The following is a 115,343-nucleotide window of genomic DNA, read 5'->3' on the forward strand; positions in this document are numbered from 1 at the left end:
ACGCCGGGCAGGTGGTTCAGGTAGGCGCGGGTGTCCCAGTCCTCCTCGACCGGCTTCGCGCCGCGGCGTGCCGGTTCGTGGTCGTACCGGACCGACGCGTCGCCGACGTCGGCGCCCTGCGCCGCGATGCCGTAGATCGCCTTCAGCGTCGGGACACCGGTCTGCACGCGGATCGCCTTGTACCCCTGCTCCTGGTGCGCGCGGATCGAGTCGAACAGCTCGGGCAGTTCCTTGCCCGACGCGTGCCCGTACGCCATGAGCCCGTTGCGCGATGCCCCGCCGAGGAGCTGGTAGACGGGCATCCCGGCCGCCTTGCCCTTGATGTCCCACAGGGCCATGTCGACCGCGGCGATCGAGGCCATCGTGACCGGCCCCCGGCGCCAATAGGCGCTCCGGTAGAGGAACTGCCAGGTGTCCTCGATCCGGCTCGCGTCGCTGCCGATGAGCAGGGGGACGACGTGGTCCTGAAGGTAGGAGACGACCGCGAGTTCACGGCCGTTCAGCGTCGCGTCGCCGAGGCCGGTCAGGCCGTCGTCGGTCGTGAGCTTGAGGGTGACGAAGTTCCGGTCGGGGCTGGTGACGATGACCTCAGCCTTGTCGATGATCATGATGTCCTCTCAGTCCTCGGCTCCGGGTTTGCTGTTCCCGATGCCTCGCCAGCGTTCACGCAGTGCGAATGCCGCGGCCTTGGGCCTGCGGTCGCGGGTGAATACGCCCTTCTTGTTGCCGCCGACGCGGTGGATGCCGAGCGACGTCTCGAAGTCGGCGAAGTTCCAGACCTGTTCGCCCACGAAGGAAGGGATCCGATCGAAGATGCGATGGTGCATCGCCAGGTAGTCCCGCTGGTACTCCTCGGTCCATGGGACGTCCCACACGGAGTGCTGCCCCGGCATCGTGTCGGCACCGTATTCGGTCATCAGGATCGGCTTGCCGTGTGTGTCCGCCCAGGCTCGAAGGTCCATCTCGAGGTACTGCGCGGCGGTCTCGAGGTCTCCGGTGGCGACGTACCAGCCGTAGTACCTGTTCAGGCAGATCACGTCGAGGAGGTCTGCGACCTTGTCGTTCTCCGATGTCGCGAACATCACCTCGGCGATCGTCACGGGCCGGGTCGGATCGAGCTCTCGTGTCAGTTCGATGAGCGGTTCGAAGTACTCGCGGGCGCCATCCTCGTTGCTCGCAGGCTCATTCGCGATGCACCACATGACGACGCTCGGATGATTCTTGTCGCGGGCGATGAGCTCGCGCAGGTGCTGCGCGTGCGCATCCCGCGTCTGGTCGTTGCAGCCTTCGGGCGAGAAGGTCGGCGTCGCCGGTGCTCCGGTGAGACCGCCCATGACCCCGAGGTTCAGGCCGACAGCCGCGGTCTCGTCGATCACGACGAGGCCGTGACGGTCGGCGTACTCGAGCACCTCCTCCGCGTACGGGTAGTGCGACGTGCGGAACGAGTTCGCGCCGATCCAGTTCATCAGCTCGAAGTCGTGCACGAGGTACGCGTTGTCGTGACCCTTGCCGCGCACGGCGGTGTCCTCGTGCTTGCCGAACCCGGTGAAGTAGAACGGCTCGCCGTTGATGAGGAACTCGGTGGCGGTGACCTCGACGGTGCGGATGCCGACAGGCAGCGTGTACGTGTCGGCGACCGCGCCGTCCTCGACGATCTGCACCTCGAGCTCGTACAGATACGCGGCCCCGGGCTGCCAGAGGGTGGCGTCCGGAACCACGAGCCGGCCGTTCGCGCCGTCGCCGGCGGTGACCTGTCCACCGTCTGCATCGCGGAGGATCACGCGCACGGTTCCGGATGCCTCCACCCGGTAGTCGACCGTGCCGTTCGCCCCCTCGCGACCCGTCGTCACGGTGACGTCCTCGATGAAGCGAGACGGGGTGCTGTAGAGCCACACCGACCGCGCAAGACCGGCGTAGTTGTAGAAGTCGTGGAGGTAGCTCTGCTTCTGCCGACCGTCGGGACCCGTGGTCACCGTTCCGGGCGGGATCGTGATGTTCGTAAGGCGGTTGTCGACGCCCACCGTGAGGCGGAACTCCCCGCCTGCCGTGACGACGTCTGTGACGTCCGCTTCGAAGGGGGTGTATCCGCCGACGTGCTCGGCGACGAGGGTGTCGTCGACGTAGACCGCGCCGGCGTGGGTGGCGGCGTCGAGCCGCAGAACGATCCGCTCGTCCTTCCAGCCGCGCGGGACCCGCACGTTCCGCTGGTACCAGACGAGGCCGACGTGGCCCCGGATGGCAGGATCGACGAACTGGTCGTTGAAGCTCGCAGGCACCGCGACCTCGAGCGATCCCGGCAGCGTCGCCGCCCACGGGGCATCGCCCACCATGGGGTCGGTGGCGAAGCGCCACACACCGTCGAGGTTCACGAGCTCGCGGGTCGGGGTCGTCTGGGGCTTGAGCATGGAGTCTCCTGTTCGAACGCGTCGGCGCGATGCGGCTACGCGGTTTCGCTCTCCGTGAGGAGGGCCTTTGTCGTGAGGTCGGCAACGGCGGCATCGACGCGCGCGCAGAAGGCCGCGTCGCCCCCGAGAACGGGGTCGAGGTCGGCGACCTGTCGCGCGGTGCGGCTCTCCGCTGCGGCGCCGGGGGTCTCGACGGCATCGTGGCCGGCGAGTATCCACGCCGCCACGGCCGCCGCACAGCCGGCCGCGGAGCGTCCCGCCGCTCGTTCGAGGCGCGCCACCGGGACGATGCGCACGCGCATCTTCGTGGTCGCATCGAGGGCGATCTGGGCCAGGCGATGCTCGATCCGTGGGTTGCGGAACCGTGCGAGGAGATCGGCCGCGTAGTCGTCGACCTCGACGCCTGTGAGGTGCCGCGCGTCCTCCTCCCAAAGGGCGGTGACCAGATCGCGGCAGACGGGATCGTCGATGGCCTCGCTGACAAGCGCATGCCCCCGCAGCGGGCCGGAGGCGGCGAGCAGAGTGTGAGCGCCGTTCAGCATCCACAGCTTCCGCGCCTCCCACGGCGCGATGTCGTCGACGAAGCGGGCGCCGGCGGTCTCCCATGCGGGCCGGCCGGAGGGGAAGTCTCCGGCAAGCACCCAGTCCGAGAACGGTTCGGTCACCACCGGTGCACGGTCCGCGACACCCGTCGCGTCGAGGACGAGTTGCGCGTCCTCCGGCGTCCCGCGCGGCGTGATGCGATCGACCGACGTCGACACCACCGAGATGCCGGAGTCGAGCCACGCAGCCAGCGTGCTGCTGGTGGCGGTGGCCAGCGCGCCGAGCGCCTCGCGGACGACGTACCCGTTGTCGGGGATGTTGTCGCACGGCACGATCGCGAGCGCCGGGGTGCGTGTGCGACGGCGCTGTTCGAGCGCAAGCAGCACCCGCCCGAGGGCGGTGCGCGGATACTCGACGCCGGGCAGAGCTGCCTGTGCATCGAAGAGGCGGCGAAGCAGCGCGACGTCGGCTGCGACATCCGGATCCGTGAGGTCGAGTCGACCATCGGCACCGAGTCGGTAGCCGGCCTCGGTGATCGTGAGGGTCAGGATGGCGACTGGCTCGGATGCCGCCAGCTCGACGAACGCGGCGACGTCGGTGCCGGGGATCGCGCGGACGACGCTGTCGACGACCTCGAACGAGTCGCCTTCGGGTCCTCGGACCACGAGGGTGTACTGCCCGTCCTGGTCGGTGAGCTGCGCGGCGATCTCCGTGCTCCGGCCGGTGAAGGCGGCGATGCCCCACTCCGCGGCATCCGTGGCGTGCGCGGTATACCAGGCCTGGTGCGAGCGGTGGAACGCGCCGAGGCCGAGGTGGACGATGCGGACGGGCGGCACCGCGGCTCCGGGCTCACGGTGCAGAGGTACGGGAGAGTGGAGGTTCGTCACAGCTTGAACACCTCCCGCGGGATCGCGTCGACGAGGTCGTCGGCGATGCGTTCGGCAGTCGCCAGCGCGATGCGTCCTTCGGTGACCAGACGCGCGAGATAGGCGGCATCCGCACGCCGGGCCGCATCATGGCGCGCGGGAATCGAGAGAAACGCGCGCGTATCGTCGATGAAGCCGGACGTGCGGTAAAAGCCCGCCGTCTCGGTGACGGCCGAGCGGAAGCGCCCGATCGCGTCGGGGGCGTCGAGGAACCACCAGGGCGCGCCGACGTAGACACTCGGGTAGAACCCCGCGAGCGGTGCGAGCTCACGGGAGAACGCCGTCTCGTCGACGGTGAACAGCACGAGGTGGAAGTCCTTCGCGAGACCGAACCGCTCCAGCAGCGGCCTCATCCCCCGCGTGAAGGTGGTCGGCAGCGGAATGTCGTGCCCGGTATCGGCCCCGAAGCGCTCGTATGTGGCGCTGCTGTGGTTGCGGTGGACACCGGCGTGCACGGTCATCACGAGACCGTCGTCGACGCTCATGCGCGCCATCTGCAGCAGCATGTGGCCGCGGAAGGCGCGCCGCTGCCCGGCATCCGCCGTCCCAGCGAGGACCTTCTGGAACAGAGCCTCCGCCTCGTGGGGCGTGAGCTCGATCGTGAACGGCTCCTCCACTCCGTGGTCGGCAGACACGGCGCCGTGGCGGATGAAGTGCTCGCGCCTCGCCTCGAGGCCCGAGAGATAGCCGGCGAACGTCGCGGGCTCGCTGGTGGCGGCGAGGAGCGCGGACACGGAGTCGCCGAATCCGACCGCGTCGGGGTCGAGGTATGCGTCGGGGCGGAACGTGGGCAGCACGCGGCCGCCGAGGTCCAGACGAGCCAGCGCATCGTGATCCCCGAGGTCGTCGAGCGGATCGTCCGTCGTCGCCAGGACACGAATATCGAAACGGCGGAACAGAGCCTGCGGCAGGAACGCCGGATCGGCGAGGCGCTCGCCCACGAGGTCGTAGATCTCATGCGCCGTCCCGGCGTTGATGGGCAACCGGATGCCGAGCACCTCGGCGAGTTCGGTCTCGAGCCAGTAGCCCGACGCGGTTCCGGCGAACCGATGCCAGTTCGCCGCGAGCAGACCCCACGTGCGGCGGGGGTCGGCGCCCGAGAGCTCCGCGAGGTCGACGCCCGCGGCATGCAGCATCCGGGTGACGTAGTGGTTCTTCGTCACGAACAGCTCGGCCGCGTTCTCGAAGGACGCATCGTCGAGCAGCATCCGTGCGGGAACATGACCGTGGGGCGAGATGATCGGGGCATCCGCGACGCGCGCGTACAACTCCTTCGCCACGTCCCGCGTCGCCGCGTCCGCAGGCAGCAGTCGTTCGGAATCGCGTCCTTGCGTCGCTTGCATACTCCTCATCCAACCTTCTCGGGCAACACTTGTCAATCGGTTGCCAGATTCACCCACGGAACCTCACCATGGTGGCCGTGACGATGCCTCCGAGTACCGCGAGGGCACCGGAAGCGAGGTACAGGACGGTGTACCGGGCCTCTGCGACCGGAGCCAGGCTCATCACGAGCGGGGCGGCCAGGGGAGCTACGGCGCTCGGGATCCTCTGCGAGAACCCGATGATCGCCGAGAAGCGTCCCGCCTGCGTCTCTCGATGCGGCATCACATCGAGGACCAGCGCCTGGCCGACGGACCCGAACGCGGCGATGCCGACGTTGGAGATCATTGCGCCGGCGATCAGCCCGGGGAGCGTCCACGAGAGGGCCGAGACGATGCACCCGACCGCGAACAGGGCTGCGGCGGTCGCGGTCCACATGCGGCGCGACCCCCATCGGTCGGAGATCCATCCCGCCCCCAGCGCGCCGACGGACGCTGCGGCGATGCCCACCGCCGAGATCGCGGCCATGACGGTGGCGACGTCCTCGACCGGGACGCCGAGCCGCTGGGAGTAGAAGTACGTGCCGTAGGCGATCGTGAGCGACAGTCCGAAGAAGAACAGGAACCTCCCCACCCAAGCCCATGCGAAGGCGGGGTGCCGGCGGGGGTCGAAGGCGAGGCTCCGCACGAACCTCGCGACGGTCAGCGCATCCGCGAAGCGCAGGTGCCGCGAGTCGCCCTCGTGGGCGAACAGCGCGAAGGCGAGCACCATGAGCGCACCGAGCAGTGCGGGGACGAGGAACAGCAGCAGTGAGCTTCCGGCCACGAGACCCGCGAGCAGGATGCCGAGCACCGGTGCCACCTGGCCCGCCAGATTCACCAGGCCCGAGACCTGGCCCCGCTGGCGCTCGGGGAGTGTGTCGGCGAGCAGGTTGCCGATCGATCCGCCCGCGGTGCCCCACCCGATGGAGGTGAGCAGCCAGCCTGCCGTGAGGACGGGGATGTTCGGGGCGAACGCGAGCACCGGCACGGCGGCCAGCCCGATTGCGACCCCGAGCACGGTGAACGGTCGCCGCCGTCCCCATCGGGATCGGGTGCGATCGCTGATGATACCGGTCAGAGGAGCGGCGATCAGTGAGCAGACCGCGCCGATGCCGAGGATGTAGCCGAGAACGCTCTCCTGTCCGGGCGCCAGGTCCGCCAGTCGCAGCGCCATCGAGTACGCCATCGGAACCACGAGCGCGAGACCGGCGCCGAACGCGCCGACGAAGATCAGCGCGACGGTGCGTCGCGGCACCCGTCGCTCGGCGGGGTCCGTCTGCGGAGACCCGGGGGCTGACGGCGACAGTGCGTCCACGGCGACGGTCTCGGCGAGGATCACGTCGGTCCGCTCGGGCGATGCTCCCCCCATCCCCCGCACGGCGTCACGATCCTGCGTCATGACGTGCGAGGTGTGAGAGTGAGCTCCCAGCTCCAGGCGTAGTGATCGCCCGCGAGACGATGCACCCGCTGGGTGTCGGGCCCGAGCAGCGCCGTCCCCACACCGCGATGGGCGATGTCGAGATGGACGATCGTGCGCGAGCTGTCAGGGAGCTGCCACCAGTGGGTCGCGTCCTCAAGTTCGTCGAGGGTGTGTCGCGAAGCGCTGACGTGCAGCGGCTGCGCCGACGTCACCGTGACGACGCCCGCCGGTCCCGAGATCTCGAGATGGTCGACGCCGCCGCGCGTGCCGTTCTCCTGAGGGATCAGGTAGGGCGTCGCGAGGTCGTCGATGGAGCTCGCCCATCGCCCCAGCAGGGCGGAGCTGTGGCGGTCGGGGTAGTTCTCCCACGGGCCGAGTCCGACCCACTCGGCGTCGTCGAAGCGTCCCTCGAGTTCGAAGCGGACTCCAACCCGGAGCCCGTCGCGCGTGCCCTCGGGAAGGGAGACCTCTTCATCGATGCGGTAGCCGCCGGCGACCTCCGAGATGCGGCGCCGGTGCACGACCTCGTCGTCCCATGCGGTGGCGTACCGGATGGTGACGAGTGTGGCGTCGTCGGTCTTCTCGACCTCGACGGACGACGGGGTCAGGGAGAAGAAGCCGGATCGGACGAAGCGCTTGTCGAGTGCGAACGAGTTGTCGTTGTCGACCATGGCGCGCCACAGGCACAGTTCGGGCGGTGCCGCGAGCAACGGATGGGCGATCGCGCCGTCGTCGGTGACGTCGGCAGGCTGGCCTGCCTCGCGCAGCGGTCGCGCAGTCCGGGGCAGCACGACCTGTTCCACGCTCAGCTCGGTCCCCGCGGGCGCCCAGATCGCGTCTCGCGCGGTCCGCACGCTCAGCGAGAGCGCGAGCGCGTGGTCCCCTGCGAGGCTCGAGGCGACCTCTGCGGGGAGGGTCAGCGCGGTTTCCTCACCGGGTTCCAGGTTCAGCGAGATCGGCGTGCTGCTGACCGCGCCGTCTCGCGTTTCGACACGGAGCTCGAACGCGAGATCGCTGAGATCGGCGAAGTGACGCCGGCTGCAGACGCGGATCGTCCCGGCGAGCGCGTCGGCGGCATCCGACGTGATCCGCACGGGGCTGAAGATGCCGCGCATCTCGAACATGGCGGGCTTGGGGGTGGCATCCGAGAACGCGATGCCGTTGAGCATCGTGGCGCCGTCGTGGGCGGTGTCGTCGAAGTCGCCGCCGTAGCGGAAGGTCCCGTCGCCCTCGATGTCGAGGGCGTGGTCGGTGAACTCCCAGATGAAACCGCCCTGCAGAGCGGGGAGGGTTTCGAAGAGGCGCCAGTACTCGGCGAGTCCGCCGGTGGAGTTCCCCTGCGAGTAGGCGTACTCGCACAGGATCAGCGGGCGATCCGTTCGCTCGTCGTTCGCGTAGCCCTCGAGCGCGGCGAACGACGGGTACATCGGCGCCACGATGTCGGTCGCGCTGCGTCCGCCGTGCCAGTCGGTGGCGATGGCGCCTTCGTAGTGGACGGGACGGGACGGGTCGGTGCTGCGCACCCAGGCCGCTGCGGCGTCCTGGGCGGCGCCGTGTCCGGACTCGTTGCCGAGCGACCAGGCGATCACGCACGGGTGGTTGCGGTCGCGCAGCACCATGCGCTGGACGCGCTCGACGATGGGGAGGAGGTAGTCGGGATCGTCCGGGATCCGGGAGGCGAAGGCGTGCGCTTCGACGTCAGCCTCGTCCACGACGAGGAAGCCGACCTCGTCGCACAGGTCGAGGAACACCGGGTCGTTGGGATAGTGCGCGGTGCGGATCGCGTTCACGTTGAAGCGCTTGAGGAGGCTCAGCTCCTTCAGCATCCGGTCGCGGCTGATCACCCGTCCGGTGCGCTCGTCGATGTCGTGCCGGTTCACCCCCTGGACGAGGACGCGTGCGCCGTTCACGAGAAGGTCGCTGCCGACGATGCGGACGGTGCGGAATCCGACCCGCAGCGAGACGGCGTCGATGTCGGCGCCGTCGGGGTCGACCAGCGTGACGCGCACGTCGTACAGGGCGGGGCGCTCGGGAGACCACGGCTGCACATCGATGTCGAGCAGTTCGGCCTTCGCGGTCCCGGCGATGCCGAAGGTCGGCATCGCCATGGATCCGAGATTGGGGATAGCACGGAACTCGGTCGGGATCGGCGCGCTGGCCGCCTTGATGCTGAGAAGGTCCATCACGTCGTCGGGGAGCATCGGCGCGGGGCGGCTGTCGCGCTCCTTGGCCGGCTTGGGGAGTGTCGGCGCGGCGACGCGTGCGGCGATGTCGGCCTCGGCGGTGTGCTCGGCTGCCTCGACTCGGACCTTGTAGCCGCCGTCCCGGCGCTGCGCGAGGCCCGCGGTCTCCACGTCGAGCCGGAGCGATCCGATCGCGCGTTCGTGATCCCAATCAGCGTGTACGACGACATCCGCGATCCGGATCTCGGGAACGATCGAGATCCACACCGACCGCGAGATGCCGGACTGCCACCACTGGTCCTGGTCTTCGAGATAGCTCTCCTCGGACCACTTGGCGACGGCGAGCTCGATGGTGTTGTCGCCGTCCACGGCGACGTCGGTGATGTCGAACTCCGCCTCGAGATGGGAGTCCGTACTCGGCGCGTAGGCGTGGCCGTTGACGGTGACGGTCAGCTGCCCCTCGGCCGCGCCGACATGGAGGATGATCCGCGTCCCCGGCTCGGGGCGGAGAGCGACGAGGCGTCGGTAGACACCGGTGGGGTTCTCGGCCGGGACGGTCGGAGGCATCTCGTCGAACGGCATCGGCACGTTCGTGTAGAACGGCCGGTCCTGCGGCGAGGACATCGTCCACAGCGACGGGACCTCGGCGGTCTCCCATGCGTCCGAGTGCTGGGCGTCGGGTGTCGGGAGCAGCTGGAAGTCCCAGGTTCCGTCGAGGGGGATGTCTGCCGGGCGCCGAACGGCGCGCATGGTCTCGCGCTTCATCGGGCGCCTCCGTTCAGGCTCGCGCCGCCGGTGCCGGCGACGTCGCCGAGCCACGTGAAGCTCGGCTTGGGGGTGCGGGCGAAGGTCTCTCGGTCCACGGCGATGAGCCCGAAGGTCGGGCCCCAGTGCCCCCACTCGTAGTTGTCGAGCAGGCTCCAGTGCAGGTAGCCGCGGATGTCGACGCCGTCGGCGACCGCGCTCGAGACGGCCTCGAGCGCGCCGCGCGTGTAGGAGATGCGCTGTTCGTCGTCCTTGGTGGCGATGCCGTTCTCGGTGATGAGGATCGGCACGCCGCCGGTGACCTCCCACGCGTGGCGGGCGGCGATCCCGACCGCGTCGGGCCGGTAGGGCGTGCCGACGAGGGTGTCGTCCGGCTGTGGCGTGTGCGGGACCGGACCGTCCGGGCCGACGGGGATCGTCGAGTACGACTGCACGCCGATGAAGTCGTCACCGCGAGCGGCTTCCAGGTAGAGGTCCTCCCACACCCAGCTCAGTTCGCGGGCCGCCTGCTCACCGCCGGGGAGCACCTCGTAGGCGCGGTTGGCGACCGTCCATCCGACCTTGGCGTCGGTGCGCTCGTGCAGGATCTCGCGCGCGGCGTGGTGGGCCCGGATGAAGCGCCGGCCGATCTCGGGATCGGGCGGCGGCAGCTGCGGGCGCGGGCGCTCGGTGTCGCCCTCGATCGTGGGGCTCGTCCATTCCTTGGCCGCCTCGGGGTCGGCGGCGAGGCGTGCCATTCCGGTCATCATGGCGAGCATGTTGGGCTCGTTGATCGTGGCGATCCAGTCGACGCCCTCGAGGATGCCGGTCACGGCCCCGACGTACGAGCGGTATCGGTCGACGGCGGAATCGGCGAGCCATCCGCCCTCCTGCGCGAGCCACTGCGGATTCGTGAAGTGATGGAGCGTCACGACCGGGGTGAGACCGGCCTGCTGCACGGTCTCGATCATCCGGCGGTAGTGGGCGAGCTGTGCCTTCGAGATCATTCCCGGTCGCGGTTCGACCCGCGCCCACTCGATCCCGAAGCGGTACGCGGTGTATCCCGCTTCCGCGAGGAGGCGGACATCCTCGCCATACCGGTGGTAGCTGTCGCAGGCGTCCCCGCTGAATTCCATCCCCGGCATGCGACCTTCGTTCGCCCAGAAGTCGCTGGCCGTGTTGTTACCCTCGGTCTGGTGCGGGGCGGTGGACGCTCCCCAGAGGAAGCCGTCGGGGAATGTGGTCATCATCGATCCGTCCTTGTGGTGAACGAGCACGAGCGTAACATCAATTTCGCAATCAGTTGCAGTTTTCGAAGGAGCACTCCATGAAGCGAGGTGCCGAACGCGGTCCCTACGCCAAGACCGCGGACGTCCGGCGGAAGATCGTCGAGGCGTGCATGGAGGCCTTCGCCGCGACCGGCTTCCAGGCCACGACCATGGCCGAGGTCGCCCGCCGGGCAGGCATCAGCCACAACGGACTCCTCCACCACTTCCCCACCAAGGAGGACCTGCTCCTTGCCGTGATCGAACGTCGCGACTCACAGATCGCCGCCACACTCGCCGGCGCCGGCGCCCCGGACGCCGAAGCCGATCCCCGCGAGATCCTGGCGAGCTCGATCCGCGCCACCGCGCCGGAGAAGTGGTCGGTGGCGGACCTCGAACTCGACGCCGTGCTGTCCGGCGAGGCCGCAGTCGCTGAACATCCCGCACACGCAGCGATCGCGGAGCGCTACGAAGGCATCCGCCACTTCTACGCGCGCCTTCTCGGTCAGCTGAGCGATCAGGGCCGGCTTCGGACTGACGGCGGCGACCCGGACGCTCTGGCGACGATGTTCCTCGCACTCGCCGAGGGACTCCGGCAGCAATGGCTGTTCGACAAGGACGGCGTCGATGTGGCCGCGTCGATGGACCTGTTCTTCGATCTCATCGTCGCTGACGAGCAATCCTGAGCGTCACCTGAATTTTGCAACGTGTTGCGAAATTCGCTTGAGGGTGCTTCACTGGTGCCTGGAGCCGCGCGGCTTCGAACCGCGCGCAGTGCTTGAACCACAATGGCGCGGATGGAGACCCGACGATGACGCACCCTGATCCCCTTCTGCCGACGGCGGCGCGATTCATCGGCGCTCCCGAGGCACTCGGCGACGCCGCTCCGTATCTGCGATTCGCATTCACTCTCGAGGAGCAGCCGGTCGCCGCCACGCTGCGCACCACGGCGCTGGGCATCGTCGAGCCGTGGCTCAATGGCGCCCGCGTCGGCGACGAGCTGCTCGCACCGGGGTGGACCTCGTACCGTCACCGCGTGATCGTGTCCGACCACGACGTCACCGAGGCCATCCACGCGGGAGAGAACGTCGTCGGCGCGATCGTCGGCCGCGGCTGGGCTGCGGGCCGGCTCGGCTGGGACGGTGCAGCCCAGTACTACACCGATCGACCCGCCGCCTGGATCGAACTCCGACTCGAGTTCGCCGACGGCTCGCGGCGCACCATCGACAGCTCGGACCGGTTCCGCGTCGCCACAGGCGCCGTGCTCGCGGACGATCTGTACGACGGTGAGACGTACGACGCGCGACTCGAGCCCACGGGCTGGTGCGCACCGGGCTTCGATGACTCGGCCTGGGTTCCGGCCGAGGAGCGCGAGTGGGATCTTGCCACTCTCGAGCCGCGCACCGCGGAGCCGATTCGCGCGACCGAGGTGCTGCATCCGGTCGAGATCACAACCAGCGCGAGCGGTGCCCGAATCATCGACTTCGGGCAGAACATCTCAGGGTGGGTGCGGCTGCGCGTCGCCGGCCCCTCCGGCACCGAGCTCACACTCCGACACGGTGAGCTGCTGACCCCCGACGGCGAGCTCGAGACCGTGAACCTGCGCAGCGCCCAGGCCGTCGACCGGTACGTCCTCGCCGGATCCGTCGTCGAACAGTGGGAGCCGCGCTTCACGTTCCACGGCTTCCGCTACGCGGAGATCACCGGCTGGCCGGGGGCGCTCGCGCCCGAGGACGTCGACGCCGTCGTCATCCACACCGACATGACCCGCACGGGCTGGCTCGAGACCTCCGACGAGCTGCTGAACAAGCTGCACGCCAACACGGTCTGGGGCATGCGCGGCAACTTCGTGGGCCTTCCCACAGACTGCCCGCAGCGCGATGAGCGACTGGGCTGGACGGGCGACGTCAACGCCTTCGGCCCGACCGCCGCGTTCCTGTACGACGTCCGCGGGGTTCTCTCCTCGTGGCTCGCGGACGTCGCCGCCGAGCAGACCGAGCTCGGGTACGTCCCGTGGTACGTTCCGCAGATCACCGGTCGCACGCAGGCGCCGACGGCCCTGTGGGGCGACGTGGTCGTCAGCCTGCCCTGGGCGATGTACCAGGAGTACGGCGACCTCGAACTGCTCGCGCGGAGCTACCCGTCGGCCGTCGCCTTCGTCGAGCAGGTCGAGGACCGCCTCGACGACAAGGGGCTGTGGTCCAATGGCTACCAGTTCGGCGACTGGCTCGACCCTGACGCTCCCGGCGACCGCCCCGATCTGGCGAAGGCCGACCGATTCCTCGTCGCCACCGCCTACTTCGCGCGGGTCGCCGGCGAGCTCGCCGACACCGCCGAAGCCCTGGGCCACCTCGACGACGCCGATCGGTTCCGCGCGCTGTACGAGCGCGTACGTGCGGCATTCCTTCACGAATACGTGGCGCCCTCCGGCCGGATCGTCGATGAGTCTCCGACGGCCTACGCGCTGGCCATTCGCTTCGCGCTGCTCGACCCCGAGCGCGAAGCGCGCGCCGGCGAGCGCCTGGCCGCCAAGGTCGCCGAAAGCGGCTTCCACATCTCGACCGGATTCGCCGGCACTCCCCACGTGCTCGACGCTCTCGTCGAGACCGGCCACATCGACGTCGCGTACCGGCTCCTCATGCAGCAGGAGAGCCCCTCGTTCCTCTACCCCGTGACGATGGGTGCGACGACCGTCTGGGAGCGCTGGGATGCTGTGCGGCCGGACGGGACGCTGCACCCGTCGGCGATGACCTCGCTCAACCACTACGCGCTGGGCGCCGTCGCCGACTGGATGCGGCGCCGAATCGGCGGCCTCACGGCTCTGGAGCCCGGCTACCGGCGCATTGAGATCGCTCCCCTGCCGGGTGGGGGCCTCACCTCCGCGTCCGTCTCGCACGACACGAGCTTCGGGCGCATCGAGGTGGCGTGGAGCATCGAGGAAACGTCGGCCTCCCTGAGCGTGACGATTCCCGACGGCGTCACCGCCATGGTCTCACCCCCGCTGCACCCCGACGCACTCACGCAGACAGTCGCGACCGGCACACACACGTGGAGCTACGAGCTCACGGTTCCCGAGATGCCGGAGTTCGATCTGGACACCCCGATCAGCGAGATCGTCGCGTTCCCCGCCGCGTGGGATGCCGCCTTCGGGGCGATCCTGCAGCACCACCCGTTCCTCAAGGACTACATGCCCGAGCCCCCGCCGGCCGGAACTCCCGAAGGCCAGATGTCGCTGAGATTCATGCTCAGCCAGATCCCGGGTTCGGGACCGGCGGTGGAGGCCGACGTGTACCGGGCACTGCAGGACGCCCGCGCCGGCTCGCTGCCCGGCGCCCTGGTCTGACGGAACGACTCGAATGCCCGAATCCGAAGCCGGGGTCCGCTCGGCGCACGGCCGAAACCCGCTCCTCCCCCTCGACATCCATATGCCGGATGCCGAGGCACGCGTCATGCCGGACGGCCGCCTGTACCTGTACGGCAGCCTCGACGAGCGCGACGACCGCTACTGCAGCGGGCGTTATCGCGTGGCGTCGACCGCGGATCTCGTGGAGTGGACGGTTCACCCCGTGTCCTTCACCACCGACGACGTGCCGTGGGCGGGTGTCGTCCCCACCTCGGGACGCTCGTTCCTCGACGGGGTCACGTCGTACGACGAGCTCCCCGAGTATGCGCGCGCCATGCTCCCGCCGGGCGCCACCGACGTCCCCTTCGAGGAGTTCGCCGCCGGCGTGCGCGCGGCGACGGCGCAGCGCCAGCCGACAGAGCCCCTGCTCTACGCACCCGATGCGATCGAGCGCGACGGGCGGTTCTTCCTGTACTTCTGCCTCTCGGACGACAGTGAGGGCGTCGCCGTCGCCGACAGCCCGACGGGGCCGTTCACGGACGCCCGGCGGCTGCCGATCTCACAGATCGACCCGGCGGTGTTCGTGGACGACGACGGCCAGGCCTATCTCTACTGGGGGCAGTTCTCGGCGAACGTCGCACGGCTGAACGACGACATGATGTCGATCGACGAGTCCTCGATCGTCACCGGACTGATCACCGAGTCAGAGCACCACTTCCACGAGGGCTGCTCGATGCGCAAGCGCGACGGCGTCTACTACCTCGTGTTCGCCGACACCTCCCGCGGCAAGCCCACCTGCCTCGGCTACGCCACCAGCACGAGCCCGCTCGGCCCCTTCGAGTACCGCGGCGTCATCATCGACAACGCCGACTGCGACCCGGAGAGCTGGAACAACCACGGTTCGATCGAATGCGTCAACGGCCAGTGGTATGTCTTCTACCACCGATCCTCCCGCGGCTCCTCGAGCATGCGAAGAGTCTGCGCGGAGCCGATCCGGTTCCTCGCTGACGGCAGCATCCCGGAAGTCCCCATGACGTCGCAGGGCGCGGGCGCCTCCTTCGGCCCGGGCGACACGATCGCGGGTGGTTCCGCCTGCGCACTGGCCGGCAACGCGCGGGTCACGCCAGTCCCCGACGGCGAAGCTGTGGTCGGCTTCGCCGACGGTGATGCCGCACGATTCCGCTATTTTGAGAGCGAAACTGCGGTCCGCACCGTTCACGTGGGCACCCGCGGCTCCGCACGACTACTGATCCTCGCCGACGGCGTGCCGCTCGCGGAGGTCGACGCAGGGTCCGGCCCGACAGAGGTCGATCTCGCACCGGGGCGGTACGAGATCACCGTGGAAGCACGTGATCCCCGAGATCTCGAGTTGCTGGGTCTTCGGTTCGAACGGTGATGGCGGCCGCCGAGCGTTCGGCGGCCGCAAGACCACTCAGGACAGGAGCTCCTTCATCTGACCGGCCAGGATCAGCGTGGCGCGGCGCGGCGAGAGTCGGGACAGCCTGTCGAGCATGGTGACGTCCTTGCCGATCGTCACCCGATAGCTCCCCTTCTCGATCGCGGCGACGATCTGGCGCGCCGCCTCCTCGGGTCGGGTCGGTTCCGGCGCCTTGCGACCGGTACTGCCCATGTTCGGCATTGTGACACCGGAATTGGCCGTGATGTCGGTCGCGATCGCGCCGGGGAACACGACCGTTGCGGCGACGCTCGTGCCCTGCAGCTCGGCGAACAGCGCCTCGGTGAACAGCTTCACCGCAGCCTTGGACGCGCCATACGCGGCCTGCCCGGGAACAGGCGTGAGAGCGCCCATGCTCGAGATGTTCACGATCGCGCCGGCCGGGCGCCGCCGGATCACCGGGAGGAACGTCTTCGTGGTGTTGACCACACCCCAGAAGTTCACGTTCATCACCCGCTCGATCACATCGAACCCGAGCTCCTCGATCTTCACGAACGGCTGGATGATGCCGGCGACGTTGACGAGGCCGTCGATGTGCGGGTGGAGGTCCGCGATGACCGCGGGGAGGGCCTTCACCGCTGCCCGGTCCGTGATGTTCACGGCGTGCAGCGAGAGCCTCTCCCCTGCTGCCGCCAGCCGCGCAGTCTCCTCCAGGCCGGGTTCGCTGAGGTCGAGCGCCGCGACGCGACCGCCGCGTGCGAGGATCTCGAGCACGACAGCCCTCCCGATCCCGTTGCCTCCGCCGGTGACGACGAACGTGTTGTCTGTGATCTGCATGCGTGTGCTCCTATGCGTTGATGAGGGCGCCACCGTCGGCGTGGATGTTCTGGCCTGTGATCCAGTGGCTGTCGTCCGAGGCGAGGAAGACGACGACGGGGGCGACATCGTCATACGGGTTGCCGGCGCGCCGGAATGGGTTCGCCACGAACGCCTTCTGCACGTGCGCACGCGCCTCGGGGCTGAGCGAGGTGAGTCCGCCCGACGCGTTCTCGGTCAGGCCGTTGGGGCAGACTGTGTTGACGCGGATGTTGTACTGCCCCCACTCACGGGCGACCACCCGCGAGAGTCCACGCACGGCTTCCTTCGACGCGGCATAGGGGGCATAGAACTCGTCGCCGGCAATGGCCGCCTCGGAAGCGAAGTTGATGATCGAGGCGCCCGCGCCCTCCTTGTCCCGCAGGTGCGGGAAGCACAGCTTCATCAGGTGCCAGTACGCGTAGACGGAGCTGCGCATCTCGAGGTCGAGGTCGTCGATCGTCTTCTCGAGGAACGGCGCTGGGATGGTGATCGTGTGGGCGTTGTTCACCAGTACGTCGATCGTTCCGAACCGGTCGACCGTCGCATCGACGAAGGCGACCAGGCTGTCGTACTCCATGATGTCCACGGTCATCCCGAGCACCTCCGCGCCCTGCTCCTCGCACAGTCGCGTGGTCTCTGCGAGCTTCTCCGCGTTGCGCGCGCAGATGGCCAGCGAGGCACCCTCTTCGGCCATGCGGATCGCCTGCTGCTTGCCGAGGCCGCTGGAGCAGCCGGTGATGAGGACGACTTTGCCGTCGAGCTTTCCCATGATCGATTCCTGTCTGTGTTGTCTTGTCGGTGCGCGGCGATCAGCGGACCGGAAGGATGCCCTCGTCGTTGGAGAGGCCGGCCATGAGTTCGCCCGGCACGCGCTCCCGCAGGACGTCGATGGCCCAGGCGTCGGCATCGGTCGTGATCTTGCGCACGACCTCGGGCTGCGACCACAGGCCGATCTCACCGTCCGCGGCGAGCTTGAACAGGTTGCCCGAGATGGCGGCGGCGTCGTCGGACGCGAGATAGGCCAGGAACGGGACCATGCCCTCCGCCGTGCGCTTCATCGCTTCCGGAGCACCCGCCTCGATCATCTCCGCGGGAACACCCTGCATCCTGTACGTCGCAGCGGCGTTGTACCAGGCACGCGTCTTCGCGAGCGGCGTGTATGCGTTCACGGTGATGCCGGTGCCGCGGAGGTCGCCGGCGGCGGCCTTCGTCAGGGCCACAATGCCGGCGTTCGCGGCACCGTAGGCCGCGTACCCCTGGAGGCCGAGGAACGCGTCGGATGACGAGTTCAGGATGCGCCCGTAGCCCTGCGCCTTCATGTGTGGCAAGGCGTGGTGAATCAGGTTGAACGCGCCCTTCAGCTTCGACACGACGCTGATGTCCCAGAGGTCCTCATCCATGTCGGCGATGTTCCCGACCCAGTTCGAGGAGGCGTTGTTGACGATGATGTCGATGCGGCCGAAGCTGTCGATCGCGGTCTGCACCATCCCGCCGGCGGTCGCGAAGTCGCCGACATCACCGAAGAACGGCACGGCCTGTCCGCCCCCGGCCACGATCCGGTCCGCCGTCGTCTTCGCGTCGCCCTTCACGCTCTCGAGCGCGGCGCGCTCTTCATCGGTGAACGGGATCTCGGTCTTCTCGAACGCGTCGAGGGAGGAGCCGGGCTTGCGGTTGTTCGTGATGACCTTCGCGCCGTGCTCGGCGAGGCACAGAGCGACGTCGCGCCCGATCCCCTGACCCGATCCGGTGACGATCGCAACCTTGCCCTGCAGCAGCTCAGACATGCCGTTCAACTCCTCTTCCGTCGGCAGCACGGTGCGCACCGCCGTTCCTCAAGACTTCCGCGGCGACGCGTGCTTGTCATCGTCCGGTGAGATCGACCGATGTACTCCATTTGAAGTAGGGCCGCGAAGTCTGCTTGATTCGTCCGCATCGCCGGTTGATCGACGTGCCCCCGGACCCGCATCGGAGTGGCCCGGACCGCGACAATGGGAGTCATGTCGATCCCGGAGCCCGAGCGCGTCGAGCTTCCCCCGTGGTACCTGAGCAGCCGAATGCTCGATCGAGTATCCGTCGCTGGGGGAACAATCGCATGCGTTGTGCAGGTTGTCGTCCTGATCTGGACCGGCGCCGGACCGGCGGGGTATGGCGCACTGGCATTGCTGATCGCTGGATTCGCGCTGAGCCGCTGGTTCGGAGTATGGGGACTCATCCCGGCCGTTCTGGGCGCTGTTCTCGGGATCACGTTGTCCGACGGCTACACAGCTGGGTGGATCGTCGTTCTGTCGATCATCTTCTCCGCAGGGCTGCGCGGGCCGGCCGTGTTCATCGGCGGCACCCTGGCCGGGCTCGCGCTCTATTTCGCGACCGTGGGCGTCGAAGCATCCGGGTTCGACGACCCTCTGGCGTACGTGGCGCTGAGCACCACAGTCGCCGCCGCCGCGACCGGGTACGCGATCCGGGCGCACGAGATCTACCTGCTGACGCTCCATCAGCGTGCCCAGGATGTGATCTCTTCCAGGGATCTGGAGGTGACTCGTCGAGTGGCCGAGGAGCGCCTACGCATCGCACAGGACTTGCACGACGTGGTCGGCCACGAGATCGCCGTCATCGGCACGAACCTCGGAGTCATCGACGTGCATCTCCCGCCGGGCGCCTCAACCGAGCGCGCAGCGCTGGCGAATGCGCAGAGCGGGGTACGGCGGGTTCTGCAGGAGACGCAGCGCATCCTCGGTGTTCTTCGGCGCGGCGACAGGACGAGCGGCAGCACGCTCATGCTGCCGACGATCGAACGCATTCCTGAGCTCGTCGAGAACCTCGAAGCATCCGGCGGCGAGGTCCGGCTCACCATGCCCGATGGCGAGATGTCGATTGATCCGTCCGTGAGCGTCGCCGCGTTCCGAATCACGCAAGAGGCTCTGACCAATGCGCATCGGCACGGATCAGGTCCCGTTGACGTGGGCATCCACCTCTCCGGCAAGAAGCTGATCATTGAAGTGGAGAACGGAGTCGCCGCAGATTCCCGCCGCGCAGTCGGTGGTCGTGGCTTCGGTCTGATCGGCATGCGTGAACGGGTGGAGGCCGCGGGCGGGCTCCTCGACATCCACTCCGACGAAGAGGTCTTCCGCGTCACGGCGACGCTGAGGACCGATGGCGGGTCCGTCCGATGATCCGGATCCTCATCGTCGACGACCAGGAGATGATCCGGGTCGGCCTGCGAACGATCTTGGAGTCTCAGTCCGACATGGAGGTCGTCGCGGACGTCTCCGACGGGATCCGGGCACTGGACCTGCTGTCGACCGAGCAGGTGGACGTCGTCCTCTTGGATCTGCGCATGCCCGGGATGGACGGAGTGCAGACCACCAGCCGAATCCGGGAGTCGGCGGTCGGTGAGAGCGTCCGGATCGTCATCCTCACAACCTTCGACCAGGACGAGAACGTGCTGGCGGCCCTGCGCGCCGGCGCCAACGGCTTCCTCAGCAAGGGGGTGACTCCGGCCGAGCTGCTCGGCGCCGTCCGAGACGTGGTCGCAGGCGGCGGGGCGCTCTCTCCTGCAGCCGCACGCGCCCTCATCGAGCACGTCAACGATCAGCGCAACCCGGCCGTCGTCGTCGAACTCGCTGCACGGTTCGACGCGCTGACGGCCCGCGAACGCGATGTCGTCGCCGCGATCGCGCGGGGACGGAGCAACGACGAGATCGCGGCGGAGATGTTCGTCTCTCCCTACACGGTCAAGACACATGCCAGCCGAGCCATGCTGAAGGTCGGCGCACGGGACCGCGCGCAACTGGTGTCCTTCGCTCTTCTGTCAGGATTGCCGGCGTTCAGGCCGCAGCCGTAGGCCTGGCGCCCGAAACCCCACCGCGCCGACGCATTCAGGCGCTGTAGCGACCGCGACGGGGAATCCGCTATCGAAGCCCGGTCCAACCGGTTGCCGTCCCGCCAGGCCCGTCGGAGCCGACGACGCGAGAAACTGCACACGATCCAATTTGGCAATCGCTTGCTATTTTCGTGACTGCGAGGTTTACTTGGTCTACGCACCCCGCTTGCGGACCAAGACAGCACGCAGGAACCCCTGCAGGTCGCACTGACAAAGGAGTTGGATGATGGCGAAGACCCGAGCCGAGAGGGCCACGGATCCGGATCGGCTGCCTGCCGGCAAATTGATGGCGTGGGCTGGAGCGGGAATGTCCGCGGCCGCGAACTTCATCGTGCTCGGCTATCTCTCGATCTACGCCACGGATACGCTCGGCATCTCTGCCGCCATGGTCGGTGTGATCATCCTCGTGAGCAGCCTGGCGAACGTCGTCGGCGGTCTCGTTGCGTCCTGGATCGTCGACCGCAGCCCTGAGACGAAGTGGGGCAAGGCGCGCCCGTACGAGTTCGCGGTCATCGGCGTGTGGCTGGCGACCTGGCTTCTCTTCTCGACGCCCGCCGGTCTCGGCGACATCGGTCGCGTGGTGTGGATCTTCGCGATGTTCCTCGCGATCAACGTGCTCTTCGACACCCTGCTGCGATCGAACGACACGCTGTACATGGCGCGAGCCTTCGCCAACCGTCGCGTGTACGCGAAGGTCTACACGCGAGCCGGCATCTTCACGACGATCATGGGCATCATCATGACCGTCGGGCTTCCCGTGGCACTCAGCTGGGCGGACAAGGACCCGGCGCGCTGGTCCATCGTCATGGGCGCCGTCGCGATCCCGCTGGCCGCGCTCGGCATGACCCGCTTCCTCTTCGTCAGAGAGGAGTACCAGACCGCCGACACCGGCGCACCGCCCGTGAAGGTCCGCGACCTCCTCGCCACGCTCGGCGCCGGGAAGTGGATCTGGCTCATCGCGGGCCTGTTCTTCCTGAACAGCGCGATCAATGGCGCGAACATGATCTCGTACTACTTCCGCTACATCGTGGGCGATCTCGCCCTCCAGGGCATCGTCGCAGGCGCAGGTGTACTGATCCTCCCCCTCATCCTGCTCTTCCCCAAGCTCATGAAGCGGTTCGGGATCTCGCAGATCATCATCGTCGGCTGCAGCCTCGGCCTCATCGGCACCGGGTTCTACTTCTTCGCCAACGGCAGCATCCCGCTGCTGATGATCGGAGGCATCCTCGGCGGTCTCGCTTCCCTTCCCCTGTCGTACCTCGGCGGCGTCATGATCCTCGACGTCTGCGCCTTCAACGAATGGAAGGGCAAGCGTCGCCTCGAGAGCACGATGGGAGCCGTCACGGGCGTCATGGGCCGGATCGGCATCGGCATCGCGGGCCTGGTCGTCGGTCTCCTGCTCAGTGCGTCCGGCTACGACGGCACCACCGACGTGCAGACGGATGCGGCGAACAACGCGATCGTCGGCCTGTTCGCCGGCGTCCCAGCCTTCGTGTTCCTCGGCATCATCGTCCTCATGTTCTTCTACCTGCACTTCGACCTGAAGATCCTCCCGCAGGTGAACGCCGACCTCGACGCGCGCCGAGCCCAGGCCTCTGCCGACGCGATGACCCGCGAGGAGGAGGACGCCGCGGTTCCCCTGACCGCCGCGGCGGCGATTCCCGGCGAGCAGGCGAACCCGCCACACGACATGTGACCTCGTCCCCTCCCCCGCCTGGAGGCGCCGACCGCTCCCGCGGCCGGCGCCTCCAGCTCGTTCCTCATCGATCGTTGGAGTGAAAGACGGGTAAGGGCACCCGTACCCGGGCCGGCGGTCCGAGGGGTCGCTGACACCAGCCGCCGCTTCGACCCCCGCCGCCCGGGTCCGCGACGAGCACCGACGTGACGCCGCGGCGACCCGCCTCAGCGGCCGAGCACCAGTCGGACGGTCGCCCATCCGTCGAGCTCGAGCAGGTCGAGCTCACCACCGCTCGCCTCCGCGCACGACCGGGCTATGTCCACGCCGAGCCGCGGTCGCTACGTCCGCGCTCGAGAGCCTCCGGCGGTACGCCGTGCCCGCGGTCGCGCACGTCGACCGCGATGCGCCCGTCGTGGAGGTCGGCGACGACGACTGCGACGGGGGTGCCGTCGGCGGTGTGCGCGACGGCGTTCTCGAGCAGTGCGTCGAGCGCAGCCGACAGGTCCTCCGACGAGCACCTCACGAGCGCCTCCCCCGCGGTCTTCGTGCTGATGGATGCCTCGCGGCCCTGGTCCTCCATGAGGGGTACCCAGCAGGCGAAGCGGTCGCGCGCGACCGCCGCTGCGTCGCACGACGGCATTGCCCCTTCGCGTTGCGGACGTCGTGCCGCCCGGATCACCGCGGTCAGCGTCCGTTCGAGCTGGGCGACGTGGAGCTCGAGCTCCGCCTTGCCGGATGAGGCGGGAAGCGCCTCGACGTCGAGCCGGACTGCGGTGAGGGGCGTGCGCAGTCGGTGCGAGAGATCGGCGGCCGTCTCACGCTCGAACTGCAGCAACTCCTCGATTCGCTCCGCGCGCCGAATCTGGTCTCCGAGCGGGCTTTCGGCAGGTATCCGGTCATGCTTCGCGGCGTCGATGGGGACGGCCCGAGCAAGAGGGTTCCCCGCTCGCAGCTTCGGTGAGCAGGCCCTCGTGCGTGCCGTGGCGAGCGCGCCGTTTCGGCCGCCTGATCAGGCCCCGGAGACGACCTCCTTCAGCCTCTGGAGCTGGAATCGCGACACCTCGTCGGCCGTCTGGTCCTCTGCGAACACGTTCGAGACGATCAGCGCATCGTCGCGGATTTCGGCCGCTCGGATTACGGCATCGCGACCAGTTTCGCGACCAGGAACGCTCGGTCGAAGTCCGGCGAGCGGTGCGCTGAAACGTCCTGATCAATGGGATCTTCTCGCCAGCGGTCCGCCGAGTCGAAGTCGCAGGCGGATCGAACCCGCCCGTCCGGCGAGTGACCAAGTGCCTGGGCAATCGAGCCTGCAGCAGCGACTCGAACCAAGAACAGGTCATCAAAGACCCCGCGGGTGCAGTACTCCATGGTCCGCCGGAATTCCGGGCGAGAAGCCCTCAAGAGCGATTCGAAAGCTGGGAGAGTAGCCGGAATCAAGCACGGTCATTCCAGCCCGCGGAAACAGCAAAACCCCCGCTGAGCGGGGGTTCTTCACTGCTGGGGTACCTGGACTCGAACCAAGAACAACTGAAGTCGATCTCGGCGCTTCGGCACCGGCCCGCGAGGGGCGGAATTCCGCGGGATTCCGCGGATCTCATAGGCCCCAGTGTACGTGCTGCTACGGAGTGATACGGGCCGAATCTGGTCTCCGAGGGCGTTCTCGGCAGGTTTCTGGTCACCCGCGAAGCCGGATCGATCCGCCTCGATCTGTACCGCCTCTGGTTCGCGGTCGCGATGCTCGCGGAGAGCGGTCCCCGCGGCCACCCGTTCCCCGACCGCCATGTGCGAGACGAAGCGCTCCGCGCACACGCCGAACGGCTACCGGTCACGCTCTGACTCGCCGCCCATCGGCGGGCCGTAGAGGTTTCGCTCGATTGATCGGCGCATGCGCCGGAACGCCTATAGGGCTTGCATCTCCCAGAGCTCGCGATACCGGCCCGCCCGCGCGACGAGCTCGTCGTGCGAGCCGATCTCCACGATCCGACCGCGATCGAGCACCACGATCCGATCCGCCTGACGGATCGTCGACAGTCGGTGCGCGACCACCAAGGTGGTCCGACCGACCATGAGGCGCTCGAGCGCTTCCTGGACTTTGCGCTCCGATTCGACGTCGAGCGCGCTGGTGGCCTCGTCGAGGATGAGCAGTCGCGGGTCGCGGATGAGCGCCCGCGCGATCGAGATCCGCTGCCGCTGGCCGCCGGACAGCCGCGCACCGCGCTGTCCGACCGTCGTGTGCCAACCCTGCGGCAGCGCGTCGATGATCTCTTCCGCGTTGGCCCGTGCAATGGCGACCCGCACCCGCTCGTCGGAGACCGGATCGAGTCCGTAGGTGATGTTGTCCCGGATGGATCCCTCGAACAGGACCGAGTCCTGCGGGACGACCGAGACCCGCCGCCGCACCGATCGCAGGTCGAGGGTGCTCATGTCGGCTCCGTCGAGCAGGACTCGACCGGAGGACGGGCGCACGAAGCCGAGAGCGACGTTCATCATCGTCGACTTCCCCGACCCGGACGCTCCGACGAACGCGATCGTCTCGCCGGGAGCGATCGTCAACGACACGCCGGAGAGCGCAGGGTGTTCGTCGCCGTACCGGACGGTGACGTCCTCGAATCGGAATCCCGCCTCGATGTCCGGCACCTGCCGCTTGCCTTCGTTCTGCTCCAGATCGGGCTCGCAGATCACCTCCGCGATGGATCGGATGGACTCGCGGCCTCGGGCGATGATCGGCATGAAGCTGAGGACGGTCATCACCGTGCCGGTCAGGGTGGTGAAGTACGTGCCGAGCAACACCACCTCCCCCGGCGTGATGTCGACGGTCCCGGAGACCGAGAGCGCACCGGCACCGAGCAGGCAGCCGATCGCGAGCAACTGCATCAGCACCCAGCTCAGCGCGCCGAAGTGGCCGTTCACCATATCGAGGCTCAGCCCGCGGCTGCGGACCCCTTCGGCGCGCTCCGCGACACGGGTGAAGGAGTCCTTCTCGAGCCCGTGGGCGCGGGTGATCGGCATCAGCACGGCCATGTCGCCCACGGCCCGCGAGTACTGCTCCATCTCGATGCGGAAGTCCTCGTTGCGGCGGTGCGACCTCTTGCGAAGGAGTGCCCACACCCCGACCCCCAGAGGGATGGTCAGCCCATACACCGGGAGGAACTGCGGCACTGAGAGCGCGGTCATCGTGATCGCACCGAGGAAGACCACGATCGCGGAGCCGAGTGGGTTGCCGATCTGGCCGAACATCAGCTCGATGTTCTCGACATCGCGCACCACCTTGCTCTGCATCACCGCGGCGCTGGTGCGTCCGAAGTATCCGATGGAGACCGTCTGCAGTCGCGCGACGACGGCATTGCGCAGGGTCACGGCGATCCGTCGGACGATGCCCATGTAGGCCCGGGTGAAGAGGATGTGGGTCGGGTAGACCTGCAGGAGCAGGGCGGCCGCGATGATCCCCAACACCCCGAGGGCTGACAGGGGACCGCCGGCGACGACGTAGTCGATCGCCGCGGCGGTGATGACGGGCAGGAGCCACAGCGGGCTGTCCTTGACGATGAAGATGGCGGAGATCCCGACGAGCCGCGCCCGGTAGGGCCGGAGCAATCCGAGCAGGGACCGCAGCGGGCGTCCGGGGTCGAGGGTCAGGGTCTCTGCGGGGCTCGCTTCGCGACTCATCCCTTGACGCCGGAGCTGATGCCCGAGCCCATGAAGTAGCGCTGGGTGAAGAGGAAGATCACGATGACGGGCAGGATGTAGATCAGGGCACCGGCCGACTGGAGCGTGATGATGCCGGATCCGCGGGGGTCGAGGTATCCGATCGAGGTCGCGACGGCGAGCGTGGTGTTGTTGTAGTTGAGGAGGAGTGCGGGCGCGAGGTAGTCGCCCCACGTCCACGTGAACGTCAGGATGAGCGACGTGAGCAACATGGGTCGCGACAGGGGGAGGAAGACCTGCCAGAAGATCCGCCACCAGCCCGCGCCGTCCATGATGGCAGCGTCCTCGAGTTCGAGCGGGATCGCCGTGAAGAACTGCCGGAACAGGAAGATCAGGTACGGGGTGCCGGCGATGCCCCAGAGCACCCACGGCCAGTACGTGTTCACCAGGCCGAGGCGCGCGAAGAGGATGTAGGTCGGGATCAGGGTCGCGATCGACGGGATCATCATCGTGGCGAGGATGATCGTGAACAGGGCGTTCTTCCCCCGACCCCGCAAGCGCGCGAAGGCGAAACCGACCAGTGCGCTGCTGAACGTGGTGAGCACGGACACGATGACCGAGAGGAAGAGCGAGTTCTTGGCGTAGTGGAGCCAATTGATCCGCGTGACCGCCTCGACGAAGTTCTGCCACTGCGGGTCGAACTGCAGCAGCGAGAAGGCTCCGCCGGAGACCTGTGCCGGCGTCGCGAGCGCCACGAGCACGATGTAGAGGAACGGCACGAGGAAGAGCGCGGCCGCGATGACCACCGCGGCGTACACGCCGATACCGGCTCGGTTCGCCGACGGGTCGTAGCGTCGGCGCGGGCGGCGGGAGGCGGTCGTCGGACTCTCGTCCACGAGGGGCGGAGCGATGGCCCCGACCGCTGAGTTGACCGTGGTCGACATGGTACTGCTCTCAATCCTGGTCGACGGCGACCTGATAGAAGACGAAACGCTTGCTCAGACGCTGGAGGATGAGCGTGAGCCCGAGGACGAAGACGAAGAAAACCCAGAGCATTGCGGTGCCGTAGCCGAAACGGTTGTACAGGAAGAACTCCTTGTACACCTGGACCATGTAGAGCGTCGTGCTCTGCGGGATGTTGGACGCCGTGGAGAGGTTGTTGGTCTCGGCCAGGAGCATGGGCTGGACCAGCACCTGAAGCGACGCGATGATGCCGGTGATGACCTGGAAGTACAGGATCGGCGAGATCATCGGGATGGTGATGCTGCGGAACACCCGCCACGAACTCGCGCCATCGATCTTCGCGGCTTCTTCGAGCTCGACGGGGACGTCCTGAAGAGACGCGAGGATCACGATCATTCCGCCGCCGAGGCCCCAGAGGGTCATCACGATGAGGGCGTAGAACGCGTACGGATCTGCGAGCCACGTCGTCTGGTCAGGGCCGCCGAAGAACTCGAGGATCCCGTTGAGGAGGCCGGCATCGCGGTTGAAGATGAGTCGCCACATGATCGCCACCGCGACGATGGGCACGACGGACGGCACGAAGAAGATGGCGCGGACGACACCGCGCGCCCGGATCCGCCGGTTGACCAGGACGGCGAGGAACAGTCCTCCTCCGACGCTCAGTGGAACGGCGATGATGACGTACGCCAAGGTACGCAACAGGCTCGCCCAGATCTCGGGGTCGGAGGTGAAGATCTCGATGTAGTTGCGCAGGCCGACGAAGCGCCAGATCGGCGACTGGCCGTCGTAGTTCGTGAAGCTCGTCCCGAGAGCGAATCCGATCGGAACGATGGTGAGCAGGACGAATCCGAAGATCCATGGAGAGGCGAACAGGTAGAACGTGGAGGTGCGATAGCGCCGCCACCCGCGGCCGCGGGCATTGCTGCCCGCGACCGCGACCGACGTCGCCGTGGAACGGCTGGTCATCCGAGCTGGTCCTTGCCCTGGGCGAGGGTGTCGTTCAGCTCCGCCTCCAGGTCGGCGAGTGCCTGCTTCACGGTCTTCTCGCCCTTGATGGCCGCGACCGACTCGCGGTCGAGGGCGCTGACGAACACGGCACCGTCCATGTAGGGCGAGGTGGGAAGGGTCGTGACGGCGTCAGCCTCGAGCTTCGCGGTCTCGGCAGCCTCGACCTGGAAGGGGTACTCCGAAGGCAGGTTTCCCCAGAGCGACTCGAGCGCGGGCAGGCCCCAGCCGCTCTCGGAGCGCTCGACGGCCGGCTCGCCGCCCATGAAGTACTCCAGCACTCGCCATGCCTGGTCCTTCGAGTCGGAAGCGCTCGGGATCCAGCCCCCCACGCCGCCGGCGACCGATGCGATGCGCTCACCGAAGGTGGGCGTCGGCACGAGCTGAGCGGTGTCGCGCACGGCAGCGCCTTCGTCTCCGACGAGCATGCCGCCCATCCAGTAGCCGGTCATCGTCATCGCCATGCGCCCTGACTGGAAGGCCGGCCCGTCCTGGCCGTCCGGCAGGGGGTTGAGGCTCGTGACGCCGACGCCACTCGTGCCGTAGTCCACCAGCCACTGCATGGCGCGCTCCGCTTCGGGCGTATCGAAGTCGACCGCGGTGAGATCGTCGTTGTAGATCTCGCCACCCTGCTGCGCGATCATCGTCGTGAACAGCGTGGTCGTGCCCCACTGCCACTCGAGCCCCAGCGGGTACTCCACACCCGCGGCCTTGAGTTCCTCGGCCTTGTCCAGGACGGTGTCCCAGTCGGAGACCTCCGTGGTGCTGAGCGGCTCGACGCCCGCGGATTCGAACAGCGCCGTGTTCTGCCAGAGGGAGGTGTCGGCGCTCCAATCCTTGATGACGCCGTACAGGTCGCCCTCGCCGCTCGTGCTCCCGTCCCATCGCCAGAGGTCGTTGACCGGCAGGAGATCGTCCTCGCTGATGACCTCGCTGCCCGCGACGTAGTCGTCGAGGGATGTCGCGAGGCCCTTCGCGAACAGGTTCGGGTTCGGCGAGCCGCGCACGAGGTCGGGCGGATCTCCGGCAGTGAGCGAGGCGTTCAGGCGGGTCTGATCGAACTCGATGAAGTCGATCGTGATGTCGGGGTTGTCCGCTTCGAACGCCTCGATCATCTCAGGCGTGAACTCGTTGCTCTGGTACATCACCGTGACGGTGGTGACGCCGTCGGCCCCGCCGTCCTCAGCGGCGGTGCACCCCGCGAGCATCAGAGCAGGAACGGTCAGCGCGGCGAGCGCGACAAGTCCCCTCTTGGCGGGGGCTGTGTGTCGGGACATCTCTGTCGCCTTTCTTCCGGGATCCGGGTTCATGTCTGGCTTCCCCCGACGCTGAGCGGACCGGATGTTTCCGGGCTCTGCGTCGAGCGTGCCACAAGAGTACGTCTGCTCCCAACGACCTCACGATGGCCGATCGAACGGGATTCATGGATGAAACGATGGCGTCTGCGACCCACTTCACGAGTGCCGATCACCCGCGAATGACCTCTCGATCACGAAGCGATAACGGACGATGTCGCGGATCTCGCCACGTTTCGGCGAGCTGGCGGGGCTCGGCGTTGAACATCCTGCATGGACGATGACGGGAGACGCAAGATTCGGTCGTCCTGCCATCGGTCAGCCGAGTCCGCGCACGCGCCAAGCGAATCGCATCGACTCGTCCGGGGCGATCGTGAGCAGGTCGCGACCGGAGTTGAGCGCATCCGGCGGGCAGCTCTGAGGCTCCACGGCGACGGCGTGACGCCGGTCCGCGCCGAGAGACTCGTCCGCGGTGTAGATCTGGACCCAGTCGCAGGATTCGTCCCACGTGATCTCGGTCCCCGTGCCGTCCGGAGCGGTGAGGCAGGCTCGAGCAACCCCGTTCCGGTCGCGAGCCAGCCCGGTGAACGCGTGGTTCAGGATCGTCTCCTCGATCATCCGCCCCTCGCGGAAGTCGTAGACGCCACCACGATGCTCATCGACCGGCACGAGCTCCGTGGGGAGCAAGCGCGCGTCCGTGAGCAGGACCTCCGCGGCGGATGTCTGCAGCGTCCACCGGTCGACCGCCCTCCGCTTCGCATCGCCGGCGAGCAGGTACGGGTGGATGCCGATACCGAACGGGGCGTGCGTCGCACTCTCATTGGTCGCTTCGACTTCGAGGAGCAGGCCATCCGTGCCGATCGAGTAGGTCGCGTCGAGTCGCACGCGCCATGGGTAACCGGGTTGCGGCTCGATCCACCCGCGCAAGGTGACGGCGTTGAGGCTCTGCCGGATCGCGTCGAAGCGGAGCCAGGCAGCGAGTCCGTGCGCTGCGCAGTTCGTGTCGATCTCGTTGACGGCGAGCTGGTGGTCCTGCCCGGCGATGCGATAGCGGCCGTCGGCGGTGCGGTTGGGCCACGGGGCGAGGATCGCGCCGCGCATCGCGGGCCGGAGCTCATCGGCCCCGAACGGTACGACGAGGTCGCGTCCGCGGTACGTCAGCGACCGCAGCGACGCTCCGACGCCGGCGATGTGCGCGACGTAGTGTCCGGCGCGCAGCGTGTGCTGCGCGCCGGACAGGGGGTCGAGCGACATGGGTCAGTCGTCGCCGTTCTCGCGAGAGAACAGCAGCAGCTCGGGGAGGCTCGTGGCGAAGTAGTCGGTGACACCGTCGTCGCGGCGCGCCACCGGCGCCACGTACTGAGCCCGAGCCTCGCCGAGCGAGGCGGGCGGGTCGGTGAGCGGGAGTCCGTTCGCCGTGAGGGTCGCGTCCCACGCCGCGATGGCCTGTCCTTCCCCACCCTCCCAGGGGTGGAACGGCCGGGTGACGAGGATCTGGTAGGCAGTGCCGGCGTCGCCTTCGGCCACGAGGAGGCGGACGTACTCGATCGTGAAGTCATCTCGGGTCAGGACGAGAGACTCGATCGGACGCAACCGCGCCAGTCGGTCCGAGGTCGAGTGTCCGAGCCGAATGGCGAGTTGGTCTTGCTCGTAGCGGATGCGCGCATCGTGTGGCGCGACCTCGGCCGCTCGAGCGTATCGAGCCCAGGCGGCATCATCGTCGTGCTCGATGTTGTACGCCGCCAACGCCGCGTTGCGGAGCAGGACGGCGTCCGTGTTCCCAGCGTCGATGGCCGTGTTCCAGTGTTCGCTGGCTTCGACGCGACGCCCGTGCGCATAGAGCAGCATGCCGATGAGGGCGTGCGCGGTCGCGTCCCCCGGTTCCGCTCGCAGCGCGGCGTCGAGCGCGTCGAAGGCGTCGAGTCCGTGCGGGAACGCCCAGGTCTGATCCGCGCGGCGTGCGAGATCACGCTCTCGCGACGCATCCGCGTCTCGGCCGAGTTCGTCGAGCACCTGCGCAGCGAGGTAGTGCGCGATCGGACGCGCATTCCCAGTCGGGGTGATCGGCGCGGTCTGCGCGCGCGCGAGGACCCCGAGGGCACCGGACAGGTCACCGGCGTCGCGGAGGTCGAGCGCGATGTCGATGAGCAGCCCTGCCTCGGCCGCGACATCGGCCCCGGCCAGATGCCGCAGCGTGGCGTCGAGCGGGTCGACGGTGAGCGCGTCGCCGACGAGCGCCGTAGCCTCTTCGCCACGGCCGACTCGTTCCAGGAGGATCGCGCGCAGGGCGGTTCGGCGGGTGTCGTGGCCGACCACGCCGTCGAGGGTGTCAAGGACTCGCAGCGCGGCTCGGTTCTGACCGCGACGGCTGAGGGATTGCGCCAGGGCGAGTCCGGCTGCGGGCGCCCAGGTGCCGTCCCATCCCGCCTTCCCGAAGGCCTGCTCAGCCTCGATGACGCGGCCGAGACGCCGCAGCGCCAGGCCGAGCAGGTAGAAGGCCTCGGCGTCCTGCGGGTTCGCGTTGCGGCGGGTGAGCCTGGCGAGGGCGAGGTTCGTGCGCTCGACGGCCCGCTGGTAGCGCCCCGCCCGGTAGTCCCGGTCGGCGAGGGCGAGGTTCGTGCGAACGTCTCCCGGATCGCGCTGCAGTGCCGCGTTCCAGTACGGGAGGGGCGAGCGCGTCGGGTGGCGGTACTGATCGAGGTGGAGCCCTGTGAGGTAGAGCTCCTCCACCGATTCGATCGCCTCAGGCAGCGGAGGCTCTTCCGCGACCCATGGCTCCTCGTCGTCGGCGACGGTCGGCGTCCAGCGGACGAGCAGCCGACCGTCCTGGTCGACCAGCTCGGCGGTGACCGTTCCGTCCTCGACGACGGCGGCGTCGAGCGCGGCCGGGATGCCCGGGAGGAGGTCCTGCGTGCGCGAGGCGATGACCTCACCATCCCGGAGGATCCGCAGCACCGCAGCTGCCTGCGGGGCGGTCACCGCGAACGTGGCGGACACGCCTCCGTCGCGCTCGACATGCACCGCGGCGTCCGGCGTGGCCTGGTGGGCGGCGCCGATCGCAGGGATGGGGTACCAGTACTGGGTGAAGACCTTGGTCTCACCCGGAAGCAGCCAGCTGAAGTCGGGCTGGTTGTCGGTGTAGACGCCCGCCATGAGTTCGACGTACGGACCGTCCGAGTCGGTGAGCTGGGCATCCCAGGCGTGCCCGAACGGGGCATCGCCCCACGTCCACTGCTTCTTCCCGGGCGAGACGCGGCGCTCGGCCCAGTGGACGAATCCCGCCCCCGCAGCGTGGTCGTAGCCGCCGAAGAAGTCCTGCTGCGAGTCGACGATCATGTACGAGGTCGGCACCGGGATGTTGCGGTAGAAGTCGATGCGGTCCGCGCCGGGCTTCTGGGCCGCGAGCGCCGGGTAGTCCACCCCGTAGTACGGGCGATCGGCTTCAGGGAACGCGGTCAGCGCGCGTCTGGCGTGGTCGGCGACGTAGCGGACATCCTCGGGGAAGAACGACTGGTAGTCGTCGTGCACCCGCGCGGCGACATTCGCCCACCAGAGGAAGGTCTGGCGTTCCTCCGTGCGGTTGTGGAGGCGCACCGCGAGCTCGACCACCGAGCTGTTCGGGCGGAGTCGCACCCCGTGCTGTGCGGACATGCGGGCGAACGGGTCGTGGTCGTGGCACCAGACGGTCACCGTGCCGTCGTCGCCGTACTCGATCGAGGTCTCGACGGGGAGGTAGGTCGCGGGACGGTGGTGCTGCGGCCAGTTGAACTCGACGCCGCCGCTGATCCAGGGGCCGGCGAGCCCCACCAGTGCGGGCTTGATGACGTTGTTGCGGTAGAAGAAGTCGTAGCCGGTGGTCTTGTCGTAGCCGATGTGGATGCGCCCGCCGAGTTCGGGGAGCACGACCAGGCGCACGTAGGCGTTCTCGAGGTGGATCGCTCGCCAGTCCCGGAGCACTGCCTCGTCGGCCACGTTCTCCGTGAACGGGATCGGATAGACCTTTCCGCTGGAGCCCTGGTAGACGCGGTGGTCGAGGTACATCGGGTAAGGGCTCGGCTCCCCCGCCTCGTACGTGCGGATGGTCATCGGCTCGCTCCACGCCACGGCCCCACCTGCGGCGATGACCGCCTGGAGGTCCGCCGGCGCCTCCGGCAGTTCGAGCTTGTCGTCGGCCTCGGGCGCGGATGCGTCGACGGCGACGTCCAGGACGTCGGAGTGAGTCGGTTCAGCGGTCATCGCTGACCTCCAGTGGAGTATCGGCCCGCGCTGCGGGGAGTGGTTCTCGGTACGAGGGCGACAGGCAGGCCCACTTCGAAGTTAGACGGGGTCGCCACGCCTGAGTATGGTGAGATCGAGGATGATCATGGACGAAACACTGACGCACACCCCGCCGCACTATCGGATGGACGGGTTCGAGCACCAGCGGCTCTGCGTCATCCCCCGCCCACAGGTCGAAGCGGCGCTGGACCGTCCGGTGACGCGTCGGCTGATGGTGACCGATGCGGGCTACTTCCCGGCGGCGAGTGGGCACCGTCGGGTGCGCAGCAGGGGTGCGAACGAGACGATCGTGATCCTCTGCGTCGCGGGCGCGGGCACCGTCCGGATGGGGTCGGACAGTCATGCGCTCTCGCCGGGATCGTGCCTGGCGATCCCCGCGCACCGCCCGCACGAGTACCAAGCGTCGTTCGAGGATCCATGGACGATCTGGTGGTTGCACGTTCGGGGCACGGACGCCGCCGAACTGACCGGGACGCTGCTCGGAAACGGGCAGCCGATGGTCCGGCTGAGGTCGCTTGATCGCGTGATCGCACTCTTCGACGAGCTGGTGTCGCTGATGGAGCGCCGTCTGTCCCCGGCACAGTTGCTGGCGGCGTCGGGCGTGGCGTGGAACCTCCTGACCCGCATCGCCGCCGACAGCGTGCTTCCTGCGGACGGGTCGCCGCTGGAGCGGGCGATGAGGTATCTGGAAGCGCGCGTGGACGGGAGCATCCAGGTGGCCGAGCTCGCGTCGATCGTGGGGATGTCGCCGTCTCACCTGAGCGCGCTCTTCCGCCAGGCGACCGGGGGTGGGCCGGGAGCGTTCCACACGTCGCTCAAGATGGCGCGGGCGCGGTCGCTGCTGGACACGACCAACCTGACGGTCGCCGAGGTCGCGGCAGCCGTCGGGTATGCCGATCCGCTGTACTTCTCTCGCCACTTCCGCCGCGTCCACGGCGTCAATCCGACGACGTACCGGGCCCACCACAAGGGGTAGGAGGGCCCGGCACGACGCACTACGCGAAGGTACGAGTCCGGATGGTGCGCAACGTCGCGGAGCGGATCTCGAGCGTCGGTTCGGTGACGGCGGGACGCACCCGAGGGTCGACGTACACGCCGGTGCTCGGGGACCATGCGAAGGCCTTGAGCTCGAGCGGATGCTCGGCCAGCGCCGCTCGGTGCGGCGCGAGGTCGATCTCGAAGGTACGGCCGTACCAGAACTGGTCGGCGATGAGCTCGCCGTCGATGTAGGCCCGGATGACATCTCCGGTCCAGTCGAGCTCGAGGATCGCGTGCTCCGCACCGCCGAGATCGGTGTCGCGAACGCGGATCTCGACAGCGGCCAGCGCAGCGAAGTCGTCGTCGGTGGGTGCCGAGAACCGCTGCGACGAACCCGCGCGCCGGACCGGAACGAGCGGCGTCTCGGAGAAGGCCGGGGCTTCGAGCTCGATCCTGTCGGTGCCGGCGGCGACGTCGTACCGTGCGAAGACGGGGTCGCCCACCTCGGATTCCGTGCCGGCGATCGCGGGGATCGTGACGAGTTCGGCATCCGCCTCGGGCAGCTCGACGCGGAATCCTTCGTCGTCGAACCAGCCGCTGCCGTGCCAGATGACGACGGTGTCGCGTCCGCCCACCGCCCCGCGCCACACCGCTTCCGCGGTCGGCGCATCGAGGAAGACGAGCGTGGTGTCTCCGATGCGCACGCGGCAGTCCAGTCCGGGCACGCCGTGCGGGGTGACGACGACGCGACCTCCGACGCTCGATGCATCGCCGCCGGAGATGTCCGACTCGTCAACGCCGTCGATCTGCAGCTCCACGGGGACGCCTGCGGTCGCGGCGAACAGGACGACCGGCCCGGCCGGCGTGACGATCTCGGTGATCGGCTGCGCCGTGGCCGTGACCGCTTCGACCGTACCGAACCGCTGACGGAGCGGCCATGCGAAGTAGGTGCCCGATTCGAGTGCGAACGGCGCACTCGGAACGGTGACCGTCGCGTCGTCGAAGTCGACCGTGAACTGCACATCGGCGACGGCCGGCAGCGCGGCGATCGCCGGTTGGTGGTTGTTCGCGAACAGGAACCCACGCTCACCGTTGCCGCGCACCGCCCATCGGGGGGCGCCGGGCGCGGCTTCGGGGATCGTCGTCGCACCGGTCGCGAGGGCGTCGCCGAAGGCGTCGAGCATGAGGTGCTGCTGCCGCAGCTTGTGGAAGTGCGGGCGTTCGGTTCCCTCCGCGCCCAGCGGTGCGAAGAAGTCGTAGTCGCGGACCGGCATGTCGTTCGGGTATCCGGTCTCGTGCGACTCCTGCGTGGTCGACAGCTCGCCGATCACCTGGTGACCGCCGTGGTACATGTAGTACCCCTGCCACGCCGATCCGCTTCCGACCTTCGTGAGCGCGAGTGCGGCGATGTCGTCGGAGTCGACCAGCGGGCGGCGGTGGTAGGCGATCGCCATCCCGCCACCGAGCTCGCAGGTGACGAACGGCCACGGATCGTCGGCTCCGAGACTGGCCGCCGAATCCACCTCGACCGGCGCGTCGCGAAGGTCGGCGCCGACGGTGAGGTCGTCGCGAACGGTGTTGTACGTGAAGTGCATCACGCCGAAGGCGGGCCAGCCGGTGTCGGACTCCTCCCAGAAGCCGTCGGAGTATCCGGCGTACACGGGCAGCACGCGTCCCCGCGGCAGCTCCGCGCCGCCCCAGCCGGTGGCAGTCCAGAGGCTGGCCTTCATGCCGGTGGCCTCGGCGATGCTGCGGAGGGTCGCGAGGTGGGGGCCGTTGTCGTACAACTCGTTGTCGACCTGGATCCCGACGATCGGGCCGTCGGGGTTGTCCGCCGAGTGGAACAGACCGCGCACCTGCTCCTCGATCGCGGAGTACCACCGGCGTGCGAGGTCGAGGTAGCCGGGGTCGTTGGAGCGGTGCGTGATCGGAAGGTTCTGCAGCCAGTCGGGGAATCCGCCGTTGCGCCCCTCGCCGTGCGCCCACGGCCCGATTCGGATCATGACCTTCAGGCCGACGCGATCCGCGGTCTCGATGAAGCGACGGATGTCGCGATGACCGTCCCAGCGGATCCGGCCTTCGATCTCCTCGTGGAGGATCCAGATGAGGTAGGTCGCGACGACGTTGATGCCGCCGGACTTCATCTTCCGCAGTTCGGTCTCCCACCGCTCGGGGAGATCGCGGCTGAAGTGGTACTCCCCCATCACCGGGATCCACGGCGTGCCGTCGACGGTCACGTACCGAGTGGTGAGCTGAATGCGAGGGCGCACGTCATCGTCGTCTCCCATCTCGAGCGGTGCGACCCTCACGGGTGCGGGGGCGGAGACGCGTACGCGATTCATGGGTCGGGCGGTGGGATCGGTGATCAGGACACCGGAGACAGGCTGTTCGCCTTCGAACTGGTCATTCACCCCTTCGACGCTACGAGACGGGGAGCCCCGTCCCAAGAACGATCGGATGGCGGATCTGGACGATCCGACGATCGCTCGGGACTTCTGCGCTGAGCGCAGCGCAACGAACGTTCGTCGGATCGTGCATGCCGGGGACTGGATCGTCCTGCCGCGCGCGTCCCGGAGTTCCGTAGGTTCGAGCGTTGGGGCTCGTGTTCTCGGAGCCTCCCGAACGGCCCGAAGAGGAGTACTCAGCGCGGTGGCACACTTCGATCTCCCCCTCGATCAGCTTCGCTCCTACCTGCCCGACGTCGCCGAACCAGACGACTTCGACGACTTCTGGGGCGGGACGCTCGAGGAATCGCGCTCGCTGTCTTCTCCGCCCGTGCTCGCGAGGGTCGACACGAAGCTGCGCACGGTCGAGGCCTACGACATGACGTTCTCGGGGTTCGGTGGCGAGCCCGTGAAGGCATGGCTGATCCTTCCCGCCGGGACCTCCGGACGCCTGCCAGCGGTGGTGGAGTACAACGGCTACGGCGGGGGCCGAGGCCTGCCGCATGAACGTCTCACCTGGCCCTCGTGCGGGTACGCCCACCTGTTCATGGACACGCGAGGTCAGGGCAGCGCCGGGTCGGCGGGCGGTGCGACGGCGGATCCCCACGGCAGCGGCCCCTCGGTGCCGGGATCGATGACGAAGGGCATTCTCGATCCCCACGACTACTACTACCGCCGCGTCTTCACGGACGCAGTCCTCGCGATCGACGCGGTCAAGTCGCTCGATCGCGTCGATCCCGAACGCGTGACGGTCACCGGCGGCAGTCAGGGCGGTGGGATCGCCCTCGCCGCCGCGGGCCTGGTCCCCGACCTGGTCGGGGCCATGCCGGATGTCCCCTTCCTCGCCCACTTCCAGCGGGCGGTGACGATGACCGATGCCGATCCGTACAACGAGGTCGCCCGCTACCTGGCCGTGCACCGCGGCGACGATGCAGCGGTGTTCACCACGCTCTCGTACTTCGACGTGGTCAACTTCTCCAAGCGTGCCACCTCCCCGGCGCTCTTCTCCGTCGGGCTGATGGACATCATCTGCCCACCCTCGACGGTCTTCGCCGCCGCGAACCACCATGCCGTCGGCGCCGAGGTCGTCGAGTATCCCTTCAACGGCCACGAGGGTGGCCAAGGCGTGCATTGGCTGCGGCAGAGCGCGTGGCTGGCCGACAGGATCGGGTGACGCTGCAGCGCTGGCGGGAGCACGGTTCGGACGACCGGCGCGGATGAAGCCGCGTGTTCCTGACACGACTCGGGCGTGCGGCGTCGAGCGAAGTGAGTTCGATGCCGCACGCCCTCGTCTCAGTCGTCAGGGCCGCAGCCTCCAGGCGTTGCTGTCACCCGGCTCCTTGTTCCGGCTGGTGCGTGCCGCTTCGTACGTCTGCCCCTCGTGCGTGACGACGTCTCCGGAGGAGAAGACGCGGGACGGCGTCCACACCGACCGTCCGTCGGCCCCGGTCACGATCTCCTGCCATGCCCCGTTCGGCTTCGAGCCGGGGACCTCGTCGCTGGTGCGCCGGGACGCTTCGTACATGCTCCCCTGGTGGCTCACCCGATCGCCGTCGACATAGACGACCGACGCGTCCCACTGCGGCGGCACGGCGGGGATTGTCGTCGCGTCGCCGAGATACCCCATTGTCACGAGGTCTATGACCGCCCAGTCCCCTGCCGCCCCGTCGATTTCGAAGCCGACGGAGAACGAAGGTCCGCTCACCTCGGCGGAGACCTCCGCCGGCTGGGGACCGGAGGTTCTGGGGAGCTGCTTCTCCACGATGACCTCACCGTCAGCGTCCTTGATGTGCATGGTCAGCGTTCCCGTCACTCCGGAGTACACGTAGGCGCGAGCCGTGTACGTTCCGGTCGATCCCGCGGCCACCGACTGCTCGAGTCCGGCGGTGAAGGCGGAGTCGAGCCAGAACGCCGCGGCATACCGTCCGTCGACGGTTCCGCCGAAGTACTCGCGGTCTTGACGGATGACGGCACCGGCCGGGTCGCTGGTGAACGTCCAGCCCTCCGCCGTCGCCTCACCGCCCGCTCCTGCGCTCTCGAAGCTGCCGTTGTGGATGCCAACCGCGAGCGGGAGCACGACGGTCACCCCCGACGTCGTCTGGCTGTGTTCGACGGTGAACGGTGCGGAGAACGTATCGAGATAGCCGGCCTGCGTGATCGTCGCGACGATCCCCTCGCCGGATGCCACACCCGTCAGAGCGAACGAGCCGTCGTTCAGCGTGGTCGTCTCCTGATCGCCGATGCGGACGGTGGCACCGCTGAGCGGCAGTCCACCCGGGGTGAACACGTTCCCGGTCACCGTGCCGACGTCGGCGACGAGGTCGATCGGTTGTGAGACATCCGCCCCATCGACGTCGACCGGCAGCGAACGCGTCACGTAGCCGGCCTGGCTCGCGGAGAGCGTGTACGCGCCGTCGGGAACCGCGGCGAACTCGTAGCGCCCATCGGCGTCCGCGAGACGTGGAGCGCTGTACCCATCGCCGCTGATCTTGACCAGGGCACCGGCGATTCCCTCGCCGTCCTCGTCGCGAACGATGCCGGACACCGACCGCAGCGCCTGCTCGCCGGAGACCTGGATGTCGGCCACGACGCGGCTTCCCGCCGAGACGGCGACCGGCGCCGAGGACGAGTCGCCGAGCCCGTCCTTCGTCGCCCCGATGCTGTGATTCCCTGGCGTGGTCCGGGCGAAGTAGTAGTCGCCGTACTGGTTCGTCACGCTGACCCGGTCGGCGGCACCGTCCGTGCTCAGCGTCACCCGCGCTCCCGCGACCGGCTGGCTTGCGGCATCCGTCACCGTACCGCCGACGGTGCCGGTGTCGGAGCCACGGGTGTTCAACCGGTAGGCGTCCAGGGCGGGAAGGGCCCTGCCGTCGAAGTCGAACAGCGTCGTGTTGTCGATGACGTTCTCAGCCGCGGCATCCGTGGATTCGAGGAAGGCCCAGCCGGTCTGGCCTCCGGCGTAGATCTCGAGCGGATCCCAGTAGAGGTCCCCGATCGCCATGCCTCCCGGCACGCCCTGCAGCTCGTTGAACAGCTCGATCAGGAAGTCGCGCTGGAGTTCGGGCGTACTGCTGTCCGCTCCGCCGTATGGACCGTTGTGTTCCAGTTGGCCGGGAAGCCCCGCGCCCGTGGTGGCGTTCCAATTGAATCCGGTCTCCATCACCATGAGCGGCTTGTCGAACCGCTGCGAGACGGTCGTCGCGAACTCCGCGAACTGACGCGCCGACTTGTTGGTCCAGTACGGGTAGTACGAGGTCCCGATGATGTCGTAGTCCACCCCCGAGTCCTCGGCGTTCGCGAAGTGGGTCGTATAGGTGCTCGTGTTCCCGCCGTCGTCGAGGTGGATGATCACCTTGGCATCCGGCACGGCCTCTCGGACCGCATCGGCGCCCGCGTCGTAGAACCGCGCCAGGTTGGGCCAGTTGCCCGTGGTCCCGTACGGGAACAGCATGCCGGATCGGGTCTCGTTGCCGATCGAGACGTACTGGGGCGCAGTGCCCTGGGCGACCATGCGGTCGAGGAGGTCCTTCGTGTACGAGTGAACCTCGCCCTCGAGGATCGACACGGCGTCGGCATCGCTCTTGCCGTCGATGAGTTCCTGCCAGGCATGTGGGATCGTCTGCAGGCCGGGGTTCGTCCAGTAGTCGCTGTAGTGGAAGGACAGCTGGATCTGCAGTCCGGCCGCTGCGGCGCGTCGAGACAGCTCGAGCACGTCCTCCGCGTCGCCGTACCCTCCGGGGAGGTAGTACGTGCCGTCGCCGTGACCCTTGCCCGGGTCGTTGTACACCCGGATCCGGACGATGTTCCACCCGCTGTCGGCGAGGATCTGCAACGGATCGCGCTCACGGCCGGCGGCATCGGAGTACCGCCCGCCGTGGTCCTCGGTGTAGGTGAGGAGGGAGATGTCACCGCCGACGAGCAGCTCGTAGGGCTCGTCGTCCTGGACGAGGGCGAGGTCATCGATGCGCACCGTCCCGGCGGCCTCGCCGTCAGTGCGAAGCCCGACTTCGAGTCGACCGCTCGTGACGTGGACGCCGCGGATCGTCGTCTTCTTCCACGTGTCGGCAGGGTCGTACGGGAAGTTCGTGCGCGGGATCGCCGTCCTGGCCTCTGAGGAGCCGCCACCCGAGGCAAAGATGAGCGCCTCGTCGTAGCCGCCGTCGTTCTGCACCCACGCCGTCAGCCGGTAGTGGCCATCGGGCAGGCCCTCGACGACCTGCGAGGTTTCCGCCATTCCGGTCGCCGAGTGCACGACCGAGTGCGAGGATCCGTCGTGGCCGCTGTCGACGAGGTCGCCGCCGATCGTCCACGCAGCACCGCCCTCTTCGAAGCCGGGCTCCGTGAGGAACGAGTCGGCAGGGTCGGGCTCTTCGCCGCCGCCCGCCGACGGGACCACGGTGACGTCGTCGATGAACCCGGTCAGCGTCGGTGAGGTGAACGTGTCGAGGACGATCTGGATGTCGAGCGCACCGTCGGGTCCGACCGGGACATCCTCGACCGTCACCTCGTCCCACGTCTTCGATCCGTCGATCTGCGTGGCACCGCCGCTGGCGATCGGCGTCGACTTCCCGTTCGCGACGAGCTCGCTGGCCCCGAGGCTCTCGTTCGCCCACACGAAGAGCGAGACGTCATATGTGCCCTCGGGTGCCGGCACGGTCTGCGAGAGCGTCGTCGCACCGTTCCATTGGTTCAGCGCCTGGGAGTACGTCCCGCTGTGCGCCGCGGCATTGGTGACCCAGACGGTCGACGTCATCGTCCAGTTCGACGCGACCCAGCTGTCCGCCGTCGTCCACTCCTCGAAGCCGGCGTTCGGGACCGTCACGTCTGCCGGCGCCGCCGCGGAGGCGGGCGCGACGATCAGTCCCGAGCCGATCACCCCCATCGCTGCGATCGCCGCGCACCATGAACGCGCGCGCCTAGTCCATCCCATGGATTCTCCAATCACTCTGCCCCGACGTCGCTGTCGTGCTCGGGGATGCATCGCCGGCGTCTGCTCGCGAGGTCGAGCTTCGACGTCGCGGTGGACCGACGTGGGAATGCTAAGGACGCCGGAACGACAGCCCCTCCAGTGCCACCGCATCCTCCATCGGGTCCCGCGGATCATCCATGTCGGCCACGACGGGGTGGTGGGGCTCGGCGGCCGGTGTCGCCGGCTGCGGCGCCCATGGTTCCGTGGTGGGAGCGATCACCAGGTGAGACCACCTTCGCGATTCCGGGTGGTGGACACGCTACGGCGACCGCGGGTCCAGGCCACGGGCCGCGCCTCGAGAGCGGCTGGCGCGATCAGCGACGAATGCACGGATCGCTCGTCGCTCCCTCGCGGAGAGCCTCGGTGTTCCGCGCGAGAAGCGCTGGTCGTTTCCTCACGCGCGAGCGATCAGCGGACATCCGACTCTGCGATCTCCCCCACCGCCAGAAACGCGAAAACCCCCGCCTGAGCGGGGGTTCTTCACTGCTGGGGTACCTGGACTCGAACCAAGAACAACTGAACCAGAATCAGCCGTGTTGCCAATTACACCATACCCCAATGGCCCTGAACCGGGGTTCCGGGCCGACATGTAACTGTAGCCGATCGCGGGGTGCGGTCCAAATCGAGCGGGCCTCGTGAGCGGATGCCGCGGCGCGCCGTGCGGGGCGCGGCCGCGGCATCCGTCGGGGTCAGTCGACGAGCGCCGCGAGGCGGTCCAGACGCTCGAGCGACTCGACGCGGCCGAGGATCTGCATGGACTCGAAGAGCGGCGGGGAGACGCGTCGGCCGGAGACCGCGACGCGGATCGGGCCGAAGGCGACACGGGGCTTGAGGCCGAGGCCGTCGATGATCGCGGAGCGGAGCGCCTCCTCGATCTCCGTGTGCGTCCATGCCTCGCCGGGGATGCGCTCGAGCGCCTCGCGTGCGGCGGCGAGCACGGCGGGTGCGTCGGCGGGCAGCGAGCCGACGGCGGCCTCGTCGAACTCGAGGCTCGCGGCATCCGTGAAGAGGAAGCCGAGGAGGCGGGGCACCTCGCCGAGCACGGTGATGCGCTCCTGCACGAGCGGCGCGGCCTCGACGAGGAGGGCCTCCTCGCCGGGCGTGATCGGCGTGGAGACGACACCGGCGGCCTGCAGGTAGGGCACGGTGCGCGAGGTGAAGTCAGCGAGCTCGAGCAGGCGGATGTGGTCGCCGTTGATGGCGTCGGCCTTCTTCTGGTCGAAGCGGGCCGGGTTCGGGTTCACGTTCTCGACGTCGAACGACCCGATGAGCTCGTCGCGGCTGAACACGTCGCGGTCGGCGGAGAAGCCCCAGCCGAGGAGCGCCAGGTAGTTGACGAGGCCCTCGGGGATGAAGCCGCGGTCGCGGTGGTGGAAGAGGTTCGACTCGGGGTCGCGCTTGGAGAGCTTCTTGTTGCCCTCGCCCATCACGTACGGCAGGTGGCCGAAGCGCGGGACGAAGCTGGTGACGCCGATCTCGATGAGCGCGTGGTACAGCGCGATCTGGCGCGGCGTCGAGGAGAGCAGGTCCTCTCCGCGCAGCACGTGCGTGATGCCCATGAGCGCGTCGTCGACGGGGTTCACGAGCGTGTAGAGCGGGGCGCCGTTCGGGCGCACGACGACGAAGTCGGTCGTCGAGCCCGCCGCGAAGTCGATGCGGCCGCGCACGAGGTCGTCGAACCCGAGGTCGACGTCGGGCACGCGCAGGCGCAGCGCCGGCTGGCGCCCCTCGGCGCGGAACGCCGCGCGCTGCTCGTCGGTGAGGTCGCGGTCGAAGTTGTCGTAGCCGAACTGCTTGGGCCGGCCCGCGGCCTCGTTGCGCGCGTCGATCTCGTCGGCGGTCGAGTAGCTCTCGTAGACGTGCCCGGCGGCCTTCAGCCGCTCGATGACGTCGGCGTAGATCTCGCCGCGCTGCGACTGGCGGTACGGCTCGTGCGGGCCGCCGACGTCGATGCCCTCGTCCCACTGCAGGCCGAGCCACGAGAGGGCGTCGATGATCTGCGCGTAGCTCTCCTCACTGTCGCGCGCGGCGTCGGTGTCCTCGATGCGGAAGACGAAGGTGCCGCCGGTGTGGCGCGCGTACGCCCAGTTGAAGAGGGCCGTGCGCACGAGGCCGACGTGCGGGGTACCGGTGGGCGAGGGGCAGAACCGCACGCGGATGTCGGATCCGGTGGCGGTCGTCGTGGGGTGGGTCGTGTCAGACATCGCCCTCAATGGTACGGCCCGGGCGCGGATCGGCGGGGGTGCCGCCGCGGCCGGCGACGAGGCGCGCGAGCGCCTCGGCGGCCACCGCGACGGCCGGGACACCGCGGCCGCCCCGCGCGGTCACCAGGTGCAGCGTCCGCCGGTCGCCGTTCGTCGTGCCGCGCACCGCGACGCCGGCGCGCTTGCCCGCCGACTCGATCGCGAGCGCGGGCAGCACGGCGACGCCGAGTCCGCTCGCGACGAGTTCCTCGACGGCGACGAAGTTGTCGGTCTCGACGGCGATGCGCGGCGCGAACCCCGCGGTGTCGCACAGCTCGAGCAGGTGGCCGCGGCAGCGCGGGCATCCGGCGATCCACGGCTCGCGCGAGAGGCCCGCGAGGTCGACGGTGTCGCCGCCCGCGAGCGGGTGCGTGTCGGGCAGCACGACGTGCATCGGGTCGCTCCCGATGGTCGTGACCTCGAGCCCGCGTGCGCTCTCGCGGTGCGGATCGGTGTGGTCGCCCGGGTAGCTGAACGTGAGCGCCAGGTCGGCGCGGTCCTCGCGCACGGCGGCGACGGCCTCGGGCGGCTCGGCCTCGACGAAGCTGACCCGCACGCCGGGGTGCCGGCGGGCCATCTCGGCCATGAACTCGGGCACGATGCTGGGCGACGCCGAGGGGAACGCCATGAGCCGCACCCGTCCGGAGCGGAGCCCACGCAGGTCGGCGAGCTCCCCGCGCGCCGCCTCGAGCGCGGTGGCGATCGCGCCGCCGTGGCGTGCGAGCACGCGGCCGGCTGGGGTGAGTCGGATGCCGCGGCCGGTCCGCTCCACGAGTGCGACGCCCGCGCGGGCCTCGGCCCGGCGCACCTGCTGGCTGAGCGCCGGCTGGCTGTAGCCGAGGGCGCTCGCGGCCGCGGTGATCGACCCGCGCTCGGCGATCTCGCGGAGCACGAGCAGGCTGGTGGCGTCGAGGTCGGCGAGGCCCGAGGTCTCGGCTGGCGAGGCATCCATCCATCGATCATAAGCCAGCCTTATGTGAAGGATCGCAGACCTGCTCTCGACGGATCGAATCGAACCGAGCACGCTGGAGACATGACCGCGACCACCTTCGCCTCGACCGGCGCCGACGCCTTCGCCTCGTCCGGAGCGTCCGCTGCGACCGGCGCGTCCGCCGCGACGACGACCCTCCCCGACCCGCGTTTCACTGCGGGGCGCGGCTACCTCGCCGCCTGCACGCTCGGCATCCCCGCTGCGCCCACGGTCGCCGCCGTCACCCGCGACCTCGAGCGCTGGCGCGACGGCCGCGCCTCCGCGGCCGAGTACACCGGTCTCGTCGAACGCGCACGCGGCCACGCCGCGACGCTCCTCGGCACCTCGGCCGACCGCGTCGCACTGGGCTCGCAGGTCTCGGTCTTCGCGAGCCTCGTGGCCGCCTCGGCCCCGGCCGACGCCGAGGTGCTCTGCGTCGACGGCGACTTCAGCTCCGTCGTCGCCCCATTCCTCGCCCGTGGCGACCTGAACGTGCGCCACGTGCCGCTCGCGCACCTCGCCGACGAGGTGCGCCGGAGCACGTGGCTCGTCGCGTTCTCGCTCGTGCAGTCCGCGACGGGCGAGGTCGCGGATGCGGCATCCGTCGTCGCGGCGGCCCGCTCGGCGGGCGCGCTCACCCTCGTCGACACCACGCAGGCGACCGGATGGCTCCCCACCGCCGACCTCGGAGCCGACCTCGTCGTCTGCCACGCGTACAAGTGGCTCTCCGCGCCGCGCGGCGCGGCGTTCATGTCGGTCGGCGAGCGCGCGCTCGACGAGATCACCCCGCTCACGGCCGGGTGGTACTCGGGCGACGACCCGTGGGCGTCGTGCTACGGGCCCGAGTTGCACCTGTCCACCGGCGCCCGGCGGTTCGACGTCTCCCCCGCGTGGCACGCGTGGGCGGGCGCCGAGGTGGCGCTCGAGCTGGCAGCAGGCCGCGACCCCGCCGCCGTGCTCGCGCATGATCTCGCGCTCGCGAACGCGTTCCGAGCGCAGCTCGGGCTCGAGGCATCCGACAGCGCGATCGTCACGTGGCCCGACCCCGAGGGCGACGACCTCGCCGCGCTGACCGCGGCGGGCCTCGTCGCGTCGGGTCGCGCCGGCCGCGCGCGCGTCGCGTTCCACGTGTGGAACGACGAGGAGGACGTGGAGCTCGCGGCGGCCGCCCTGCCGACGGCGCAGGGCTGACACCCGGCCGGTCGATTCCGTACTGGGGGCGGCAACCCCGCGGCACGCTACCGTGGTCGCATCTCGACGCAGAGGAGCATCCCCCATGGGCAAGGTCGTCATGTACGCCTCGGTGTCGGTCGACGGCTTCATCGCCGACGAGCACGACCAGCCCGGGCCCCTGTTCGACTGGTTGACGAGCGGTGACGTGCCGCTCGACGAGAGCGGCGTGCTGACGGTGTCGCACGCGTCCCACGACTACGTCCGCTCATACTGGGACGAGATCGGGGTGACGATCTGCGGTCGCCGCGTGTTCGACCTGACGGAGGGCTGGGACGGGACGCCGCCGAGCGGTATCGATCACGTGGTCGTCGTCACGCACCGGCCGCCGCCGGAGGGGTGGGACCCCGCGGCGCCCTTCCACTTCGTCGAGGGCATCGAGGCGGCCGTGGCCGCGGCGCGGGAGCTCGCGGGCGACCGCACCGTCGAGGTCGCGGCCGGCGACGTCGGCGGCCAGGCGCTCGCCGCGGGCCTGGTCGACGAGGTGCGCATGGACGTCGCACCCGTGGTGTTCGGTTCGGGCCGGCGCTTCTTCGGGTCGGTCGACGCGCGGCACCTGCTGGAGGATCCCGACGTCGTGATCCAGGGCGACCGCGTGCTCCACCTGCGGTACGGGGTGCGCCGCTGACGGCCCTCCGCCATCAGCGCGCGGGCGCCTCGCGCACCGGGTTCACGAGCGAGCCGAGGCCCGAGACCGACACCTCGACCGAGTCGCCGTCGACGATCGGGCCGACGCCCGCCGGCGTGCCGGTCAGGATCACGTCGCCCGGGAGCAGCGTGAAGACGTCGGACGCGTACGAGACGACCTTCGCCACCGAGTGCACCATGTCGGCGAGCCGGCCCTGCTGGTGCCGCGTGCCGTTCACGCTCGTCGTGAGCTCGCCATGCGCCAGGTCGACGTCGGTCTCGATCACCGGGCCCAGCGGGCAGAACGTGTCGAAGCCCTTCGCTCGGGTCCACTGCCCGTCGCGCCGCTGCAGGTCGCGCGCGGTCACGTCGTTCGCCACGGTGTAACCGAAGATCACCGACTCGGCGTCGGCCTCGCTCACGCGTCGGGCCACGCGCCCGATGACCACCGCCAGCTCGCCCTCGAACTCGACCTGCGCGCTCTCGGGCGGAAGCACGATCGGGTCGCCCGGGCCGATCACCGACGTGTTCGGCTTCAGGAACAGCAGCGGCTCCGGCGGCGCCTCGCCGCCCATCTCCTCCGCGTGCTCGCGGTAGTTCCTGCCGACGGCGACGACCTTCGACCGCGGGATCACGGGCGCGAGGAGCTTCGCGTCGGCGAGCGCGACGCGCTCCCCCGTCGGCTCGTAGCCGGCGAACATCGGGTCCGCCTTCAGCACGACGAGCTCGTGCTCCTCCTCGTCGACGATGCCGAACGAGATGGTCTCACCGTGGGAGAAGCGCGCGATCTTCATGCGTCCACCCTATTCCGCGGCGTCGGCCGCCGGCCGGGACGGCGGGACTCACCCACCGCCCGGACCGGAGCGACGTCACGCGTCGAGTCGGACCATCCAGCCGTGGCGGTCCTCGGCGCGGCCGTACTGGATGCCCGTGAGCTCCTCCCGGAGCGACAGGGCGAGCTCCACCGACTGCGCACCCGAGTGCACGATCTCGAAGTCCTCGCCGAGCAGGCGGCCGATGGGCACCACGACGGCCGCCGTGCCGCACGCGAACGCGCCGATGATGTCACCGGATGCCGCGCCCTCGCGCCACTCGTCGAGCGTGATCGGGCGCTGCTCGATCTGGTGGCCGCGGTCCGCCGCGAGCCGCAGGATCGAGTCGCGCGTGATGCCCTCGAGAATCGACTCGGACTCCGGGGTGAGGAGCGTGCCGTCCTTCTTCACCAGGACGACGTTCATGCCGCCGAGCTCCTCGAGGTACTTCCCCTCGTCGAGGAACAGCACCTGCTGGCAGCCCTTCTCGTACGCCTCGGCCTGGGGCAGCAGGCTCGATGCGTAGTTGCCGCCGGTCTTCGCCGCGCCGGTGCCGCCCTTGCCGGCACGCGCGTAGTGGGTCGACAGCCAGATGTTCACGGGCTGCACGCCGCCGGGGAAGTACGCCGCGGCCGGGCTCGCGATGAGGTAGTAGTTGACCTTCTTCGCCGGGCGCACGCCGAGGAAGGCCTCCTTGGCGAACATGAACGGCCGCAGGTAGAGGCTCGTCTCGGGGGCGCTCGGCACCCAGTCGGCGTCGACCGCGATGAGCTGCTTCAGCGAGTCGATGAAGACGTCGACGGGCAACTCGGGCAGGGCCATCCGCTTCGCCGACCGCTGCATGCGCGCGGCGTTCTCGTACGGCCGGAAGGTGCGGATCGAGCCGTCGGCGTGCCGGTACGCCTTGAGGCCCTCGAAGATCTCCTGCGCGTAGTGCAGCACCGCGGCGGCAGGGTCGAGTTGGATCGGGCCGTACGGGGAGACGCGCGGCCGGTGCCATCCGCCCTTCTCCGACCAGCAGATGTCGGCCATGTGGTCGGTGAAGTGGTTGCCGAAGCCGGGATCGGCGAGGACCGCCTCGCGCTCCTCGACGGACTTGGCGTTCTCGTTGTTCGTGACCTGCCAGACCAGCCCGGCGGGCGACGGGGTCTTCAGGGTGAGGTTCGACGTGGTCAAGGGATCCTCCTTCGAAGGTGGTGCGAGTCAGTGGGCGCCGACGGTGGCACCGATGCGTGCGGCGATGGCGTCGCCGATCTCGGAGGTCGAGCGCCGGGCATCGCCGCGATCGGCGATGTCGGCGGCGACCGCGTCGCGAACGCGGTCGGCGGCGTCCGCGTGACCGAGGTGGTCGAGCAGGAGCGCCACCGAGAGGATGGCGGCGGTCGGGTCGGCGAGACCCTTCCCGGCGATGTCCGGAGCCGAACCGTGCACCGGCTCGAACATGCTCGGGAACCGGCCGTCGGGATTGATGTTGCCCGAGGCCGCGAGTCCGATGCCGCCGCTGATCGCGCCGGCCAGATCGGTGAGGATGTCGCCGAAGAGGTTGTCCGTGACGATGACGTCGAATCTAGCAGGATCCGTGACGAGGAAGATCGTGGCGGCGTCGACGTGCAGGTAGTCCACCGTGACGTCCGGGTACTCGGCCGCGACCGCGTCGACGAGGCGCTTCCAGAGCGAGCCGGCGAACACGAGCACGTTGGTCTTGTGCACGAGCGTCAGCTTCTTCTTCGGGCGGGCGGATGCCGCGGCGAACGCGTAGCGTACGACCCGCTCGACGCCGTACGCGGTGTTGACCGACACCTCGTTGGCGACCTCGGCGGGCGTCCCGACGCGGATCGCGCCGCCGTTGCCGACGTAGGGCCCCTCGGTGCCCTCGCGCACCACGACGAAGTCGACGTCGCCCGGATCGGCGAGCGGGCTCGCGACGCCCGGGTAGAGCACGCTCGGGCGGAGGTTGACGTAGTGGTCGAGTTCGAACCGGAGCTTCAGCAGCAGGCCGCGCTCGATGTTCGCGCCCGCGAGGCGCGGGTCGCCGGGCAGGCCGCCGACGGCGCCGAGCAGGATCGCGTCGTGGCCGGCGATGGCCGCGAGATCGTCGTCGGTCAGCGTGTCGCCGGTTTCGAGGTAGCGCGCGGCGCCGAGCGAGAAGTGCGTCTGCTCGAACACCACGTCGGTTCCGGCGGTGGCGGCCTCGAGCGACTTCAGCGCCTCGCCCACCACCTCGGGACCGATGCCGTCGCCCGGGATGACCGCGAGCCTGACCGTCGTTACCATGAACACTCCTTCGTACGCCAGCCCTCCCAGCGTACTGTCCGCCGCGGGCGGCGATCACTACACTCGGCGGCATCAGGGGCGGCATCCCGCCCCTCCCCGCGCGGCCCCGCGCCGCCCGAGTGAAAGCAGGCACCCCACAATGAGCATCGGCCTCGGAATCGTCCTCTTCGCCATCGGCGCCGTCCTGGCGTTCGCCCTCAACCTGGCGGTGGACTGGATCAACCTTCAGATGGTCGGCTACATCCTCATGGCGGCCGGAGCCGTCGTGATCATCATCGGCATCGTCCTGCTGGCCCGGCGTCGGAGCTCCGTTTCGACGTCGCGCACGACGGTCGACCCGGCGACGGGCGACCGCGTGACCCGCAACGAGACGTCGCGGCCGGACGACACCACCGCCGTCTGACTCGAATCGCCCGGTCGACACGGACGACGTGATCGCCCGCGAGGGGCGCCGCCTCACTCCGAGGCGGCGCCCCTCGCGTCGTCTGCGCCCTTCGCGTCGTGCAGGGTGAGCGCCGCGACGATGCCCGCGCCGACCATGAGCAGCACCCCGATGAACGAGGTCACGACCACGCCGCCGTCGAACGCGTGCGCCGCCGAGGCGAGCAGGTCGGCGGAGGCCTGAGCCGGCAGCGCCTCGGCCACCGTGACGGCGCCCGCGAGCGTCTCGCGCGCGGCATCCGCCTGCGACGCCGTGAGGCCGGCGGGCAGGTCGAGCGACGCGCGGTACCAGGCCGCGAGGATGCTGCCGAGGAGCGCCGTGCCGAGGACCGCGCCGAGTTCGTAGGCCGTCTCGGAGACCGCCGAGGCCGCGCCGGCCTTCGCCGGCGGCGCCGCGGAGAGGATGAGCTCGTTCGACACGGTCTCGGCCATGCCGATCCCGAGGCCGAGCAGCACGAAGGCGACCACGACGCCGGCGATGCCCTGCTCCCCCGCCGTGAGCGCGACCGTGAGGTAGCCGGCGGCGGAGACCGCGAGCGCCGACGGCACGAGCACGCGCGGGCGGATGCGCCGGGCGAGCGGCACCACGGAGAGGCCCGCCGCGATCATGGCGACGAGGCCGGGTGCGAGCGCGAGTCCGGCCTGGACCGGCGAGAGCCCGGCGACGAGCTGGAGGTGCTGGGAGACGAAGAAGAGGAACCCGACCAGCGCGATGACGCTGAGGAGGTTCACCACCACGCCGCCGCCGAACGCGCCGACGCGGAAGAGGCGCATGTCGAGCATCGGCGTGCGCGCTCGCAGCTGTCGACGCACGAACCACGCGCCGAGCGCGACGCCGCCGAGCATCGCACCGACCGCGATCGCGTCGACGCCCTCGGTCGCGAGGTGCTTGATGCCGTAGACGGCGGCGCCCATCGCCCCGAACGAGAGCAGGATGCTGAGCACGTCGATGGGGCCGGGCGCGGGGTCGCGGCTCTCGGGGATCAGGATCGGCAGCAGCACGACGAGCGGCACGAGCACCGGCACGGCGAGGAGGAACACCGAGCCCCAGGCGAAGTGCTCGAGCAGCAGGCCGCCGACGATCGGGCCGAGCGCGGCGCCGGCCGCGAAGCCGGACGCCCAGATGGCGATCGCGAGGCGCCGCTCCTCGCGCTCGGTGAAGACCGAGCGGAGCAGCGACAGCGTCGAGGGCATGAGCATGGCGCCGAAGAAGCCGAGCGCGGCACGTGCCGCGATGAGCGCCTCGGACGTCGGAGCGAAGGCCGCCGCGATCGACACGACCGCGAACCCGATCGAGCCGATGAGCAGCATGTGCCGACGACCGAACCGGTCGCCCGCGCTGCCCATCGCGACGAGCAGGGCGGCGAGCACGAGCGGGTAGGCGTCGATGATCCACAGCTGCTGCGCGGCCGTCGGTCCGAGGTCGCGCGCGATCTCGGGCAGGGCGAAGCTCAGCACCGTGTTGTCGACGGCCACGAGCAGCACGGGCAGCATGAGCACCGCGAGCGCGACCCAGCGACGGGTGCCGGCTCGACGGCCGCCCCGCTGCGGGCGGCCGGGGTCGGGGCGAACGGCGGATGCCGCGGCATCCGTCGCCGCGCCTGCTGCGGCCGCGTCGAGCGCGGGCTGGTCGATGGTCGTCGTGCGGGGTTCGTTCGTCATGTCGGAGTCCTATTACTGTACCGGCTGGACGGTAGAGTATCAGATGCCGCCGACCGTTCCCCCTCGCTACCATCGGAGCCATGAGCCGACCCCCCGCCGCCCGCGACGCCGTCCTCGACGCCTTCGAGCGACTGCTCATCGACGGAGGCGTGCGCGCGGCGACGCTCGACGCGACGGCCCGCGCCGCCGGGGTGTCGAAGGGCGGCCTGCTCTACCACTTCGCCAGCCGCGATGCGCTCGTCGACGGCGTGCTCGAGCGGTTCTCCCGCCTCGTCGACGACGACATCGCCGTGCTCGAGCGCGCGCCCGAGGGTGCGATCGCGTACTACGTGCGCAGCTCGGTCTCGCAGGATTCCCCGCTCGAGCGCGCCGGCGTCGCCGCCGCTCGGCTCGCGCAGGCCGGCAGCGCACCCGCGGTGCGGATGATCCGCGACGTGCGCGACCGGTGGCTCCGCGCCATCCGCCGCCACGTGCCCGACCCGACGATCGCGCTCGCCGTGACGCTCATCGGCGACGGGCTCTACTACGACTCGGCGCTCCACGGCGTCGACCCGGAGATCGGCGTCGACGCGCCGCACGGCGCCGACATGGACGCGCTCGTGGCGCTCCTGGAGCGGCTCGCGCACGGGCCGGCGGTCGAGTAGCACGCGGCGCAGCCGCGCGTGTATCGAGACCGTCGACGTCGACGTCGCAACGCGCGACGATTCGGCGAGTCCCGCGAAACGGCGCCCGACGCCGCCGTTTCGCGGGACTCACGCACAGGTCGGGTGCGCGCTGCACGCATCAATCCGGCGACGTCCGCCGAACGGCGCCCGAAGGCCGCCATTTCACGGGAGCGGCCGCGAACCGAGCGGAGGCGGACGCCGAAGGGCGGCGGGTCGCGCGTGCGACCCGCCGCCCCGCGGCATCCGTCTCGGACTAGGACTCGGTGATGTCGATCTCGACGAGCACGTCGGCCGCGATCGCGTCGCGAACGCGGTCGAGCACCTCGGACGGCACCGGCGAGTCGACCGTGAGCACCGACAGCGCCTGGCCGCCCGCCTCGCGGCGCGCGATCTGCATGCCGGCGATGTTGATGCCGGCCTCGCCGAACTCGCTGCCGTAGACGGCGACGATGCCCGGGCGGTCGGTGTACAGCATCACGATGTGGTGGTCGGCGATCGGCACCTCGACGTCGTAGCCGTTGATGCCGACGAGCTTCTCGGTCTGCTTCGTGCCGGTGAGCGTGCCCGACACCGACACCTGCGTGCCGTCGGCGAGCGCGCCGCGCAGCGTGATGACATTGCGGTACTCGGGGCTCTCGGCATCCGCGATGAGGCGGACGGCGACGCCGCGCTGCTCGGCGAGGAGCGGCGCGTTGACGTACGACACCGACTCGCTGACGACGTTCGTGAAGACGCCCTTCAGCGCGGCGAGCTTCAGCACGCTCACGTCATAGTCGACGAGCTCGCCGTGCACCTCGACGTCGAGGCTCTCGAGCGGACCCTGCGCGAGGCCCGCGAAGAGCTGGCCGAGCTTCTCGACGAGCGGGATGCCGGGGCGCACGTAGGGGTCGATGACGCCGCCGGCGACGTTCACCGCGTCGGGCACGAGCTCGCCCGCGAGCGCGAGGCGCACCGACTTCGCGACCGAGATGCCCGCCTTCTCCTGGGCCTCGTCGGTCGACGCGCCGAGGTGCGGCGTGACGACGACGTTCGGCAGGGCGAGGAGCGGCGACTCCTTCGGCGGCTCCTGGACGAACACGTCGAGGCCGGCGCCCGCGATGGTCTTCGCCACGAGCGCGTCGTGCAGCGCGTCCTCGTCGATCAGGCCGCCCCGCGCGACGTTCACGACGAACGCGGTCGGCTTCATCTTCGCCAGCTGCTCGGCGCCGATCATTCCCGTGGTCTCGGGGGTCTTCGGCATGTGGATGGTGATGAAGTCGCTCTGCTCGAGGAGTTCGTCGAGCGACACCGTCTGCACGCCGAGCTGCTGGGCGCGGGCCGCCGTGATGTACGGGTCGTAGGCGATGACCTCGACGCCGAACGCCTGCAGGCGGGCGGCGATGAGGGCGCCGATGCGGCCGAGGCCGATGATGCCGACCGTCTTCTCGTACAGCTCGGTGCCCGTGTAGGCGGAGCGCTTCCACTCGCCCTGCGCGAGCGCGGAGTGCGCGGCCGGGATGTGGCGCGCGAGGCTCAGGATGTGGCCGACCGTGAGCTCGGCGGCCGAGATGATGTTCGAGGTCGGGGCGTTCACGACCATCACGCCGGCCGTGGTGGCCGACTTGATGTCGACGTTGTCGAGGCCCACACCCGCACGCGCGATGACCTGCAGCTTCGGCGCCGCCGCGATCGCCTCGGCGTCGACCTTGGTCGCCGAGCGGACGAGGATCGCGTTGGCGTCGGCGAGCGCCGCGAGGAGCGCCGGGCGATCGGTGCCGTCGACGTTCCGGACCTCGAAGTCCGGCCCGAGGGCGTCGACGGTGGCGGGCGAGAGTTCTTCGGCGATCAGCACGACCGGCTTGGTCACGGACGGATCCTCACTGCGATTGGGGAAGCGGTGCGCGCACCGCGGAAGGTCGCGCCGGCATCGTCGGGGCGCGGATGACGCGGCCAGCCTACTTCAGGGGCATCATGCCGCCCGAATCGTGTGACGCGCGCAGACGAGCGGCTGCAACCGGCGCAGCCGCTCAGGCGAGCAGGGCGCCCGGGCCGAACATGAGCAGGATGTCGAGGTAGAGCAACGCCGACACGGCCAGTCCGGCAAGGTAGAGGGCCCCCTGCACGAGTGCACTGCGGCGCCTGCCGATGAGGAAGGCGATCGCGAAGAGCGCGACCGGCAGGAGGATGGCGAGGATCAGGACGATCCAGCCCGTGACGCTGAGGGTCGTCCCCAGGGCCGAGGCGACGCCGGCGATGCCCACGAGGTTGCCGACGGCCTCCCACGCGTCGTACGCGAAGAACAGCCCGAACGCGATCGCGAGCACCAGTTCGATCCAGAACGGCGTGCGACGGGCCCGAGCGGTCGCCGCGGAGCCGGTGCCGGCCGGGTCGGTCGAGGCGGGCTCGGTGCTCATGCGGTCACCCCCGCCACGAACGGAACGGGCAGCAGGACGACGGCGCCGACCGCGAGCCAGGTGAACCGCAGCGGGACCCGCCCGCGCGTGAGGGCGAACGCGACCGCGAACCACATGGCCGGAGCGATCACGGTGAGCGCGAGACCGAGCGCGAACATGAACTGCCCGACCGGGTCGGTCGCCGTGTTCGTCACCCGGAGCACCGTGAGGATCCAGCCCAGCGTGTAGAGGAGGAACACGCCGCCGAAGACGCCCAGCAGCACGAGCTCGGCCGAACCGATCTGCGGCCCCGCAGGGGTGCCGTCCGCGCTCGTGGATGCCGCGGCATCCGTCGCCTCGTCGTCGCCGCCGTCGTCGCCCGCCGCGTCGCCGGGCGTCGTCGGCTCGCCGACGCGCTTCCACCCGGGCGCGAGCGTCGCGTCCTCGTCTCCCTCCCAGCGGAGGGCATCCTCATCGTCGCCGTCACGGGCCATGTGATCACCCTATCGACGGCCGTGCCCGCCGAACGCGCAGTGGGGCCGGCCGGCGCCGACCCCACTGCGCGGGGTGGAACGTATGGACCCGAGAGCGAGCGACCTCGGTGGATCGCATGCGAATCAGCGTCCGTTCAACTGACTCGGGTAGTCGTCGACCACTGCGGCAGATGCAGACGCCATGCGGGCGCGCACGAGAAGCTCGTTCACGTAGCGGCCGGCAGCCTCATGAGACGACCGGCCCGCCAGCTCCGCGCGGACGAGCAGCTCGCTCACGTAGCGGTCGGCGGCGGAGCGCACGAGCGCCTGGTGGAGGTCGGGTCCGGCCACGGCGCGGGTCACGGCCTGGCCTGCCGCGCCGTCGGAGAGCGACGCGTTCTCAGCGGTCGCGCATCCGGCGAGGGTGGCCGCCAGTGCCAGGAACGCGGCAGTGGCGGTGAGGCGAAGGGTGCTGGTTGCGGTGTTCATGCCATCCACGCTGCGCCGAGCAGGTATGCGGACGGCCGCCGGGGGTATGCGTCCGGTATTCGGGGTATGCGTCGATCGTTGACGGGGGCCACGCGGAGGCGAACAATGCGGAACATGGGCGTCGGCATCTTCGGCCCGCTCGACATCGAGGGGGTCTCGCTCAGCCCGAGGGAGCGAACCCTGCTCTCGGCACTGGTCCTCCGTGCCGGGAGGCCCGTGACGACCGACGAACTCGCCGAAGCCCTGTGGGGCGACGAGCCGCCCGCGACATGGACCAAGCAGTTGCAGGCGTCCATCGGACGAGTACGGGCGGCGATCGGCCGGAACGCCGTCGTGACGACTCCCGGCGGCTACGCAGTGCGCATCGACCCCGAGACCGTCGACGCCGAGCGGTTCGAGCGCTTCGCCGCGTCCGCCCGAGAGCACCTCCGGGACGACCCGGCTCGTGCTGTCGACGCCGCGGAGCGGGCACTCGCGCTCTGGCGAGGCATCCCGTACGCGGACCTCTCGGCGTGGGCGCCGGCGATCGTCGAGTCGGAACGGCTCGAGGAACTGAGGCGCGACACCGAGGAGGTTCGGCTCGATGCGCGCCTGCAGCTCGGCGAGCACGCCTCGTGCGTCGGCGATGCGGAGCGGCTCGTCCGGGAGGCCCCGCTCAGCGAGCGCCGCTGGGTCCTCCTCGCGACCGCGCTCTACCGGAGCGGCCGTCAGGCCGACGCACTGGCCGCGATCCGATCGGCCCGTGAGCGACTGGCAGACGAGCTGGGTGCCGATCCGGGGACCGAACTCGCCGATCTCGAGATCGCGGTCCTGCGCCACGACGATTCCCTCGACCTCGGCGACGCGCCGAGCGCCTCGAGCATCGTGTGCCCCTACCGCGGCCTCCAACCGTTCGGCGTCGACGACGAGGACGAGTTCTTCGGCCGGGACGCCGACATTCGGAGCGCACTCGCCCGGCTCGCCCGATCGACCTTCCTGGCGATCTCCGGCGCGTCGGGAAGCGGCAAGTCCTCGCTGGTCCGGGCCGGCGTGGTGCCCGCCTTGCGACGGCGCGGAGATCACGTGACCCTGCTCTCGCCCGAACGCGAGCTGGACGTGGGCATCCGCGATGCTGCGGAGGGCGCCGGCCGGGCGGACGTGGTCGTCATCGACCAGTTCGAGGAGGTGTTCCACGCCGGCGAGGCCGATGTCGATGCCGCGGCCCAAGCGATCGCCGACGCGGCGGCGGCGGGCACGACCGTCATCGTCGTGGTCCGGTCCGACTTCCTCGACGAGTGCGCCGCCCACCCCGTCCTCGCGCCGCTCGTCGCCGAGGGGGTTCACCTCGTGGGACCCATGTCGACGGAGGCGCTCCGCGACGCGATCGAGCAGCCCGCCCGTCGGGCCGCGCTCCGGCTCGAGCCCGGCCTCGTCGAGCTCATCCTCCGCGATGTCGGCGGGGAGGCCGGCGCTCTGCCGCACATGTCGCATGCCCTCGTCGAGACCTGGCTTCGACGAGAGGGTGCGACGATGACCGTCGCCGGATACGAGGCCTCGGGTGGGATCTCAGGCGCCATTGCACAGTCGGCGGATCGGCTCTACCAGTCGATGGACCTCGAGCAGCGGGTGATCTGCCGTTGGATCATGCAGCGCCTCGTGACGCTGGCATCCGACGGGAGCCCGGTCCGCCGCCGGGTGCCCTCGAAGTCCCTCCAGTCGGATGCCGCGCGCGAGCAGGTGCTCACGATGCTCTCGCGAGCACGTCTCGTCCGTGCGGAGGCGGCGGCCGTCGAGGTGGCGCACGAGTCGCTCGCGACGGCATGGCCGCGCCTCCAGTCGTGGCTCGAGGAGGATGGAGAGAGCGCTCGGCTCCTCACCGCCGTCGCGGTCGCCGCGGAGGCCTGGAATGCGGCCGGACGGCCCGGGGATGACCTCTATCGCGGTGCTCGGTTGCAGGCGGCGCTCGAGTGGCGCGATGCGTCGCCCCGGGGCCTCACCGACGTCGAGTCGGCATTCCTCGACGCGGCCTCGACGCGCGCCTCCGCAGAGCAGACACTGCTCTCCGAGCGTGCGCGCCGCGACCGACGCCAGAATCGGCGGCTTCGCACGCTGCTCGCCGTCGCGGGCGGGCTCATCATGCTCCTGGCCGGAGCGGGCTCGGTGGCGGTCCTCTCATCGCGTGAGGCGACCGCCCAGCGCGACAGCGCGGCGATCGAGGCGCTGGTCGGGACTGCGCTCGCGCTCCGGATGTCCGAACGGGACGTCTCCGCACTGCTCGCGGCGGAAGCGTACCGGCGGTGGCCCGACGAGCCTCGGACCCGATCCGGCCTCATGGGCGTCCTCCAGGGCGCCGGCGGGTTCATGGGCAACGCCGTCGTGGCGTCCAGCGGGACGGCGTACGGGCGCCTGATCCCCGGTACCGAGGATGCCCTGGTCGTCACGACGGAACGCGGCGCCGCGATCAGGGACACCGTGACCGGTGAGGTGCGTCGTGAACTCGAACTCGGGTTCGACCCGGGTCCGGTCGGCCCCCGCCCGCTCGTCGCGATCAGTCGCGATGGCCGGATCGGAGCAGTGCTCTGGCCTGCGGAGACGCAGTTCAGCGGGGTCACGTGGTACGGAACCTCGCCGCAGTCGGATCTCGTCGTGTTCGACCTCGAGCGAGGTGAGCGCATCGTCGGACCGACCCGCATCCAGGCCGGGACCGGTGCGCTCGCCGTCGACGGCACGGGTGCCAACGTCGCGATCGCCGATGCACGAGACGGCGCGGTGACACTCGTCTCGCCGATGGACGGACGCACGCGCCCGGTCGCCGGGGAGACGACGACCCGTCTCGATCGGGACACCTATGCAGCCGCACTCGCGTTCGACGGCCGAGACCGACTGCTCGTCGGGCGGCTCGACGACCGCGTCGAGGTGGTCGATGCGGAGTCCGCGACCGTGCTCACCAGCATGGCCGTGCCCGCCGGCTCCGCGCACGTCGCGATGGCGACCGACGAGTCGGGCGTGGTCGTCGCCTCCGGCGATCGATCGCTGATCGCGTTCGACGCCGATGGCGGGCGGCTGCGCTGGACGACGGACATCATCCAGCCGTATCTCGCTCCGTGCACCTGGCTCGCGATCTCGGAGGTCCTGCAGCGCGTCTACTGCGGAAACCTCTTCGGCAGGATCGCCGTCTACGATCTCGCCGACGGGACGCCGCTCCCCGACGAGGAGCTCGGCCCGCTGTACGGAGCCGTGGGCACGATCGACGTGCGCGCCGACGGAAGCGGCCTCACGACGATCAGCGCGAGCAACCCCGTCGTGTCGAGATGGCAGCTCGACGGCAGCGGTCCCGGACGCCGGCTCGTCGCGCCCGGGGAGATGGTGGTCGGCCCGTATGCCTTCGAGGGCTCCCTGGTCCTGACCGCGCCGCAGGCCGCGGTCTCCGAGGACGGGGATCTCAGCGACGTGTCGGTCCTCGACACCGAGACCGGTGAACTCGTGTACCGCTTCGACGGGCCGGTGAGCAACCCAGGATGGGCGCAGGGCCGCCGACTCTACGCACGGCACTCCGACGGTTCCCTGTTCCGCATCATCGACCTGGCCACCGGGGAACAGGTCGGCGACGACCTCTGGAACATCATCCGCTTCTGGCCGTCGCCCGACGGCGCTCGACTCCACGCGGCACGCACCGACGGCAGGCTCCAGGAGTTCGATCCTGCGACGGGTCGGCCCGAAGGCGACTCCTGGCGCGTCGAGGGGTTCCCGCTCTGGCTGTCCGTCTCACCCGATGGCGAACGTCTCGCGGTGACGCACTGGATCACCGGGCCGAGCTTCGGTCTGGAGGATGCCACGCTCAGCGCACGACGTGACACGCGCCTCGCCATCGTGGCCGCGGACGATCACCGGGTGATGTCGGACCGGCCGTTCGGTGCGTCGGCCCACGTCCTCCTCGCGGACGGCGACCTGATCGCGATGGAGGGCAACCGGATGGGACGATTCGAGACCGATCCGTTCAGCCGGACCGGAACCGTCCCCGGGGCGGCCGGTGGATTGATGGAGCCGACCATCAGCCGCGACGCGAACACGATGCTCGTGCTCGCCGCCGACGGCAGCGCGCTGCTGTACGACGCCTCGCGGGGTGAGCGCATCGGCGATCCGGTGCGCACGGACAGCCGCACGCTGGCGCCCTCGGTTCTCCGTCCCGACGGGCTGGAGATGGCGGTCTCGATGCCGGAGGGCGTCGTCGTGTGGGACATCGACCCCGAGCACCAGTTCGAACAGGTCTGCCGAATCGCCGGACGCGATCTCAGCGACACCGAGTGGCGCACCTACCTGGGCGACCTCGACGACCGCCACAGCACGTGCGGCTTCGGCTGAGTCGGCGCGAACTCCGACGGCGGGGGCGACCTCCTCCCCGGGCACGGCGCAGGACCGCCAGCGCGGGGTGGGTTCGTGATCGGGGGGGCGAGAGTGTCCGGAATCACCGCATGGGGGCCGCTCGGATCGACCCGCCATGCGGTTGCCCGGATGTCGTCCTCCGGTCAGGGGCGGCTCCGTGAGATCTGGACCGATCAGCCGCAAAGTCCCGCCGCGAGTCGCTCGGAGGTGTCGGCGGTCACGACCGGCCGCTGCGCGAGTGCGAGGACGGCGCACTCCTTCACCGTGCGGGGCTGGCGACCGGTCGCGGCGGCCATCCGCTGCTCGATGCGGTCCGCGGGGAGCCCCGCGAACTCCTGGGCCAGGGCCTGGCGCCGCTCCGCCTCCCGGAGGATGGCCTCCTCGAGGCGGTCGGCCGGTGCGAGGTGGGACAGGTACGCGGGCCGCTCCGCCCAGGCGCCCGCCGACACCCCTCCACCCTGGGTCTGCGCGGCGGTCGCACAGGCCGAGAATGACAGGGCGACTCCGACGGCGGCCACGATCCCGGCCGAGGCGCGAACGATGCGTACGCGGCGGTTCCCGATGCGAGTGTTCATGATGCTCCCTCCGGCCGGAACGATTCCGGCGTTCGCATTCACGCTCGCAACCGCGGATATCGGCGGACGATCGGTCGATATCCGTGCGATATCCGTTCGGAACGGGCACAATTGACCGTTACCTGAGCTTGTCTCGATACTTCAGGCATGAGCATGCGGATTCTCGGCCCGATGGACACCGGCGGCCCTTCGCTGAGCCCGCGCGAACGCACCATCCTCACCGCGCTCATCGTGCGACGAGACGCCGTGGTCTCCCCCGCCGAGCTCGCCGAGGCGTGCTGGGGCGAAGCGCCTCCGGCCACGTGGGCGCAGCAGATCCGCAACGCCGTCGCGAAGATTCGATCGAGGCTCGGCGCCGAGGCCGTGCGCACGGTCGGCGTCGACTATCGACTCGGGATCGAGCCCGACGCGATCGACGCGGTGAAGTTCGAGCAGGCGGTCGCGCAGGCCCGGCGGCAGGCGCTGCAGGGCGCGCACGATCGCGCGGCGGCGGGCTTCCGGAAGGCGCTCGCGCTCTGGCGTGGCGCTCCACTGCCGGACGCCGCGGACTGGCCACCCGCCGTGATCGAGGCCGCCCGCCTGGTCGAGATCCGCAGGAGCGTCGAGGAGGAACTGCTCGACGCCAGGCTCTCGGCCGGAGAGCGAGGCTCCGTGATCGCCGACGCCGAGCGCCTCGTACGCGAGGAGCCGCTTCGCGAGCACCGCTGGGCGATCCTCGCGCTGGCGAACTACCGGGCCGATCGGCAGGCCGAGGCGATCGCGGTCATCCGCGGTGCGCGAGAGCGGCTTGCCGGCGACCTCGGCATCGATCCGAGCCGAAGCCTCGTCGATCTCGAGACGGCCATGCTCCGGCAGGACCGGAACCTCGAGGCACCCGAGATCGTGCCGGGCGAACGCGAGGTCGCGGCATCCTGCCCCTATCGGGGACTCGTCGCATACGGCGACGACGACCGCGCGCTCTTCTTCGGTCGCGATGCCGACATCGAGGAGGTCCTGGCGCGCTGCGGTCGGCAGTCGGTCGTCTCCGTCGTGGGGCCGAGCGGGTCGGGCAAATCGTCGCTCGTGCGCGCGGGCGTTGTGCCCCGACTGCGTGATCAGGGCCGCAAGGTGGTGATCGTCACGCCCGGCAGTGCGGGCGCCGAGCAGCTCCGGGCGTCGTTCGGGGACGGCGCGGCGGTGGTCTGCATCGACCAGGCCGAGGAACTCCGCACGCTGCCGGACGACGAGCTCCGCGAGGTCGGCGTCCGCTCGGCCGAGTGGGTCGAGCGGGGCGGATGCCTCGTCCTGGCCCTGCGCTCCGACTTCATCGACTGGGCGACCGGCATCCCGTCGCTCGGGACGCTCATCGGTCGCGGCCTGTACGCGCTGCCGCCCCTCGGCGAGGACGGCCTGCGGGAGGCGATCACTCGCCCCGCCGAATCGGCGGGACTCGAACTCGAGCCCGGCCTCGTGGAGCTCATCCTTCGCGACGCAGGTGGTCGCCCCGGCATCCTCCCGCCGCTCTCGCACGCGCTCGTCGCCACCTGGACCAGGCGCGAGGGCGCGACCCTCACGGTCGACGGCTACGAGACGTCGGGGGGTATCGCGGGCGCGATCGCCCTGTCGGCCGAGCAAGTGTTCCGGGGGCTCTCGCCGACCCGCCAGGAGGTGTGCCGGTCGTTCATGATGCGCCTGGTCGAACGCACGCCGGAGGGCGTGACGGTGCGCCGCCGGGTGCCGCTGGCCACGCTGAACTCGAGCCCGGAACGGCGTGCCGTCGTCGAAGCCCTGGTGCAGGCGCGCCTCGTCACCATCGACGGCGACGCCGCGATCATCGCGCACGAGGCGGTGGGCACCACCTGGCCGCGTCTTGACGGGTGGCTGACCGAGGACGCGGCGAACGCCCGCATCCTGCGACGGATCGAGGCCGCCGCAGCCGCGTGGGACGCGGCGGGGCGCCCGCCGGACGACCTGCTGCGCGGCGCCCGCCTGCACGGTGCGACCGAATGGCGCGACGGCGTGGCACCCGACCTCACCGCGGTCGAGACAGCGTACCTCGACGCCTCGCTCGAACTGCACCGGTCGGAGATCCGCGAACTCGAAGCCCGGTCCGCCCTCGACCGCAGGCGCAACTCGTGGCTCCGCGGCGCGCTCGTCGGGGCCGCGCTGCTGCTGGTGGCCGCCGTCGTCTCGGGCGGCATCGCCGTCGTGCGCGGCAACGAGGCGAGTGCCGCCGCCGAGGACGCGACGATCGAGGCGCTCGCCGCGACCTCGCTCGGCATCCGTGACAGCGACCGCGCCGTCGCGGCGCTCCTCGCGGTCGAGCTGCAGCGTCGCTGGCCCGACGACTCACGGGCACGATCCGCCCTGTTCGGAGCCCTCACCGGCGCGGACGGGCTCGTGGCCCGGCTCTCCCTCGGCGAATCAAGGGTGAACGGCGCACTGGTCCCGGGCACCCGAACGGCCTTCATCGTCGAGGATCGCCTGATCGACGACGAGTCCCCCGGGGCCACGGCCGAGCCTCGTTCGGTCCGGGTGATCGATCTCGACGACGGCCGCACGATCCGCGAGTACGACGTCGACCTCGCACCGGTGGACTCGAGGTTCGAGCGCGACGTGTTCGTGAGCGAGGACGGATCGACCGCGTTCATCCAGTCGGGCGCGCAGCGCGATCCGGCGCGCGACAGCTGCTGCAGGAACTACTTCGACGCGGTCGACCTGACGACCGGGGAGCAGCCCTTCCCGACCGTGGACTTCGACGACCGCACCGGGCAGGTCCCCGTGGTGGTCGCCGACGGGTCCCGCGCCTACTTCAACCACGCCGTCACCGGGGATCCGGGCTGGGTCGACCTCGCGACCGGCGCGGTCGTGCTCTCGGTCGAGCACGACCCGCTCGAGTTCGAGGGCGTTCCCCTGTACACCAACGGTCTCGCGCTGATCGACGAGCGGCTGTACGTCGGCGGCGAGGAGGGCATCGTCGTGTACGACGCGTCGAGCCTCGAGCGGCTGGGACGGCTCGGCGACCTGCCCGGCGACCTGGTCAACCAACTGCTGCTGCCCGACGGCGACGGCGGACTCATCGTCTCCGGGAACGAGGGCGGGGTCGCGCGCCTCGATCTCGCCTCCGGCGAGGTGCTCTGGCAGCGCGCCCCCGACGAGATGCGCTGCGGCGAAGCGATCATCGTGCCGCCCGACCGATTCGTCTGCACCGACGGGATCGGACAGATCCGTCAGTTCGAGCTCGCGACCGGTCGGGCCACGGGCGCGTCGCTCGACACCCTGTCCGACCGGAGTCGCGGGCTGGGCCTCCTTCCGGAGACCGAGGAGGTGGTGACGTTCACGACCCGATCTCCGGCATCCCTGCTGCGATGGCGCGTCGACGGCATGCCGGCGATCACCCGCCCCATCGCCGAAGGCCAGGTCGCGGTCGACGGGTTCGGCGCCGACGACACGCTGCTCATCACCGCTGACGCGCCCGCCGCGCACGGCGCATCGCCCGGGGCCGTCCGGCTGTGGAACGTCGAGGACGACACGCGGGCGAGCGACGACGCGTTCGAGCAGGTGTGGGTCGGCCGGGACACCATCGCGGTGAACCAGACCGGGTTGGGCGACCAGGTGCTGCGTTCCGTCGACTCGGACGCGACGATCGAGATCGATATGCCCGACGACGCGCGCGACGGATGGTTCGTGCCGCAGGGCTCGACCGGTTCCTACGGGTTCGTGGTGATGCACGAGGGGTTGCTCGCCTTCGACCCCGGCAGCGGCGAACCCGTGACGCTGATCGAAACCGCGGTCGACCCCGTCATGTTCGGAAGCGGGCATTCGCAGGTCGGCGAGGGTCGGGTCTCGTTCACCTGGTGGGACGCCGACCTCGGCCGCACCGTCACGAGCGTGCATGACATCGCTTCCGGCGAGGAGGTCGCTCGAGGGCTCGAGGACGACGAGACCGTGGTGGGCCTGCCCGGTGGCGATGTGGTGAGCGCGAGCGCGGCTCGCCTCAACCGGAGCACGGGTGAGCTCGAGCCGGTGCACTCGTTGCCGAAGTCCGGCGTCACCCCGGCCTACATGAACGTCAGCGACGACGGCTCGACCCTGCTGCTGTCGGGTCACGACCAGCGCATCGCGATCTACGACGTGATCGACGTGCGGCGGCTGGGCGACGAGATCTCGACGCCCCAGAGCCCGAGCCAGTGGTGGCCGGCGGGGTTCCTGAGCTCCGACGGCCGCCTGATGGCGACGAACACCCTGGACGGCGTGCTCCTCTGGGACCTCGACCCCGGCGCCATGCGCGACGCCGCATGTCGCATGGTGGGCCGCGACCTCACCGAGCTCGAGTGGGCGACCTACTTCGGCGACGAGGCGTACCACGCCGCCTGCGCCGACTCGATCGGGTCGGGTGTCACGGCGGGTTGACCGCCCCGAGACGGATATTCGACGAGGGCGCCCGAAATGCGATGTGCATGGGCGCCCTCGTGAACCAATGCGGCGACGGTCGCTGAAGCGGGAGCCCTAGCGAGCGACCTCGCCGTCGACGTAGTCGTCCTCGCTGACCTGGGTCCAGGCGAAGAGCTTGCGCAGCTCGCGACCGGTGGTCTCGATGGGGTGACCCTCGCCCTTGGCGGGTCGACGATGAGCTTCAGCTCGTTGACCGCCACGCTCAGGCCGTCGGGTCGAGCGCCCACGACGCCGTGAGCGAGCGATCGATCGATCAAGGTCCGCCGAGCGGGCTCAGGTCGTCGTCGACGCCGTCGACGGTGGCCACGCCCTCGTCGGCCGGGGACGTGGACGGCGCGGTCGTCGAGTTCGATCCGTTCGGGCTCAGGTCGTCGTCGACGGTCGACACCGGAAGCCGGAACAGCTCCTCCATCTGTCGGGCCTGCATGGGGCTGAGGTCGTCGCGGACGGCGGACGACACCGACGTCTTCGCGGACTCCGAGGTCTTGTCCGAGCGGGTGCCCTGGCACCCGGCGAGCGCCACGCCGAGTGCGACGGCGGACGCGGCAGCGGTGATGCGGATGAGTGCGGTTGCGGTGTTCATGCCTCGACGGTGCGCCCGGCCGGTATCCGCCCGGCGCCCGACGGGTATCCGCCCGGTATCCGTCGTCGCGGGAGTTCATTGACACGCGGGCTCCCGCGGGAGAACACTGCGACAATGGGCATCGGGGTCTTCGGCCCGCTTCGCCTGGAGGGGGTCTCGCTCAGCCCGCGCGAGCGCATCGTGCTCTCAGCGCTGGTCCTTCGCGGCGACCGGTCGATGACGACCGATGAACTCGCCGACGCGGTGTGGCGCGACGATCCGCCGGAGACCTGGCCGAAGCAGTTGCAGATCTCGATCGCCCGGATCCGCGCGGCCATGGGGCGAGATGCGATCGAGACCGGTCCGGGCCGGTACACGCTCCGCATCGACCCCGACACCGTCGACGCCGAGCGGTTCGAGCGCTTCGCGTCATCTGCGAGGGACCACCTCGACGGCGACGACCCGGCGCGGGCGGTCGACGCCGCCGACCGCGCCCTCCGGCTCTGGCGCGGCACGCCGTACGCCGACCTCGCCGACTGGCCGGCCGCCGTCATCGAGGCGGAGCGACTCGAGGAGGTGCGGTTGGACGTGGAGGAGGTGCGACTCGCGGCGCGCCTGCGACTCGGTGAGCACGCGGCATCCGTCGCCGATGCCGAGCGTCTCGTGCGTGAAGCCCCGTTGCACGAGCGCCGATGGACCATGCTCGCGACGGCGCTGTACCGCAGTGGACGCCAGGCCGACGCACTGGCTGCGATCCGGGCCGCGAAGGACCGCCTCGCCGACGACCTGGGTGCGGAGCCCGGCGAGGAGCTCCGGGCGGTGGAAGTCGCCGTCCTTCGGCACGACGATTCACTCGACCTCGGTGAGGCGCCGCGACCCGCGAGCGACGTCTGCCCGTACCGAGGGCTCCCCCCTTCGGGGTCGAGGACGAGGACGACTTCTTCGGTCGCACGAGCGACACGACCGCGGCCCTCGCACGGCTCGCGCGCTCCCGGTTCCTGGCCGTCTCCGGCGCGTCCGGCAGTGGCAAGTCCTCGCTCGTGCGCGCAGGGCTGATCCCCACGCTCCGACGTCGGGGCGACCGTGTGGCGCTCCTGGTCCCGGAGCGCGACCTCGACGTGCGCGTGCGCGACGCGCTGTGGGGTGCGCGACGCGCGGACGTGATCGTCATCGACCAGTTCGAGGAGGTCTTCCACGCCGGCGAGGCCGACGTCGATGCGGCCGCCGCGGCGATCGCGGAGGCCGCGGCATGCGGGACGACCGTCGTGCTCGTCGTCCGCTCCGATTTCCTGGACGACTGCGCCGCCCATCCCGACCTCGCGCCGTTGGTGGCCGAAGGCGTGCACCTCGTCGGCCCGATGGCGCCCGAGGCGCTGCGCGAGGCCATCGAGCAGCCCGCCAGGCGGTCGGGGCTCCGGCTCGAGCCGGGCCTCGTCGAGCTGCTCCTCCGGGATGCCGCGGGCGAGGCCGGAGCGCTCCCCCACCTGTCTCATGCGCTCGTGGAGACCTGGCTGCGACGGGAGGGCGGAACGCTCACCGTTGCGGGCTACGAGGCATCCGGCGGCATCGCCGGCGCGATCGCGCAGTCGGCCGACCGTCTCTACCAGTCCATGGACGCCGAGCAGCGCGCGCTCTGCCGTTCGGTGCTGCTGCGGCTCGTCGCCCTCGCACCGGACGGCACGCCCGTTCGTCGTCGCGTCCCGTCGAGGCCACTGCGATCGGATGCCGCGCGGGAGGACGTGCTCTCCCGGCTGTCGCACGAGCGCCTGATCAGCACCGAGGCGGAGTCCGTCGAGGTGGCGCACGAATCGCTGGCGACGGCATGGCCGCGCCTGCAGTCCTGGCTGGCGGAGGACGCCGAGAGCACCCGCCTGCTCAACGCCGTCACGTCGGCGTCGGAGGCCTGGGCCGCTGCCGGGCGGCCCGACGACGACCTGTACCGCGGCGCGCGACTGCAGTCGGCGCTCGAGTGGCGGGATGCCGCGCCACGCGACCTCACCGACGTCGAGGCGGCATTCCTCGACGAATCGGCCGCACGGGCCACGGCCGAGCGCGACGAACTCGCGGAGCGCGCCCGCCGGGACCGCCGCCAGAACCGGCGGCTCCGAGGTCTGCTCACCGTGGCGGGGAGCCTCATCGTGCTGCTCGTCGTCGCGGGGTCCGTCGCGGTCGTGACGTCACGGGAGGCGGCCGACCAGCGCGACAACGCGACGATCGAGGCACTGGTCGCGAAGGCGGTGTCGCTCAGCTCGAGAGAGCGCGATGTCTCGGCCCTCCGCCGCCGAGGCGTATCGGCGCTGGCCCGACGACCCGCGGACCCGGTCAGGGTTGATGGGTGTGCTGCAGCACGCGGACGGCTTCATGGGGAACGCGTACGTCGGCGATCCGCCCGTTCCGGGCGCCGTCGTTCCCGGGACCGAGACCGCCTTCGTCGCGACGCCGGACGGAGACATCTCCATCCGCGACCTCGGGACCGGCGCCGTCGTTCGAGCGTTCGGTGCGCCGACCTCGGTCCCGTTCATCAGTCGCCCGGTCGCCCTCGCCGGAGTGAGCGGCGACGGCCGTGTCGGCGTCGTGCTCCGGCCCGCGGAGGTGGAATCCGCCGGACCCTTCGATCGCGATGTCGTGTCGTCCGAGCTGGTCGCCCTCGACCTCGCGCGTGGCGAGCCGATCCTCGGTCCCGAGCTGGTGCAGATCGGCAATGGCGCGCTCGCCGTCGCCCCGGACGGATCATCGATCGCGATCGCCGACGACCATGATGGGTCGCTCGCGATCATCAGGACCGACACCGGGACCGAGCGCCGACTTCCCGCTCGTTCGACCGAATCCAGCACCTCCCTGCTCTACGCCGCCGACGACCGGCTCATGGTGGGAGGGCCCGGCGAGGAGGTGGACGTCGTGGACGTGACGACCGCCACGATCGTCGACTCGGTGCCGGTGCCGGAGTACACGACGAACCTCGCGCTCGGGATCAGCCCGTCCGGCGTGCTCGTCGCGAGCGGCGATGCGGGGGTCATCGCCTACGACCTCGGCGAGGAACGTCTGCTCTGGCACAACGACGAACTCCCGTCGCCGTGCGACTTCGTCGCGGTCTCCGAGGAGGTCGGGACTGTCTACTGCGCCGGCTGGTTCGGGCTCATCCCGCAGCTCGACCTTGCCGACGGCACCGCGTTCGAGTCGGGCCTCACGTCGCTGCTCGGCGACACCGGCCCGCTCTTCGTCACCGATGGCGGCACGACGCTGGTGGCCATGCTCGTCCACTCGGGCGTGATCGCCCGATGGAGCCTCGCGGGCGACGGTCCGTCCCGGAGGCTCCTCGCGCCGGGGGAACTCGCCTTCGGATACGGCCGGACGGAGAGCACGATCATCACGGCTCCAACCGGGATCGGCGATCCCACGGCGAGCAGCTCCTGGTCGGACGCGGTCGTGCGCGATTCGGCGACGGGCGAGATCCGGTATCGGTTCGACGCTCCGCTGTCGGACATCACGTGGATCGCGGACGACCGTCTGATGATCCGGTACTCGGGCGAGGACGAATGGCGCGTGATCGAACGCGACGGCTCGTCGGCGCCGGTGCCGATGCAGGCTGACTGGCTGTGGATCATTCAGGCGGGGACGAGGATGGTGACGCGCACTGATTCCCCGTCGATCTCGGTGCTCGATGCGCGCACGTTCGAGCCGATCGGTGAACCGATCGAACTCGGCGGCATGCCGGCATGGGCGTCGGCGGCACCCGACGGCTCACGGCTCGGGGTCACGTACTTCGTCGACGACGTCACGATGATCGACGGCGCGGTCACGCCGTTCCGACTCGCGATCGTCGACCCCGCGACGTCCGAGATCGTCGCCGATGAACCGGTTCCGTTCGGCGCCTTCATCCTCATCGGCGATGGCCAGCTGATCGGCATGAACGACGACCGCGTGGACCGATACGGCATCGATCCGATCGAGAAGATCGGCACCCTGCCCGGCACCGCGGGCGGCCTCGGGTCGCCCACGCTCAGCGACGACGGCCGGACCCTGCTGGTCAGCGCGGGGGACGGATCCAGGATGCTCTACGACCTGGCGAGCGGGGTGCGCCTCGGCGAGCCGATCACGGGCGGAACGGGGAACACGGGCATGCTCCGCCCCGATGGTCTCGAGATGGCCATCTCGATGCCCGAGGGCGTCATCGTGTGGGACCTCGACCCCGACCGCCAGTTCGCCGCAGTCTGCCGCATCGCCGGTCGCAACCTGACCGTGCAGGAGTGGAACACCTACCTCCCCGAGTTCGGCGAACCAGAGGACACCTGCGATTTCGCTGGCTGACTCCGGAGACGCCGGATGCCCCGACCCGTGCGGGTCGGGGCATCCGGATGTCGTCAGGACGCGAGCGTCAGCGAGCGACCTCGCCGCCGCCACGCGCCGAAGGCGCATCGAGCAGCACATCGTCGCCGACTACGACGACGCGCGAGGACGCGAGCGTCAGCGAGCGACCTCGCCGTCGACGTAGTCGTCCTCGTTGACCTGCGTCCAGGCGAAGAGCTTGCGCAGGTCGCGGCCGGTGGTCTCGATGGGGTGCTGCTCGCCCTTGGCGCGGAGCTCGAGGAACTCCTTCTGGCCGTTGTCCTGGTCGGCGATGAAGCGCGTGGCGAAGGTGCCGTCCTGGATGTCGGCGAGCACCGCCTTCATGTTCTCCTTGACCGACGGGTCGATGACGCGCGGGCCCGAGACGTAGTCACCGTACTCGGCCGTGTCGGAGACCGACCAGCGCTGCTTGGCGATGCCGCCCTCCCACATGAGGTCGACGATGAGCTTCAGCTCGTGGAGCACCTCGAAGTAGGCGATCTCGGGCTGGTAGCCGGCCTCGACGAGGGTCTCGAAGCCGTACTGCACGAGCTGCGACGTGCCACCGCACAGCACGGCCTGCTCGCCGAACAGATCGGTCTCGGTCTCTTCCGTGAAGGTCGTCTTGATGACGCCGGCGCGGGTGCCGCCGATGCCCTTGGCGTAGGACTTCGCGATGTCCCAGGCCGTGCCCGAGGCGTCCTGCTCGACGGCGATGATGTCGGGGATGCCGCGGCCGGCGACGAACTCGCGGCGCACGGTGTGGCCCGGCGCCTTCGGCGCGACGAGGATGACGTCGACGCCCGCGGGGGCCTCGATGTAGCCGAAGCGGATGTTGAAGCCGTGGCCGAAGACGAGCACGTCGCCCTCGTTCAGGTTGTCCTTCACCGACTCGGCGAAGATGTGACGCTGGTACTGGTCGGGAGCGAGGATCACGACGACGTCGGCCCAGGCCGCCGCGTCGGCGACGTTCTTGACCTCGAAGCCGGCCTCTTCCGCCTTCTGGATCGACTTCGAGCCCTCCTTGAGGCCGATGACGACCTCGACGCCCGAGTCGCGCAGGTTCTGGGCGTGCGCGTGGCCCTGCGAGCCGTAACCGATGACGGCGACCTTCCGACCCTGGATGATCGAGAGGTCCGCGTCCTGGTCGTAGTACATCTCAGCCATTGCTGTTCTTTCTCCTTGCGTGGGGTTCAGGTGACGGATGCCTCGGCGCGACGCCGCGGCATCCGCTGGTCAGTTCTTGAAGACGCGTTCGGTGATGGACTTGCCGCCGCGCCCGATGGCGAGGAGGCCCGACTGGGCGATCTCCTTGATGCCGTAGGGCTCGAGGACCTTCAGGAGCGCGTTGGTCTTGCCGGAGTCGCCGGTGACCTCGATCACGAGCGCGTCGGTCGAGACGTCGACGACGCGGGCGCGGAAGAGGTTCACCGCCTCGAGCACCTGCGAGCGCGTGGTGTTGTCGACGCGGACCTTGATCAGCAGGTGCTCGCGCTGCACCGACTGCGTCGGGTCGAGCTCGACGATCTTGATGACGTTGACGAGCTTGTTCAGCTGCTTCGTGACCTGCTCCAGCGGGAGGTCTTCGACGTCGACGACGACCGTGATGCGGCTGAGGCCGTCGATCTCGGAGTGGCCGACCGCGAGCGACTCGATGTTGAAGCCGCGCCGCGCGAACAGTCCCGCGACGCGGGTCAGCAGGCCGGGCTTGTCCTCGACGAGGAGGGAGAGCACGTGGGTCGACATGTTCAGTCCTCCTGGCTGAAGGCCGGCGAGTGGTCGCGGGCGTACTGGATGTAGGAGTTGGAGACGCCCTGCGGGACCATCGGCCACACCATGGCGTCGGCGGAGACGACGAAGTCGATCACCACCGGGCGGTCGTTCGTCGCGAGCGCGAGCTTGATCGCGTCGTCGACCTCCTCCTCCTTCGTGACGCGGATGCCGAGTGCACCGTAGGCCTCGGCCAGCTTCACGAAGTCGGGGACGCGAGCGGTGTCGTGCCCCGTGTTCAGGTCGGTGTTGGAGTACCGGCCGTCGTAGAACAGGGTCTGCCACTGGCGGACCATGCCGAGCGAGGAGTTGTTGATGACCGCGACCTTGATCGGGATGTCGTTCAGGGTGCAGGTCGCGAGCTCCTGGTTCGTCATCTGGAAGCAGCCGTCGCCGTCGATCGCCCACACGGTGCGGTTCGGCTCGGCCACCTTCGCGCCCATGGCTGCAGGGACCGCGTAGCCCATGGTGCCCGCGCCGCCCGAGTTCAGCCACGAGTTGGGACGCTCGTACTTGATGAACTGCGCGGCCCACATCTGGTGCTGGCCGACGCCCGCGGCGTAGACGCCCTCGGGACCGGTGAGTTCGCCGATGCGCTGGATCACGTACTGCGGCGCGAGCAGCCCGTCGGAGGTCGGAGCGTAGCCGAGGGGGTACTCGGTGCGGAGGCCGTCGAGCGTGGCCCACCACTCCTCGAGGTCGGGTGCGCCGGCCTTCGTGACCTCGCGGTACGCGGCGAGCAGGTCGACGAGGACCTCCTTCGCGTCGCCCACGATCGGCACGTCGGCGGCGCGGATCTTGCCGATCTCGGCCGGGTCGATGTCGACGTGGACCACCTTGGCCTCGGGCGCGAACAGCGCCGCCTTGCCGGTCACGCGGTCGTCGAAGCGCGCGCCGAGGACGATCAGCAGGTCGGACTCCTGCAGCGCGAGCACGGCCGGCACCGTGCCGTGCATGCCCGGCATGCCGAGGTGCTGCTGGTGCGAGTCGGGGAACGCGCCCCGGGCCATGAGGGTCGTGACGACGGGCGCCTTCGTCGCCTCGGCGAGGGCCGTCAGCTCGTCGGAGGCGCCGGCGCGGATGATGCCGCCGCCGACGTAGAGCACGGGGCGCTTCGCCTCCGCGATGAGCTGCGCCGCGGCGAGCACCTGCTTGCCGTGCGCCTTCGTGATGGGACGGTAGCCGGGAAGGTCGAGCTTCGGCGGCCACGAGAAGGCGAACGTCGCCTGCTGGGCATCCTTCGTGATGTCGACGAGCACCGGTCCGGGGCGGCCGGTCGAGGCGATGTGCGCCGCGGCCGCGATCGTCGCCGGGATCTCCTCGGCGCGCTTGACGAGGAAGGAGTGCTTCGTGATCGGCATCGTGATGCCGACGATGTCGGCCTCCTGGAACGCGTCGGTGCCCATGAGGTTGGAGAACACCTGGCCGGTGATGGCGAGCATCGGCACCGAGTCCATGTGCGCGTCGGCGATCGCGGTGACGAGGTTCGTCGCGCCGGGGCCCGAGGTCGCGATCGCGACGCCGAGCTTGCCGGTCGAGGAGGCGTACCCCTCGGCGGCGTGGCCGGCACCCTGCTCGTGGCGGACCAGGATGTGCCGCAGGCGGCGGCTGTCGAGCAGCGGGTCGTAGACGGGCAGGATCGCACCGCCGGGCAGTCCGAACACGTCGGTGATGCCGATGAGCTCGAGCGATCGCACGACCGCCTCGGCTCCGGTGAGCATCTCGGGCCCGTTCTGGGACTGCGACAGGGTGGCGGGCGATGGCACGGGGTTGGCTTCCGTGGTCATTCGATTCCTGTTCATGGTGATGGTGAGTTCGGGACAGGCGAGAGCCTCAGCCCGTGGTCGCGCCTTCGGCAGCGGAGCGCACGAGCTTGGAGTACTTCGCGAGGACGCCTCGGGTGTAGCGCGGAGGAAGCGGAGCCCAGCCGTCACGGCGGGCTGCCAGCTCGGACTCGTCGACCAGTAGGTCGATGGAACGAGCCGCGATATCGACCCGAATCAGATCACCATCGCGCACGAAGGCGATCGGACCTGCGTCCACCGCCTCGGGTGCCAGATGGCCGATGCACAGGCCGGTTGTGCCGCCTGAAAATCGACCGTCCGTCAAGAGTAGTACATCTTTTCCGAGCCCCGCGCCCTTGATGGCGGCGGTGATGGCGAGCATCTCGCGCATGCCGGGGCCGCCCTTGGGACCCTCGTAGCGGATGACGACGACGTCGCCGTGCGTGATCTCGCCCGCGGTGAGCGCGTCCATCGCGGCGCGCTCGCGCTCGAACACGCGGGCGGGGCCCTCGAAGGTCGCGGCGTCGAAGCCCGCGGTCTTCACGACAGCGCCCTCGGGGGCGAGCGAGCCGTGCAGGATCGTGAGGCCGCCGGTCTCGTGGATCGGGTCGTCGAGCGTGCGGAGCACCTCGCCGTCGAGGGCGGGGATGTCCATCTCGGCGAGGTTCTCGGCGAGCGTCTTGCCGGTGACGGTGAGCGCGTCGCCGTGCATGAGCCCGGCCTCGAGCAGCGCCTTCATGAGCACGGGAAGGCCGCCGCGGCGGTCGACGTCGTTCATGACGTACTTGCCGAAGGGCTTGAGGTCGCCGATGTGCGGCACCTTCGAGCCGATGCGGTTGAAGTCGTCGAGGGTGAGCTCGACCTCGGCCTCGCGGGCGATGGCCAGCAGGTGCAGCACGATGTTCGTCGAGCCGCCGAGCGCCATGCCGACCGCGATGGCGTTCTCGAACGCCTTCTTGGTGAGGATCTGCCGTGCGGTGATGCCCTGCTTCAGCAACTCGACGACCGCCTCGCCCGAGCGGTGCGCGTAGTAGTCGCGGCGGCGGTCGGCGGAAGCCGGGGACGCCGACCCAGGGAGCGAGAGCCCGAGCGCCTCGGCGACCGACGCCATGGTGTTGGCGGTGTACATGCCGCCGCAGGCACCCTCGCCGGGCGCGAACGCGCACTCGATGCGCTTGGCGTCCTCTTCGCTCATCTTGCCCGCCTTGACGGCGCCGACCGCCTCGAACGAGTCGATGATGGTGATGTCCTTCTCGGTGCCGTCGGACAGGCGCACCCAGCCGGGCGCGATCGAGCCCGCGTAGAGGAACACCGAGGCGAGGTCGAGCCGCGCGGCGGCCATGAGCATGCCCGGGATGGACTTGTCGCAGCCCGCGAGGAGCACCGAGCCGTCGAGCCGCTCGGCCTGCATGACGACCTCGACCGAGTCGGCGATGACCTCGCGCGACACGAGCGAGAAGTGCATGCCCTCGTGGCCCATCGAGATGCCGTCGGAGACCGAGACGGTGCCGAACTGCAGCGGGTACCCGCCGCCGCCGTGCACGCCCTCCTTCGCGGCCTGCGCGAGGCGGCCGAGCGAGAGGTTGCAGGGCGTGATCTCGTTCCACGAGGACGCGATGCCGACCTGGGGCTTGTCCCAGTCGGCATCGCCCATGCCGACCGCGCGGAGCATCCCGCGACTGGTGGTGGCCTCGATGCCATCCGTGACGACGCGACTGCGGGGCTTGGGATCGATCTCCGACATGGGTCGAGTCTACGGGCCGCGCGCGACCCGTTTCGCCGCGGGATCGGCGCTCGCGGCGGCATCCGTTCGCCACGGCGTCCAGTGCGGGGCGGGTACCGCGCCGCGGCGTTTCAGCGCGCGGCGTCGCGCACGTCGGCGAGGAGCTCGAGCAGCTCGGCGACGTCGTCGGGCCCGTTCAGGCGATATGCGGCGAGCGACTTGCCCTGTCCGACCTTCACGCCGACGTCGACGCCCTCGAGGACCGCGAACGCATCCTCGTCGGTGATGTCGTCGCCCACGTAGATCACGGCGTCGGCCCCCGCGTGCTGTCGCAGCCGCACGAGCGCCTCGCCCTTGTCGCTCGCCCGGACCGCGAACTCGAGCACGTTCTTGCCGGAGCGCGTCGCGAGGCCGGGCAGTTCCTGCTCGACCATCTCGCGGGCGCTGCGCTGCAGCGCGGCACCGGCGCCGGCGCCCAGCTTGCGGGTGTGCAGCGCGATGCCGGCGGGCTTGCGCTCCACCCAGGCGCCGTCGGCGGCGGATGCCGCCTGCTCGACGATCTCGATGAGATGCTCGAGCCGCGTCAGCTCGCCCTCGCGCAAGTCGATCGTCACGTCTCCGCCGCTGTCGAGCTGCAGTTCGACGCCGTGCGATCCGCTGAGGAGCGCGGCGACGGGCGGCGACGCGACCTCCTTGAGGCTGTCGAGCGCGCGCCCGGAGACGAGCGCGACCCGGGTGTCCTCGTGCTCCGACATCCGTTCGATCGCGTCGCGGGCGCGTGCGGTCGAGCGGGCGTCCTCCGGGCGGTCGACGATCGGGGCCAGGGTGCCGTCGAAGTCGAGCGCGACCAGGAGCCGCGGAGCCTCGGCGAGCTTGGCGACGGCGCTGCGCAGCCCGTCGGGCACGCCCGGTGCGATCTTCCCGACCCCGGTGAGGGTCTCGAGGAAGGTCGCGGACCAGTTGGCGACGTCGTTCTCCTTGACCCGCTTGCGGAGCACCCGCATCCGGCGGGCCCGCTCGCGCTTCGAGAGCTTCGTGGCCTCGACCATGGCGTCCTTCAGGCCCTCGATGTCGTGCGGGTTCACGAGGATCGCCTGGCGGAGCTCGTCGGACGCGCCGGTGAACTCGCTGAGCAGCAGCACGCCGTCGTCGTCGTAGCGGCTCGCGACGTACTCCTTGGCCACGAGGTTCATGCCGTCGCGGAGCGCGGTGACGAGCATGACGTCGGCCGCGAGGTACAGCGCGGCCATCTCCTGGCGCGGGTAGCCGTGGTGGAGGTAGGTGATCGCCGGGTGACCGAGCGTGGAGTAGTCGCCGTTCAGGCGGCCGACCATGAGCTCGATCTCGTCGCGCAGCTGCCGGTAGGTCTCGACGCGCTCCCGCGACGGGCTCGCGACCTGCACGAGCGTGGCCTGCTGGACGGAGAGCCGCTCGTCGCGCAGCAGCTCGCCGAACGCCTTCATGCGGTGGCGGATGCCCTTGGTGTAGTCGAGGCGGTCGACGCCGAGCATCACGATGTCGGGGTCGCCGAGGCTGCGACGGATGGCGCGTGCGCGCTCCTGCACCTCGGGCATGCGCGCGAGCTCCTCGAACGCGGCCGCGTCGATCGAGATCGGGAAGTGGCGCGCGACCACGTGGCGCACCGTGTCGTTCTCCTCCGGGACGTCGACCACCGTGCCGCGCGTCTTGTAGCCGAACAGGCGCCGGACCGCGCGCGAGAAGTTCCCGGCATCCGCCGCCCGCTGGAAGCCGATCACGTCGGCGCCGAGCAGGCCCTCGACGACCTGGCGCCGCCACGGCAGCTGCGAGTAGATGCCGTACGCCGGGAACGGGATGTGGTTGAAGAAGCCGATGACGAGGTCGGGCCGGCTCTCGCGCAGCATGCGCGGCACGAGCTGCAGCTGGTAGTCCTGCACCCACACCACGGCGCCCTCGGCGGCGGCCGCCGCGGCGGCCTCGGCGAAGCGGCGGTTGACGGCGACGTACGCCTCCCACCACTCGCGGTGGAAGCTCGGCGGCGCGATGACGTCGTGGTAGAGCGGCCAGAGGGTGTCGTTCGAGAACCCCTCGTAGTACTCCTCGATCTCCTGCTCGGAGAGCGGGACGGGCACGATCGAGATGCCGTCGTGGTCGAACGGCGCGAACTCGCGGTCGGCGACGCCGGCCCAGCCGACCCATGCGCCGTCGTTGGCCCGCATGACGGGTTCGAGCGCGGTGACGAGCCCTCCCGGCGAGGCCTTCCACTGCGTGTCTGCGCCCTCGCCGCCGACGTAGTCGACGGGCAGGCGGTTGCTGACCACGACCATGTCGTAGATCGGCTCGATGTCGGGCTCGGTGTCGGAGTCGGTCGCGGGCTTCACGTCGTCGGATCCTCCTGGCGGCTCTCGGATCAGGCTAACAGCCGAAGGTCCCCACCCGATCCCCAGCCGTCGGGGCTAGACTTCCAGCCTCATGATCCGTATCGGTATGAGCACGACTTGCGTGTACCCACTCGAACCCGAGCACGCCTTCCGTATCGCGAAGGATGCCGGGTTCGACGGCGTGGAGATCATGGTCTCGCAGGAGGCGACGACGCAGGACCCCGAGGCGCTCGTCGAGATGTCCGAGCGCTACGAGCTCCCGATCCTCTCGATCCACGCACCGGTGCTGCTGCTCACGCACTTCGTCTGGGGCCGCGACCCGCGCGTGAAGCTGGCCCGCACGGCCGAGCTCGCCAAGGCGGTCGGAGCGGGCAGCGTCGTGGTCCACCCGCCGTTCCGCTGGCAGGCGAGCTACGCGCTCGAGTTCCTCCCGATCGTGCGCACGCTCTCGGAGGAGCACGGCGTCGAGATCGCGGTCGAGAACATGTTCCCGTGGCGCGCCGCGGGTCGGAACATGAAGGCCTACGCGCCCGGCTGGGACCCGCGCCAGATGGACTGCGACGCGGTGACCCTCGACTTCTCGCACGCCGCGCTCTCGGGCACCGACAGCATGCAGCTCGCGACCGACCTCGGCGAGCGCCTGCGTCACGTGCACCTGTGCGACGGGTCGGGGGCGATCGGCGAGGGCCAGATCTTCGACGAGCACCTGCTCCCGGGGCGAGGCAGGGAGCCCGTCGCCGAGGTGCTGCGCATGCTCGCCGACCAGGGCTGGGACGGCTCGATCGTCGCCGAGGTGAACACGCGGAAGGCGAAGACCGAGTCCGAGCGGCTCGACATGCTGCGAGAGACCGTCGCGTTCGCACGCGAGCACACCGCCGTCGCACCGACCGCCGCGCCGACCGAGGCACCGAACGAGTCGCCGCTCCGCCGCGTCATCGACGCGATCATCCCAGGCCGCCACTCCTAGCCGGTCGCCGCCTCCGAGTCGGCTGCGGCGCAGGGCACCGGCCCCGACGCCGCCGCGCTGCAGGTCAGGCGCTCACCGGGGTGAGCCGCGGTGCGGTGCGGATGCCGCGGCGCCTTGCGACCACGATCGCGGTGCCCGCCACCCCGAGCACGCCGAACAGCATCAGCGCTCCGGCCGCGGCCCAGACCCCGGATCCGCCCGCGCCCGAGACGATGAGCTGCATGCCCTGGACCGCCCAGGTCAGCGGCAGGAACGGGCTGATCGCCTGGTACGGCCCGCTCACGATCTCGAGCGGGTAGACCCCGCCGGATGCCGCGAGCTGCAGCACCACGAGCACGAGCGAGACGACCGTGCCGATCCGGCCGAGCCAGGCGCTGAGGAACGCGTGGATCGCCGTGAACACCACCGCGAGCAGCGCCGAGAACGCGAGCGTCTGCGGCAGCAGCGACCACGCGACGCCGAGCACGGCGTGCATGAGCAGCACCACGGCGGCCGCCTGGGCGAGTCCGACGAGCGACCCGCGGAAGAGCGTGCGTGCGACGAGCGTGCTCGTCGGCGCAGTCGTCTCGAGCGCCTCGCGGCGGAGCGGCCGGAACACGAGGAACAGCGTCATCGCGCCGAGCCAGAGCCCGATGGGGCCGATGAGCATCGCGACGACCTCGCCGAACGTGGAGATCTCGTTGGCCCGGGTCGCCTCGGTGACGACCGGCTCGGCGACGACGCCCGCGGTCTCCTCCGGGTCGAGCCCCTCGAGCGACGAGGTGCCCTCGGCGCCCTGGGCGAGGCCGTCGGCGAGCTCACCCGTGCCGTCGGCGAGCTCGGCCGCACCGTCGGCGGATGCCGCGGCACCGTCGCTCAGCTGGGTGAGGCCGCTCGCGATGCCGCTCACGCCGGACGCGAGGCCGTCGGCGCCGTCGCGCAGTGCGGGCGACCCGGCCGCCGCCTGGGACGCGCCTCCGGAGAGCTGCGAGATGCCGGACTGCAGGCCGTCGATGCCCGACCCGGTGCCGGAGGCGAGCGCGGCGCCGCCTGCGGCGAGTTCGTCGAAGCCCGTCGCGGTGCCGGCGCGGAGCGCGTCGCCACCGTCGACGAGCTTCGTGAAGCCGCCGGCGGTCCCTGCCTGGAGCTGGTCGCCGCCGGCCACGAGCTGGTCGAACGTCGCGTCGGTGCCGGCGACGAGGGCGGCACCGCCGTCGGCGGCGGCGTGCACGCCCGCCACGTACTGCGCGATCGCCGCCTGGAGCGCAGCACCGCTCGGGTCGGCTGCGAGCAGCGCGGGCACGGATGCCGCGAGCTGGTCACCGCCGGCCGCGAGCTCGCCGATGCCGTCGACGTAGTCGGACGCCCCCTGGGCGAGACCGTCGCCCGCGAGCCCGATGCCGTCGACGTAGGCCGCGATCCCATCGTCGACGCCCGTGCCCGCGGAGCGGACGCCCGCGACGTACTGGGCGATGCCGCCGTCGATGCCGGACCCGGCCTGCGCGACGCCGCCGACGTACTGCGAGACGCCCGACGTGATGCCGTCGAGTCCGGCCGCCTCGGTGTCGAGGGTGCCGATCCCGCCCGCGAGCTGCTCGACGCCCGACGTGTACTGGCCGACGCCCGACGCGTATGCGGCGGCGCCGTCGGCGGCCTCCGCGGTGCCGTCGGCGGCCGAGCCGATGCCGCCTGCGAGCTGGTCGAGGCCGGTCGCGAGCGAGTCGGCGCCGTCGGCGAGCTGGCCCGCGCCGTCCGCGGCGTCGCCGAGCGAGCCGCCGACCTGGACGAGGTTGCCGTAGAGCCCCTCGAGGTACTGCGTCGTGAGCTGCTGCCCGAACGTCGTCGCGATCGCGTCGCCGACCGCGGAGCCGATCGTGCCGGCCAGGTAGCTGTGCGCGTCATCGGTGCGGATGTCGAGCGCCGCCGTCGTCGGCGCGTCGCCCGCGAGCGAGGTGACCGAGGCCGAGAAGTCGGCCGGGATGGTGAGCACCGCGTACGCGTCGCCGTCGGCGAGCTTGGCGGCTGCCTCCTCGTCGTTCGAGATCGTCCAGTCGAACCCGGTGTCGCCGTCGCCGGTGAGCTCGGTCACGAGCAGGCGACCGGCGAGCACGGGCTGCTCCTCGCCGTCGGGGGTGGTGGTCGTGACCATCTCGTCGTTGTTCACCACGACGGCGGGGATCGAGTCCATGCGCTCGTCGGCGCCGCCGACCGCACCGGCGACGAGGCCTGCGACGGCGAGCGGGACGGCGATGACGGCCGCGAGGAGCGCGGCACGGCGGCCTCGGCGGCGCACCGCGGGCGCGACCTGGGCGGGGGCGTCGGGTCGGGTCATCGGAGTGCCTCCATGGGGCGAGTGGCGAGGTCGATCGTGCGGATGCCGCGGGGCGCGAGCGCCGCGCCGGCGGCGTCGAGGTCGGCGTCGGGGTCGGCGGTCGCGATGAGCACGACGCCGGGGGGCAGGATGCGGTCGAGCGCCGTCCACGCGGCGGCCGAGCCGGAGAGGCCGTCGAAGTCGACGACGATCGCCCGGGGGTGCTCGGCGAGCGCCGCCGAGACCGTGACGAGCAGTCGGTCGAGCGCGTCGAGCGACGCGATCGGGGTGTCCGGGTCGATCGTCCGCGAGCGGCGGGAGGCCTCGTCGCCCGGCGCCGTGCGTGCGTCCGCGACGCGGCGCAGCGCCGCGTCCACGGCCGATCGGGTCGAGTCGAGGCGGTACCAGGCTCGGGTCGCGTCGGCACGCGCGGCGATGAGCTCGCCCGCGCTGCCCGCGGCCGCGGCATCCGCTGCCCCGTCGGCGATCGCGACGCGGCGCATGACGGTGCCGGCATCGATCGGGAGGGGTGCGTCGAGGACCGCGAGGCGCCCGCCCGCGGGCAGCACGCGCCCGGCGAGGGTGGCGGCCACGAGTCGGCGCTCGGCGGGCTCGCCGAGCACGACGAGTGCGCCGCCGCGCGGCACCACCACCGAGATCGGGCCGATCGGCACCGCCGGGTCGCCGACGAGGAGGTCCTCGGCGAGCACGTCGGCGTCGCGCGCGGCCGCCCACTCCGACTCGGCGAGGTGGGCGCGCAGGCCCTCGCCCTCGATGTCGACGTCGGGGAGGATGCGGCCGAGCCACTTCGGCAGCCACCACGCCCCGCGGCCGGCGAGCGCCATCGCGGCGGGCACCAGCGTCATGCGCACCAGGAACGCGTCGAAGGCGACGCCCACGGCGAGCGCGAACGCGATGCCCTTGATCACCCCGGTCCCCTCCGGAACGAACGCGAAGAAGACGAAGAACATGATCAGGGCGGCCGCCGTGACCACGCGCGCGGCGTGCTGGAAGCCGTGCACGATCGAGTTCCGCGCGTCGCGCGTCTTCACGAACTCCTCGCGCATGCCCGAGACGAGGAACACCTCGTAGTCCATGGCGAGGCCGAAGAGCACGGCCATCAGCAGGATCGGCAGGAAGCTCAGGATCGGCCCGGGCTCGATGTGCATGAGGTCGGCGAGCCATCCCCACTGGAAGACCGCGACCGTGAGGCCGATCGCGCCGAACGCCGAGAGCAGGAAGCCGAGCGCGGCCTTGATCGGCACGAACAGCGAGCGGAACACGATGAGGAGCAGGATCACCGAGAGGCCGACGACGATGAGCGCGAACGGCACGAGGGCGTCGTTCAACCGCTGCGAGATGTCGATGGACACGGCGGTGTAGCCGGTCACGGCGATCGGGGTGCCGAACTCGTCGACGATGTCGTCCTCGAGCGCTCGGATGTCCTGGACGACCTGCTTGGTCTCGGGATCGGTCGGGCCCGACTCGGGGATCACCTGGATGATCGCGGTGTCGACCGTCTCGTTCGGCAGGCCCTGGCCGACGTAGGCGACGCCGTCGACCTCGGCGAGCCGGGCGCCGATCGCATCGAGGTCGTCGAAGATGTCGGTGGTCTGCGTGATGTCGACCGTGACGATGAGCGGGCCGTTGTAGCCGGGGCCGAAACCGGCCTCGATCATGTCGTACGCCTCGCGCTGGCTCGTGCCCTCCTCGCCCCGGCCGCCGGGGAGGTTGAGGTCGAGGCTCGCCGCCGGAATCGCGGCGGCGCCGAGCAGGCCGACGACGAGCAGCACGAACACGACCGGCGCCTTCAGCACGGTGTCGACCCAGCGGCGGCCCATGGTGCGCGTGCCCGAGTCGTCGGAGGCGACCGCACGACGGTGTGCGCGGCTGCCGGGCTTCGGGGCGAGGCGGCCCGTGGCGAGGCCGAGCAGGGCGGGCAGCAGGGTGGTGGCGCCGAAGACGGCGACGAGCACGGCGAACGCGGCGCCGACGCCCATGACGCTGAGGAACGGGATGCCGACGACGAGGAGGCCGAGGAGCGCGATGATCACGGTGAGGCCCGCGAACACGACCGCGCCGCCCGCGGTGGCGACGGCCTCCGCCGCGCTCTCCTCGGGGTCCATGCCCCGCGCGAGCTGGGTTCGATGGCGGGACAGGATGAACAGCGCGTAGTCGATGCCGACCGCGAGGCCGATCATGACGGCGAGCATCGGTGCGGTGCTCGACACGGTCGCGAACGCCGCGACGACCGAGATGCCGCCGAAGGCGGTGCCGACCCCGACGAGCGCGGTGAGCAGCGGCATCCCCGCCGAGAGCAGCGAACCGAACGTGATGAGGAGCACGACGCCGGCGAAGATCACGCCGAACGCCTCGGTGATCGTGAGCCCGAACGTGGTCTCCTGGAAGACCTCGCCGCCGAACGCGACCTCGAGCCCGGCGTCGCGGCCGATGTCGCCGGTCGCGAGGACGGCGTCGATCTGGTCCTCGGTGACATCCGTCACCTGGCCGTCGAACTGCACCTGGATGTACGCGGAGCGCGAGTCGCCGGAGACCTGGTCGCCGGCGTACTCGTCGAACGGGCCGAGCACGCTCGCCACGCCGTCGAGGTCCTCGAGCCGCGACTCCATGTCGTCGATGGCGTCGCGGTACGGGGCGTTCTCGACGGAGTCGCCGTCGGGCGCCTCGACGACGGCCTTCGCGGCCGCGCCGGCGGTCTGGGGGAAGACGGCGGCGAGCTGGTCGATCGCGTCCTGCGATTCGGTGCCGGGGATCGCGTACGACTCCTGGAGCTGGCCGCCGAGGGCGATGCCGCCGCCGACGAGCCCGCCGAGGGCGATCACCCAGGCGACGATGACGATCCAGGCGCGGCGATAGGCGAAGCGTCCGATGCGGTGGAGGAGGAGGGCCACGGTTCTCTCTCAGTTGCTGTGGGGCGAGGCTGGGGCGAGGATGTCGGCGATGATGCGACGGAGCGCGCCCCGCAGCTCCTCGTCGCTCGGCAGCGTCGACTCGTCGGCGAAGGTCCGGCCGGCGGTGAGCAGGAACGCGGCCCCGCCGAGCGCGATGCCGAACCGCACCTGGTCGTCGACGCTCTCGCGCTCCTCGCACACGGCCGCCGCGAGGCGGCGGACGGCGACGTTGGCGCGGGCGATCACGGGCAGCTCGGCGAGGCTCTGGCCCTGCGTGAGGAACACATGGATGGCCTCGCGGTGCTCGAGCAGCAGGTCGACCACCCGGTCGACGAGCGCACGGCGACGGGCCCCGCGCGCGCCGCTGCCGCGGCCGGCGAGGAAGTCCTCGAGCACGTCCTCGAAGCCCTCGACGGCGGGTTCGATCGCGGCCTCAAGCAGCGCCTCCTTCGACGTGAAGTGGTACAGCACGCTCGACTTCGAGTAGCCGGCCTCGTCGGCGATGTGCTGCAGCGACGTGCCGGCGAAGCCGACCGTGGAGAACTGCTCGAGGGCGGCGTGCTTCAACTCGTCGGCGGCGCGCACGCGCGTCGTCGTTCTCGCATCGGTGGGCATGCGATCGACCGTAGTTGACCGATCGGTCAGAGACTGCACGATCGGTCAGACTCGGGGCGTTCTCCCAGTCTGCGCCGCGCCCGTCAACCGGTCGCGCCGGCCCGTTTCGACGCGATAGCGTTGCGGAATGCGCAAGTACCTCTTCAGTGGAGCGGTCCTGAGTTCGCTGTTCGGCGCGATCGGAGTCATCCGCGCGACGCAGGCGGGGCCTCGCGACTGGAGGCTCGTGCTCATGTGGGTCTCGTGGGCCGCGACGCTCGCCATCGCGATCGGAACGGTCGCCGACGAGCAGAAGCGCCGCGAGCTGGCCGAGTAGCTCGGCCGCCCCGCACCGTCCGCGTCCGACGGCTCGGCGCCCTCGCGGCGTGTCCGAGCCCGGGGGGTCGCCGCGTGACGGACACTGGACGAAACGCCGTCCGACGTAGTCCGCCACCAGTTCCGACCGAGAGGACACCGATGTTCCGCCGCTGGCGCCGCGCACGGCTCGCCGCACAGGCCGCAGCCCACACCGCACCCGCGCCCTCGCCCCGCGCCACCGCCGCAGACCTCCGTGGCGAGCACATCTTCGAGCTCGTCAACGCCCGCCTGTCGCGGTTCATCGGTCCGGACGGCCAATGGTCCCTCGTCCGCCGCCAGGCGGACGACTCCGATCGCATCTTCCAGGCGATGCTCACCCACCAGATCGCTGCCGAGGTGACGCGCGCCATCCTCGAGGAGCGCGAGCAGGTCGCGGTCGTCGTGCCCGCCGACGAGACGTCGCACGCGCTCAGCTGGACGCCGGCCCCGCTCGTGATGTGGGCCGACCCGGTCGAGACGAGCGAGGCGGATGCCGCGGAGTCCGCGATCGACGCCGACAACGTCGCCGAGCTGGCGGTCGAGGAGCCCGCGCGCGCCGCGTGACCAACCTGACCGGCGCCGTCGTCCGATGCGGTTCGCCGGCGATACGGTGGCCCGCGTGCTGCCACCATCCACCCCGCGGACGGTCGATCCGTGCAGCTGAGGCACGACTGAATCCGGCCTGCATCGCACACGTCGACCGTTCACGCAGCACGGCGGCTCCGCCACTCCAAAATCGGTCGGCGTTTCTTGTACGGCCACCTCGCGCGGCGCCTCCTCCGCGGTTCGTAGCGTGAACGGCACGGGCACCCCCGCCCCTCACGCCGACCGATGGGAACCGCATGACCGCCGCACCCAGCCCCGTCGCCGCGCCGGAACGGCGCCGCGTCCGCACCTCCGCCCGCGACCTCGCACAGATCGCCGTGTTCGCCGCGCTCATCGCCGCGCTCGGCCTGCCCGGCGCCCTGTACCTGGGCGGCACCGCGGTGCCGATCACGTTCCAGACGCTCGGCGTGATGCTCGCCGGCGCGATCCTCGGCGCGCGTAAGGGCGCGCTGAGCGTGCTCCTGCTCCTCGTGCTCGTCGCGGCGGGCCTGCCTCTGCTGTCGGGCGGGCGGGGCGGCCTCGGCGTCTTCGTGGGCCCGTCGGTCGGGTACCTGATCGGGTGGATCCTCGGTGCGCTGGTCATCGGCTGGTTCACGGCCCGCCTGCTCCCCCGCTACCGCGTCCTGCCCGCGCTCGGCGCGACCGCGCTCGGCGGCATCGTCGCGATCTACCTCGTCGGCGTCCCGGTCTTCGCCGCGATCACCGGCACGCCGCTCGGCGTCGCGATCGCCGGGTCCGCGATCTTCCTCCCGGGCGACATCGTGAAGGTCGTCGTGACCGTGCTCGTCGCGAAGGGGGTGCACCGCGCGTGGCCGGGGCTCATCGAGTCGCGCCCGTGGCCGTGGAGGCGCACCGCCGCGGAGGCCGCCGCGAAGTGATCGACCTGCTCGGCGCATCAGGCGACCGGATCGCGCTCTCGTTCGGCGGACGGAACGTCCGCTCCGACGAGCTCGCGCGTGCGGTCGCCCGCGCCGAGCTGCCCGCAGGGCGAGGTCCGATCGGATGCCGCGCCGACGTCGGCCCCGTCGCCGTGATCACGACCGTGCTCGCCGGCCTCGACCGTGGCCGGCCGGTGCTCGTCGGCGGAACCCAGGCCGACGCGGACCGCATGGCCGACGACCTACCGGCGGGCACCGGACTCGCACTCACGACCTCGGGGTCGACCGCGGCCGACGGCTCGCCGCGCGTGATCGCCCGCACGGTGGAGTCGTGGCTCGCGTCCACCGCACCGCTCGCCGCACTGGCCGGACTCGGACCCGACGACCGGGTCGCCGTGACCGGCCCGCTGTCGGTGTCGATGCACCTCTACGCGGCGCTCCATGCGCTCTGGATCGGCGCGATGGTCACCGACGGCCTGGGCACGGCGACGGCGGTGCACGCCACTCCGACGCGCCTCGCACGGCTCGTCTCCGCCGACGCGGCACCGCCCCGCACGGCGATCGTCGCCGGGGCGGCGCTCCCGCCCCGGCTCCGCGAGCAGGCGACCGCTCGCGGCATCCGCCTCGTGGAGTACTACGGCGCCGCCGAGCTGTCGTTCGTGCTCGCCGCCGGCCACGAACCGGGCGTCGACGCCGGCCTCGCGGCGTTCCCCGGCGTCGAGGTCGACGTGCGACCGGTCGACGCGGGGCTCGAGCTGTGGGCGCGATCGCCGTACCTCGCGCTCGGTGTCGTGGGCGGGCGGATGCGTCGCGACGCCGACGGGTACGCGACGGTCGGCGATCTCGTCGAGCGCACTCCGGGCGGCATGATCCGCGTGCTCGGTCGCGGGGATTCGGCGATCATCACGGCGGGCGCGACCGTGCTCGCCGAGGACGTCGAGGCGCACCTGATCGCACTCCCGGGCGTCGGCGACGCAGCAGTCGTGGGCGAGCCGCACGACCTGCTCGGCGAGCGCATCGTCGCAGTCGTCGAACTCGAGCCCGGCGCGCAGCTCGAGGCCGTTGCGCATGCCGCGCGCGCGGCACTCTCCCCGGTCGAGCTGCCGCGGCGCTGGTTCGCCGCCGAGCTGCCGCGCACCGCGTCGGGCAAGCCCGCGCGCGGGCGACTGCGCGAGGAGATCGCCGCCGGGCGACTCGGGACGGGGCATCCGCCCCCGTTCACCGACGGGAGGAACGCATGACCCGCGATCAGGCACCCGTCATCGTCGCCGCGCGACGCACGGCGATCGGCACCGCCGGGCGGGGCTTCGCCGGGCACACCGTGGACGCGCTCGCGGCGCCCGTGCTGGCCGCCGTCGCCGCCGAGGTCGCGCCCGCGGGCGTCGCGGTCGACGACGTGGTGCTCGGCAACTGCATGGGCCCCGGCGGCGATCTCGCACGCGTGGCCGCGCTGCGCGCCGGACTCGGCGCGCACGTGCCCGGCGTGACCGTCGACCGGCAGTGCGGGTCGGGGCTCGACGCGGTGATCCAGGCGGCGTCTCGCGTGCGCGCCGGCGACGCCGGGCTCGTGCTCGCCGGCGGCGCCGAGTCGGCGTCGACCGCCCCGCACCGGGCGTGGCCGGACACCGGGGAGCGCTACACGCGTGCGCCGTTCGCGCCGCCCGGCGTCCCGGACCCCGACATGGGTCCGGCGGCGGAGCACCTCGCGCAGGTGCGCGGCGTCACCCGCGAACGGCAGGATGCGTGGGCCGCGCGCTCGCACGCCCGCGCCGCCGCCGCTCGCGAGGCCGGAGGCTTCGATGCCGAGGTCGTGGCGATCGACGGCGTCGCGCGCGACGACCGCCCGCGGGCCGCGATGGATGCCGCGATGCTCGCGCGCTTCGCCCCGGTGTTCGACCGGGACCCGGGGGCATCCGCCGCCGACCGGGACGGCACCGTCACCGCCGGCAACTCGTGCGGGTTCTCCGACGGCGCGGCCGCCATGGCCGTGACCACCGCCGACCTCGCTCGCGGCCTCGGCCTGCCCGCGCTCCGCATCCGAGCGACCGCGGTCGCCGCGGGCGACCCCGCCCTGCCGGGCCTCGGCGCCGCCTGGGCGGGCCGCCGAGCGCTCGACCGCGCGGGCATGACGGCCGCCGACCTCGGGTTCGTCGAGATCACGGAGGCGTTCGCCGCGCAGGTGCTCGCCGTGAGCGACGAGCTCGGCCTCGATGAGGAGACCCTGTCCGGCGACGGCGGTGCGATCGCGCTCGGCCACCCGTGGGGCGCATCGGGCGCGATCCTGCTGGTGCGCCTCGCGGCCCGGATGGCGGCGGCCGACGACGCCCGTGCGGGCCTCGCGGCGTGCTCGATCGGCGGCGGGCAGGGCGTCGCGATGATCGTGGAGCGCGTCGCATGAGCGCCATCCGCTTCGACCGTGTCAGCCACCGATTCGACGACGAGCTCGTCGTCGACGACGTCACGCTCGAGCTCACCGAGCGGCGCATCGGCATCGTCGGCGCCAACGGCTCGGGCAAGTCGACCCTCGCTCGCATGGTCAACGGGCTCGTCACGCCCACGTCGGGCACGGTCACGGTCGACGGACTCGACGTCGCCCGCCACGGCCGCGAGGTGCGCCGCCGCGTCGGGTTCGTGTTCACGAACGCCGACACGCAGATCGTGATGCCGACCGTCCGCGAGGACGTCGCGTTCACGCTCCGACGCCACCGACTGGATGCCGCGACGGCGGCCGCACGCGTCGACGCCGTGCTCGACCGCTTCGGGCTCGCCGAGCTCGCCGACCGGCCCGCGCACCGTCTCTCGGGCGGGCAGAAGCAGCTGCTCGCCCTCGCCGCAGTGCTCGTCGGCGAGCCCGCGATCGTGGTGGCCGACGAGCCGACGACCCTGCTCGATGCGCGCAACGCGCGCCGCATCGCCGAGCACTTCGCGACGCTCGACGAGCAGCTCGTCGTCGTGAGCCACCACCTCGAGCTCCTCGAGTCGTTCGATCGCGTGATCGTGATGGAGGCGGGCCGGATCGTGGCCGACGGCCCGCCCGAGCACGCGCTCGACGCCTACCGGGCCCTGATCGGGTGATGCAGCCATGATCGGCGTGTACCACCCCGGCTCCTCGGTCGTCCACCGCGCTCCGGCGCTCGCGAAGCTCGCACTGCTCGCGGCCGCCGTGACGGCGACCGCGCTCGTCGGCTCGCTGCCGGTGCTCGGCATCGTGGCAGCGGCGACGCTCGGGCTCTTCGCGCTCGCCCGCATCCCGGTGCGTGTCGCCTGGCGCCAGGTCTCGCCGATCCTCTGGGTGCTCGCGTTCGCGGTGCCCGTGCAGTGGATGTTCGCCGGGTGGGAGACCGCCGCGACGATGGGCGTGCGGCTCGTGCTCGCCGTCGCGCTCGCGGCCGTCTACACGCTGACCACCCCGGTCACGGCGACCCTCGATGCGATGCAGGTGCTGCTGCGCCCGTTCGCGCGGTGGGTCGACCCCGACCGCGTCGGGCTGGCGCTGGCTCTCGCCATCCGCTGCGTGCCGCTGCTCGCCGACCTCGTGCGGGAGGTGCTCGAGGCGCGCAAGGCGCGCGGCGCCGAGGGGTCGCTGACCGCGCTCGCGGTGCCGGTCATCGTGCGCACGCTCCGCACGGCCGACCACCTCGGCGAGGCGCTGATGGCACGCGGGGTCGACGACTAGGCGTCGGCGCTCGCGCTTCCCGTCTCGAGCACGTCGCCGGCGGGGAGTTCCCGGTGGCCGCCGAACTGGAGGCGCATCGCGGAGAGCAGCTGGTTGGCGTAGCGGTCGTCCTCGCGCGAGGCGAAGCGCTCGAACAGGGCGGCCGCGAGCACCGGCGCCGGCACGCCGGTGTCGACCGCGGCCTTGACCGTCCACCGCCCCTCCCCCGAGTCGGAGACCCGGCCGGCGAGACCGTCGAGCGTCGGGTTCTCGACGAGTGCGGCCGCGGTCAGGTCGAGCAGCCACGACGAGATCACGGATCCGCGTCGCCACAGTTCGGCGACGGCCGGCGTGTCGATCGTGAACCGGTAGAACTCGGGCTCCTCGAGCGGGGCGATCTCTGCCGAGTGCTCCTCCGGGCGGAGTCCGGCATCCGCGTTCTTCAGGATGTTCAGCCCCTCGGCGAGCGCTGCCATGATCCCGTACTCGATGCCGTTGTGGACCATCTTGACGAAGTGACCGGAGCCGGACGGACCGCAGTGCAGGTACCCGCGTTCCTCCGGGGACAACTCCCCCGTGCGGCCCGGGGTCCGCTCGATGTCGCCGGGCCCGGGCGCGATCGAGCGGAGGATCGGCTCGATGCGCGTCACCGCCTCGTCCGGGCCGCCGACCATGAGGCAGTAGCCGCGCTCGAGGCCGAAGACCCCGCCGCTGGTGCCGGCGTCGACGTAGTGGATGCCCGATGGCGCGAGCGCCTCGGCGCGGCGCACGTCGTCGCGGTAGTTCGAGTTGCCGCCGTCGATGATCACGTCGCCGGCCTCGAGCACCGCGGCGACCTGGTCCACGAGCTTCCCGGTGATCCCGGCGGGGACCATCAGCCACACGGTGCGCGGCGCGTCGAGCTTCGTCGCCAGGTCGGCGATGCTCTCGGCGCCGGTCGCACCCTCGGCCGCGAGCGCGCTCACGGCGCCCGGATCGACGTCGTAGACGACGCAGTCGTGCCCGTCCCGCATGAGGCGGCGCACGATGTTCGCGCCCATCCGCCCGAGTCCCACCATCGCGATCTGCATGAGCCATCCCCCGTCGCTCAGCCGACTCGGATCGCTCGGTCCGGCCGGCGCGTTCACGCCGCAGTCTAGGACCCCTCGCGGGAGCGCCGCACGCGATGGAGCCCCGATCTCCGGCCTCACCGCGGCTCGTCGGGTGCGGTGTCCGCAGGTGCGGGCACACTGGTCGACGCGGACCCTTCTCCGCCGTTCGTCCCGCCGTCCCCCGGCCGACCTCCTGGAGCACCCGACCCGATGATGGGCATCACCCATGCCACGAGCGGCGCCGCCGCCTGGCTCGCGATCACCGGAACCATGCCGATCGTCACCGCCGGCGCGTACCCGCTCGACCCGGTCGGCGTGCTCGCCGGCACCGCGGTGTGCGCGGGTGCTGCGCTGCTGCCCGACGCCGACCACCACAGCGCCACCATCGCCCACTCGGTGCCCGTGCTCGGCAGGTTGGCGACGGGCGTGGTCGGGGCGGCCTCCGGCGGGCACCGGCAGGGAGCCCACTCGCCCGTCGGCGTGCTCGTGACCTTCGCCGCGGCGTGGGCGCTGACGCTCGTCGCGTTCCCGGTCGATCCGCTCGGCACGCTCGCGATCGGCGCCGGGGCGGGCACGGCCGCCCTCACCGCGTTCGGGTTGAAGGCGCGCGGGCTCATCCGGTCGTGGCCGGCCGCTTGGGCGGTCGGCGCGCTGCTCGGCGCCTTCATCGTCGTGTTCGCGCCCGAGCAGGTCGCGTGGTTCCCCCTTGCGGTGCTCGTCGGCTTCGTCGCGCACCTCCTGGGCGACCTGCTCACGACCGGCGGCCTCCCGGGACTCGTCTGGCCGTGGCTCATCCGTCCGCCTCGGGCGCTCCGACCGGTGCCCGTGCTGGGCCGCGTGTGGCTGCCGAACGGGTACGTGTCGCTGCCCGTGCTCGGCGACACGGGCTCGTTGCGTGAGACGATGCTCGGCGCCCTGCTCGGCACGTACTGCTTCGTCGGCTCGACGTACGAGGTGCTGCGGCTGATCGGCGTCGACCCGTTCTCGTTCTGGTGAGCGCCGGGTGACGACCCGAGCGGCGCTCACTCGTGAGACCGCACTCCCACGGCGCGCTCATCTGTTGCTGGATCTGCTCATACGCGTGACCTTCGGAGGTTCGCCGCCTATCGTGAGGGCACCCCGACCTCGACGAGGAGACCAGCATGACGTGGGACACCGGCGACTTCGACCGAGAGAGCCTCGCCTCGGCGGCGCGAGCCTTCACCGCCCAGCAGGTGGCGCGATGCGCCGCGATCGGCATCGACGCCGGCGGCTACCAGGTCAGCCATCTCGCCGTCCGGACCCGCACCTGGCGCGACTACCTCGCGGCACGCGACGCGATCGAGTCGTACTCCACGGCGAACCTCGAGAACGTCTGGAACGGGCGGCCGATCTCGAAGCTCCTGCTGAGCGAGCCCATCGAGATCGCCGACGGCATCGGAATCCCGCTCATCGAGCTCATCCCGCCGTTCCACCAGCGCGTCTACCGCATGGGCCTCGAGCACGTCGGCTTCGTCGTCGGTCCGGAGCATCCGGCGTTCATCGAGCGGCACCGGGAGGTACTGACGGGCCAGCAGTTCCAGAGCCGCTTCTGCGCCCCCGTCTACCGGCTCTTCGAGGACTACACGCACGTGAAGTTCTACGAGACCTCGCTGGGCGACGTCTGCCGGCTCGAAGGGGCCGCCTTCGACGGCATGGTGCACGCCGACTGGCAGCCTGCGGATCCCGATGCCGGGCCGTACGAGACCGGCTGCGACTAGGGCACCCGCCATGGACCGCGACTTCGAGGGCACGACGGTCCTCGTCACTGGAGCCACAGGTGGCCTGGGCACCGAGATCGCGGAGCGCTTCGCGCGCCGCGGCGCGAACCTCGTGCTGCACCATCGGTCGCGCGAGCACGACGCCGAGCACCTCGCCGGGGCGCTCTCGACGACGCACGGCGTGGCCGCCGACACCGTTCGCTGCGACCTCTCCGTCGAGCGCGACATCGAGCGGATGTTCCGGCCCGGATCGCCGGCGGCGCGCGCCACGGTGCTCGTCAACAACGCCGGCACCTACCCCGTCGCCGAGTTCCTCGAGCTCGGCGCCGACGACTGGATGACCAGCTTCCGGCTGAACGTCGTCGCGGCCTACCTCTGCACCCGGCATTCGGTCCGCGCGATGGTCGCCGACGGCGGCGGCGCGATCGTCAACGTCACGTCGATCTCCGCCGACCGGGTGGCGCCCGACCAGGCCCCGTACGGCAGCAGCAAGGCCGCCCTGCGGTCGCTCACCCGCACCTCAGCGGTCGCGCTCGCGCCGCACGGCATCCGCGTCAACTCCGTCTCGCCCGGGCTCGTGTGGCGCGACGGGCTCGACGCCGAGTGGCCCGAGGGACTCGCCCGCTGGTCGGGCCGGTCGCCGATCGGGCGCGCCGTCGGACCCGGCGAGATCGCGGACGCCTGCGTCTTCCTCTCCTCGCCGGCGGCAGCGGCGGTCACGGGGCACGACCTCGTGGTCGACGGCGGCATCACGGCGGTCTCCGACTACTGAGCGCGCAACCTCCGGAGCGAACGACGAAGGCCCCGACGATCGCTCGCCGGGGCCTGCTGGTGCACCCCCAGGGACTTGAACCCTGAACCCACTGATTAAGAGTCAGTTGCTCTGCCGATTGAGCTAGAGGTGCGTTTCGGCCGGTTTCTTGCGAACCCCGAACCGAGGAACAACGGTATCAGGTGACCGGCCTGAACGCGAAATCGAGGTCGACTCGGGCGCGCCGCCCGCCCGGAACCCGCCGTGGCCGGTCGATAGGCTGAACCGGTGACGGATGCCTCGTACGCCGACGACCTCGCCCTCGCCCTCGAACTCGCCGACCTGGCCGACGCGGCCGCGATGGCCCGCTTCCGCGCCGTCGACCTCCGGATCGACACGAAACCCGACCGCACGTTCGTGACCGAGGCCGACCTCGCGGTCGAGCGAGCGGTGCGCGAGGTGCTCGCCGAGCGCCGCCCGGGCGACGGCATCCTCGGCGAGGAGTACGGCACCGAGGGCGAGGGCGCCCGGCAGTGGATCATCGACCCGATCGACGGCACGTCGAACTTCCTCCGCGGGGTGCCCGTATGGGGTGCGCTCATCGCGCTCACGGTCGACGCTCGGCCGGTCGTCGGCGTCGCGTCGATGCCCGCGCTCGGACGCCGATGGTGGGGTGCGACCGGCTCGGTCGCCCAGACGACGGACGCCCCGGGCGCGACGCCCCGCGACATCCGCGTTTCGAACGTGGCCGATCTCGGCGACGCATCCATCAGCTTCCAGAGTATCGCGCAGTGGCGCGACGCCGGCTACCTCGGGCGGCTCCTCGCGCTCGGCGAGCGCGTGTGGCGCGATCGCGCCTACGGCGACCTCTGGTCGTACTGCCTGCTCGCGGAGGGCCTCGTCGACGTCGTCGCCGAGTTCGACGTGAAGGCGTGGGACCTCGCGGCGCTGATCCCGATCGTCGAGGGCGCCGGGGGGCGGTTCACCTCGGTCACCGGCGAGGCCGGCGCCGGCAACGGCAGCGCGCTCGCCACGAACGGCCTGCTGCACGACGCGGTCCTCGAGGCGCTGAAGTGAGCCGCGAGCTCGAGGTCTGCATCTTCACCGAGCCCCAGCAGGGAGCGAGCTACGACGAGCAGCTCGCCCAGGCGCAGGAGACCGAGCGCCTCGGCTTCGACGGCTGGTTCCGCAGCGACCACATCCTGCACATGGGCCCGGGCGACCCGATGCCGGGGCCCACCGACGCCTGGACGACGCTCGCCGGCATCGCCCGCGAGACCGACCGCATCCGGCTCGGCACGCTCGTCTCGCCGGTGACGTTCCGGCACCCAGGACTCCTCGCGATCCAGGTCGCCCAGGTCGACGACATGTCGGGCGGCCGCGTCGAGCTCGGGATCGGCGCGGGCTGGTTCGGCGCCGAGCATGCCGCGTACGGCATCCCCTTCCCCGGTCGGCGCTTCGACCTCCTCGAGGAGCAGCTGCAGGTCGTGACCGGCCTGTGGGAGACGCCGGCGGGTGAACGCTTCTCGTTCGCGGGCGAGCACTACGAACTGTTGGAGGCGCCCGCCCTGCCGAAGCCCGTGCAGTCGCCGCTGCCGATCATCATGGGCGGCGGCGGGCCCACGCGCCTGCCCGCACTCGCGGCGCGGTACGCGACGGAGTTCAACCGCGGCTTCTCCGACGAGGACGAGATCGCCGCGTCGTTCGCGCGCGTGCGCGCCGCCTGCGAGGCGATCGGCCGCGACCCCGAGGCGATGCGCCTCAGCGTGGCGCTGCCCACGGTCGTGGCCACGGATGACGCGTCCTACCTCGATCGTCTCGCCGCGATCCACGCCGACCCCGACACGTTCGCCGAGGTCAACGTCGCGGGCACCCCCGAGGTGGCGGTCGAGAAGATCCGGCGGCTCGCCGACCTCGGCGCCGACCGCGTCTACCTGCAGCTCGTGGACCAGCGCGACCTCGACCACGTCGAGCTCATCGCCGCCGAGGTGCTCCCGCACCTCGGCTAACCGAGACATCCTCGTCATCGTGCACTGAACGTCTGCGGAGTCGCGTACCCTTGTCGGTGAGGGCCGGGGGGCCTCGATGGGGGAAGACATGCGGGCGTTCGCACGCCGACGACACGAGGTCGTCGACCAGCAGCCGCTGGATCCTGAGAACGATCCGTACGCGGCGTACCTGATCTGGAAGGCGGAGCAGGAGGCGGAGGCCGCCGCGCTCGCGGGCGACGAGACGCCCGACGGAGTCGTCGATCCGACCGACGAGGCGGAGCCGGCCCGCGGGTCGTGGCTCCGCCGGCTCGCCGCGCGAGCCCACGTCAACGCGTCGCGGAACTGACCCCGCGCAGGCCGACCGCGCAGACGCCGATCGCCGCGTCTCGGCGCGGCGATCGGAGGCTGGCACAGCGTGCGATGACGACCGGTGGTGGAGATGGGGGGAATTGAACCCCCGTCCATCGCTGGGATTCCACGGTTTCTCCGGGCGCATCCTGTGAGGCGTTCTGCTCGGCCCCGACCCTTGCCACAGGCAGCCAGGTCGACGGGCCCAGCCTGAAAGAGTCCCGTACGACGCTCAGGCGACGTCGCACAGCGAGTTCCCTAGATGACGCCAGCGACCGGGGCGGGAACGAACCCGGGCTGACGGACTAACGGACTCGCTTAGGCAGCGAGGGCGTAGTCGTTCTGCGACTTATTGGCAGTTATTGGTTCGCAGGGAGCGTTTTCGAGATAACCCTGCATCCTCGGCCCGCTTCACGCGGTCTCGCAGGCGATGTCGAAACCGATCATCCCCGTGAGACGCGCTCCGACCGATGGTCGGAAGGCGGGTCGTCATCGCACGCTGTGGAGTTGCCAACCGCGCGACACCCGAAGGCGGCGCGGCCCTACAGGATACAACAGGAGCACCCCGCGGGGCATTCCGGATGCCGCGCCCGGAATCGTTCATGTGACTGTAACCCGCCGGCCTCCGCCAGCACGTAGCGTCCCCGCATGGGACGTTCCGAGATCGCCTCGCCCCGCACGGGCACCGTCGCCCGCACCGGGTCCGTTGCGGCATGCCGCAGCATGGGAGCCGCATGATCGCGCGGGTCGATCCGTTCATCGGCACCGACGCCGTCGACCTCCCCCCGCAGACGGGGCTGGCGGCGACGTGGTGGTGGCCGAAGCCGCAGGTCGGCAACACGCACCCCGGAGCGACCTTCCCGCTCGGGATGGTCTCGGCGTGCGCGTACTCGGGCGCGTACCCGACGGGGTACGGACGATACGACCTCGCGACCGAGGGCGTGCCGCCGATGATCCACGAGGGCGGCGTGGCCTCCGGCTTCACGCACTTCCAGCAGTCGGGCACGGGGGCGATCCGCAAGTACTACAACTACTTCCGCGTCACGCCGATGCTCGAGCCGCTCGACGTGCTCGGCCGCACCTGGGAGCTCCTCGAGGAGGCCGCGGAGCCCGGGTACTACGCGGCGACGCTCGACTCCGGCATCCGCGCCGAGCTCACCGTCGGGCCGAAGTCGGCCGTGCACCGCTACACGTTCCCTCGGAACCCGAACGCGCGCATCGTGATCGACTTCTCGCTGGGCGGCCTCTCGATCCCCCACGGCGAGACGATCCCGCTCCGGGCGAAGCTCGAGCAGGTCGCGCCCGGCATCGCGCAGGGCGAGATCGTCGTCGAGGGCGCGCCCCTGTCGGTGTACATCGAGTGCGACGCGCACACCTGGCGGCAGATGCTCTGGTACGACCGGCGCCTGATGCCGGGCGGCACGAAGCTCGCGTTCGACCACATCCGGCCCACGACGCTGCGTCCCTTCGGACTCATGTGGGCGGGCCAGAGCGAACCCGGGCAGAGCATCGAGGTGCGCATCGGGTTCTCGCTCCGCGGGGTCGAGCAGGCGCGCGCGAACCTCCGCGCCGACGAGGGCACCGGTGCCGCGCGGTTCCCGCACCGGCGCGACCGGACGAGGAAGGCGTGGCGGAAGCACCTGAAGGCGATCACGGTCGACACGCCGTCGACCGAGCGCCAGACCGTCTTCTCGACGGCGCTGTACCACTCGCTGATCAAGCCCTGCCTCGCGCCCGAGGAGAGCCCGTTCTGGCCGACCGAGGGCCCGTTCGTGTTCGACCTCTGCACGATGTGGGACATCTACCGCACGCAGCTGCCGCTCATCACGACGCTGTTCCCCGAGCGGGCGGTCGAGCTCGCGAACGCCCTGCTCACCATCTGCGAGGAGGAGGGCAACTTCCCGATCGGGTACCGGATGGCGCGCGGCAGCGACCGGTTCTCGCGTCAGGGCAGCGCGCTCGCGCAGACGTTCCTCGCCGACCTCTGCCAGCTCGGGCTGCCGGGCATCGACTGGGAGTGGGCGCTCGTGCACATGCACGCCGACCTCCGCCGGACCTACGGCGAGGACTTCCTGCTGCGCGGCCATGCCCACCCGATCAGCCACACGCTCGACCTGGCCTACGGGTACTGGTGCACCGCGAAGGTGGCGGCGCGCGTGGGCGACCGAGCACTCGCCGAGGAGTTCACGGCCCTCGCGACCCGGTGGATCAACGCCTTCGACGCGCAGACGGGACTGCTCCACGACTCGACCTTCTACGAGGGCAGCCGCTACAACTACTCGTTCCGACTGCTGCACGACATGCACAGCCGCATCGAGCTCTCCGGGGGCGACGAGGGCTTCGTGGCCGCCCTCGACGCCTTCTTCGGGTTCGGCGCCGAGCCGGTCCGGCAGCCCGGGGTCGCGCCGGGGCTCGAGGAGCTCGCGGCCGGCTATGCGCTCGGCCGCTTCGAGGGCCTGAACAACGAGCCCGACATGGAGGCGCCGTGGGCGTACCACTACGCCGGGCGCCCCGACCGGACCGCGGAGGTCGTCCACGCCGCCGTGCACCAGCAGTTCGGCACGGGTCGCGGCGGCCTCCCGGGCAACGACGACTCGGGCGGCATCAGCTCGTGGTACGTCTGGGCGAGCCTCGGCCTGTTCCCGGTCGCGGGCCAGAACCTCTTCCTCGTGAACTCGCCTGCGTTCGCAGAGTCCGAACTGCGCGTCGGCGGCGACGCGTTCCGCATCGAGACCAGCGGGTTCGTCGAGCCGCGCCGCGACGGAGCGCCCCAGTACGTCCAGTCGGCCGAGCTCAACGGCGACCCCCTCGAGCGCACGTGGCTCCGCGGCGACGAACTGCACCGCGGCGGCAGCCTGCTCCTTCGACTCGGCCCCGAACCGAGTGAGTGGGGGCGGACGTCGCGCCCGCCGTCATACCCGGAACGCTGACCCCGCGGCATCCCGCCGCCTTCAGACCTGCCCGATCAGGACGCGCACCTCGCGCCCCACAGGAAAGGAGGAGCCATGAACGCTCCGCCTCGCAACCGCCTCGTCATCGTCAACCGCGCCGATCCGGTGATCTGCGGTCATTCGGTCGAGGGCCGCAACCTCGCCGAGGCCGCGCTGCAACGCGGGTTTGACGAGGTGCGCATCGTGACCTGGCCGATCGACCGGCTCGAGGCGGCCGGCCTGCCGCTGAAGCCCCTCGATCGGATGCTGCCGTACAGCCCGGGCATCATCGTCGAACGCCCCGAGCCCGTCGGCGACTACAAGGTTCCGGACGGCCGCTACCTGGCGGGCATCACCGGGCGGCTCGTCGAGCTGTTCACCGACGGCGTGCCGACGGTGTGCCTCTCGCTCTACCTGAGCCCGCACACGGTCGCCGTGACCGACGCGGTGCGCGCGGCATGGAGCACGGGCCTGCCGGTGAACGTCACGACGATCGCCGAGGCCGTGGGGTCGGATGTCACGAACGTCGTGCGCTCGTGCGTCGAGGAGGGCCGCTTCGGCGCCGCCGCCCACATCCTCTCCAGCTACCTCGCCCAGGACCACTGCGTCGCGGTGTCCGAGTACACCAGGGAGCTCATCGTGGCCGCGGCCTCGGAGATCGACGCGTTCCACGGCACGCGCTTCGCCGAGCAGTGCCGGGACCGGATCCGCATCTCGTACCCGGCGATCGACACGTCCCAGTACCTCGACCTCGACCCGGCGATCGTGCGCGGCGTGCTCGCCGCGCGCGGGCTGGAACCCGACGGCTACGTGCTGTTCCTGTCGCGGCTCACCGAGGCCAAGGGCGTCGACGACCTCATCGCGGGATTCGAGCGCACCGCAGCCCACGACCGCCTGAAGCTCGTCATCGTGGGACGCGGCCCGGCGGCCGAGAAGTTCCGCGCCCGTGCGGCCGCCTCCGCCGTGGCCGATCGGATCGTGTTCCTCGACGACGTCGACGACGCGGAGAAGCCGTACCTGATGGCGGGGTGCGCGACGTACGTGCTCCCGAGCAAGCCGCGTCCCGAGTTCGTGGAGACCTTCGGCATCGCCCTCGCCGAGCAGATGCTCGCGGGCGGGGGCACGGTGATCACGACCGACACGGGCGGCATCGGCGAGGCGGTGGGCGAACACGCCATCATCGTGCCGGTCGACGACCCCGACGCCATCGCCGAAGCGATCGACCGGGCGCTCGCGCTGACGCCCGAGGAGCGCGCGCTGCGCGCCGATCGGGCGAGGGCGTACGCGCTGCAGTTCGACCGCGGTGCGGTGTTCGAGCGCCTCTTCGACGGTGCGGGAGTGCTGCCGGAGCGCGCGATCGCCTGATGCGTCGGCTGCCCTGACGCGTCGGGTGCCCGCGGCGACCGCCGCCGCGGGCACCCGGCGACGTCGGAGGGGCCGACGTATGCTGAGGTCGGCCGCACGGGGGTGCGGCCCACCGAGGCTGCGCCCAGCGCAGCCGCACCAGCCGGGAGGTCCCGCATGCCGACCACGATCGCCGTCACCGGGCGTGCCGAGGAGCGCGTCGACCCGGAACTCGGTGCGGTGTCGCTCACTGTGTCGTCCAACGGCGCCGGCCGCGACCGGGTCGTCGGCGCGGTCGGCGAGGCGCACGAGCGCCTGCTCGCCGCGATCCGCGACCTCGAGGCCGCAGGGGCGCTCGAGTCGTGGTCGGCCGGCCAGCTGCGCGTCTGGTCGCACCGCCCGTGGAACGACCAGGGCCGGCAGTTGCCGCTCGTGCACCAGGCGTCGGCCGACCTCGAGGTCGTCTTCCGCGACCTCGAGGCGCTGGGCGACTGGGTCGGTCCGATCTCCGCGGCCGCCGACGTGACCGTGCAGGGCGTCGACTGGCGGTTGACCGATGCGACGCGTTCGCGCGTGCAGGAGGCGGCGCAGCGCGCCGCGGTCGCCGACGCGGTCCGCAAGGCGGCGGTCTACGCCGAGTCCCTCGGGCTCGGCGCCCCGACACCCGTGGAGCTCGCCGACCACGGACTGCTGCAGGCGCAGCCGATCCCGCGCGCGCACCGCGCCGTCGCGATGCGCGCGATGGCGCTGGAGGGCGCGGACGCCGGGCCCGCACCGGAGTTCGCCCCGGCGAAGCTCGTGGTCGAGGCATCCGTCGACGCGCGGTTCAGCGCCGGCTGACACGCGGGCGCCGACGCGACGGCGCCCTCAGTCGCGGTCGATCAGCCACGCCTCGAGTGCGCGCAGTTCGTCGTGGTCGAGGCCCGAGGCGAGCAGGTACTCGCGCACGGTGCCGTGGCTGCGCTCCACCTCGTCGAGGACGGACTCGAGCGCCTCGCGCGGGCTTCCGCCCATGAGGATGCGCAGTTCGGGGGTGTCGGGCACGCCGTAGTCGCCGATGAGGGCGACCATCTCCTCGAGCCATTCACCCGCGAGGTGCCCCTCGGTGAGGGCGTAGTCGACGATGACCGCCTCGCGGTCGACGCCTGCGGCGAGCAGGGCGAGCGCCACGACGATGCCGGTGCGGTCCTTGCCCGCGGTGCAGTGCACGACGACGGCGCGCTCACCGGCGCTCGAGATCTCGCGGAGCGCCTCGACCACGACGGCCGAGTGCTTCGTGACGATGCGCTGGTAGAGCGCTTCGAGCGAGATGCCCCGCCCGCCCTGCGACGCGCCAGAGCCCTCGAAGACGGGAAGCCGCAGCACCTCGACGTCGAGGCCGTCGAGGTCGTCGGGCATGGCCCGGGCCTCGTTGTCGTCGCGCAGGTCGACGATGACGCCGACCTCGAGTCGGCGGAGCGCCGCGCGTCCCTCGTCGCCGAGCCGGTGCAGTCCGTCGGAGCGGAAGAGGCGCCCGGCGCGGACCGTCCCGCCGCGCGCGGGCAACCCGCCGACGTCGCGGAAGTTGTACGTGCCCGGCACCGGGATGCGCGTCGAGATCTCCACGCGGCGGAGTCTAGCCCGCCGTGCCGTCAGCACACCGTGAGGAGGCCTCGATCGCGAATCAGTGAAAGTACTTTCCATATAGGCAAGTAGTTGCTACCCTTCTCGCATGTCCACGAACGATCCCACCGGCGCCGACCTCCCCGAGCCCGCCGACGCGGCCGCCTTCGTGCGGGAGGCCGAAGCGGCGGTGCGGCGGGTCGCCGTGCAGGGCTCCGCGTCCGCCTCCGCGTGGCTGACCGGGCTCGCCGCCGCATCCGGCATGTACCTCTTCGCCCTGGGTTGGTACGACCGCAGCGACGAGGGGCCGATCCTCGCCCTCTCGATCGCCTTCGCCGCGACCCTCGGCATCCTGTCGGTGCTGCACCTGCGCCGCATGCGCGCCGCGAGCCTCGGCTTCTCGCGACGCTTCGGGCTCGCCGTGGGCGGGTGGGGCGCCGTATTCGGCATCTCGTTGACGCTCGGCCTGCTCGCGTTCCCGGGCAGCCCCGTCTACTTCGCGATCGCGGCGATCGCCACCGCGACACCGCCCCTCTGGGGGTCGCTGCGCGAACTGGTCGTGGTCCGTGGCTGAGCCTGCAGACGACGGCCACCCGCGCCATCGGCTCGACCCGCTGCTGCAGCGGCCGGTGCCGTTCTCGATCGCGGCACTGCTCGCGGCCGCGGACGAGGCCGAGTTCGCGTTCGTCCGCGACGCGGTGGAGCTCAGCGACTCCGCGCTCAGCAAGCAGGCCTCGGCGCTCGAGGCCGCCGGCTACGTGGCCGTCCGCAAGGGCTTCGTGGGCAAGTTCCCGCGCACGTGGCTGTCGATGACGCCGCAGGGCCGGGCCGCGTTCGCGGCCCACCTCGCCGCGCTGCGCGAGATCGCGGGCTGATGCCCGGATCGCCCCCGCCTACTCCCCCAGGTGCCGGCGGCTCGCGATGGCGCGCTCGGCCTCGCGCTTGTCCTGCCGCTCGCGCAGCGCCTGGCGCTTGTCGTACTCGCGCTTGCCCTTGGCGACCGCGAGCTCGACCTTCGCGCGCCCGTCCTTGAAGTACAGCGACAGCGGGATGAGCGTGTAGCCGCCCTCCTTGGTCTTGTGGCTGATCTTCACGATCTCCTGCTTGTGCATGAGCAGCTTGCGCTTGCGTCGCGGAGCGTGGTTGTTCCAGGTGCCCTCGGTGTACTCGGGGATGTGCACCGCATCGAGCCAGATCTCACCGCCGTCGATGAAGGCGTACCCGTCGACGAGTGACGCCCGGCCCTGCCGGAGCGACTTCACCTCGGTCCCCGAGAGCACGATGCCGGCCTCGTAGGTGTCCTCGATCAGGTAGTCGTGGCGCGCCTTGCGGTTGGTCGCCACGACCTTCTCACCGCGTTCCCTGGGCACGGTCCACTCCTCGCTTCGATGACGGATGCCGCCGGCGATCCCCGGCAAGCCCTTCAGTCTAGCCGCGGTCGCGGCATCCGTCGCCCACGGGCAGGCCCGCGCAGGCCGCCCACGGGATCAGACGCGCAGGTACCGCCGGATCGCGATCGCGGCGGAGGCCGCGGCCAGCAGCACGCCGACGGCGACGAGCAACGGCACGACGAGCAGCGCGTCGTCGAGCCCGACGAACGTGAACGACAGCGAGTCGGCGAGGTAGCCCTGCACGAAGAAGACCACGATCGCGACGACCGCGCCGCCCGCGAGGAGCGAGCCGAGCAGCCCGGCGAAGATGCCCTCCAGCACGAACGGCGTCTGGATGAAGCGGTTCGAGGCTCCCACCAGCCGCATGATGCCGAGCTCCTTCCGGCGTGAGAACGCCGACAGCCGGATCGTCGTCGCGATCAGCAGCGCCGCGGCCACCAGCATGACCGCCGCGACCGCGATCGCCGTGTAGCTCCCCGCGTTCAGCACGTCGAAGATCTGGTCCAGGTAGCGGCGTTGGTCGACGACCTGCTCGACGCCGGACAGGCCGGCGAGGCTCTCGACGAGCACCGCGGACTGCGACGGATCGGTGAGGTTCACCCAGAACGTCTCGTTCAGAACGTCGGGCGTGACGTAGTCGGCGGCCGGCGTGCCGGCGAACTGCTCCTGGAAGTTGGCGTAGGCCTGCTCGCGGTCCTCGAAGTAGTACTCGTCGATGAAGGGCGCGAGCGTGTCGCCGCGCAGCTGCGCCTCGACCGCCTCCTTCTGCTCCGGAGTCGCCTCGCCGTCGATGCAGCCCTCGGTGGTCGAGACCGCCGTGCAGAGGTAGACCGCCACCTGGGCGCGGTCGTACCAGTAGCCGCGCATCTGCGCGATCTGCAGCTGCAGCAGCGCCGCGGTGCCGACGAACGTGAGCGAGACGAACGTGACCAGCACGACCGAGATGACCATGGTGGCGTTGCGGCGCAGGCCGTTCGCCGCCTCCGCGAGCACGAGACCGACCCTCACTTCACCGGCCCCACTTCCTGGTCGTCGTCGCCGGCGCGCGGCCCGGCGGGGCTCCGCAGGCCGAGTCGCTCGGCGAGCGTGAGGTGCGCGGACTTCGCGTTCACGGGGGCGGCCGGCCTGCCGGGCGGGCCGGACCGCGCGTCGTCGTCCTCGTCGCTCGCGTCGGAGTCGGCCGCCGCCTTCTCCGTCAGCGGCTCGATCGGCATGGTCGCCGCGGCCGTGATCTCGGCGGCCTCGTCGGTGACCGCGTCGCGCTCCTCGGGCTCGACGTAGAGCGGCGGTGCGTCCTGCATGACCTTCCGGGTGACCTTGGGGGCGGCCATGCCGACGGTGCCCGTGTCCATCGGGGTGTCGACAGTCGCCTCGCCGGCGGTCGGCTCCACCGACTCGGCCGCGGGCCGCTTGGCCTGGCGCTTCTTCCTGGCCGCGGGTCGCTTCGTCGTGGCCGGCTCGGCCCCGGCGTCGGCGACGGATGCCGCGGCCTCCGTCGCTGCGGCCTGCCGGACTCCCTCGGCCTCGCCCTGCTCGGCCGAGTGGAGCGCCTCCTCCGCGCGGATCGACGCGACGAGCGCGTCGGCCGTCGCGCCGTCCACCGCCTCGGCACCGGCCTCGACCATCGGCGCCGCCTCGGCGAGGTCGGCCTCTCGTGCTTCGGCGACCTCCGTCTCACGCGCCTCGGCCGAACCCGCGCCGACCGCCGCCAGCGCCGCCGCTGCGCGACCCGACGGCACCGCGTCGTCGGCCGGGATCGCGCCGACCACCGAGGTCGTGGGCATGACGTCTCCCGCGACCGCATACCCGGCGCTGCGCTCGTCGCGCACGATCTCGCCGGAGCTCAACTCGATCACCCGACGCTGCATCTGGTCGACGATGCCCGCCTCGTGCGTGGCCATGACGACGGTCGTCCCCGACGCGTTGATCCGCTCGAGCAGCGTCATGATGCCCGCGCTCGTGACGGGGTCGAGGTTTCCCGTGGGCTCGTCGGCGAGGAGGATCTGCGGCTTGTTCACGATGGCGCGTGCGATCGCGACGCGCTGCTGCTCACCGCCGGAGAGCTCGTGCGGCATCCGCTTGCCCTTGCCGTCGAGGCCGACCAGCTTCAACGTCTCGGGCACGGCCGATTGCACGAACCCGCGCGACTTGCCGATGACGCGCAACGCGAACGCGACGTTCTCGAAGACGTTCTTGTTCGACAGCAGCCGGAAGTCCTGGAACACGACGCCGAGGTTGCGCCGGAAGTACGGGACCTTGCGCGTCGAGATCGAGCGCAGGTCCTGTCCGAGCACGTGGATCCGGCCCGCCGTCGGACGATCCTCCTTGAGGATCAGGCGCAGGAAGCTGGACTTGCCCGACCCCGAGGCACCGACGAGGAAGACGAACTCGCCGCGCAGGATCTCGACCGTGATGCCGTCGAGGGCGGGTCGGGTCTGCCCCGGGTAGGACTTGGTGACGGAGTCGAAGCGGATCATCGGGTTCGAGCGTAGGCGGCATCCGCTCGAATCGGGGCAGCGACACCGGAAAAGGTCGGGCCGACGAGCCCGCGATCAGGCGGGAAGCGAGGCGAGGTCCGCCGCGACCTTCCTCGCCCATGCGTCGATCGCATCCCAGTCGCGGAAGTCGCCGTCGGGCAGCGCGTCGTTGGCGGGCATCCAGCTGACGATCCGGTCCGGGCCCCGCAGGTGCTCCGTGTCGAGCGCACCGAAGAAGACCATGGTGCCGCGTGGATGGATGAGCTCCTCGAACTCGGCGAACTCCTTCGGCGCGGCGCCGGCGAGCACGTCGTTGCCGTCCTTGTCGACGCGCTCGGTGCCGAGCGGGCCGCTGGCGAACAGCCAGGCCGGCCGGCCGGCCAGCAGTGCGTGGTTGCGGCGCACGAACTTCCGCGCCTCCTTCCGCCACTTGCCCAGGTAGGTGGCGCTGCCGATGACGAACGCGTCGAATCCCTCTGGGAACTCGACGTCGTCGCAGTGCTCGATGTCGACCTCGTGGTCGGCGTCGCGCAGGCGATCGGCGATCCGATCGGCGATGCCCCGCGTCGCCCCGTACTTGCTCGAGTACGCGACCAGCACGCGCATGATGCTCACTCCCCCCGGCGGGACGCCCACGGTCCCACAGGGGCGAGGCTAGGCCTCGCGTCCGCGCGCGACCGGTGCCGAAGGTCCCGCGCCCGGCCCGCTGCTCGGACCGCGCGGCGAGCGCTCCGCGTCAGCGGATCAGTCGTCGTCCTTCTGCTTGCGCCAGCGGATGCCCGCCGCGATGAGGCCGTCGAGGTCGCCGTCGAACACGGTCGCCGGGTTGCCGACCTCGTAGCCCGTGCGGAGGTCCTTCACGAGCTGCTGGCCGTAGAGGAAGTAGGAGCGCATCTGGTCGCCCCAGCTCGCGGTGATGGTGCCGGCGAGCTCCTTCTTCTTCGCGGCCTCCTCCTCGCGCTTCAGCAGCAGCAGGCGCGTCTGCAGGACGCGCATGGCCGCGGCGCGGTTCTGGATCTGCGACTTCTCGTTCTGCATCGAGACGACGATGCCGGTCGGGATGTGCGTGAGGCGCACGGCCGAGTCGGTCGTGTTGACCGACTGCCCGCCGGGACCGGACGAGCGGAACACGTCCACGCGGATGTCGTTCTCGGGGATGTCGACCTCCTGCGCCTCCTCCATCACCGGGATGACCTCGACGGCGGCGAAGCTCGTCTGCCGCTTGTCGGCCGAGCCGAACGGACTGATGCGGGCGAGGCGGTGCGTGCCGGCCTCGACCGAGAGGGTTCCGTAGGCGTAGGGCACGTCGATCTCGAACGTGGCCGACTTGATGCCGGCGCCCTCGGCGTAGGACGTGTCCATGACCTTGACCGGGTACTTGTGGCGCTCGGCCCAGCGCAGGTACATGCGCATGAGCATCTCGGCGAAGTCGGTGGCGTCGTCGCCGCCGGCGCCGGAGCGGATGGTGACGACCGCGCCGCGCGCGTCGTACTCGCCGTCGAGGAGCGTCTGCACCTCGAGCTGGCTGACGGTCTCCTCGAGGGCGGCGAGCTCCGTGCGCGCCTCGGCGGCGGAGTCCTCGTCCTCCATCTCCTTCGCGAGCTCCACGAGCACCTCGAGGTCGTCGATGCGTCGCTCGACGTCGGTGACGCGCTTGAGCTCGGACTGGCGATGGCTGAGGGCGCTCGTGACCTTCTGCGCGTTGGCGGGGTCGTCCCAGAGGGAGGGCGCGCCGGCCTCCTCGGAGAGCCGCGCGATGTCGGCCTTGAGGGCGTCGACGTCGACGACGGCACGGATGTCGCTGAAGGTGGTTCGCAGGGCGGAGATCTCCTGCGCGAGGTCAAGATCCAACATGGCCCGTCCAGCCTAGTGGCCCGGCCCGTGCGCGGCCTGCGCGAGCCGCGCCCGGCCCCGACGTCCGCCCACTGCGAGGTCGGCCGGGCATAGCATCGAGGGGATGACCGACTCCGCCCACCCGTTCTCGTGGCGCTCGATCGTCCTCCCGGCATACCTGCCGACCCTGCTCTTCTCGCTCGGCGAGGGCGCGCTGGTCCCGGTGATCCCCGTCGTCGCCGTCGACCGCGGCGCCTCGCTCGCGCTGGCGGGCCTCATCGCCGCCATGCTCATGGTCGGCGGGCTCGTCGGAGACCTGCCGGCCGGATGGCTCGTGGCCCGCATCGGCGAGCGGGCGGCGATGATCGGTGCGTCGGCGCTCGCCGTCGCCGGCACCCTGCTCGCCCTGCTCGTGCCGACGTCGTGGGCGCTCGCGGTCGGCATGTTCCTCCTCGGGCTCGCGGCGGCGGTGTTCGGGCTCGCACGGCACGCGTTCCTCACGAGCTACGTGCCGGCGCGCGTGCGCGCCCGCGCGCTCTCCTCGCTCGCGGGCGTGTTCCGCGGCGGCTGGGCGATCGGCCCCTTCACCGCGGCCGCCATCATCGCCTGGACGGGGTCCGCCACCGCGGTGTTCTGGGTCCTCGTCGCGGCGTGCGCGGCGGTCGTCGCGGTGCTCCTCGTCCTCCCCGACCCCGAGCGCGTGTTCGGCGCCGCGGTGCGCGCACGCGCGGCATCCGTCGGCGACGGCGGCGGCGCGGCCGACGAGCAGGGCCGAGCGGATGCCGCGGGCGGCATCCGTCACGCGGTGGTCGCGTATCGCGGGGTGCTCGCGCGCATCGGCACCGGGGTGGGGCTGCTCGCCGCGCTCCGCGCGAGCCGGACCGTCATCGTGCCGCTGTGGGCCGTATCGCTGGGGATGCGGCCGGACGCCGCGGCACTCGTCATCGGCATCGCGGCGACGGTCGACTTCGCGCTGTTCTACGTGAGCGGCCACGTCATGGATCGGCACGGGCGGCTCTGGAGCGCCATCCCGGGCCTCGTCGGGCTCGCCGTCGGCCACCTCGTGCTGTCGGTCACGCACGACGTGCCGGGTGCGGTCGCCTGGTTCACGGGGGCCACGATGCTCCTCGGCATCGCGAACGGGCTCTCATCGGGCGTCATCCTGACCCTCGGGGCCGATCTCGCGCCCGTCTCGAACCCTGCCCCGTTCCTCGGCGCGTTCCGCACGATCGCCGACGCCGGTGGGGCGGCCGCGCCGCTCGCGATCTCGGCGATCACCTCGGCGCTCTCGCTCATCGCCGCAGCCGCGGCGATGGGCGTGCTCGGCCTGCTCGGCGCCGGCATGCTGTGGCGGTGGATCCCCCGATACGTGCCGCGCGCGCCGCGGCATCCGTCGCCCGAACCGCCCGAGCCCGACGAGGCGTGGACGCCCACCGTCGACACGTGATCCGCGACCCGGCCCCGCTGCGCGGGCCGGATGGCCCGGGGGCGCCCACGCGGCCGGAGTAGCGTCGGCAGCGGGCGATGGGCTCGCCATCGCCGGAACGGAGGCGGCGTGCGGGCTGCGGTCATCGGGGCCGGGATGGCGGGGCTCGCGTGCGCGCGGCAGCTCGCGCTCGCGGGGTGGCAGGTCGACGTGCTCGAGCGGGCAGGCGGCCCGCGCGCTGACGGCTACATGATGGACTTCTTCGGCCTCGGATTCGACGCGGCCGAGCGGATGGGCATCCTGCCGCGGCTTCGAGACGTCGCCTACCGGATCGGCGCCGTCGAGTACGTCGACGCGCGGTCGGGCCGGCGGACGGCGAGCATCGACTACGACCGGTTCGCGACGGCCCTCGGCGGGCGCCTGCTCAGCCTCATGCGCCCCGACCTCGAACTCGTGCTGCTCGACGCGCTCGGCGACGCGCCCGACGGCTCGGTGCGGGTGCACTACGGCGTGCCGTACGACGCCGCCGAGGCGGCGGACCCCGGCAGCGAGCTCGGCGCACGGCTGGCGGGTGCCGACCTGGTGATCGGCGCCGACGGCATCCACTCGAGCGTGCGCGACGGCCTGTTCGGCGACGAGTCGCAGTTCGTGCGGCCGCTCGGGCTGCGCGCCGCGGCCTACGTGATCGACGGCGCGCCCGGCCTGCACGCCGAGTTCGACGGGCGGTTCGTGCTCACCGACACCGTCGACCGCCAGGCCGGGATCTACGGCCTGCGCGACGGGCGGGTCGCGGCGTTCCTCGCGTACCGCGAGGGCGCGCACGACGGCGTCGACCCCGACGAGGACGCGCCGACGCGGCTGCGCCGCGTGTTCGGCGGCCTGTGGCCCCCGATCGACCGACTGCTCGAGCGCTGCCCCGCGCAACCGTACGACGACGTGGTGGCGCAGGTCGTCCTTCCGCACTGGCATCGCGGCCGCACGGTGCTCGCGGGCGACGGATGCCAGGCCGTCTCGCTCCTCGCGGGGCAGGGCGCGTCGATGGCGATCGCCGGCGCCGAACTGCTCGCCGACCTCGTGGGGCCGTGCCGCGACGACGCGTCGATCGAGACCGCGCTCGCCGAGTACGAGCGCCGCTGGCGGCCGGTCGTCGAGGAGAAGCAGGCGGCGGGGCGGCGGGCGGCGAACACGTTCCTGCCGCCGGACCGGTTCCGGCTGCTGCTCCGACGGTGGGCGCTCCGCGCCTCGTCGCTCCCGGTCGTCGACACGCTCGTCATGCGGTCGATCGCGGGCGGCACCGGGTTGAAGGGCGGGACCGGGGTATGAGCACCCACGGCGTGCTGCTCGATCTCGACGGGGTGCTCTACGTCGGCGAGGAGCCCGTGCCGGGCGGCGCCGAGGCGGTCGCGTGGCTCGTCGAGCGCAGCATCCCCCATCGCTTCGTGACGAACACGACGTCGCGACCGCGGCGCGACATCGTCGCGAAGCTGCGGGCCATGGGCATCGAGGTCGATGCCGCCGACGTGCTCACGCCGGTCGTCGCGGCGGCGGCCTGGCTCGAGTCGGAGGGATGCCGCCATCCAGCCCTCTTCGTGCCGGACGCGACCGCAGCGGAGTTCGCGGAGCTCGGCGTGGGCGGGGCCGGGCCCACCGAACCCGCGGATGCCGTCGTGGTCGGCGACCTCGGGAGCGGATGGGACTTCGCGACGATGAACCGGGCCTTCCGGCTGCTCGCCGAGGACCCCGGGATCCCGCTCGTGGCGCTCGGGCTGACCAGGTACTGGCGGGCCGAGGACGGACTGCGGCTCGACGTGGGCGCGTTCGTGCGGGGCCTCGAGTACGCCTCGGGGCGCGAGGCCGTGGTGCTCGGCAAGCCCGCGGCGGCGTTCTACCGCGCCGCGGTCGATGCGCTCGCCGAGGCGCCCGACGAGGCCGTGATGGTCGGCGACGACATCAGGTCCGACGTCGAGGGTGCGCAGCACGCGGGACTGACGGGCGTGCTCGTGCGGACCGGGAAGTTCGATCCGACCGATCTCGACGGCGAGATCGCGCCCGACGCGGTGCTCGATTCCGTCGCCGACCTGCCCGAATGGTGGCGGAATCGATCGTCCGACGGCGGAATCGACGAATCCTCGGCCTGAACCTTGACAGTGCCGGACGGGCGCGGCCAAGGTGGCCGGTAGGGTCCGCAAGCGCCGGAAGCGTGGCGAGCTTGGTACGCACAACGTCGTCGTCACCAATCCCCTCCGGCCGGAAGCCGGACCGGAGGGGTCGTCATGACTGGAAACCGTTCCACCCGAACCCGGATCGCCCTCGGAACCGCCGCGGTAGCCGTGCTCGCCGCGATGCTGAGTCCCCTCGGCGCCAACGCCGCCGAGGACGACGTGGGTGAACTCGACATGTACACCGCGGAGGTCAGCGCGGAGCAGGCGGCCGACATGGCTGCCGCCGGGCTCGACATCGCCGCGAGCAAGGCGTCCGGGAAGGGCGTCGAGATGCAGCTCATCCTCTCCGAGGACGAGGCGAAGGGGCTCTCCGAGCGCGGCATCGACGTGAAGCTGACGAAGGGCAAGGGCGGCAAGTCGGCCAAGCAGATGGCCCAGGAGCAGGCGGCGTCCGGCTATGCGGTCTGGCGCTCGTACGACGAGCCCGGCGGCATCCGAGACGAGATGTACGAGATCGCGAAGAAGAACCCGAGCATCGCGAAGCTCGTCGTGCTCGGCCACACCCACCAGGGGCGCGAGATCATCGCGCTGAAGGTCACGCAGGCCGCGAAGGCCATGAAGGACGGCTCCCGTCCCGCGGTGGTCTACAGCTCGACGCAGCACGCGCGCGAGTGGATCGCAGCGGAGACCAACCGTCGGCTGCTGCACTGGTACCTGGACCAGTGGCGCTCCGGCAACCAGGAGATCAAGAACGTCCTGAAGTCCACCGAGCTCTGGTTCGTCGTGGTGGCCAACCCCGACGGATACCAGTACACGTTCGACACCGAACGGCTGTGGCGGAAGAACCTCCGCGACAACGACGGCAACGGCGAGATCACCCGCGGTGACGGCGTCGACCCGAACCGGAACTACCCGGAGCACTTCGGGTACGACGAGGAGGGCTCGTCGTCGCAGACCTCGAGCGAGACCTACCGCGGCCCGTCGCCGGGCTCCGAACCGGAGACGCAGGCCATGATGGCGCTCTTCGATCGCGCGAACCCGGAGTTCCAGGTCAACTACCACTCCTTCGGGCAGTGGCTGCTGTACCCGGAGGGCTGGCAGATCGGCACGCCGAGTGCGGACGACCCCATCTACTACGCGCTCTCGGGCAACCTCGACAACCCGTCCATCGACGACTTCGAGCCGGGCCTGTCCTCCGACGTGCTGTACGTGACGAACGGTGAGACCACCGACTTCGCGCACGTGTCGCACGGCACGCTCGCCTGGACCCCGGAGCTCGGCGAGGGCGACGCCGGGGGCGGCTTCGTGTTCCCGGATGACGAGGCACAGGTGCAGGCGGAGTTCGAGCGGATCCTGCCGTTCTCGACGGATGTCGCGAAGTCGGCGGTCGACCCGGCGAACCCGGTGTCGCACCTCGGCATCACGACCAAGCCGTTCTACCTGCAGAGCGACGACGACTACAAGGTCGGGCTCCCGCAGTCGAACTTCACGTTCGACTACTCCTACGGCGACCCGCAGGAGGTGCGGGTGCTGGCCAAGCGCAGCCTCGGCGACGTCACCGTGAAGTACTCGATCAACGGCGACGACGCGCAGAGCGCGTCGACGTCGGAGTGGGACGGCGGCGACCGCTACGGCGGCGCGACCGACCGGTACTACCACGTGATGAGCGGCATGGTGACGGGCACCGATCCCGGTGACTCGGTGGAGGTCTGGTTCGAGGGCGGCGGCGAGGTGAGCGAGTCGTTCACGTACGAGGCCGTCTCGGAGTCGGGTGCCGAGGTGCTGGTGCTCGCGGCGGAGGACTACACGGGCGCATCGCCCGGCATCGGCGGGACCGAGCCGGCGTACCTCGAGTACTACACCGACGCGCTCGACGCGAACGGCACGAGCTACGACGTCTACGACGTCGACGCCCGCGGCCGCGTGGCGGCGGACGCGCTCGGCGTGCTCTCGCACTTCGACGCCGTCGTCTGGTACACCGGCGACGACATCGTGACCCGTGAGCCCGGCTGGGGCGGCGGCAACGCGTCGCGCCTCGCGATGGACGAGCTGCTGAACGTCCGCGACTTCATGAACGAGGGCGGCCAGGTGCTCTACGCGGGCGACTGGGCCGGCAGCCAGTACACGCCGAACCTCGGCACGCAGTACTTCGACCCGACCCCGGCGAACGCCGAGTGCCGCGCCGACCTCGCCGTGCTGGCTCGATGCAAGGCGCTGTTCGGCTCGGGCGACGCGACGAACGACGTGCTGCAGTACTGGCTCGGCGCCTACGTGGCGGTCGACTCGGCCGGGCTCGACGAGCAGGGCGACGTGCTCGACGCGCTCGGCGTGGACGTGCCGCTCGAGGGCCTCAGCTGGGGCTTCAACGGCACGGACAGCGCGGAGAACCAGTTCCACACGAACTCGTTCATCACGACGAGCGGCGTGCTGCCGGTGGCGGACTACCCGCAGTTCGAGAGCTGGGTCGCCGGCAAGTGGGATCGCCCGGGCGGACCATACGCGCCGCACACGGGTGACTACTACCTGTACTCGCAGCTGGGCGACGTCTCGTACAAGCAGGTCATGCGCACGATCGATGTTCCGGCCGGCGGCGCCACGCTGTCGTTCTGGACGTCGTACGACACCGAGGCGGACTGGGACTACACGTTCGTCGAGGCGCACACGCCGGGCATGGACGACTGGACGACGCTGCCCGACGCGAACGGGCACACGTCGCAGTCGACCGGTGACAGCTGCACGTCCGGATGGAACGAGCTGCACCCGCAGCTCGACCACTACCAGACGCTGAACGGCGACGGCACCTGCAGCCCGAACGGGTCGAACGGCGGTGCGTGGAACGCCGCCTCGGGCAACTCGGGCGGCTGGCAACAGTGGTCGGTCGACCTCTCCGCCTACGCGGGCGGCCAGGTCGAGGTCGCGCTGTCGTACGCCAGCGACTGGGCGACGCAGGGCCTCGGCGTGTTCTTCGATGACATCGAGGTCTCCACGGGCGAGGGCACGACCTCGTTCGAGGCGGACCTCGGCGGCTGGGAGATCACGGGGCCGCCTCCGGGCAGCTCGCCGAACCCGAACAACTTCATCCGCACCACGGCGGGCGGCTTCCCCGAGGCCGCGGTCGTGGCCACGCCGGGCTCGCTCTACGCGGGCTTCGGGTTCGAGGGCATCACGGATGCCGCGGCCCGAGCCGAGTGGATGGAGGCCGCGTTGAGCCACCTGCTGGACTGACGCGCACTCCCGTTCGGGACACCGACGGGGCGGGCGGCGACCTTCGGGTCGCCGGCCGCTCCGGCGTATCCACAGCCTGCGGGATCCCGCCCAACGCCGATCCGCCGAGGCCTATCGTGAGGCGCATGCCGACCGACGCCCGCTCGTCATCCGCGACTCCGCACCGCTGCCCGCTCCCCGCCGCGGGCGATCACCGGGTGGGAACGATCTGGGAATGCGTCGACTGCGGCTCGCGGTATCGCCGCGTCATCCGCACGGGGATGCAGCCCAACGCGATGTGGGACCACGACCCGATGTTCCGGCTGCGCCGGGCGATCATCCTCGGCGCGATGGGCATTCCGATCCTGCTCGTCATCGTCTTCCTCCTCGTGGCGATGACGGGCGCCTGATACGTGCGGCATCCCGAACCGGACCTCGATGCGAGATGCGAGCGCGGCGGCTTCCGTCAGCGAGCGCGCGCCCTTCACGGTCGTGTCGACCGCGACCGCGACCGCGATGCTCGTGATCGGGACCGCGTCGACCGTCACCTCGACGGCCGGCTCGTAGCTCCACTTCACCGTGTGCGTGGGTAGGGAACGACCATCTCACCGTCGGGGTTCTTCGCCGACCACTCCTTCGCCTCGGTGATCGCGCGATGCCGATCCCCGGCGTGTGCGACGACGTCGGTCACGTCGAGGTCGAGCAGTCCGTCGGCCACCCTGCCTACCTCGCCGGCGAGGTAGTCCTTCCCGGCCGTCGCCATCCCCCATCGTCCCCGAGACGTCGATGAGGAACACGATCGGGTCGGCGCCATCGGCGGCATGCGCGGAGTGGCCGATTCCGAGCACGGCCATCGCGCCAAGCGCAGCCGGGATCACGGGCTTCCGGACGATGGACATCTCGATCACCACCTCGAGGATTCCTCGCCTACGATCGCCATCGGCGGATCGGACGCACCCGGGTGCACCCTGAGATCGACGACGTCCGACCCTTCGCGCATCGGCGGCTCGGGCGACGAGGTCAGGCGCGCTGGCGCATCTCCTCTCGCAGTGCGCGGATCTC

General features: G+C 70.8%; 89 protein-coding genes, 2 tRNA genes, 1 other RNA gene and 2 pseudogenes (1 of these 94 running past the window's edge). 42 read left to right on the top strand and 52 right to left on the bottom strand.

Features of this window, described 5'->3' with window-relative positions:
* The 7 genes from ABME02_RS15260 to ABME02_RS15290 all read right to left on the bottom strand — a co-directional run.
* Nucleotides 1–608: enolase-like domain-containing protein (locus ABME02_RS15260; protein WP_495532347.1), on the bottom strand; the 608-nt coding region annotated here is incomplete at its 3' end.
* A 9-nt stretch (nt 609–617) separates the two neighbouring features.
* A complete protein-coding gene (gene uidA, locus ABME02_RS15265) occupies nt 618–2,405 on the bottom strand; it encodes a beta-glucuronidase (protein WP_353816192.1) in 1,788 nt (595 codons plus the stop codon).
* A gap of 35 nt (nt 2,406–2,440) precedes the next feature.
* Nucleotides 2,441–3,784, bottom strand: a complete 1,344-nt coding sequence (locus tag ABME02_RS15270; protein ID WP_353816193.1) for a mannitol dehydrogenase family protein — start codon at nt 3,782–3,784, stop codon at nt 2,441–2,443.
* 47 nt (nt 3,785–3,831) lie between these two features.
* Nucleotides 3,832–5,217, bottom strand: a complete 1,386-nt coding sequence (gene uxaC, locus ABME02_RS15275) for a glucuronate isomerase (protein WP_353816194.1) — start codon at nt 5,215–5,217, stop codon at nt 3,832–3,834.
* Nucleotides 5,218–5,266: 49 nt separating this feature from the next.
* Nucleotides 5,267–6,634 (bottom strand): MFS transporter, encoded by a 1,368-nt coding sequence (locus tag ABME02_RS15280; RefSeq protein ID WP_353816195.1) that lies wholly within the window; start codon nt 6,632–6,634, stop codon nt 5,267–5,269.
* Entirely contained in the window at nt 6,631–9,603 is a 2,973-nt protein-coding gene (locus ABME02_RS15285) for a glycoside hydrolase family 2 TIM barrel-domain containing protein (protein WP_353816196.1), read from the bottom strand. The genes ABME02_RS15280 and ABME02_RS15285 overlap by 4 nt, the downstream gene beginning before the upstream one ends.
* Nucleotides 9,600–10,832 (bottom strand): glycoside hydrolase family 1 protein, encoded by a 1,233-nt coding sequence (locus ABME02_RS15290; RefSeq protein ID WP_353816197.1) that lies wholly within the window; start codon nt 10,830–10,832, stop codon nt 9,600–9,602. Before ABME02_RS15290 ends, ABME02_RS15285 begins: the two co-directional genes overlap by 4 nt.
* A 77-nt stretch (nt 10,833–10,909) precedes the next feature.
* Between ABME02_RS15290 and ABME02_RS15295 the strand changes: the two genes are divergently transcribed.
* The 3 genes from ABME02_RS15295 (at nt 10,910) to ABME02_RS15305 (ending at nt 15,586) form a co-directional block, all read left to right on the top strand.
* Entirely contained in the window at nt 10,910–11,533 is a 624-nt protein-coding gene (locus ABME02_RS15295; protein WP_353816198.1) for a TetR/AcrR family transcriptional regulator, read from the top strand.
* A 125-nt stretch (nt 11,534–11,658) separates the two neighbouring features.
* Entirely contained in the window at nt 11,659–14,190 is a 2,532-nt protein-coding gene (locus ABME02_RS15300) for an alpha-L-rhamnosidase (protein ID WP_353816199.1), read from the top strand.
* A 13-nt stretch (nt 14,191–14,203) separates the two neighbouring features.
* Nucleotides 14,204–15,586, top strand: coding sequence for a family 43 glycosylhydrolase (locus ABME02_RS15305; protein ID WP_353816200.1), 1,383 nt, complete (start codon nt 14,204–14,206; stop codon nt 15,584–15,586).
* Nucleotides 15,587–15,622: 36 nt separating this feature from the next.
* On the opposite strand, the gene ABME02_RS15310 is transcribed toward ABME02_RS15305, so the two are convergent.
* The 3 genes from ABME02_RS15310 to ABME02_RS15320 are packed head-to-tail and all read right to left on the bottom strand — an operon-like array spanning nt 15,623 to nt 18,228.
* Complete coding sequence (locus ABME02_RS15310) at nt 15,623–16,423, bottom strand: SDR family NAD(P)-dependent oxidoreductase (RefSeq protein ID WP_353816201.1); 801 nt, start codon at nt 16,421–16,423, stop codon at nt 15,623–15,625.
* Between the two features lie 10 nt (nt 16,424–16,433).
* Entirely contained in the window at nt 16,434–17,213 is a 780-nt protein-coding gene (locus ABME02_RS15315) for an SDR family NAD(P)-dependent oxidoreductase (protein ID WP_353816202.1), read from the bottom strand.
* Nucleotides 17,214–17,253: 40 nt separating this feature from the next.
* Nucleotides 17,254–18,228: an SDR family NAD(P)-dependent oxidoreductase gene (locus ABME02_RS15320; RefSeq protein WP_353816203.1), complete on the bottom strand. Its 975-nt coding sequence runs from the start codon at nt 18,226–18,228 to the stop codon at nt 17,254–17,256.
* Nucleotides 18,229–18,441: 213 nt separating this feature from the next.
* On the opposite strand from ABME02_RS15320, the gene ABME02_RS15325 reads away from it, so the two are divergent.
* The 3 genes from ABME02_RS15325 to ABME02_RS15335 all read left to right on the top strand — a co-directional run bounded on the left by ABME02_RS15325 (nt 18,442) and on the right by ABME02_RS15335 (nt 22,020).
* Nucleotides 18,442–19,614, top strand: coding sequence for a sensor histidine kinase (locus ABME02_RS15325; RefSeq protein WP_353816204.1), 1,173 nt, complete (start codon nt 18,442–18,444; stop codon nt 19,612–19,614).
* Nucleotides 19,611–20,285, top strand: coding sequence for a response regulator (locus tag ABME02_RS15330; RefSeq protein WP_353816205.1), 675 nt, complete (start codon nt 19,611–19,613; stop codon nt 20,283–20,285). The genes ABME02_RS15325 and ABME02_RS15330 overlap by 4 nt, the downstream gene beginning before the upstream one ends.
* A gap of 325 nt (nt 20,286–20,610) precedes the next feature.
* Nucleotides 20,611–22,020 carry an MFS transporter gene (locus ABME02_RS15335; protein ID WP_353816336.1) on the top strand — a complete coding sequence of 470 codons (1,410 nt, stop codon included), beginning with the start codon at nt 20,611–20,613 and terminating at the stop codon, nt 22,018–22,020.
* 295 nt (nt 22,021–22,315) lie between these two features.
* On the opposite strand, the gene ABME02_RS15340 is transcribed toward ABME02_RS15335, so the two are convergent.
* The 7 genes from ABME02_RS15340 to ABME02_RS15370 all read right to left on the bottom strand — a co-directional run bounded on the left by ABME02_RS15340 (nt 22,316) and on the right by ABME02_RS15370 (nt 33,146).
* On the bottom strand, nt 22,316–22,837 hold the full coding sequence (locus ABME02_RS15340) for a sensor histidine kinase (protein ID WP_353816206.1): 522 nt from the start codon (nt 22,835–22,837) through the stop codon (nt 22,316–22,318).
* A gap of 1,064 nt (nt 22,838–23,901) precedes the next feature.
* On the bottom strand, nt 23,902–25,668 hold the full coding sequence (locus ABME02_RS15345; protein WP_353816207.1) for an ABC transporter ATP-binding protein: 1,767 nt from the start codon (nt 25,666–25,668) through the stop codon (nt 23,902–23,904).
* Nucleotides 25,665–26,591, bottom strand: a complete 927-nt coding sequence (locus ABME02_RS15350; RefSeq protein WP_353816208.1) for a carbohydrate ABC transporter permease — start codon at nt 26,589–26,591, stop codon at nt 25,665–25,667. The genes ABME02_RS15345 and ABME02_RS15350 overlap by 4 nt, the downstream gene beginning before the upstream one ends.
* A 10-nt stretch (nt 26,592–26,601) precedes the next feature.
* A complete protein-coding gene (locus tag ABME02_RS15355; protein ID WP_353816209.1) occupies nt 26,602–27,576 on the bottom strand; it encodes a carbohydrate ABC transporter permease in 975 nt (324 codons plus the stop codon).
* The gene (locus ABME02_RS15360) at nt 27,573–28,892 is read right to left on the bottom strand and encodes an ABC transporter substrate-binding protein (RefSeq protein WP_353816210.1); all 1,320 of its coding nucleotides are present in this window, start codon (nt 28,890–28,892) and stop codon (nt 27,573–27,575) included. The genes ABME02_RS15355 and ABME02_RS15360 overlap by 4 nt, the downstream gene beginning before the upstream one ends.
* A 336-nt stretch (nt 28,893–29,228) precedes the next feature.
* On the bottom strand, nt 29,229–30,164 hold the full coding sequence (locus tag ABME02_RS15365; RefSeq protein WP_353816211.1) for an aldose 1-epimerase family protein: 936 nt from the start codon (nt 30,162–30,164) through the stop codon (nt 29,229–29,231).
* 3 nt (nt 30,165–30,167) lie between these two features.
* Nucleotides 30,168–33,146 (bottom strand): DUF5107 domain-containing protein, encoded by a 2,979-nt coding sequence (locus ABME02_RS15370; protein ID WP_353816212.1) that lies wholly within the window; start codon nt 33,144–33,146, stop codon nt 30,168–30,170.
* A 127-nt stretch (nt 33,147–33,273) separates the two neighbouring features.
* Between ABME02_RS15370 and ABME02_RS15375 the strand changes: the two genes are divergently transcribed.
* Complete coding sequence (locus ABME02_RS15375) at nt 33,274–34,164, top strand: AraC family transcriptional regulator (protein ID WP_353816213.1); 891 nt, start codon at nt 33,274–33,276, stop codon at nt 34,162–34,164.
* 19 nt (nt 34,165–34,183) lie between these two features.
* Here the strand turns inward: ABME02_RS15375 and ABME02_RS15380 are convergent, their stop codons facing one another.
* The gene (locus ABME02_RS15380) at nt 34,184–36,436 is read right to left on the bottom strand and encodes a beta-galactosidase (RefSeq protein WP_353816215.1); all 2,253 of its coding nucleotides are present in this window, start codon (nt 36,434–36,436) and stop codon (nt 34,184–34,186) included.
* 379 nt (nt 36,437–36,815) lie between these two features.
* On the opposite strand from ABME02_RS15380, the gene ABME02_RS15385 reads away from it, so the two are divergent.
* A complete protein-coding gene (locus ABME02_RS15385; RefSeq protein WP_436408286.1) occupies nt 36,816–37,784 on the top strand; it encodes an acetylxylan esterase in 969 nt (322 codons plus the stop codon).
* Nucleotides 37,785–37,910: 126 nt separating this feature from the next.
* Here the strand turns inward: ABME02_RS15385 and ABME02_RS15390 are convergent, their stop codons facing one another.
* From ABME02_RS15390 to ABME02_RS15405, 4 genes are all read right to left on the bottom strand, one after another.
* Nucleotides 37,911–41,492, bottom strand: coding sequence for a glycosyl hydrolase 53 family protein (locus ABME02_RS15390; RefSeq protein WP_353816217.1), 3,582 nt, complete (start codon nt 41,490–41,492; stop codon nt 37,911–37,913).
* A 573-nt stretch (nt 41,493–42,065) separates the two neighbouring features.
* A tRNA-Gln gene (locus ABME02_RS15395) sits at nt 42,066–42,137 on the bottom strand.
* Between the two features lie 131 nt (nt 42,138–42,268).
* Nucleotides 42,269–43,783 (bottom strand): glutamate--tRNA ligase, encoded by a 1,515-nt coding sequence (gltX, locus tag ABME02_RS15400; protein WP_353816218.1) that lies wholly within the window; start codon nt 43,781–43,783, stop codon nt 42,269–42,271.
* Nucleotides 43,776–44,774, bottom strand: coding sequence for a LysR family transcriptional regulator (locus ABME02_RS15405; RefSeq protein ID WP_353816219.1), 999 nt, complete (start codon nt 44,772–44,774; stop codon nt 43,776–43,778). Before ABME02_RS15405 ends, gltX begins: the two co-directional genes overlap by 8 nt.
* A gap of 81 nt (nt 44,775–44,855) precedes the next feature.
* Here ABME02_RS15405 and ABME02_RS15410 point away from each other — a divergent pair, with 81 nt between their 5' ends.
* The gene (locus ABME02_RS15410; protein ID WP_353816220.1) at nt 44,856–45,983 is read left to right on the top strand and encodes an aminotransferase class V-fold PLP-dependent enzyme; all 1,128 of its coding nucleotides are present in this window, start codon (nt 44,856–44,858) and stop codon (nt 45,981–45,983) included.
* 85 nt (nt 45,984–46,068) lie between these two features.
* Nucleotides 46,069–46,650 (top strand): dihydrofolate reductase family protein, encoded by a 582-nt coding sequence (locus ABME02_RS15415; RefSeq protein WP_353816221.1) that lies wholly within the window; start codon nt 46,069–46,071, stop codon nt 46,648–46,650.
* Between the two features lie 13 nt (nt 46,651–46,663).
* Here ABME02_RS15415 and ABME02_RS15420 read toward each other — a convergent pair whose 3' ends face one another.
* The 3 genes from ABME02_RS15420 to ABME02_RS15430 form a co-directional block, all read right to left on the bottom strand.
* Complete coding sequence (locus ABME02_RS15420) at nt 46,664–47,443, bottom strand: fumarylacetoacetate hydrolase family protein (RefSeq protein WP_353816222.1); 780 nt, start codon at nt 47,441–47,443, stop codon at nt 46,664–46,666.
* 75 nt (nt 47,444–47,518) lie between these two features.
* Nucleotides 47,519–48,616 (bottom strand): branched-chain amino acid aminotransferase, encoded by a 1,098-nt coding sequence (locus tag ABME02_RS15425; RefSeq protein WP_436408287.1) that lies wholly within the window; start codon nt 48,614–48,616, stop codon nt 47,519–47,521.
* A 48-nt stretch (nt 48,617–48,664) separates the two neighbouring features.
* Nucleotides 48,665–49,735, bottom strand: coding sequence for a 3-isopropylmalate dehydrogenase (locus tag ABME02_RS15430; RefSeq protein ID WP_353816223.1), 1,071 nt, complete (start codon nt 49,733–49,735; stop codon nt 48,665–48,667).
* A 139-nt stretch (nt 49,736–49,874) separates the two neighbouring features.
* Between ABME02_RS15430 and ABME02_RS15435 the strand changes: the two genes are divergently transcribed.
* A complete protein-coding gene (locus ABME02_RS15435; RefSeq protein WP_353816224.1) occupies nt 49,875–50,138 on the top strand; it encodes a DUF6458 family protein in 264 nt (87 codons plus the stop codon).
* Between the two features lie 53 nt (nt 50,139–50,191).
* Here the strand turns inward: ABME02_RS15435 and ABME02_RS15440 are convergent, their stop codons facing one another.
* A complete protein-coding gene (locus ABME02_RS15440; RefSeq protein WP_353816225.1) occupies nt 50,192–51,838 on the bottom strand; it encodes an MFS transporter in 1,647 nt (548 codons plus the stop codon).
* 80 nt (nt 51,839–51,918) lie between these two features.
* Here ABME02_RS15440 and ABME02_RS15445 point away from each other — a divergent pair, with 80 nt between their 5' ends.
* On the top strand, nt 51,919–52,482 hold the full coding sequence (locus ABME02_RS15445; RefSeq protein WP_353816226.1) for a TetR/AcrR family transcriptional regulator: 564 nt from the start codon (nt 51,919–51,921) through the stop codon (nt 52,480–52,482).
* A gap of 274 nt (nt 52,483–52,756) precedes the next feature.
* Here the strand turns inward: ABME02_RS15445 and serA are convergent, their stop codons facing one another.
* From serA to ABME02_RS15465, 4 genes are all read right to left on the bottom strand, one after another.
* Nucleotides 52,757–54,349 (bottom strand): phosphoglycerate dehydrogenase, encoded by a 1,593-nt coding sequence (serA, locus tag ABME02_RS15450; protein ID WP_353816227.1) that lies wholly within the window; start codon nt 54,347–54,349, stop codon nt 52,757–52,759.
* A 160-nt stretch (nt 54,350–54,509) separates the two neighbouring features.
* On the bottom strand, nt 54,510–54,896 hold the full coding sequence (locus ABME02_RS15455) for a bacitracin resistance protein (RefSeq protein WP_353816228.1): 387 nt from the start codon (nt 54,894–54,896) through the stop codon (nt 54,510–54,512).
* Nucleotides 54,893–55,369 carry an Asp23/Gls24 family envelope stress response protein gene (locus ABME02_RS15460; protein WP_353816229.1) on the bottom strand — a complete coding sequence of 159 codons (477 nt, stop codon included), beginning with the start codon at nt 55,367–55,369 and terminating at the stop codon, nt 54,893–54,895. Before ABME02_RS15460 ends, ABME02_RS15455 begins: the two co-directional genes overlap by 4 nt.
* A gap of 123 nt (nt 55,370–55,492) precedes the next feature.
* Nucleotides 55,493–55,837, bottom strand: a complete 345-nt coding sequence (locus ABME02_RS15465; RefSeq protein WP_353816230.1) for a hypothetical protein — start codon at nt 55,835–55,837, stop codon at nt 55,493–55,495.
* Nucleotides 55,838–55,951: 114 nt separating this feature from the next.
* Between ABME02_RS15465 and ABME02_RS15470 the strand changes: the two genes are divergently transcribed.
* Nucleotides 55,952–60,178, top strand: coding sequence for an nSTAND1 domain-containing NTPase (locus ABME02_RS15470; protein ID WP_353816231.1), 4,227 nt, complete (start codon nt 55,952–55,954; stop codon nt 60,176–60,178).
* Between the two features lie 194 nt (nt 60,179–60,372).
* Here ABME02_RS15470 and ABME02_RS15475 read toward each other — a convergent pair whose 3' ends face one another.
* Entirely contained in the window at nt 60,373–60,774 is a 402-nt protein-coding gene (locus tag ABME02_RS15475; protein WP_353816232.1) for a hypothetical protein, read from the bottom strand.
* A 147-nt stretch (nt 60,775–60,921) separates the two neighbouring features.
* On the opposite strand from ABME02_RS15475, the gene ABME02_RS15480 reads away from it, so the two are divergent.
* Nucleotides 60,922–65,166 carry an nSTAND1 domain-containing NTPase gene (locus ABME02_RS15480; protein WP_353816233.1) on the top strand — a complete coding sequence of 1,415 codons (4,245 nt, stop codon included), beginning with the start codon at nt 60,922–60,924 and terminating at the stop codon, nt 65,164–65,166.
* A gap of 96 nt (nt 65,167–65,262) precedes the next feature.
* Here ABME02_RS15480 and ABME02_RS18460 read toward each other — a convergent pair.
* A pseudogene (locus ABME02_RS18460) lies at nt 65,263–65,373 on the bottom strand (ketol-acid reductoisomerase); the annotation flags it as partial.
* Nucleotides 65,374–65,461: 88 nt separating this feature from the next.
* Nucleotides 65,462–65,791 carry a hypothetical protein gene (locus ABME02_RS15485; protein WP_353816234.1) on the bottom strand — a complete coding sequence of 110 codons (330 nt, stop codon included), beginning with the start codon at nt 65,789–65,791 and terminating at the stop codon, nt 65,462–65,464.
* Between the two features lie 114 nt (nt 65,792–65,905).
* Between ABME02_RS15485 and ABME02_RS15490 the strand changes: the two genes are divergently transcribed.
* The 3 genes and pseudogenes from ABME02_RS15490 to ABME02_RS15500 all read left to right on the top strand — a co-directional run bounded on the left by ABME02_RS15490 (nt 65,906) and on the right by ABME02_RS15500 (nt 70,078).
* A complete protein-coding gene (locus ABME02_RS15490; protein ID WP_353816235.1) occupies nt 65,906–66,826 on the top strand; it encodes an AfsR/SARP family transcriptional regulator in 921 nt (306 codons plus the stop codon).
* A pseudogene (locus tag ABME02_RS15495) lies at nt 66,742–67,638 on the top strand (nSTAND1 domain-containing NTPase); the annotation flags it as partial. The gene ABME02_RS15490 and the pseudogene ABME02_RS15495, both read left to right, overlap by 85 nt.
* 757 nt (nt 67,639–68,395) lie before the next feature.
* A complete protein-coding gene (locus tag ABME02_RS15500; protein ID WP_353816236.1) occupies nt 68,396–70,078 on the top strand; it encodes a hypothetical protein in 1,683 nt (560 codons plus the stop codon).
* A 156-nt stretch (nt 70,079–70,234) separates the two neighbouring features.
* Here ABME02_RS15500 and ilvC read toward each other — a convergent pair whose 3' ends face one another.
* From ilvC to ABME02_RS15525, 5 genes are all read right to left on the bottom strand, one after another.
* The gene (gene ilvC, locus ABME02_RS15505) at nt 70,235–71,263 is read right to left on the bottom strand and encodes a ketol-acid reductoisomerase (RefSeq protein WP_155049924.1); all 1,029 of its coding nucleotides are present in this window, start codon (nt 71,261–71,263) and stop codon (nt 70,235–70,237) included.
* A 69-nt stretch (nt 71,264–71,332) separates the two neighbouring features.
* The gene (ilvN, locus tag ABME02_RS15510; RefSeq protein ID WP_155843547.1) at nt 71,333–71,842 is read right to left on the bottom strand and encodes an acetolactate synthase small subunit; all 510 of its coding nucleotides are present in this window, start codon (nt 71,840–71,842) and stop codon (nt 71,333–71,335) included.
* Nucleotides 71,843–71,844: 2 nt separating this feature from the next.
* Nucleotides 71,845–73,653, bottom strand: coding sequence for an acetolactate synthase large subunit (locus ABME02_RS15515; protein WP_353816237.1), 1,809 nt, complete (start codon nt 73,651–73,653; stop codon nt 71,845–71,847).
* Between the two features lie 46 nt (nt 73,654–73,699).
* Nucleotides 73,700–75,394 (bottom strand): dihydroxy-acid dehydratase, encoded by a 1,695-nt coding sequence (gene ilvD / locus ABME02_RS15520; protein ID WP_353816238.1) that lies wholly within the window; start codon nt 75,392–75,394, stop codon nt 73,700–73,702.
* Nucleotides 75,395–75,504: 110 nt separating this feature from the next.
* The gene (locus ABME02_RS15525; protein WP_353816338.1) at nt 75,505–77,679 is read right to left on the bottom strand and encodes a bifunctional alpha,alpha-trehalose-phosphate synthase (UDP-forming)/trehalose-phosphatase; all 2,175 of its coding nucleotides are present in this window, start codon (nt 77,677–77,679) and stop codon (nt 75,505–75,507) included.
* Nucleotides 77,680–77,854: 175 nt separating this feature from the next.
* On the opposite strand from ABME02_RS15525, the gene ABME02_RS15530 reads away from it, so the two are divergent.
* Nucleotides 77,855–78,700: a sugar phosphate isomerase/epimerase family protein gene (locus tag ABME02_RS15530; protein WP_353816239.1), complete on the top strand. Its 846-nt coding sequence runs from the start codon at nt 77,855–77,857 to the stop codon at nt 78,698–78,700.
* A 64-nt stretch (nt 78,701–78,764) separates the two neighbouring features.
* On the opposite strand, the gene ABME02_RS15535 is transcribed toward ABME02_RS15530, so the two are convergent.
* Genes ABME02_RS15535 through ABME02_RS15545 form a run of 3 tightly spaced genes read right to left on the bottom strand, consistent with a single transcriptional unit; the run spans nt 78,765 to nt 84,517 of the window.
* The gene (locus ABME02_RS15535) at nt 78,765–81,011 is read right to left on the bottom strand and encodes a YhgE/Pip family protein (protein WP_353816240.1); all 2,247 of its coding nucleotides are present in this window, start codon (nt 81,009–81,011) and stop codon (nt 78,765–78,767) included.
* Entirely contained in the window at nt 81,008–83,902 is a 2,895-nt protein-coding gene (locus ABME02_RS15540) for an MMPL family transporter (protein WP_353816241.1), read from the bottom strand. The genes ABME02_RS15535 and ABME02_RS15540 overlap by 4 nt, the downstream gene beginning before the upstream one ends.
* 9 nt (nt 83,903–83,911) lie before the next feature.
* Nucleotides 83,912–84,517 carry a TetR/AcrR family transcriptional regulator gene (locus ABME02_RS15545; RefSeq protein WP_353816242.1) on the bottom strand — a complete coding sequence of 202 codons (606 nt, stop codon included), beginning with the start codon at nt 84,515–84,517 and terminating at the stop codon, nt 83,912–83,914.
* Nucleotides 84,518–84,644: 127 nt separating this feature from the next.
* Here ABME02_RS15545 and ABME02_RS15550 point away from each other — a divergent pair, with 127 nt between their 5' ends.
* The 7 genes from ABME02_RS15550 to ABME02_RS15580 all read left to right on the top strand — a co-directional run bounded on the left by ABME02_RS15550 (nt 84,645) and on the right by ABME02_RS15580 (nt 90,013).
* The gene (locus ABME02_RS15550; RefSeq protein WP_353816243.1) at nt 84,645–84,833 is read left to right on the top strand and encodes a hypothetical protein; all 189 of its coding nucleotides are present in this window, start codon (nt 84,645–84,647) and stop codon (nt 84,831–84,833) included.
* Nucleotides 84,834–84,973: 140 nt separating this feature from the next.
* Nucleotides 84,974–85,417 carry a hypothetical protein gene (locus ABME02_RS15555; protein WP_353816244.1) on the top strand — a complete coding sequence of 148 codons (444 nt, stop codon included), beginning with the start codon at nt 84,974–84,976 and terminating at the stop codon, nt 85,415–85,417.
* A 278-nt stretch (nt 85,418–85,695) separates the two neighbouring features.
* Nucleotides 85,696–86,337, top strand: coding sequence for a biotin transporter BioY (locus ABME02_RS15560; protein WP_353816245.1), 642 nt, complete (start codon nt 85,696–85,698; stop codon nt 86,335–86,337).
* Nucleotides 86,334–87,578: a class I adenylate-forming enzyme family protein gene (locus tag ABME02_RS15565; protein ID WP_353816246.1), complete on the top strand. Its 1,245-nt coding sequence runs from the start codon at nt 86,334–86,336 to the stop codon at nt 87,576–87,578. The genes ABME02_RS15560 and ABME02_RS15565 overlap by 4 nt, the downstream gene beginning before the upstream one ends.
* On the top strand, nt 87,575–88,735 hold the full coding sequence (locus ABME02_RS15570; RefSeq protein WP_353816247.1) for a thiolase family protein: 1,161 nt from the start codon (nt 87,575–87,577) through the stop codon (nt 88,733–88,735). The genes ABME02_RS15565 and ABME02_RS15570 overlap by 4 nt, the downstream gene beginning before the upstream one ends.
* The gene (locus ABME02_RS15575) at nt 88,732–89,412 is read left to right on the top strand and encodes an energy-coupling factor ABC transporter ATP-binding protein (protein ID WP_353816248.1); all 681 of its coding nucleotides are present in this window, start codon (nt 88,732–88,734) and stop codon (nt 89,410–89,412) included. Before ABME02_RS15570 ends, ABME02_RS15575 begins: the two co-directional genes overlap by 4 nt.
* Nucleotides 89,413–89,419: 7 nt before the next feature.
* On the top strand, nt 89,420–90,013 hold the full coding sequence (locus ABME02_RS15580) for an energy-coupling factor transporter transmembrane component T family protein (RefSeq protein ID WP_353816249.1): 594 nt from the start codon (nt 89,420–89,422) through the stop codon (nt 90,011–90,013).
* Here ABME02_RS15580 and gnd read toward each other — a convergent pair.
* Entirely contained in the window at nt 90,010–91,119 is a 1,110-nt protein-coding gene (gene gnd, locus ABME02_RS15585) for a phosphogluconate dehydrogenase (NAD(+)-dependent, decarboxylating) (protein WP_353816251.1), read from the bottom strand. The two genes, ABME02_RS15580 and gnd, sit on opposite strands and share 4 nt — an antisense overlap.
* A gap of 174 nt (nt 91,120–91,293) precedes the next feature.
* Between gnd and ABME02_RS15590 the strand changes: the two genes are divergently transcribed.
* From ABME02_RS15590 to ABME02_RS15600, 3 genes are all read left to right on the top strand, one after another.
* Nucleotides 91,294–92,079, top strand: coding sequence for a metal-dependent hydrolase (locus ABME02_RS15590; RefSeq protein WP_353816252.1), 786 nt, complete (start codon nt 91,294–91,296; stop codon nt 92,077–92,079).
* A 146-nt stretch (nt 92,080–92,225) separates the two neighbouring features.
* Nucleotides 92,226–92,822: a VOC family protein gene (locus ABME02_RS15595; RefSeq protein WP_353816253.1), complete on the top strand. Its 597-nt coding sequence runs from the start codon at nt 92,226–92,228 to the stop codon at nt 92,820–92,822.
* A 10-nt stretch (nt 92,823–92,832) separates the two neighbouring features.
* Nucleotides 92,833–93,594 (top strand): SDR family NAD(P)-dependent oxidoreductase, encoded by a 762-nt coding sequence (locus tag ABME02_RS15600; protein WP_353816254.1) that lies wholly within the window; start codon nt 92,833–92,835, stop codon nt 93,592–93,594.
* 57 nt (nt 93,595–93,651) lie between these two features.
* On the opposite strand, the gene ABME02_RS15605 is transcribed toward ABME02_RS15600, so the two are convergent.
* A tRNA-Lys gene (locus tag ABME02_RS15605) sits at nt 93,652–93,727 on the bottom strand.
* Nucleotides 93,728–93,861: 134 nt separating this feature from the next.
* On the opposite strand from ABME02_RS15605, the gene ABME02_RS15610 reads away from it, so the two are divergent.
* The 3 genes from ABME02_RS15610 (at nt 93,862) to ABME02_RS15620 (ending at nt 95,910) form a co-directional block, all read left to right on the top strand.
* Nucleotides 93,862–94,650: an inositol monophosphatase family protein gene (locus ABME02_RS15610; protein ID WP_353816255.1), complete on the top strand. Its 789-nt coding sequence runs from the start codon at nt 93,862–93,864 to the stop codon at nt 94,648–94,650.
* Nucleotides 94,647–95,582 carry an LLM class F420-dependent oxidoreductase gene (locus ABME02_RS15615; RefSeq protein ID WP_353816256.1) on the top strand — a complete coding sequence of 312 codons (936 nt, stop codon included), beginning with the start codon at nt 94,647–94,649 and terminating at the stop codon, nt 95,580–95,582. Before ABME02_RS15610 ends, ABME02_RS15615 begins: the two co-directional genes overlap by 4 nt.
* 88 nt (nt 95,583–95,670) lie before the next feature.
* The gene (locus ABME02_RS15620) at nt 95,671–95,910 is read left to right on the top strand and encodes a hypothetical protein (protein WP_353816257.1); all 240 of its coding nucleotides are present in this window, start codon (nt 95,671–95,673) and stop codon (nt 95,908–95,910) included.
* 85 nt (nt 95,911–95,995) lie between these two features.
* Here ABME02_RS15620 and ssrA read toward each other — a convergent pair.
* Nucleotides 95,996–96,363: a transfer-messenger RNA gene (gene ssrA / locus ABME02_RS15625) on the bottom strand.
* Nucleotides 96,364–96,646: 283 nt separating this feature from the next.
* On the opposite strand from ssrA, the gene ABME02_RS15630 reads away from it, so the two are divergent.
* The 3 genes from ABME02_RS15630 (at nt 96,647) to ABME02_RS15640 (ending at nt 101,026) form a co-directional block, all read left to right on the top strand.
* Complete coding sequence (locus tag ABME02_RS15630; protein WP_353816258.1) at nt 96,647–98,842, top strand: glycoside hydrolase domain-containing protein; 2,196 nt, start codon at nt 96,647–96,649, stop codon at nt 98,840–98,842.
* A gap of 75 nt (nt 98,843–98,917) precedes the next feature.
* Nucleotides 98,918–100,207 (top strand): glycosyltransferase, encoded by a 1,290-nt coding sequence (locus tag ABME02_RS15635; protein WP_353816259.1) that lies wholly within the window; start codon nt 98,918–98,920, stop codon nt 100,205–100,207.
* A gap of 156 nt (nt 100,208–100,363) precedes the next feature.
* Nucleotides 100,364–101,026 (top strand): SIMPL domain-containing protein, encoded by a 663-nt coding sequence (locus ABME02_RS15640; protein WP_353816260.1) that lies wholly within the window; start codon nt 100,364–100,366, stop codon nt 101,024–101,026.
* 27 nt (nt 101,027–101,053) lie between these two features.
* On the opposite strand, the gene ABME02_RS15645 is transcribed toward ABME02_RS15640, so the two are convergent.
* On the bottom strand, nt 101,054–101,791 hold the full coding sequence (locus ABME02_RS15645; protein WP_353816261.1) for a tyrosine-protein phosphatase: 738 nt from the start codon (nt 101,789–101,791) through the stop codon (nt 101,054–101,056).
* A 106-nt stretch (nt 101,792–101,897) separates the two neighbouring features.
* On the opposite strand from ABME02_RS15645, the gene ABME02_RS15650 reads away from it, so the two are divergent.
* Complete coding sequence (locus ABME02_RS15650; RefSeq protein ID WP_353816262.1) at nt 101,898–102,362, top strand: hypothetical protein; 465 nt, start codon at nt 101,898–101,900, stop codon at nt 102,360–102,362.
* Complete coding sequence (locus tag ABME02_RS15655; RefSeq protein WP_353816263.1) at nt 102,355–102,663, top strand: transcriptional regulator; 309 nt, start codon at nt 102,355–102,357, stop codon at nt 102,661–102,663. The genes ABME02_RS15650 and ABME02_RS15655 overlap by 8 nt, the downstream gene beginning before the upstream one ends.
* 18 nt (nt 102,664–102,681) lie before the next feature.
* Here ABME02_RS15655 and smpB read toward each other — a convergent pair whose 3' ends face one another.
* The 5 genes from smpB to prfB all read right to left on the bottom strand — a co-directional run bounded on the left by smpB (nt 102,682) and on the right by prfB (nt 107,510).
* A complete protein-coding gene (gene smpB / locus ABME02_RS15660) occupies nt 102,682–103,158 on the bottom strand; it encodes an SsrA-binding protein SmpB (protein ID WP_353816264.1) in 477 nt (158 codons plus the stop codon).
* A gap of 117 nt (nt 103,159–103,275) precedes the next feature.
* Entirely contained in the window at nt 103,276–104,187 is a 912-nt protein-coding gene (gene ftsX, locus ABME02_RS15665; protein ID WP_353816265.1) for a permease-like cell division protein FtsX, read from the bottom strand.
* A complete protein-coding gene (ftsE, locus tag ABME02_RS18465; RefSeq protein ID WP_436408284.1) occupies nt 104,184–105,656 on the bottom strand; it encodes a cell division ATP-binding protein FtsE in 1,473 nt (490 codons plus the stop codon). The genes ftsX and ftsE overlap by 4 nt, the downstream gene beginning before the upstream one ends.
* Nucleotides 105,657–105,731: 75 nt before the next feature.
* The gene (locus ABME02_RS15675; RefSeq protein ID WP_353816266.1) at nt 105,732–106,262 is read right to left on the bottom strand and encodes a flavodoxin domain-containing protein; all 531 of its coding nucleotides are present in this window, start codon (nt 106,260–106,262) and stop codon (nt 105,732–105,734) included.
* A gap of 138 nt (nt 106,263–106,400) precedes the next feature.
* A complete protein-coding gene (gene prfB, locus ABME02_RS15680; protein WP_353816267.1) occupies nt 106,401–107,510 on the bottom strand; it encodes a peptide chain release factor 2 in 1,110 nt (369 codons plus the stop codon).
* Nucleotides 107,511–107,613: 103 nt separating this feature from the next.
* Here prfB and ABME02_RS15685 point away from each other — a divergent pair, with 103 nt between their 5' ends.
* The 6 genes from ABME02_RS15685 (at nt 107,614) to ABME02_RS15710 (ending at nt 114,848) form a co-directional block, all read left to right on the top strand.
* Nucleotides 107,614–108,936 (top strand): MFS transporter, encoded by a 1,323-nt coding sequence (locus ABME02_RS15685; protein ID WP_353816268.1) that lies wholly within the window; start codon nt 107,614–107,616, stop codon nt 108,934–108,936.
* A 108-nt stretch (nt 108,937–109,044) separates the two neighbouring features.
* The gene (locus ABME02_RS15690) at nt 109,045–110,238 is read left to right on the top strand and encodes an FAD-dependent oxidoreductase (RefSeq protein ID WP_353816269.1); all 1,194 of its coding nucleotides are present in this window, start codon (nt 109,045–109,047) and stop codon (nt 110,236–110,238) included.
* The gene (locus tag ABME02_RS15695; protein WP_353816270.1) at nt 110,235–111,053 is read left to right on the top strand and encodes a TIGR01458 family HAD-type hydrolase; all 819 of its coding nucleotides are present in this window, start codon (nt 110,235–110,237) and stop codon (nt 111,051–111,053) included. Before ABME02_RS15690 ends, ABME02_RS15695 begins: the two co-directional genes overlap by 4 nt.
* Nucleotides 111,054–111,188: 135 nt before the next feature.
* Nucleotides 111,189–114,302: a M14 family metallopeptidase gene (locus tag ABME02_RS15700; RefSeq protein WP_353816271.1), complete on the top strand. Its 3,114-nt coding sequence runs from the start codon at nt 111,189–111,191 to the stop codon at nt 114,300–114,302.
* A gap of 125 nt (nt 114,303–114,427) precedes the next feature.
* Nucleotides 114,428–114,691: a hypothetical protein gene (locus tag ABME02_RS15705; protein ID WP_353816272.1), complete on the top strand. Its 264-nt coding sequence runs from the start codon at nt 114,428–114,430 to the stop codon at nt 114,689–114,691.
* A gap of 28 nt (nt 114,692–114,719) precedes the next feature.
* A complete protein-coding gene (locus ABME02_RS15710; protein WP_353816273.1) occupies nt 114,720–114,848 on the top strand; it encodes a hypothetical protein in 129 nt (42 codons plus the stop codon).
* A 7-nt stretch (nt 114,849–114,855) separates the two neighbouring features.
* Here the strand turns inward: ABME02_RS15710 and ABME02_RS15715 are convergent, their stop codons facing one another.
* Together ABME02_RS15715 and ABME02_RS15720 are read right to left on the bottom strand one after the other, a co-directional pair.
* Nucleotides 114,856–115,044 (bottom strand): hypothetical protein, encoded by a 189-nt coding sequence (locus ABME02_RS15715; RefSeq protein ID WP_353816274.1) that lies wholly within the window; start codon nt 115,042–115,044, stop codon nt 114,856–114,858.
* A gap of 257 nt (nt 115,045–115,301) precedes the next feature.
* Nucleotides 115,302–115,343, bottom strand: partial view of a potassium channel family protein gene (locus ABME02_RS15720; RefSeq protein ID WP_353816275.1) — the 3' portion only. Its footprint extends 663 nt past the window's final position; 42 of the gene's 705 nt are visible here — the last part of the coding sequence; the start codon falls outside the window, past its right edge; its stop codon occupies nt 115,302–115,304.

Source organism: Agromyces zhanjiangensis, assembly GCF_040496055.1.
Lineage (GTDB): Bacteria > Actinomycetota > Actinomycetes > Actinomycetales > Microbacteriaceae > Agromyces > Agromyces zhanjiangensis.

Coding starts and splice junctions, on each gene's coding strand:
- ABME02_RS15465 (WP_353816230.1), bottom strand. CDS start 55,837: ATGAACACCGCAACCAGCACCCTTCGCCTCACCGCCACTGCCGCGTTC.
- uxaC (WP_353816194.1), bottom strand. CDS start 5,217: ATGCAAGCGACGCAAGGACGCGATTCCGAACGACTGCTGCCTGCGGAC.
- gltX (WP_353816218.1), bottom strand. CDS start 43,783: ATGTCTGACACGACCCACCCCACGACGACCGCCACCGGATCCGACATC.
- ABME02_RS15320 (WP_353816203.1), bottom strand. CDS start 18,228: ATGTCTGAGCTGCTGCAGGGCAAGGTTGCGATCGTCACCGGATCGGGT.
- ABME02_RS15560 (WP_353816245.1), top strand. CDS start 85,696: ATGACCGCCGCACCCAGCCCCGTCGCCGCGCCGGAACGGCGCCGCGTC.
- ABME02_RS15405 (WP_353816219.1), bottom strand. CDS start 44,774: ATGGATGCCTCGCCAGCCGAGACCTCGGGCCTCGCCGACCTCGACGCC.
- ABME02_RS15345 (WP_353816207.1), bottom strand. CDS start 25,668: ATGAGTCGCGAAGCGAGCCCCGCAGAGACCCTGACCCTCGACCCCGGA.
- ABME02_RS15355 (WP_353816209.1), bottom strand. CDS start 27,576: ATGACCAGCCGTTCCACGGCGACGTCGGTCGCGGTCGCGGGCAGCAAT.
- ABME02_RS15700 (WP_353816271.1), top strand. CDS start 111,189: ATGACTGGAAACCGTTCCACCCGAACCCGGATCGCCCTCGGAACCGCC.
- ABME02_RS15310 (WP_353816201.1), bottom strand. CDS start 16,423: ATGCAGATCACAGACAACACGTTCGTCGTCACCGGCGGAGGCAACGGG.
- ABME02_RS15545 (WP_353816242.1), bottom strand. CDS start 84,517: ATGCCCACCGATGCGAGAACGACGACGCGCGTGCGCGCCGCCGACGAG.
- ABME02_RS15415 (WP_353816221.1), top strand. CDS start 46,069: ATGGGCAAGGTCGTCATGTACGCCTCGGTGTCGGTCGACGGCTTCATC.
- ilvN (WP_155843547.1), bottom strand. CDS start 71,842: ATGTCGACCCACGTGCTCTCCCTCCTCGTCGAGGACAAGCCCGGCCTG.
- ABME02_RS15575 (WP_353816248.1), top strand. CDS start 88,732: ATGAGCGCCATCCGCTTCGACCGTGTCAGCCACCGATTCGACGACGAG.
- ABME02_RS15365 (WP_353816211.1), bottom strand. CDS start 30,164: ATGTCGCTCGACCCCCTGTCCGGCGCGCAGCACACGCTGCGCGCCGGA.
- ABME02_RS15480 (WP_353816233.1), top strand. CDS start 60,922: ATGAGCATGCGGATTCTCGGCCCGATGGACACCGGCGGCCCTTCGCTG.
- ABME02_RS15420 (WP_353816222.1), bottom strand. CDS start 47,443: ATGAAGATCGCGCGCTTCTCCCACGGTGAGACCATCTCGTTCGGCATC.
- ABME02_RS15430 (WP_353816223.1), bottom strand. CDS start 49,735: ATGGTAACGACGGTCAGGCTCGCGGTCATCCCGGGCGACGGCATCGGT.
- ABME02_RS15330 (WP_353816205.1), top strand. CDS start 19,611: ATGATCCGGATCCTCATCGTCGACGACCAGGAGATGATCCGGGTCGGC.
- ABME02_RS15550 (WP_353816243.1), top strand. CDS start 84,645: ATGCGCAAGTACCTCTTCAGTGGAGCGGTCCTGAGTTCGCTGTTCGGC.
- ABME02_RS15325 (WP_353816204.1), top strand. CDS start 18,442: ATGTCGATCCCGGAGCCCGAGCGCGTCGAGCTTCCCCCGTGGTACCTG.
- ilvD (WP_353816238.1), bottom strand. CDS start 75,394: ATGTCGGAGATCGATCCCAAGCCCCGCAGTCGCGTCGTCACGGATGGC.
- ABME02_RS15695 (WP_353816270.1), top strand. CDS start 110,235: ATGAGCACCCACGGCGTGCTGCTCGATCTCGACGGGGTGCTCTACGTC.
- ftsE (WP_436408284.1), bottom strand. CDS start 105,656: ATGATCCGCTTCGACTCCGTCACCAAGTCCTACCCGGGGCAGACCCGA.
- ABME02_RS15685 (WP_353816268.1), top strand. CDS start 107,614: ATGACCGACTCCGCCCACCCGTTCTCGTGGCGCTCGATCGTCCTCCCG.
- ABME02_RS15485 (WP_353816234.1), bottom strand. CDS start 65,791: ATGAACACCGCAACCGCACTCATCCGCATCACCGCTGCCGCGTCCGCC.
- ABME02_RS15535 (WP_353816240.1), bottom strand. CDS start 81,011: ATGACCCGACCCGACGCCCCCGCCCAGGTCGCGCCCGCGGTGCGCCGC.
- uidA (WP_353816192.1), bottom strand. CDS start 2,405: ATGCTCAAGCCCCAGACGACCCCGACCCGCGAGCTCGTGAACCTCGAC.
- ABME02_RS15650 (WP_353816262.1), top strand. CDS start 101,898: ATGTCCACGAACGATCCCACCGGCGCCGACCTCCCCGAGCCCGCCGAC.
- ABME02_RS15290 (WP_353816197.1), bottom strand. CDS start 10,832: ATGATGACCACATTCCCCGACGGCTTCCTCTGGGGAGCGTCCACCGCC.
- ABME02_RS15470 (WP_353816231.1), top strand. CDS start 55,952: ATGGGCGTCGGCATCTTCGGCCCGCTCGACATCGAGGGGGTCTCGCTC.
- ABME02_RS15370 (WP_353816212.1), bottom strand. CDS start 33,146: ATGACCGCTGAACCGACTCACTCCGACGTCCTGGACGTCGCCGTCGAC.
- prfB (WP_353816267.1), bottom strand. CDS start 107,510: ATGTTGGATCTTGACCTCGCGCAGGAGATCTCCGCCCTGCGAACCACC.
- ABME02_RS15580 (WP_353816249.1), top strand. CDS start 89,420: ATGATCGGCGTGTACCACCCCGGCTCCTCGGTCGTCCACCGCGCTCCG.
- ABME02_RS15435 (WP_353816224.1), top strand. CDS start 49,875: ATGAGCATCGGCCTCGGAATCGTCCTCTTCGCCATCGGCGCCGTCCTG.
- ABME02_RS15285 (WP_353816196.1), bottom strand. CDS start 9,603: ATGAAGCGCGAGACCATGCGCGCCGTTCGGCGCCCGGCAGACATCCCC.
- ABME02_RS15640 (WP_353816260.1), top strand. CDS start 100,364: ATGCCGACCACGATCGCCGTCACCGGGCGTGCCGAGGAGCGCGTCGAC.
- ABME02_RS15455 (WP_353816228.1), bottom strand. CDS start 54,896: ATGAGCACCGAGCCCGCCTCGACCGACCCGGCCGGCACCGGCTCCGCG.
- ABME02_RS15315 (WP_353816202.1), bottom strand. CDS start 17,213: ATGGGAAAGCTCGACGGCAAAGTCGTCCTCATCACCGGCTGCTCCAGC.
- ABME02_RS15410 (WP_353816220.1), top strand. CDS start 44,856: ATGACCGCGACCACCTTCGCCTCGACCGGCGCCGACGCCTTCGCCTCG.
- ABME02_RS15570 (WP_353816247.1), top strand. CDS start 87,575: ATGACCCGCGATCAGGCACCCGTCATCGTCGCCGCGCGACGCACGGCG.
- ABME02_RS15490 (WP_353816235.1), top strand. CDS start 65,906: ATGGGCATCGGGGTCTTCGGCCCGCTTCGCCTGGAGGGGGTCTCGCTC.
- ABME02_RS15705 (WP_353816272.1), top strand. CDS start 114,428: ATGCCGACCGACGCCCGCTCGTCATCCGCGACTCCGCACCGCTGCCCG.
- ABME02_RS15460 (WP_353816229.1), bottom strand. CDS start 55,369: ATGGCCCGTGACGGCGACGATGAGGATGCCCTCCGCTGGGAGGGAGAC.
- ABME02_RS15375 (WP_353816213.1), top strand. CDS start 33,274: ATGGACGAAACACTGACGCACACCCCGCCGCACTATCGGATGGACGGG.
- ABME02_RS15715 (WP_353816274.1), bottom strand. CDS start 115,044: ATGGCGACGGCCGGGAAGGACTACCTCGCCGGCGAGGTAGGCAGGGTG.
- ABME02_RS15595 (WP_353816253.1), top strand. CDS start 92,226: ATGACGTGGGACACCGGCGACTTCGACCGAGAGAGCCTCGCCTCGGCG.
- ABME02_RS15360 (WP_353816210.1), bottom strand. CDS start 28,892: ATGTCCCGACACACAGCCCCCGCCAAGAGGGGACTTGTCGCGCTCGCC.
- ABME02_RS15475 (WP_353816232.1), bottom strand. CDS start 60,774: ATGAACACTCGCATCGGGAACCGCCGCGTACGCATCGTTCGCGCCTCG.
- ABME02_RS15300 (WP_353816199.1), top strand. CDS start 11,659: ATGACGCACCCTGATCCCCTTCTGCCGACGGCGGCGCGATTCATCGGC.
- ABME02_RS15600 (WP_353816254.1), top strand. CDS start 92,833: ATGGACCGCGACTTCGAGGGCACGACGGTCCTCGTCACTGGAGCCACA.
- ABME02_RS15710 (WP_353816273.1), top strand. CDS start 114,720: ATGCGAGATGCGAGCGCGGCGGCTTCCGTCAGCGAGCGCGCGCCCTTC.
- ABME02_RS15335 (WP_353816336.1), top strand. CDS start 20,611: ATGGCGTGGGCTGGAGCGGGAATGTCCGCGGCCGCGAACTTCATCGTG.
- ABME02_RS15440 (WP_353816225.1), bottom strand. CDS start 51,838: ATGACGAACGAACCCCGCACGACGACCATCGACCAGCCCGCGCTCGAC.
- ABME02_RS15515 (WP_353816237.1), bottom strand. CDS start 73,653: ATGACCACGGAAGCCAACCCCGTGCCATCGCCCGCCACCCTGTCGCAG.
- ilvC (WP_155049924.1), bottom strand. CDS start 71,263: ATGGCTGAGATGTACTACGACCAGGACGCGGACCTCTCGATCATCCAG.
- ABME02_RS15445 (WP_353816226.1), top strand. CDS start 51,919: ATGAGCCGACCCCCCGCCGCCCGCGACGCCGTCCTCGACGCCTTCGAG.
- ABME02_RS15280 (WP_353816195.1), bottom strand. CDS start 6,634: ATGACGCAGGATCGTGACGCCGTGCGGGGGATGGGGGGAGCATCGCCC.
- ABME02_RS15555 (WP_353816244.1), top strand. CDS start 84,974: ATGTTCCGCCGCTGGCGCCGCGCACGGCTCGCCGCACAGGCCGCAGCC.
- ABME02_RS15525 (WP_353816338.1), bottom strand. CDS start 77,679: ATGGTCGTGGTCAGCAACCGCCTGCCCGTCGACTACGTCGGCGGCGAG.
- ABME02_RS15635 (WP_353816259.1), top strand. CDS start 98,918: ATGAACGCTCCGCCTCGCAACCGCCTCGTCATCGTCAACCGCGCCGAT.
- ABME02_RS15390 (WP_353816217.1), bottom strand. CDS start 41,492: ATGGGGGTGATCGGCTCGGGACTGATCGTCGCGCCCGCCTCCGCGGCG.
- ABME02_RS15675 (WP_353816266.1), bottom strand. CDS start 106,262: ATGCGCGTGCTGGTCGCGTACTCGAGCAAGTACGGGGCGACGCGGGGC.
- ABME02_RS15620 (WP_353816257.1), top strand. CDS start 95,671: ATGCGGGCGTTCGCACGCCGACGACACGAGGTCGTCGACCAGCAGCCG.
- ABME02_RS15590 (WP_353816252.1), top strand. CDS start 91,294: ATGATGGGCATCACCCATGCCACGAGCGGCGCCGCCGCCTGGCTCGCG.
- ABME02_RS15630 (WP_353816258.1), top strand. CDS start 96,647: ATGATCGCGCGGGTCGATCCGTTCATCGGCACCGACGCCGTCGACCTC.
- ABME02_RS15295 (WP_353816198.1), top strand. CDS start 10,910: ATGAAGCGAGGTGCCGAACGCGGTCCCTACGCCAAGACCGCGGACGTC.
- ABME02_RS15305 (WP_353816200.1), top strand. CDS start 14,204: ATGCCCGAATCCGAAGCCGGGGTCCGCTCGGCGCACGGCCGAAACCCG.
- ABME02_RS15350 (WP_353816208.1), bottom strand. CDS start 26,591: ATGTCGACCACGGTCAACTCAGCGGTCGGGGCCATCGCTCCGCCCCTC.